This is a genomic window from Actinacidiphila glaucinigra, from assembly GCF_035918135.1.
In the GTDB taxonomy this organism is placed as follows: domain Bacteria; phylum Actinomycetota; class Actinomycetes; order Streptomycetales; family Streptomycetaceae; genus Actinacidiphila; species Actinacidiphila glaucinigra.
The window spans coordinates 2,676,231-2,791,573 of record NZ_CP109144.1 but is presented as its reverse complement, the minus strand read 5'-3'; the positions used below and the strand labels follow the sequence as shown (position 1 = coordinate 2,791,573).

The window sequence follows — 115,343 nt, the reverse complement described above, 5'->3', positions numbered from 1 at the left end:
TCACCACGACCGAGACGAGCGCGCCGGCGGCGGAGCGGCCGAGCCACACCGGCCACGTCCCGTCGCCTCCCGTGCAGAAGGTCACCAGGTCGGCTCCGGTCGCCTCGTCGACGGCACGTATGTGGCCGTCGCCGATGGACTCGCACGCTCCGTCGTCCTGATCCCTGTAGTAGCGCCCGGCCTTCGCCGACAGCGTCTCCCAGGCCGCGGCGTCCGCGAAGGCGCCGGCCGCCCCGTCGGTGCCGAAGCCGTAGGCGTGGCCGTCGAGGAGCAGGCGGGGATCGTCGCCCTCGCTCAGCGCCAACTCCCAGGCGACGGCGGGCTCGTCCCGGATCAGAAGGCGCACGGCGGGCTCGTCGGTGACCGGGAACCGCTCCCCCTCGTACTCGCCCTCGCCGACGACCACGGCGGTCTCCAGCGCGTACTCGCCGGGGGGTATGCGCTCGGCGAGTTCCCGGGGTCTGTCCTCGAGAGCGTCCGAGACGGACAGACGCCCGGACGGGATCCGCACCATGGCGACGCGCCGCGGTTCGGCCGTCTCCGTCGTGTCCCAGGGCCTCATGGGGAAGGGGTTCCCCGGTCGGAAGAGGTCGTCGACCGGCAGTTCCATGCGCATGGGCTTCGGTGGACGCCACAACGACGCGGGCTCCTCGCCCCCGGTGGACGCCGGCTCCCCGGCTGTGGCGGCACCGGGCTCGGGCCCGTCCGGCGGCCGGGGCGCGTCGGCCGCGCGAACCCCGTACCCGGACCGGTTGTGCCACCGCCGTTGCTCCGGCACGTCGGCCAGGGTGTGGAACGACCCTCCGTTCCGGCCCCGTTCGTACAGCATCTGCCTGCCTCTGCCCCCGGGGAGGAGTTCCACCGTGAGCTGCCACGCGTCGGGCGCCAGGTCCGGCTGCTCCGGTGAGGCGTAGCGTCGTTCCACGTACCGCCGCAGGAACAGGCGGTCGTCCTCCAGAAGCCGGAGGTCGATCTCGTGGGTCCGCCGGCCCAGCTCGTCGTGGACCCACTTCCCGACGAAGAGGTCACGCCAGGCGACGAGGTGCACCTCAGCGGGGACCTCGCGCCCGGGGACCCGGTGCAGCACCGCATAGGGGTCCCCGGCTGTGTCCCGTTCCTCCGCCTCCGCCCGCGTCAGCGGTCCGAACGCACGGCGCGCGTCGGCGTCCCAACCCACGGCGTAGGAAACCGTCGCCATGTCCTTGCCCATGTCCCGCCCCTCCGGCGCGGTTTCCGCCACCCGAGGGTGAACCGCAGTGAGTGGACCACTTTTGGCAGAGCGTAATCGCCGCCTGTGACAGTGGCCTTGGCGGTCACGTCGTCGGACGTACGGACGCCGGCGGCGCGGTAGGATCCCGCATGGCGTGATGGAAGTCAGCGCCTGTGCAGCACCGTGCGGACCGGGTCTGCGTGCCCTCGCCGCCGGTTCGGTCGCGCGTGCGAGCACTGCCCCGCCGGGTGCGCCCGCTCTCGGGATCTCCGGAGTGCGTTCTTCCGGCAGTGCGCCACCGGCCGGCGTCGACCCGCACTGCCCGCACGAGCCCCGCCGGTCCGTTGCCGACCGGTACGCAGGCTCCTCTTCTGGAGACGACGTGAAGATCCTCCCCGAGATTTCCCGCACGCTCAGCGAGTACCTCCTCATCCCGGGCCTGACCACGGAAGACTGCACGCCGGACAACGTGGACCTCGGGGCGCCCCTGGTGCGTCACCGGGTCGGCGAGCAGCCGGGAATCCGGGTCGCCACCCCCATGGTGAGCGCCATCATGCAGGCGGTGTCGTCACCGGCGCTGGCGGTGGCGCTGGCGCAGGTCGGCGGATTGTCGTTCATCCACCAGAACCAGCAGATCGAGGACCAGGCCGCGGACGTGCTGGCGGTGAAGCGGCACAAGGCCGGTTTCCGGACCGGCGACGTCACCGTCGCGCCGGGGACGCCCCTCGGGGAGGTCGCCCGGCTGCTGGCGGACACCGAGCACGGCGTCGCCGTGGTGACGGAGAACGGGGAGGCGGACGGCGAGTTCGCGGGGATCATCAGCCTCGACGACTTCCACCTGGAGCGTCACGGAGCCTCCGAACCCACCGGCAACCGGATGCGGGGCCGGAACGGACTGGTGACCGCGCCGGCCTCCGTCTCGCTGTCCGAGGCGAACGAGCTGATCTGGCAGCACCACCTGGACGTCCTGCCGGTGGTCGACGGCGGCCGGGTCGCCTCCCTGGTCCTCAAGAGCGACTACCAGGCCCACAAGACCTACCACCGCGCGAGCGTGGACGCCGGGAAACGTCTGCGGGTGGGCGCCGGCATCAATTCCCGTGACTTCAAGGACCGCATTCCCGCGCTGGTGGAAGCCGGTGCGGACGTGCTGTGCCTGGACTCCTCCGACGGCTATTCCGTGTACCAGGCGAAGACCCTCGAATTCGCCCGGGAGACGTACGGCGAGGACGTTTTCGTCGGTGCGGGGAACGTCGTCGACGGCCGTGCCTTCCGCTACCTGGCCGACGCGGGCGCGGCGTTCGTGAAGGTCGGGATCGGCGGCGGGGCCATCTGCACCACCCGGGAGCAGAAGGGCATCGGCCGAGGGCAGGCCTCGGCGCTGCTCGACGTCGTCCAGGCGCGCGATGCCCACGCCCTGGAGACCGGGGTGTACGTGCCGCTGTGCTGCGACGGAGGTCTGCTGAGCGACTCGCACATGGCGATGGCGCTGGCGATGGGCGCCGACTTCATCATGCTCGGCCGCTACTTCGCCCGGCTGGACGAGAGCCCCTCGCGGAAGCTCCAGATCGGCGGCCAGTGGTACAAGGAGTACTGGGGCGAGGGCTCCCGGCGCGCGCAGAACGAGGCCCGGTACGGCCAGCGCGGCCGGATGGTCTTCGAAGAGGGCGTCGACGGCTATGTGCCCTACGCCGGCAGCCTGTACGACAACGTGGAGCGCACCCGGGCCAAGATCACCTCGACGATGATCAGCTGCGGCTCGACGAACCTCCGGGACTTCCACCGCGACGCGGTGCTCGTTCCGGTGTCCGCGGAGTCCTTCAAGCAGACCGGAGCCGAGGTGCAGCTTCGCCGCCCTGCCGTCGACTCCGGGGAGTGATCCGGCCGGAGCGGGGCCGCGGCCCGGCGTGCTCCCGCTGTTCGTGCGCTCCACCGGCCGCGGCGGAGCCGGTGCGCGATCCGGCGGCACCGCCCGGCGCCCTCCGCGCGCCGGAGCGGACCCCGGGGCCGCGATGCAGCACTTCCTGCGCGTGCTGATCGCGGCCGGCCGTCCGCTCACCCAGCCGCTCCGGCACCGCCTGCCGGTGGTTCGGGAAGGCCTCCCGGCGGCGTCCGCGGGGCTGGCATGAAGGTCTGAACGGTGCTTCACTTGTTGCTATGGCCTACCGGAAGACGTCCGCGGTGCACGACCGCCTGGCCGCCGCCAGGGAGCAGCTGGTGGCGGCCGCCACGGCCGTCGTCGCCGAGGTGGGCTGGGCGAACGCGTCCGTCACCGCGGTGGCGGCCGCGGCCGGCATGTCCGTGGGCACGGTGTACCAGCACTTCCCGTCCAAGGGCGCGCTCGCGGTCGAGGTGTTCCGACGGGCCTCGGGCCGCGAGGCCGAGGTGCTCGGCGAGGTGCTGCGCGACGGCGGCGGTGACCCGGTGCAGCGGCTGACCCTGGGGGTCACCGTCTTCGCCCGCCGCGCCATGGAGAACCGCGGGCTGGCCCATGCCCTGCTCGCTGCGCCCGCGGAACCGGCCGTGGGCGCGGAACGGCTGGAATTCCGGCGCCGCTACCGCGCCGTCTTCGCCGAGGTGATCCGCGAGGGGATCGCCGCCGGGCTGCTGCCCGCGCAGGACCCCGAGGTCACCGCGGCGGCGCTGACCGGGGCCATCGGCGAGGTCCTGGTGGACCCGCTGTCCGCCCCCGCCGAGGGCGCGGCCGCCGAGCACCTCGTCTCCGAACTGGTGGCGATGTCCCTGCGCTGCGCGGGCGCCGCGCCCGCGCTCTGACTCCCCACGACCACGAAGGGCCCGACTGCCATGACCGCGATCGCAGATGCCGCGCCGCGCAGCAACCCCGCCGCGCGCACGCACGAGGTGACCAACCAGGCCCCGCCGCTGGTCGGCCACGACGTCGCCGACGACGTCGTGCTGCTGGAGGGTGTGCGGCGCGAGGGCGCCGGGTGGTACGCCGACGACCTGCACCGCCTCGGCCGGCTCGCCGGATCGGAACAGGTGCAGCGCTGGGCCGAGGAGGCCAACCGGTACGAACCGGTGCTGCGCACCCACGACCGGTACGGCAACCGCGTGGACGAGGTGGACTTCCACCCCTCCTACCACGCGCTCATGGAGGTCGCCCTCGCCGAGGGCCTCGCCGGGGCGCCCTGGGCCGACGACCGGCCCGGCGCGCACGTGGCACGCGCGGCCGGCTTCATGGTGTGGAGCACCGCCGAGGCCGGCCACGGCTGCCCGGTGTCCATGACCTATGCCGTCGTCCCGGCGCTGCGCGCCGCACCCGACCTGGCGGCGGTGTACGAGCCGCTGCTCACCAGCCGCGTCTACGACCCCGGACTGCGCGCCCCCGCCGGCAAGCGCGGGCTCCTCGCCGGCATGGGGATGACCGAGAAGCAGGGCGGCACCGATGTGCGGGCCAACACCACCACAGCCACCGGGCAGCCGGACGGCACCTGGCGGCTGCGCGGGCACAAGTGGTTCACCAGCGCGCCCATGAACGACCTGTTCCTCGTACTGGCCCAGGCCCCCGCGGGGCTGTCCTGCTTCCTGGTGCCCCGGGTGCTGCCGGACGGCAGCCGCAACACCTTCCGCATCCAGCGGCTCAAGGACAAGCTCGGCAACCGCAGCAACGCCAGCAGCGAGCCGGAGTTCGACGACACGGTGGCCTGGCCGGTCGGTCCCGAGGGCCAGGGCGTACGGACCATCATCGAGATGGTCACCATGACCCGGCTGGACTGCATCCTCGGCTCCGCCTCCGGCACCCGCGCCGCGCTCGCGCAGGCCGCCCACCACGTCCGGCACCGCTCGGTGTTCGGGGCGCGGCTGATCGACCAGCCCCTGATGCGCAACGTCATCGCCGACCTCGGCCTGGAGTCCGAGGCCGCCACCACCCTCGCGCTGCGCGTCGCCGGCGCCGTCGACCGGGCCCGGCGCGGGGACGCGCAGGAGCAGGCGTTCCTGCGGCTGGCCACCGCCGTCGGCAAGTACTGGGTGTGCAAGCGGCAGCCCGCGGCGGTCGCGGAGGCACTGGAATGTCTGGGCGGCAACGGCTATGACGAGGCGTCCGGCATGCCCCGGCTCTACCGCGAGGCGCCGCTGAACGGCATCTGGGAGGGCTCCGGCAACGTCAACGCCCTGGACGTGCTGCGTGCCCTCACCCGTGAGCCGGACTCCCTGGAGGCCTTCCGCGCCGAGGTCGAGGCCGCCGCGGGCGGCGACGCCCGCCTCGACGAGGCCTGGCGCCGGGTGCGCGGCGAACTGGTGCTCACCGAGGACGCCCCGCTGCGGGCGCGCCGGCTGGTCGAGCGCCTGGCGCTGGTGCTGCAGGGCTCGCTGCTCGTGCGCCACGCGCCGGCACCGGTCGCGGACGCCTTCTGCGCCTCCCGTCTGGCCGGAGACCGGGGCCTGGCCTTCGGCACCCTGCCCGCCGGAACGGACCTGGCCGCGGTCATCGAGCGCGTGCCCGGCGCCACGGGCTGACCGGGCCGGAGGTCCGCGGCCGCCCACGGCAGCCGCGGACCCGCTGGGGTCACGCCGTGCCGCTGATGCTCTCGGCCTCGATCACGAACAGCACGCGCACCTGGTCACGGCCGCCGTACCAGGGGTACGGCCCGCCGGTGTACTTGTGCGAGAGCTTCTCGATGTGGTCCTCCGCGCCCTCCGTCGTCACCTCGCGGACGCGCCCGCGGACCTGGAAGTAGCGGGACGGGTCGTCCGGATCGGAGACGGCGACGGCCACCCGCGGGTCCCGCGCGATGTTCCGCGTCTTCACATGGCCGCGGACGCTGTTGACGAGCACGTGCTCGCCGTCGGTGTCGACCCACGTCTGGGTCAGCTGCGGCGAGCCGTCCGGCATGGTGGTCGCCAGGAAGCAGAGGCTCGGGCGGTGCAGGAGGTCGAGCAGGTCGGCGGGTAGTTTCACGATGATCCCTCGGTCGGCTGGGCGCAGCCTACGCTGCCCGCCCGGCGGCCCGGCGGCCCGGCGGCCCGGCGGCCGGTGTTCGGCGCGAGAAATCACGCCCCCGGGGTCACGATGGGTGGCAAGGGCGCTACGCGCCGCAACCCCTCACACACCGGACGGCCATGAACTCCATGCGGGTGGCCCAGGTCGCAGAACCGGGCGGACCATTCGAAATCGTCGAGCGCGCGCTGCCGGAGCCCGGCCCCGGCCACGTCCGGATCGCCGTCGAGGCGTCGGGCGTCTGCCACAGTGACGCCGGCTTCGTGCACAACGCCTTCCCGCGCATCACCTTCCCCCTGGTCGCCGGCCACGAGGTCGCCGGGCGCATCGATGCCCTCGGTGAGGGCGTCCGGCACTGGACGGTGGGCGACCGCGTGGAGGTCGGCTGGTTCGGCGGGCACTGCGGGCACTGCCCGCCCTGCCGCGAGGGCGACTTCATCGACTGCCGGAACCTGCGGGTGCCCGGCTGGGCGTACGAGGGCGGCTACGCCACCCACATGGTCGCCCCGGTCAACGCGCTCGCCCACGTTCCCGACGGGCTGACCGCGGTCGACGCCGCCCCGCTCGGCTGCGCCGGCGTGACCACGTACAACGCCTTCAAGAAGAGCTCCGCCCGGCCCGGGGACCTCGTCGCCGTGATCGGCATCGGCGGCCTCGGGCACCTGGCCGTGCAGTACGCGGCCAAGTTCGGCTTCGAGACGGTCGCCGTCGCGCGCGGCGAGGACAAGCGGGCCCTGGCCATGGAGTTGGGCGCGCACCACTACATCGACAGCTCCGCCGGCGACCCTGCCGAGGAACTGCAGGCCCTCGGCGGGGCCACCGCCGTGCTCGCCACCGCCGCCAACTCGCGGGCCATGGCGGCCGGTGTCGACGGTCTGCGGCCCGGCGGCGAGCTGATCGTCATCGGCATCGACTCCGAACCGCTGCCGATCACCCCGGCGCAGCTGGTCCTGTCCTCGCGGTCGGTCGTCGGCCATCCGTCCGGCACCTCGCGCGACGTCGAGCACACGATGGAGTTCAGCGCGCTCGCCGGGATCCGCCCGATGACCGAGACCGTGCCCCTGGAGGAGGTAAACGAGGCGTTCGGCCGCATGATGTCCGGCGCCGCGCGCTTCCGCATGGTCCTCGTCCCCTGACCCGCGCGGGTGCCGCCGGCCGGGGGTAATCCGGTTGCCCCGGGCCGGCCGGAGTACGCGTTCGACCACTACCGGGAGGTCCGCGGCGAACCACCGGCGCTGCCCGGGTACCGGGGCGCCTGAGCGGTCCGGGGCACCACGCGCGGCGTCCGCGTTGTGGTGCCCCGGGCCATGTCGCGGGCGTCGCACCGCTCCTACCGTCCGGCGCATGACCTTACTCAGAGCCGCACTCCACAGGGGCCGCCCGCGTGCCGCCCTGCTCGCCGTCCTCGTAGCGCTCCTGGCCGCGCTCGTCCCCGTCCGGCCCGCCCACGCCGCCGGAGCGATCGAGGAGGTGACCGGTTTCGGCAGCAACCCGGGCGCGCTGCGGATGTACCGCTACGTCCCCACCGGGCTGCCCCAGGGCCGGCCGGTCGTCGTCGCCCTCCACGGCTGCACCCAGAACGCCCAGGGCTACGGCACCCAGAGCGGCTGGACCGCGCTGGCGGACCGCTGGGGCTTCTCCGTGGTGCTGCCCGGCCAGACCTCGGCCAACAACCTCAGCCAGTGCTTCAACTGGTTCCAGACCGGCGACATCGCGCGGGGTCAGGGCGAAGCCGCCTCCATCCGGCAGATGACCGCCCGCCAGATCGCCGACAGCGGTGCCGATCCGTCGCGGGTGTACGTCACCGGGCTCTCCGCGGGCGGCGCGATGACGGCGGCGATGACGGCGGCCTACCCCGACGTGTACGCCGCGGGCGGCGTGGTCGCCGGGCTGCCGTACGGCTGCGCGCAGGCGGCGGGTTCACCGTACGTGTGCATGTACGTCGGCGCGACGCAGACGCCCGCGCAGTGGGGCGACCGGGTCCGCGGCGCCTTCCCCGGGTACACGGGCCCGTGGCCCCGGCTGACGGTCTTCCAGGGCACCGCCGACTACACGGTCAAGCCCGTCAACATGGACGACCTCGTACGGCAGTGGACGGCCGTCCACGGCACCGACCAGACCGCCGACGCCTCCGACACCGTCGCGGGTTTCCCGCACCGGACGTACAAGGACGCCTCCGGCGCCGCGGTCGTCGAGACCTACAGCCTCACGGGCATGGGCCACGGCCAGCCGGTCGACCCGGGCACCGGGGCGGCCCAGTGCGGCACGGCCGCCGCCTACATGCTCGACGTCAACCTCTGCGCGGCGTACCGGCTCGGGACGGGCTGGGGCCTGGGCTGAGCGGGAGGGGGCGACGCCGGGCGGCACGGGGGACGCCGGCGGCAGGGTGACGGGGCGCACGCCGGCCCCGCCCCGTCACTCCGCGGCCATCGCCGCCAGGCGGGTCACGGTGTTCCAGTTGCGGGCCGTGGCCGTCAGCCCCAGGCGCTTCTCCCACAGCGCGTGGGAGAGCCGGGTCTTCTGCACCCCGTTCGGGCAGTGCACGTAGATCTCGCGCTCGCCCGGGCGGAACTCGTCGGGAGCGAAGCCGGCCGGGTCCAGACCGGCGAGCCGGTCCGGCTCGACGGGCCCCGACAGGAAGGTGACCAGGAAGCGCGCGGGGTCGATGCCCGTCATGTCGAACGGGTTGCGCTCGACGACCCCGGCGAGCGCGGCCGCCTCGCGGACGATGCACGGCACCCTCCGCCCCTCGAACGCGGCGGCGACGGCCGCCTCCAGCGCGTCCGCCAGCTTCCCCGGATCGGCCTGCTCGTGCTCGAACAGGGCGTTGCCGCTCTGCAGATGGGTGCGCACGGACGTGCCGCCGATCTCCTCCAGCAGTCGGCGCAGGTCCTGCATCGGAAGCCTGGTCGTCGGCCCGACGTTGATCCCGCGCAGGAGAGCCACGTATCCGGTCACCCCGCCACATTAACCGTCGCCTCGCCGGGCTTACCCACTTTCGGAGGACCAGCGGCCCGGCGGAACGGTTCGCCACCGGGTGCCGCCGCTACGTTCGCGTCCATGAGCACGAAGCGTGACCGTCCGGTCGTCACCGAACTGCGGCTCTCCGCCTTCAAGTCGCATCGCGGCGCGAGCTTCCCGCTCGGGCCGCTCACCGTGATGGCGGGGGCGAGCGGCACCGGCAAGTCCAGTGTCCTGGAAGGGCTCGGCCTGCTCGGCCGGCTCGCCGCCGGTGAGGAACTGGCCATGGCGTTCGACGGCGTGCGCGGGGGAGTGGCGGCCTGCGTGCCCCACGCGGCCAAGCCGGACGCGGAGGGCCGGCGCGGCTTCCGCATCGGGTGCACGGTGGACGGCGCGGTCGGCCCCGTCGCACTCGACGTCGCCGTGCAGACCGAACCCGAACTGCGCATCGTCGGCGAGCGGTTGACCGGCGCCGGCGAGACCCTGCTCGCCACCGCGCTGCGCGATCCGGGGCGGCGTACCGTCCAGGCGGCCTGGCACACCGCGGGGCTGGTCCCGGTGACCCGGGCCCCGCTGCCCGACGACCGGCTGGCCACCTCCCTGCTGCCGCTGCGCGTCGCGGGCACCACCGAGGGGCAGCGGCTGGTGCTCGCCGCCGCGGAGCAGACGGTGCTCGCGCTGCGCGGGGTGTTCCCCGTCGACCCCCGGCCGCACATGATGCGCGAGCCCGCGCGGGTGGCCGACGGCCTGCTCCGCGGCGGCTGCGACAACCTCTCTGCGGTGCTGCGCCGTACCCAGGGCGAGTGCCGTACCCGGCACGCCGCACTGGTCGGCGCGCTGCGGGCGGTGTGCAGCCCGCCCGTCGAGGGACTGACGGTGGTCCCCGCCGGGGAGCCGGGGACGGGGGCGTACGCGCAGTCGGTGGTGGCGGCCGTCGACCGGGGACCCCTGGGGCTCGTGCCGGTGGACCGGCTCGGTGACGGGGAGTTGCGCTTCCTCGCGCTGGCGCTGGTGCTGCTGACCGGGCCGGGCGTGCTGGAGGTGGACACCAGCGGCGAGGTGCCGGACGCCGTCCAGGTCCTCACGGTGCTGGCGGACGGCCTGGACACCGGCCTGGACCGGGCGCAGTCGCGGCAGTTGCTGGCGCTGGCCGCGCAGGTCGCCGAACGCGGCCACATCAGGCTGATCGGCACGGTGCACGACCCCGCCGTGGCCGAGGGGGCGGAGGGAGTGACGCTGCTGCGCCTCGGGAGCCCGGCGGCCGACCGTGAGCGGGTGCCGGCGCAGGGTACGGGCCCGGAGGCACCGGCCGCCGAGGCCCCGGCGGCCGGGCAGGCCCCGCCGCAGCACGCCGCGGCGGCGATGGGGTAGACCTGCGGGTGTGACCGAGGATCTGCACGCGCTGCAGCGCAGGCTGGCCGCATTCGCGGCCGCCAGGCGCTGGGAGCCGTACCACACGCCGAAGAACCTGGCCGTGGCCCTGAGCGTCGAGGCCTCCGAGCTCCTGGAGATCTTCCAGTGGCTCACGCCCGAGCAGGCGGCCGGGGTCATGGAGGACCCCGACAGCGCGCACCGGGTACGGGACGAGGTGGCGGACGTGCTCGCGTACCTGCTGCAGTTCTGCGAGGTGCTCGGCGTGGACGTGCTGGAGGCGCTGTCCGCCAAGATCGACCGCAACGAGCTGCGCTTCCCGCTGCCGGGGGCCGGTGACTGAGGCGCGGCGGCCGGTGCGCCCCGCTTCGCGGGCCGGTCGCGCCGGGGGTCACGCGCGCCGCTCGCACGGCCGGGGGAGCGGGTTGTCCACAGGCGGGAACCGGCCACTTCCCCATCACGTCGCGATCCGTCACTCTGAGTGAGGAAGGCGATCGACGGGGCGGAGACGGGGGAGGTGCGTCGTGATGGACGCGGTACGGCTGATCCGGGCCACGCGGGAGTCGCTGAGGAGCGGCGGGACCGAGCGTGAGCTGATGGCGGAGGCCTGGCAGATCCAGGCGCTGACGGAGGCGATCGGCAGCTACGTCGCGCTCCACGGGGCCCCCGAGCTGCGCACTCCCGGATTCTCCGTCTGCGAGGCGGGCGGCCGGGCGTGCGGGGCCACGGGGCCGCCCGGGGTGGCGTCCGGTCCGTTGCGCGCGGCCCTGCTCACCGATGTGCGCGAACCCGCCGGGACCTTGCGCGAGCTGCGCGAACTGCTGTCGGAGCTGGGCATGGCCCTGGTCTCGGTGGCCTGCACCGCCGAGAGCGAGACGGAGTACTGGCAGTGCATCGAGGCGGTCGACGCCGCCGACGAGTCCAAGGACCGGGTGGGTGTCCTCCTGCGCGCGGTCGAGGCGCGGCAGCGGGAGGGCACGTGAGCACCAAGTCCGTGCCGCAGAAGCGAAGTTGGCGGATTGCGGCCCTCCCCGGTCCGGGAGGGTGCCGCGCGGGACAGGTTGCCGATCGATTCCGGGCGAAGAGGTGCAGGATGGAGTCATGGATCTTCGAATCTTCACCGAGCCCCAGCAAGGGGCCTCGTACGACACCCTGCTCTCCGTCGCCAAGGCGACCGAGGAGCTCGGGTTCGACGCCTTCTTCCGCTCCGACCACTACCTCAAGATGGGCGACGCGGACGGTCTGCCGGGGCCGAGCGACGCGTGGATCACCCTGGCCGGCCTCGCCCGCGAGACCAAGCGGATCCGGCTCGGCACCCTGATGACGGCCGCCACCTTCCGGCTGCCCGGTGTGCTCGCCATCCAGGTCGCGCAGGTGGACCAGATGTCGGGCGGCCGCGTCGAGCTGGGCCTGGGCGCGGGATGGTACGCGGACGAGCACGCCGCGTACGGCATCCCGTTCCCGAAGGAGAAGTTCGCCAGGCTGGAGGAGCAGCTCGCCATCGTCACCGGCCTCTGGGAGACCCCGGTGGGCGAGACCTTCGACTTCAAGGGCACGCACTACACGGTGGAGAACTCGCCCGCGCTGCCCAAGCCCGCCCAGGCGAAGCTCCCCGTCCTCATCGGCGGCCACGGTGCCCGGCGCACCCCGCGGCTCGCCGCCCGCTACGCGGACGAGTTCAACCTGCCGTTCGGCTCACTGGAGGACACCGCCTCGCAGTTCGCCCGCGTGCGGGAGGCCGCGGAGGAGCACGGCCGGGGCAAGGACGAGATCGTCTACTCCAACGCCCTCGTCGTGTGCGTCGGCAAGGACGACGCCGAGGTCGCCCGCAGGGCCGCGGCCATCGGCCGTGAGGTCGACGAGCTCAAGGCCAACGGCCTCGCCGGTTCCCCCGCCGAGGTCGTCGACAGGATCGGCCGCTTCGCCGAGCTCGGCGCCACCCGCTTCTACCTGCAGATCCTGGACCTGAGCGACCTCGGGCACCTGGAACTGATCGCCTCCGGGGTCCAGTCGCAGCTCGGCTGAGCCCGGCACACCACGCGAGGAGCACCCGCGATGCCCGCACCGACCCGGTCCCTGGCGCAGGCCCTCGCCGAGGGCCCCGTCGTCCTCGACGGCGGGTTGTCCAACCAGCTCGCCGACCAGGGCTGCGACCTGGACGGCGCGCTCTGGTCCGCCCGCCTGCTCGCGGATGCGCCGGAGCAGATCGAGGCGGCGCACACCGCCTACGTGCGGGCGGGCGCGCGGGTGCTCATCACCTCCGGTTATCAGGCCACCTACGAGGGCTTCGCCGCACGCGGCATCGGACGAGGGGAGGCGACCGCCCTGCTGCGGCGCAGCGTCGCCCTCGCCCGCGCCGCCGCCCGCGACCGCGACGACGTCTGGGTGGCGGCCTCCGTGGGACCGTACGGCGCGATGCTCGCGGACGGCAGCGAGTACCGGGGCCGCTACGGGCTGAGCGTCGCGCAACTGGAGCGTTTCCACCGGCCCAGGATGGAGACGCTGGCCGAGGCCGGCCCGGACGTCCTGGCGCTGGAGACCGTGCCGGACACCGACGAGGCGGAGGCGCTGCTGAGGATCGCCGAGGGCCTCGGGGTGCCGGTCTGGCTCAGCTACACCGTCACGGGCGGGGCGACCCGGGCCGGGCAGCCGCTGGAGGACGCCTTCCGGATCGCCGCGGACTCGGACGCGGTGATCGCCGTCGGCGTCAACTGCTGCGACCCGGCGGACGCCACGCGCGCGGTGGAGACAGCGGCGGCGACCGTGGACCGGCCCGTGGTCGTCTACCCCAACAGCGGCGAGACCTGGGACGGACGGGCCCGCGACTGGAGCGGAGGCCGGGCCTTCGACCCGGCCCTGGCCGCCGTCTGGCAGCGCTCCGGTGCCCGGCTCATCGGGGGATGCTGCCGGGTCGGGCCCGCACAGATATCCGCCCTCGCCCGCGCACTCGCCGCCCAGCCGGGGAAAACCGCTGTTGAGGGCGGCGGCGGACAGGCGATACTCAGGCGGTGTTCCTGACGATAACAACCACCGGCAGCGGCGGCATGCCCGCCACGGACCTCGGCTTCCTGCTGCACAAGCATCCGGAGAAGGCCCAGGTCTTCTCGACCTCCTACGGCGACGCCCACGTCTTCTACCCCGTGGCGTCCGAGCAACGGTGCACCGCCGCACTGCTGCTGGAGGTCGATCCGGTGGCGCTGGTCCGGCGCGGCAAGGGCAAGGGCCGGGGCGGGGCCCCCGACTCCGCGCTCGGCCAGTACGTCAACGACCGGCCCTACGCCGCCTCGTCGCTGCTCGCGGTCGCCCTCCGCACGGTGTTCGCCAGCGCCCTGAGGGGCGTCTGCGACGCCCGCCCCGAGCGGGCCGCGCAGCCCCTGCCGCTGCGGATCGAGATCCCCGCCGTGCCCGCGCGCGGGGGTGCCGCCCTCGTCCGCCGGCTCTTCGAGCCGTTGGGCTGGATCGTCGAGGCCGAACCGGTCGCGCTGGACGAGCAGTTCCCCGCGTGGGGCGAGTCGCGCTACGTGCGGCTGGCCCTGGAGGGCGAGATGCGGCTGTCCGAGGCCCTGCGGCACCTGTATGTGCTGCTCCCGGTCCTGGACGACGCCAAGCACTACTGGGTGTCGCCCGACGAGGTCGACAAGCTGCTGCGCATGGGCGACGGATGGCTCGCCGCCCACCCGGAGCAGCGGCTTATCGCCAGCCGCTATCTGTCCCGCCGCTGGTCGCTGACCCGGCAGGCCATGGAGCGGCTGGAACTGGCCCGGCTCGCCGAGGCCGACGACATCGAGGCCGAGGAGCTGGACAACGCCGTCGACGAGGAGGTGGACACCGAGGAGAAGCCGCTGCCGCTGGCGGTGCAGCGCCGCGAGGCGATCCTGGCGGAGCTGCGCGACGCCGGGGCGAGCCGTGTCCTCGACCTCGGCTGCGGCCAGGGCCAGCTGGTCGGCGCGCTGCTGAAGGACGTCCGCTTCACCGAGGTCCTCGGCGTCGACGTGTCGTCCCGGGCCCTGGGCGAGGCCGCGCGACGGCTGCGGCTGGACCGCATGGGCGAGCGGCAGTCCTCCCGCGTCCGGCTGGTGCAGGGCTCCCTGACGTACACCGACGCCCGGCTCAAGGGCTACGACGCCGCGGTGCTCAGCGAGGTCGTGGAGCACCTCGACCTGCCCCGGCTGCCCGCACTGGAGTACGCCGTCTTCGGCTCGGCACGCCCCGCCACGGTGCTCGTGACCACGCCGAACGTCGAGTACAACGTGCGCTGGGAGACGCTGCCCGCCGGGCACGTCCGGCACGCGGACCACCGCTTCGAGTGGACCCGCGAGGAGTTCCGCTCGTGGGCGGAGCAGGTCGCCGGACGGCACGGCTACGGTGTCCGCTTCGTCCCCGTCGGCCCCGACGACCCCGAGGTCGGCCCGCCCACCCAGATGGCCGTCTTCACCATGACCGCCATGACCGCCATGACGGCCATGACCACCATGACCGCGAAGGAGGTCACCCCCGCATGACCGGCAAGCGCACCCTCCCGGTGACCGATCTGTCCCTCGTGGTCCTGATCGGCACCACCGGCTCCGGCAAGTCGACCTTCGCCCGGCGCCACTTCAAGCCCACCGAGGTGATCTCCTCGGACTTCTGCCGCGGTCTGGTCAGCGACGACGAGAACGACCAGGGCGCCAGCGGCGACGCCTTCGACGTGCTGCACTACATCGCGGGCAAGCGGCTGGCCGCCGGCCGGCTCACCGTCATCGACGCCACCAGCGTGCAGCAGGAGAGCCGCCGCCAGCTCGTCCGGCTCGCCCGCGAGCACGACGTGCTGCCCATCGCGATCGTCCTCGACGTCCCCGAGCAGGTCTGCGTCGAGCGGAACGCCTCCCGTCCCGACCGCGCCCACCTGCCCCGGCACGTCGTGCAGCGCCAGCAGCGCGAGCTGCGCCGCTCCCTGCGGCAGCTGGAGCGCGAGGGCTTCCGCAAGGTGCACATCCTGCGCGGCACCGAGGAGGTCGAGGCGGCCGAGGTCGTGCTGGAGCGCCGTTACAACGACAAGCGCGAGCTCACCGGCCCCTTCGACATCATCGGCGACATCCACGGCTGCAGCTCCGAGCTGGAGACCCTGCTCGGGAAGCTGGGCTACGTCGACGGCGTGCACCCCGAGGGCCGCACGGCCGTCTTCGTCGGAGACCTCGTCGACCGCGGCCCCGACAGCCCCGGCGTGCTGCGCCGCGTCATGGGCATGGTCGCCGCGGGCGACGCCCTGTGCGTGCCCGGCAACCACGAGAACAAGCTGGGCCGCTGGCTGAAGGGCAGGCAGGTCCAGCACACCCACGGCCTCGCCGAGACCATCGAGCAGCTGGAGAAGGAGGACGGGAAGGACCCCGCCTTCCGGGAGCAGGTGCGCGAGTTCATCGACGGACTCGTCAGCCACTACGTTCTCGACGGCGGCAAGCTGGTCGTCTGCCACGCCGGCCTGCCCGAGAAGTACCACGGCCGCACCTCCGGCCGGGTCCGCTCGCACGCCTTGTACGGCGACACCACCGGCGAGACCGACGAGTTCGGCCTGCCCGTGCGCTACCCGTGGGCCGAGGACTACCGCGGCCGAGCCGCCGTCGTCTACGGCCACACACCCGTGCCGAGCACCTCGTGGATCAACAACACCATCTGTTTGGACACCGGCGCCGTCTTCGGCGGGCGGATGACGGCCCTGCGCTGGCCCGAGCGCGAGATCGTCGACGTGCCCGCCGAGCGGGTCTGGTACGAGCCGGCGAAGCCTCTGGCGAGCGAGGCGCCCGGAGGGCAGGACGGGCGGCCGCTCGACCTCGCCGACGTGACCGGCCGCCGTGTCGTGGAGACCGCGCACCACGGCCGGGTCGCCGTCCGCGAGGAGAACGCGGCCGCCGCGCTGGAGGTCATGAGCCGCTTCGCGGTCGACCCGCGGCTGCTGATGTACCTGCCGCCGACGATGTCGCCGTGCGCGACCTCGCAGCTGGAGGGCTACCTGGAGCACCCGCACGAGGCGTTCGCCGCCTACCGGGCGGACGGCGTCGGCCAGGTGCTCTGCGAGGAGAAGCACATGGGTTCCCGTGCCGTGGCGCTGGTGTGCCGCGACGCGGAGACGGCCGGCGAGCGCTTCGGGGTGACCGGCGGCGTGACGGGCGCCCTGCACACCCGCACGGGCCGTCCGTTCTTCGACGACCCGGCCGTCACCGAGCAGGTCCTGGACCGGCTGCGGGCCTCCGTCACCGCCGCCGGGCTGTGGGACGAGCTCGGCACGGACTGGCTGCTGCTCGACGCCGAGCTGATGCCCTGGTCGCTGAAGGCCTCCGGTCTGCTGCGCAAGCAGTACGCCGCCGTGGGCGCCGCCTCCGGCGCGGTCTTCCCGGGCGCGCTCGCCGCCCTGGAGTCCGCCGCCGCGCGGGGCACCGACGTGGCGGGCCTGCTGGAGCGGCAGCGCGGCCGGTCCGCGGACGCGGCCGCCTTCACCGAGGCGTACCGGCGCTACTGCTGGTCGACCGAGGGCCTGGACGGGGTACGTCTGGCGCCCTTCCAGATCCTGGCCGCCCAGGGCCGCAGTCTCGCCGCGCTGCCGCACGACGGGCAGCTGGCGCTCATCGACCGCCTGGTCGCGAACGACCCGACGGGGCTGCTGCAGGAGACCCGCAGGCTGCTGGTCGACACCGCCGACGAGGAGTCGGTGGCCGCCGGGACGCGGTGGTGGCTGGAGCTGACCGAGGCCGGCGGCGAGGGCATGGTCGTCAAGCCGCTCCAGGCCCTGGTGCGCACCGAGGACGGCAACCGCCTGGTCCAGCCCGGCATCAAGTGCCGCGGCCGGGAGTACCTGCGGATCATCTACGGTCCGGAGTACACCCGGCCCGACCAGCTGGTCAGGCTCCGCTCCCGGGCCCTGGGCCACAAGCGCTCCCTCGCGCTGCGCGAGTACGCGCTGGGCCTGGAGGCGCTGGACCGGCTGGCCGCGGGCGAGCCCCTGTGGCGCGTGCACGAGGCGGTCTTCGCCCTCCTGGCCCTGGAGTCCGAGCCGGTGGACCCCCGGCTGTGACGGACGGGGGGCGGGCACCCGGGTGCCCGCCCCTCCCTGGCGGTAAACCCCTGCCAAGTGGGAATGTCTAGCTCCATGGCATTCCATGTGGACTCCGAGGCAGGGCGGCTGCACCGCGTCATCCTCCACCGCCCCGATCTGGAGCTGAAAAGGCTCACGCCGTCGAACAAGGACGCCCTGCTCTTCGACGACGTCCTGTGGGTGCGCCGGGCCCGCGCCGAGCACGACGGCTTCGCCGACGTGCTGCGCGACCGGGGCGTGGCCGTGCACCTCTTCGGTGACCTGCTGCGGGAGACGCTGACCCTGCCCGAGGCCCGGCGCATGGTGCTGGACCGGGTCTTCGACGAGAAGGAGTACGGCCCGGTGGTCACCGACCACCTGCGCGCCGCCTTCGACGAGCTGTCCGCGGCCGAACTGACCGAGGCCCTGGTCGGCGGCATGACCAAGCGGGAGTTCCTGGCCCGTTTCGCCGAGCCGACCTCGGTCCGCTTCCACGTGATGGACCTGGACGACTTCCTGCTCGACCCGCTGCCCAACCACATCTTCACCCGGGACACCTCGGCCTGGGTCTACGACGGGGTCAGCATCAACGCGATGCGCTGGCCCGCCCGCTGGCACGAGACGATCCACTACGAGGCGATCTACCGCCACCACCCGCTCTTCGCGGGCGGCTCCTTCCACGTGTGGTCCGAGGGCCAGGCGGCCTACCCGTCCACCATCGAGGGCGGCGACGTCCTGGTGATCGGCAACGGCGCCGTCCTCATCGGCATGAGCGAGCGCACCACCTCGCAGGCCGTGGAGATGCTGGCCCAGCGGCTGTTCAACGCGGGGTCGGCCACCACGATCGTGGCCCTGGACATGCCCAAGCGCCGTGCCTTCATGCACCTGGACACCGTGATGACCATGGTCGACGGCGACACCTTCACCAAGTACGCGGGCTTGGGCATGCTGCGCTCGTACACCATCGAGCCCGGCGCCGGGGAGCGCGACCTCAAGGTCACCGACCACCCGCCGGAGCACATGCACCGGGCCATCGCGGCGGCCCTGGGCCTGGACGACATCCGGGTGCTCACCGCGACCCAGGACGTCCACTCCGCCGAGCGCGAGCAGTGGGACGACGGGTGCAACGTGCTCGCCCTGGAGCCGGGCGTCGTCCTGGCGTACGAGCGCAACGTCACCACCAACACCTTCCTGCGCAAGCGCGGCATCGAGGTCATAGAGATCCCCGGGAGCGAACTCGGGCGCGGCCGCGGCGGCCCGCGCTGCATGAGCTGCCCCATCGAGCGGGACCCGGTCTGACGGGCGGCGATCCGTGGCCGGGACCGCTGGTGGGGCTGTATAAGGATGCGAGGATTCGTATAGACTTCCATGGTCCCGGCGCACTCATGTTCGGCATCCGGCCGACCCCGACCTAGGAGCCCCCATGGCCATCGACCTCACGGGCCGCCACTTCCTCAAGGAACTGGACTTCGCCCCCGAGGAGTTCCGCGGGCTGGTGGAGCTGGCCGCCGAGCTGAAGAAGGCCAAGAAGGCGGGCTCCGAGGTCCGGCGTCTCACGGGCCGCAACATCGCTCTGATCTTCGCCAAGACCTCCACTCGCACCCGCTGCGCCTTCGAGGTCGCCGCGGCCGACCAGGGCGCCTCCACGACCTACCTGGACCCGGCCGGCTCCCAGCTCGGCCACAAGGAGTCGGTGAAGGACACCGCTCGGGTACTCGGCCGGATGTTCGACGGCATCGAGTACCGCGGGACGGGCCAGGAGGTCGTCGAGGAACTGGCCGCCCACGCCGGGGTGCCGGTGTGGAACGGCCTCACCGACCAGTGGCACCCGACCCAGATGCTCGCCGACGTGCTCACCATGACGGAGCACTCCCGTTCCCCGCTGGCGGAGACGGCCTACGCCTACCTCGGCGACGCCCGCTCCAACATGGGCAACTCGCTGCTGGTCACCGGCGCCCTCCTCGGCATGGACGTACGCATCGTCGCGCCGGAGCGGCTGTGGCCGGACGAGTCGGTCGTCGCCGAGGCCCGGCGCCTCGCGGAGACCACGGGCGCCCGGGTCACCCTGACCGAGGACGTCGCCGAGGGCGTCGCCGGCGCGGAGTTCGTCCACACCGACGTCTGGGTGTCGATGGGCGAGCCCGCCGAGGTCTGGGACGAGCGCATCGTGCTGCTGAAGCCGTACGCCGTGACCATGGACGTGCTGCGGGCCACCGGCCGTCCCGACACGAAGTTCATGCACTGCCTGCCCGCGTTCCACGACCTCGGCACCGCCCTGGCCCGGGAGATCCACGCACGGCACGGGCTGACCTCCCTGGAGGTCACCGACGAGGTCTTCGAGTCGGTGCACTCGATCGTCTTCGACCAGGCCGAGAACCGGATGCACACCATCAAGGCCGTCCTCGTCGCCACACTGGGAGGCGCGTGAGGCGCCGCGTATATGGCGCACTCGTGACGGCGGTCACGAAGGGGTGATAACTTCGCGGTGGTGGCAAGCCTGCCTCCCCCGTGAAGGAGGACGTCCCCATGAGCCCCTACCGAGGCTCCGCAGGCCGTACCGAGGAATGGCGGCACCTGCGGGTCGAGCGCGCCGACGGTGTCGTCACCGTCACCTTCGACCGCCCCGACAAGCTCAACGCGCTCACCTTCGGCGCCTACGCCGACCTGCGCGACCTGCTCACCGAACTGCCGCACCACGGCGACACCCGGGTCCTGGTGCTGGCCGGGGCCGGTCGCGGCTTCTGCTCCGGCGGGGACGTCGACGAGATCATCGGCGCCACCCTCGCCATGGGCGCGGGCCAGCTGCTGGACTTCACCCGCATGACCGGCCAGGTCGTCCGCGCCATCCGCGAGGCCCCCTTCCCCGTCGTCGCGGCCGTCCACGGCGTCGCGGCCGGGGCCGGCTCCGTGATCGCCCTCGCCTCCGACTTTCGCATCGTCGAACGCTCGGCACGCTTCGCCTTCCTCTTCACCAAGGTCGGCCTCGCCGGCGCCGACATGGGCGCCGCCTACCTGCTGCCCCGCATCGTCGGACTCGGCCACGCCACCCGGCTGCTGATGCTCGGCGACACCCTGGGCGCCGAGGAGGCCGACCGCATCGGCCTCGTCAGCGAACTCGTCGACGACGGCCAGGCGGACGCGAGCGCCGCCGCCCTCGCCAAACGCCTGGCCACCGGCCCGGCGCTGGCGTACGCGCAGACCAAGGCGCTGCTCACCGCGGAACTCGACATGCCGCTCGCCGCCGCGGTGGAGATGGATGCCGCGACCCAGGCGCTCCTGATGACCGGCGAGGACTACGCCGAGTTCCACGCCGCGTTCACCGGGAAGCGCAGCCCCAACTGGAAGGGCCGGTAACCGTGCGGGTGGCCATCATCGGCGGCGGCCCCGGCGGGCTCTACGCGGCCGCACTGCTCAAACGCCTCGACCCGGAACGCGACATCACCGTCTGGGAGCGCGGCGCTCCCGAGGACACCTTCGGCTTCGGCGTCGTGCTCTCCGACGAGACGCTCGGCGGCATCGAGCACGCCGACCCCGTCGTCTTCCGCGCCCTGCAAAGGGAGTTCACCCGCTGGGACGACATCGACGTGCACCACCGCGGGCGCGCCGTCACCTCCGGCGGCCACGGCTTCGCGGCGGTGGACCGGCGCACGCTGCTGGCGATCCTCCACGACCGCTGCCGCGACCTCGGCGTGACGGTCCGCACCCGTGAACTCGCCCCGGCCGCAGACCGGCTGGCCCGCGACCACGACCTCGTCGTCGCCGCCGACGGCGCGGGCAGCGCCACCCGCGGCGCCCACGCCGCCGTCTTCCGGCCCACCCTCACCGGACACCGCTGCCGCTACATCTGGCTCGCCACCGACCTCGCCCTGGACGCCTTCCGCTTCGAGATCGCCGAGACCGAGCACGGCGTGATGCAGGCCCACGGCTATCCGTACCGGCCCGGCGTCAGCACCTTCATCGTCGAGATGCACGAGGACGTCTGGCGGCGCGCCGGACTGGACCGCCTGGACGAGGCCGAGTCGATCGCCCGCTGCGAGAAGATCTTCGCCGACGCCCTGCACGGCCACAGCCTGCGCGGCAACCGCTCCCGCTGGATCGCCTTCACCACCGTCGCCAACGAACGCTGGCGGCACGGGAACATCGTGCTGCTCGGCGACGCCGCCCACACCGCGCACTTCTCCATCGGCTCCGGCACCAAGCTCGCCATGGAGGACGCCCTCGCCCTCGCCGCCTGCGTGCACGAGCAGCCCGGCGTCCCCGAGGCGCTCGCCGCCTACGAGGCCGAGCGCAAGCCGGTGGTCGCCAGCACGCAGCGCGCCGCGCGGGCCAGCCTGGAGTGGTTCGAGAACCTGGAGCAGTACGCCGCCCAGCCGCCCCGGCAGTTCGCCTTCAACCTGCTCACCCGCAGCCGCCGGGTCACCCATGACAACCTGCGGCTGCGCGACGCGGACTTCACCGCCTCGGTGGAGCGGGAGTTCGGCACCGGGCCGGACACCCCGCCGATGTTCACCCCCTTCACCCTGCGCGGGCTGACCCTGCGCAACCGGGTCGTCGTCTCGCCGATGGACATGTACTCCGCCGCCGACGGCACCCCCGGTGACTTCCACCTCGTCCACCTCGGCGCCCGCGCCCTCGGCGGCGCAGGCCTGGTCATGACCGAGATGGTCTGCGTCAGCCCCGAGGGCCGGATCACCCCGGGCTGCGCGGGCCTGTGGAACGACGGGCACGAGGCCTCCTGGCGCCGCGTCACCGACTTCGTGCACGCCGGGCCCGGCGCCGCGATCGGCCTCCAGCTCGGCCACAGCGGCCGCAAGGGCTCCACCCGGCTGATGTGGGAGGGCATCGACCAGCCGCTCCCCGAGGGCAACTGGCCGCTGGCGGCCCCCTCCCCGCTGCCGTACCACCCGCACGTCAGCCAGGTCCCGCACGCCCTGGACGACGCCGGGCTGGCCGCGATCCGCGAGCAGTTCGCCGCCTCCGCCGCGCGCGGCGCCCGCGCCGGGTTCGACCTGCTGGAGCTGCACTGCGCCCACGGCTACCTGCTGTCGTCCTTCCTCTCCCCGCTCACCAACCGGCGCACCGACGGCTACGGCCGCGACCTGGCCGGACGGCTGCGCTTCCCGCTGGAGGTCTTCGACGCCGTCCGCGAGGTGTGGCCCGACGACCGCCCGATGACCGTCCGCATCTCCGCCACCGACTGGGCCGAGGGCGGCACGACCGCCGACGACGCGCTGGAGATCGCCCGGGCCTTCGCCGCCCACGGCGCCGACGCCATCGACGTCTCCACCGGCCAGGTCGTCCCCGACGAGGCCCCCGACTACGGCCGCTCCTACCAGACCCCCTACGCCGACCGGATCCGCAACGAACTCGGCCTGCCCGTCATCGCGGTCGGCGCCATCTCCTCCTGGGACGACGTCAACTCCCTGATCCTCGCGGGCCGCGCCGACCTGTGCGCGCTCGCCCGCCCCCACCTCTACGACCCCAACTGGACGCTCCACGCCGCCGCCGAACAGGGCTACTCCGGCCCCGGCGCCCCCTGGCCCCTCCCGTACCGGGCCGGCAGCCGCCGCCCGCCCACGGGCCGCACGGACGCCCCCCGGCCCCGGCTGACGCTGGACGTGTGAGGGGCGGCCGCCTCAGCGGAAGGCGGAGGTGTCGAGCGCGAACGCGAACGGCTCGGGGAGGTCGAGTTCCTTGCCGAACAGCACCCGGACGTCCTGCCGGTAGTCCTCGGCGTCCGGCTCGCCGTACAGGGTCACGGTGCCTTCGGTGCGGTCCACCAGCAGGTAGAAGGGGATGCCGGCGGCCGCGTAGCCGCGTCGCCGTGGGCCGCGGTCCCTTGCCGGGCGCGCCGCCGTCACCCGCCATCACCACTCCCGCCGGGTCGGCCCAGGGCGGCTGTCCTCTGAAGTGCCCCGTGAGCATCGAGGCGTCGACCGCGGAGGTGCCCTCCGGTACGACGAGTTCGAGGAATGTGTCCAGTACGGCCGCCTCACCCGTCGTCGAACGGCCCTGCCCGGGGCGAGCCGACATGCGCGTCCCTCCTGAATTGCCGTGCGGGCGTGTGCCTACGCCAACGATCATCCGAGGAGGCCGGTCACGCCGCGGGGTCGGCGGACCGCGCGAACTCCGCGCCCGCGTCGCGCAGCCGCGCGTGCAGCCCCTCGAAGACCGCCGCCGCGCGGCCGCCGGGCCAGTCGGGCGGGAGGAGGGCGGGCGGCAGGCCCGGGTCGGCGTAGGGGAGGCGGCGCCAGGAGTCGAGGGCCCGCAGGTAGTCCGCGAAGGCCTCCTGCGGCGGGGTCGCCTCCCGGGAGGCCCAGGCGCGCAGCACGGGCTCGTGGGCGTCGAGGAAGGCGTGGTGGCGCTTGGCGACGGCGTCGAGGTCCCACCAGCGGCGCACGGCCGCGGCCGTCGGCTCGAAGCCGAGGTGGGTGCCGGCGAAGAGGTCGACGTAGGTGTCCAGGCCGAGCCGGCGCAGGGTGTGCAGGGCCTCCTCGTGGAGGCGGGCGGGCGCGATCCACACACCCGGTGCGGCGGTGCCGAAGCCCAGGCGGGCCAGGCGGGAGCGGAGCAGGTGCCGCTTGTGGCGCTCGCTCTCCGGGACGGAGAAGACCGCGAGCACCCAGTCCGGGCCGCCCGTTCCGCCGGCCGGGTGACCGTAGATGCGCCGGTCGCCGTCGGCGAGCAGCTGGCGGGCGTCCTCGGACAGGGCGTAGCCCGCGGCGCCGCCGACCCGGTCCGGTTCCAGCAGGCCGCGGCGCTTGAGCCGGGAGACCGCCGAGCGCACCGACTGCGGGTCCACGTCGACGGCGCCCATCAGCCGGATCAGCCCGGCGACGGGTATCCGCCCGTCCCAGCCGTCGGCCCGGCCGTAGGCGCCGAAGAAGGTCAGGATCAGTGAACTGGGGGTGTGCTCGGTCACGCGATCACTGTAGGTCGCGCAGCCGGAAGCGCTGCAGTTTCCCGGTGGGTGTGCGGGGCAGGGCGTCGATGAAGACGATCTCGCGCGGGCACTTGTAGCTCGCGATCTCCTCACGCGTGAAGGAACGCAGCGTCTCGACCGTGTGCTCGTCGCGCGGCGGCCCGTCCCGCAGCACGACGAAGGCCCGGACGATCTGGCCGCGCTGGTCGTCCGGTACGCCGATGACGGCCGCCTCCCGCACGTCGGGGTGGCGCAGCAGCGCCTCCTCGACCTCGGGGCCCGCGATGTTGTACCCCGACGAGATGATCATGTCGTCGGCGCGGGCCACGTAGCGGTAGTAGCCGTCCGCCTCGCGCACATAGGTGTCGCCGGTGATGTTCCAGCCGCCCCGCACGTACTCGCGCTGCCGTTCGTCCGCCAGGTAGCGGCAGCCCGTGGGGCCGCGCACCGCCAGCAGCCCCGGCTCGCCGTCCGGCAGGGGGGACAGCGTCACCGGATCGACGACCCGGGCCTGGTAGCCAGGTACCGGCAGGCCCGTGGTGCCCGGGCGGATCACGTCGTCGGCTGCGGAGATGAAGATGTGCAGCAGCTCCGTGGCCCCTATGCCGTTGATGATCCGCAGACCCGTCGACTCGTACCAGGCGTGCCAGGTCGCCTCGGGCAGGTTCTCGCCCGCCGACACGCAGCGCCGCAGCGAGGACAGGTCCCGGGAGCCGTGCGAGGCGAGTATGGCCCGGTAGGCGGTGGGCGCGGTGAACAGCACGGTCACCTTGTGCTCCGCGACGGCCCGGGCGAGCTGCTCGGGGCCGGCCTGCTCCAGCAGCAGCGCCGACGCCCCCACGCGCAGCGGGAAGACGACCAGGCCGCCCAGCCCGAAGGTGAAGCCCAGCGGCGGGCTGCCGGCGAACACGTCCGCGGAGGTGGGCCGCAGTATGTGCGCCGAGAAGGTGTCGGCGATCGCCAGCACGTCCCGGTGGAAGTGCATACACCCCTTGGGCCGTCCGGTCGTGCCGGAGGTGAAGGCGATCAGCGCGACGTCGTCGGACGAGGTCTCCACCGCCGCGAAGGAGTCCGGCCGGCCGGCGGCGAGCCGCAGCAGGTCGTCCGGCGCCTCGCCGCCGTAGGTGGCGATGCGCAGCCCGGGCGCCTCGCACTTGGCGAGGTCGTCGACCGCGCGGATGTCGCACAGCGCGTGCCGGACGGAGGCGATCTCGCAGATCGTCGCCAGCTCGTGCGGGCGGTGCGCCGCGAGCACGGTCACCGCGACCGCGCCCGCCTTCATGACGGCGAACCAGCACGCCACCAGCCACGGAGTGGTGGGGCCGCGCAGCAGCACGCGGTTGCCGGGCACCACCCCGAGGTCGTCGGTCAGCACGTGCGCGATGCGGTCGGAGGCGGCGCGCAGGTCCGCGTACGACCAGACCTCGCCGCCCGGCATCCGCAGGCAGGGCGCCTCGGGCCGTCCGGCGGCGAGGAGTTCGTCACCGCAGTTGAGCCGGCCCGGATAGGCCAGCTCGGGGAGGTCTTGGGTCAGGACGGGCCACTGGTCACGCGGCGGGAGGTGATCCCGCGGGAAAGTGTCCACGTGAGCTGATGGCAGCAGGTCCATGGCGGGTTCGCCCCTCGTTGGCCCCTGGTTGCGGACGGATTCAGCGTAACGTGTTTGTGACGGCAGTCAACGGTACGCGATACGGGAGGTGCCGCGTGGCATCGTTCGCGCTGGACCCGGAACAGCTCAAGTGGTGTGCGCAGGTCCGTGATTGGGCCGCCGAACGGCTGCGGCCGCTGGCGGAGGCCGGCGAACCCGGGCGGGTCAACCGCCCGCTGCTCGCAGCCCTCGGCGAACTCGGCCTGCTGGCACGCCTCTTCCCCGGCACCGCCCTGGAGCTGTGCCTGCTCCGGGAGTCCCTGGCCCGCGAGTGCACCGAGGCCGAGACGGCACTCGCCCTGCAGGGACTGGGCGCCCACCCCCTGCTGGAGTCCCCGGAGCTGGCCGCCCGCTGGATCCCGCGTGTCGTCTCCGGCGAGGCCGTCGCGGCCTTCGCGCTCACCGAGCCGGGGGCCGGTTCGGACGCGGCCGCCCTCGAACTGGCCGCGGAGCCCGCGCCCGGCGGCGGCTGGCGGCTCACCGGCGAGAAGTGCTGGATCTCCAACGCCCCCGAGGCCGACGTCTACACGGTCTTCGCCCGGACCACCCCCGGCGCCGGGGCCCGCGGCGTCACCGCCTTCGCCGTCCCCGCCGACCGCCCCGGCCTCGGCGGCGAACCCCTCGACATGCTCTCCCCGCACCCCATCGGGCGGCTGTGCTTCGACGCCGTACCGGTCGGGGAGCGGGACGTGATCGGCGAGGTCGACCGGGGCTTCCGGGTCGCCATGACCACCCTCAACCGCTTCCGGCCCAGCGTCGGCGCGTTCGCCGTCGGCATGGCGCAGGCCGCCCTCGACGCGGCCACCGCCCACGCCGCCTCCCGCACCGCCTTCGGCGCGCCCCTGAAGGAGCTTCAGGCCGTCTCCCACACCCTGGCCGAGATGGCCACCCGCACCGAGGCAGCCCGCCTGCTGGTCTACGCCGCCGCGGAGGCCTACGACTCCGGCGCCGCCCGGACCGCCCGGAGCTCCGCCATGGCCAAGCTCTTCGCCACCGAGACCGCCCAGTACGCCGTCGACGCCGCGGTCCAGATCCACGGGGCCCGCGCCCTGGAGCGCGGCCACCTCCTGGAGCACCTCTACCGCGAGGTCCGCGCACCGCGTATCTACGAAGGTGCCACCGAAGTCCAGCGGTCGATCATCGCCAAGGAGCTCTTCGCATGACCCTCAACCGGATCAACCCGCCCGAGCTGTCCCCGCCCACCGGTTTCAGCCACGCCGTCACCGCCACCGGGCACACCCTCGTCCTCCTCGCGGGCCAGACCGCGCTGGACTCCGGGGGCAAGGTCGTCGGGGAGACGCTTCCGGCCCAGTTCGAGCACGCGCTGATCAACCTGCTCACCGCCCTCCAGGCCGCCGGCGGCACCCCCGCCGACCTCGCCCGGCTCACCGTCCACACCACCGACGTCGCCGCCTACCGCGACCACGCGCCCGAACTCGGCCGCATCTGGCGCGCCCTGGCCGGCCGCGACTACCCGGCGATGGCGGTCATCGGCATCACCCGCCTGTGGGACGAGGAGGCCGTGGTCGAACTCGACGGCCTCGCCGTGCTGTCCTGACGGACCGGTGAACCGGGCGCCAGGGGCATCAACGGCCCCTGGCGCCACGGCCGGTACGACCACGCGACGCCCCGCGGGCCGCGGTCCCGGCGGCCCGCACGTTCCTGCCGCGGAGGTCAGCCCCGGCCGCGCGAGGACACCTCGTCGCTGACCCGGGAGAGGATCCCGGCCGCCTGGTCGAGCCCCGCCTCCCGACAGCGGGTGATCGCGGCACGGAGCCGTGACAGGGCCGCGTCCGGCCGGCCGAGGCCGTTCGCCTCGACCAGCGCGGCGACCCGGACGGCCTCGGCGCGCGGCGCCTCGCCGTGCGGCCCGCCCGCCTCGTGGGCGGCGATCGCCCGCTCCAGTTCGGCGAGCGCCTCGGGGAAGCGCTCGGCGCCGGCGTAGGCCCGGCCGCGCTGGTAGTGCGTGGCGCCGGTCTGGTACCAGAGGGCGACGTCCCCGTCGTCCCCGGCCAGAGCCGCCAGCACCTCGTCGGCCCGGCGCAGGTGCTCCAGGGCGTCCTCCAGGCCTTCGGCGCCCCCGGCCGACACGGCGTACGCGGCGAAGTCCCGCATCATCTCCGCGACCGCGTGCGGGTTCGGCCCCTTGGTATGCGAGGCGACGGCGCGGTCGTACGCGGAGCGCGCCGCGTCCTCACTGCCGGCCCCCAGCAGGGCGACGGCGGCCTCCGAGGCGACGAGCGTGTGTGTGAACTGCTCCTCCCACGGCTCGACGGCGTCGGCCAGCAGCAGGAACTGCTCGGCGCTCGCGCGGTGCTCCTCCAGCTCCCGCAGGCCCCGCGCCAGCAGCAGCCGGGCCTGGGCCAGGGCACGTTCGTCCATGCCGGCCGCGGCCTCGTCCGTGACCAGCGACTCCAGCACGGCGACGGCGTCCGCCTGGCGGTCGGCGCGGGCGAGCACGTCCGCCAGCTCCACCCGCAACTCGGCGGCGCCCGCCGCGTCGCCCTCGCGGTCCAGCCGTGACGCCCCGTCGGACAGGTGGCGCACGGCCGCGCCCGGGTCGCCCGCGTGGTCGGCGGCGTGGCCGAGCAGCGCGTGGGTGCGCGCCACCGGGAACGCCGTGTCGCCGTGCGCGGCGGCCGAGGCGAGCGCGCCGTGGAACTGCTCCATGGCCTCCTCGGGGCGGTGCTGCTGCAGCAGCACCTGGCCGAGCAGCCCTCGCGGGCGCGTGGCGCGCCAGGGCGTCCCGGCCGCCTCCACGACCCTCAGCACGTTCCGCAGTTCCCGCTCGGCCCGCTCCGGATCACCGGAGCGCGCCGCGAGATCCGCGGCGTACACCCGGGTGTTGATTGTGCGCTCCGGGGCGCCGAGCCGTTCCGACTCGGCCACGGCCTCGGCCACGGCGGCCTCGAAGCGCTCGCGCAGCTCCGCCGGGACGTCGGGCAGCGCGGCCGTCGCCTCGGTGTGCGCGAGGAACGCGCGGCACTGCAGCACGACGAAGTAGGCGCGACGGACCTCCGCGGTGGGCGTGCCCTCGTCCGCCAGCGCTCGGGCCTCGGCCAGCACGGTGTCCAGCTCCGCCCGGCCCTCGTCGGCCTCCGGGCCGGGCTCCACGCCCACCGAGGCCAGCCGCGCCCGGGCGGTCAGCACGCGCTCGGGCATGCCGGCCAGCGAGAACAGCTCGCGTGCCTCGGCGAGGGCGGCCCTGACCGCCGCCTTGTCCTCGTCCTCCATGGCCGTGAAGGCGCGGTGCTCGGCCAGTTCGCCCCGCAGCCGCTCCTCCGGGCCCAGCCGGGGGTCGTGGACATGGCCGTCGGCTCCGGCGCGCTCGGCGATACGGAGCCACAGCTCCTCGTCGCCGGGACGGCCCGCATCGGCCAACTCACGTGCCTTCTCGACCAGTTCCACGAAGTCCTGGGGCACCTCCCGTGCGGAGGCGGCCACGGGCGGGGCCGTCACGACCGGCCCGTCCTCCGGCGACGGCACGGCCGCGGAGCGCAGCCCGAGCGCCAGCGGCTCGGCGAGCGGCGGCCGTCGGGCGAGCCGCGCCCGGCGGCGCTCGCCGACGGCGCCGGTGCCGTTGCGCCGGTCGAACGCCGCCGCCAGGGCGTCGCCCTGCCCGCTCACGTGGTCCAGCAGTTCCCGCGCCGTCCAGGTGCGCCCCACCGGCCCGGCGACGGGAGTCGTGTCGTACCCCTCGTCGACCAGGCGCCGGGCGAGGACCTGGACACCGGTGAGGAAGCCGAGCAGCGAGAGCGGGGCTCCGGCGGTGTCGAACAGGGCGCGGTTCTCGGCGAGGATCTCCAGCGCCCGGCCCTCGTTGCCGGACAGCGCGCAGAACTCCACGTGCAGTCCGGTCTCCTCGGCCATGCCGACGCGGCCGCGGGCGTGCCGGTAGCCGGTCAGGTGGTACGAGCGGGCCTCGTCGGTGCGGCCGAGGCGCAGCAGCGGCAGCAGGGCGTGGGCCTGGGTGACCCAGGGCTCCTCCTCGCAGCTCTGGACGCCGCCGAGCACCGGTTCCCAGGTGCGCAGGGCCCGTTCGTCGTCGCCCGCGTCGAGGTGGTGCAGCCCCTGGTGCCGGGTCTCGCAGGCCAGGCAGTCGCTGAGCCGCTCCCGGGGCCGGGTGACCCACAGGTCCCAGGCCGTCTCGCGGTCCGCGCCGGTGTGGGCGGCGATCCGGTGCCGCATCGCCGCCACCGGCTGCAGGCCCTCACCAGCGGCGCGGTAGCGCTCGCCCATCCGGCCGACCCATCCGTCGACCGTCGCCAGCGGGACGTCCGGCACCTGGAGCAGCGAGGTCGTCACCCACTTGTGGCGCCACAGCACCTGGCGGGCCTCCCACTCGCTGAAGGAGCCGGGCACCTCCTCCCACAGCGTCAGGATCCGGGCGAAGACGACCGGCGACTTGCGGTGCTCGGCGGCGTACTCGTACGCCGACATGAGTTCGAGCAGCGCCGTCACCAGGACGTCCTTCTCCTCGAACTGCTCGGCCGCCTCGACCAGTTCCTCGGCGGTCACGGTGCGGGGCGTTCCGTAGGGGCGCTCGTTGTTCTCGCGGAGCGCCTCGAACACGGCCTCGGGGGTGTCCAGCATCAGTGCTCCTCGGCGTCCGGCCCGGACGCGGGGGTGTCCTGGTCGTGCATGGCGTGGGTGAGCAGGCCGATGAAGGCCCGGTTGAGCAGCGCGCTCTCGGAGGACTTCAGCGGCCGCCGGGTGAGCAGCAGCGCCTGCCCGTACAGGGCCTCGGCGGTGGTGAGGGCCAGCCCCCGCTCCGTGACGGTGGCGGCCCTGCGCACCAGCGGGTTGAGGTGGTTGAGGACGAGCTGGGCCCGCGGGGCCTCCGTGCGCAGCGAACCGAGGATGTCCGCCCACAGGCCGTCGCTGCTCTGCGCGAGACCGGCCCGGGTGCGCTCGTGGCGTGCCTCGCGGTCGTCCAGGAGCAGCGCGGGCGCCGTGACCGGCTGGAAGGCCCGCAGGACGACGTCGCAGTCGTACTGTCCGACGACCTCGCGGGCGACCGTGAGGAAGGCGGCGGCGGCGAGTTCGGCGGCCGAGTCGACGGGGTCGAGGTGCGCCGTCACGGTGGCCGGGTCCAGGTCGGTGACCGTGGTGCCCGGACGGATCTCGGGCAGCCGGTGCACCAGGTCCCGGTCGTAGGTGTAGCCGCCGTTGACGACGCCGAGGCCGGCCGCCGCCGCGATCGGGGCGACCTGCCGGAACTCGTCGACGCTGCGGGTGACCAGCACCGTGGGGTGGGCGCGGGCGAACTCCTCCAGCGTGACGTTGCCGTCCGTCGTCTCGAAGGGCAGCCACGGCAGCAGCATCCGCAGCAGTGCGTCGTCGTAGCGGGCCAGCGCCTTGACGGCGAGGTGGTGGCTGTCGATGAAGCGCCGCAGCAGCACCGGGTCGCTGGCGGCGAGCCCGGTCAGCCAGTCCCGGATGCGGGCGCCGAGGGCGTCGCGGACGGCGGCCAGCGTCTCGTCCTCGTACAGCGCCTCGCGTGAGGCGGTCGGGCGCAGGCTGGTGACGTCCACGACGCAGCGGACGAAGAAGGCCCATTCCGGGAGGAGTTCGGCGGCCCGGTCCGAGAGCAGCATGCCCTTCAGGTGCACTCGGTGCCCGGCCCGCTCCGAAGGGTTGACGGCGGTCGGCAGCACATAGGCCACGCCCCGCAGCCCGGCGACGGGCAGGTCGAGGTCGATGGTGTCGAGCGGGGTGAAGCCGAACGTCGCGCGGCAGTGCTCGGCGAGCGCCTCGGCGCGCGCCAGCGGGGAGCCGTGGCGGCGCTCCCACGGCGGGGTCTCGTTGACCGTGGTGCTCTCGCCGCGCGGGTCGACGACGGTGACCTCGTGCCGCAGCAGGCTGCCGTAGTGCCGGGCCAGCGAGGTCACCCGCCCGGGCTCCGTCCACTCGCCGGCGTCGGCGCGCGGGGCCAGCGTCACGCGGGTGCCCGGCTCGGGCAGCGCGTCGGCGGGGAGGGTGCGGATCGTGTAGCTGCCGTCGGAGCGTCCGCGCCATTCCACGGCCGGGGCGCCGGGCGAGGCCGCCGGGCGGCTGACGACCGTGATCTCGTCGGCCACCACGAAGCAGGCCAGCAGACCGATGCCGAACTGGCCGATGAAGTCGCCGCGGGCGGCCTCGATCTCCCCGTCGGCGGCGCGCTTGGAACTGCGCCCGATGGTGGCGAGGAAGGTGTGCACGTCGGCCTCGCTCAGCCCGACTCCGGTGTCGGTGACGCTGAGCGTGTCACCGGTCCGCACGGTGATCCTGGCCGGTGCGCCCGGCTGGACCGCCTGGCGGGCGGTGATCGCGTCGACGGCGTTCTGCAGCAGCTCGCGCAGGTAGACGCGGGGGCTGGAGTAGAGGTGGTGGGAGAGCAGGTCGACCAGGCCGCGCAGGTCGACCTGGAACGTGTGCGCTGACGGGGACTGGGACACCGAAGGGGCCTTCCGGGCGGTGCGCGGACGGGGAACGGGGCGCGTGACGGTCAGGGACGTCCGGCGCGGAACCGCATGGTGCGGTAGGGCGACACCGGGACGTCGCCGTCGAGGTACTGCCACGGGAACTCCGTGACCAGCCCGCCGGTGGCGGTGAAGGCGGCCGCGGCCGCCTTCTTCTCGCCGGCCAGGACGAAGGCCAGGGCGAAGGTGTTGAGGGTGCCGAGCCGGCTCACCGGCTCCCCGTACGCCGCGTGGCGGTACGAGCGGTCGGCGGCCTCGTGCAGTTCCGCGACGACGCGGCCCGTCCGCATGTACGGGCTGTCGGTGGCGCCGTGATCGAGGTCGAGCCAGTGCTCCAGGTGCGCGACCGCGACCAGCACGCCGAGCGGGCTCCCCTCGGGGGCGCTCAGCACGGACGCGCGCGCGAACGCGTGCATCTCGTCGTGGGAGCCGCCCCATTTCGCGCAGACCTGCTGCAATTGCTGCTGGTGCGCGCCCAGGTGCTCCGGGAACCGCCGGGCGGCGGCCTCGAAGCGCAGGCGGGAGATGTCCTGGCCCATCTGCAGCCCTCGGGCGGACATCTGCAGGAAGTACCAGGGGGACGCCCAGCCGGGCTCGAGCTCGGCGGCCCGGTAGAGCAGGTCCTCGGCGACCTCGAGGCGCTCGTGGAAGATCTGGAACTGCTCACGCGAGACGTGTTTCGCCCGCAGTCCGGTCCGTGCCTCCCAGGCCCAGACCACCTGGCGGGCACCGGCCACGAGCAGCGCCAGACCCGACTCGGGTTCGTCCGCGACGGCCCTGGGCATCCACTGCTCGTAGCCCGCGACCTCGGTGGCGTTGGCGATCAGCCAGCCGCGCTCCCCGTCGTCGGAGACCGCCGACAGCTCGTCGCGCATGGCCGGCCAGTCGGCCGCCTTGGCCGCCGCCAGCAGTCGTGCGAGGCGCGGGTTCCCCATCGCGGGGCTCATCCGCGCCACGGGACGCGGTGCCCACCGCTTCAGCGAGAGCCCAGATCCGCTTCTCGTACCGCCGCCCACCGTGCCGCCCGCGGGACCACCTCGGACCGCCACCATGAAGACCCCCTCCTGGCCTGGCCGTTCTCCCCCATGGGCCATGATCCGCGGCCCGGAGCATGATTATCACGGCCACCTTGCGGGGGAGTAGCCGGTTTGCCGGCCAGGAGGGGCGGGACGGGTCAGATGTCGCGGAACGTCTCGATCTGCGCCCCGATGGAGTTGAGCCGCTCGGCCAGTTCCTCGTAGCCGCGGTTGATGACGTACACGTTCCGCAGCACCGAGGTGCCCTCGGCGGCGAGCATCGCCAGCAGCGTCACGACGGCGGGCCGCAGGGCCGGCGGGCACATCATCTCGGCGGTGCGCCAGCGGGTCGGGCCCTCGACCAGCACACGGTGCGGGTCCAGCAGCTTCACGTTGGCGCCGAGCCGGGTCAGCTCCGTGAGGTAGATGGCGCGGTTGTCGTAGACCCAGTCGTGGATGAGGGTCGAGCCCTGCGCCGTGGCGGCGATCGCCGCGAAGAAGGGCACGTTGTCGATGTTGAGGCCCGGGAAGGGCATGGGATGGATCTTGTCGATGGGGGAGCGCAGCTTGGAGGGGCGCACGGTGAGGTCGATCAGCCGGGTGCGGCCGTTGTCGGCGGGGTACTCGGCCGTGCGCTCGTGGTCCAGCCCCATCTCCTCCAGGACCGCCAGCTCGATCTCCAGGAACTCCACCGGCACCCGGCGGATGGTCAGCTCGGACTCGGTGACCACGGCCGCGGCCAGCAGGCTCATGGCCTCCACCGGGTCCTCCGACGGCGCGTAGTCCACGTCCCGGTCGATCTCCGCGACGCCGTGCACGGTCAGCGTGGTGGTGCCGATGCCGTCCACCCGCACACCCAGCTCCTCCAGGAAGAAGCACAGGTCCTGGACCATGTAGTTGGAGCTGGCGTTGCGGATGACGGTCACCCCGTCGTGCCGGGCGGCGGCCAGGAGCGCGTTCTCGGTCACGGTGTCGCCGCGCTCGGTCAGCACGATGGGCCGCCGCGGGGCCACGGAAGGGGTGACCCGGGCGTGGTACATCCCGCTGGTGGCGGTCACGTCCAGCCCGAAGTGCCGCAGGGCGGTCATGTGCGGCTGGACGGTACGGGTGCCGAGGTCGCAGCCGCCCGCGTACGGGATGCGGAAGCGGTCGGTGCGGTGCATCAGCGGGCCGAGGAACATGATCACACTGCGGGTGCGGCGGGCGGCGTCGGTGTCCATGGCGTCCAGCTCCAGCCGCGCGGGCGGGACGATCTCCAGGTCGTTGCCGTCGTTGATCCAGCGCGTGCGCACGCCGATGCTGTTCAGCACCTCCAGGATGCGGTAGACCTCCTCGATCCGCGCGACGCGGCGCAGGGTGGTCCGCCCGGAGTTCAGCAGCGTGGCGCACAGCAGCGCCACGCACGCGTTCTTGCTGGTCTTGACGTCGATGGCGCCGGACAGCCGGCGCCCGCCGACGACGCGCAGGTGCATGGGGCCCGCGTAGCCGAGGGAGACGATCTCGCTGTCGAGCGCCTCACCGATTCGGGCGATCATCTCAAGGCTGATGTTCTGGTTCCCGCGTTCAATACGGTTCACCGCGCTCTGGCTGGTCCCGAGCGCCTCCGCAAGTTGCGACTGGGTCCAGCCCCGGTGCTGTCGGGCGTCACGGATGAGCTTGCCGATGCGTGCGAGGTAGTCGTCTCCCATGAGGAGAGACTATCTCACATATGAGATGTCAAGCCGAGCTCGAGGTCCAGGAGGTACCGCTTGCGCTCCAGTCCGCCCCCGTATCCGGTGAGACCGCCGGAGGCGCCGACCACCCGGTGGCAGGGCACGATGATGCCGACCGGGTTCCGTCCGTTGGCGAGCCCGACGGCGCGCGACGCACCGGGGCTGCCGAGCTTGTCCGCCAGCTGACCGTACGTCATCACCGTGCCGTACGGGATGGTCCGCAGACCCGCCCAGACGCGCTGCTGGAAGGGAGTGCCGCGCAGGTCCAGCGGCAGGTCGAAGGCGGTCAACCCGCCCGCGAAGTACGCCCCCAGCTGTTCGGCGGCGGGTGCGAACGGGGACTCGCCCGGGGCGCGGCGTGCGCCGAAGGACTCCTCCGGTGGCCGGTGGCGCTGCGCGGTCATGTAGAGACCGGACAGCACACCGCCGGTCGCGACCAGGGTCAGCGGCCCGACCGGGCTGTCGATGAGGGCGTGTGTGCGAAGGGACATGATCATTCCTCAGGCTCGTTCGGCGGGCAGGACGTTGACGGGGTGGTCGCCGGTGGCCCACAGGTGCTGCACGGCGTACGCGCGCCACGGCCGCCAAGCGGCGGCCCGCCGGACGAGGGCCGCGGGGGTCGTCGGGAGGCCCAGCTTTTCCGCGGCCTGCCGTACGCCCAAATCGGTGGCGGGGAAGGCGTCCGGGTCGCCGAGCGCCCGCATCGCGACCACCTCGACCGACCACGGGCCGAAGCCCGGGAGCGCCTCGAGCTGCCGCCGCGCCTTCTCCCAGTCGCTGCCGACGTCCAGGTCGAGGCCCCCCTCGGTGAGCGCGGCGACCAGGGCGGTCAGCGTGGCCCGCCGGGTGCGCGGCATGGCCAGGGACTCCGGGTCCAGCCCCGCGAGCGCCCACGGGGAGGGGAACAGGTGGGTCAGCCCGCCCCCGGGGTCGGCGACGGGCTCGCCGTGCGCCGCCACCAGCCGGCCGGCCAGCGTGCGCGCCGCGGCGGTCGACACCTGCTGCCCCAGCACCACGCGCACCGCGAACTCCGGCCCGTCCACCGTGCGCGGCACCCGGCGCCCGGGATTCGCGTCCACGTACGGGGCGAGCAGCGGGTCCTGCCGGAGCAGCCCGTCGACGGCGACCGGGTCGGCGTCCAGGTCGAGCAGCCACCGGCAGCGGCTGATCGCGTGCGACAGGTCCCGCCAGTCGGTGAGGGAGAGCCGGCAGGCGACGTGGTCGGGCTCGGGCCGCAGGGCCACGATGCCGTGGCCGTGGGGCAGCCGCAGCGTGCGGCGGTAGGCCCCCTCCCGCCACTCCTCCACACCCGGCACGGCGGTCGCGGCCAGGTGCCCGAAGAGGTTGCCGGGGCACAGCGGCGCCCGGAAGGGCAGCCGCAGCGTCAGGGAGCCCGAGACGTCGGCGGCCGGGAGAGGGCGCCGTCCCCGTGCCGCCCGCGTCCGCAGCTCGCTCGGGGTGAGCGCGAAGACCTCGCGCACGGTGTCGTTGAAGGTGCGGATGCTGCTGAACCCGGCGGCGAACGCGACGTCGGCCATCGGCAGCGCCGAGGTCTCGATCAGCAGCCGGGCCGTCTGCGCCCGCTGCGCCCGGGCGAGGGCGAGCGGCCCGGCCCCGAGCTCGGCCCGCAGCTGCCGCTCGACCTGCCGTGTGCTGTAGCCGAGACGCGCCGCGAGCCCGGGCACGCCGTCCCGGTCGACGACCCCGTCGGCGATCAGGCGCATGGCACGGGCCACCAGGTCCGCCCGCTCGTTCCACCGCGGGGAACCGGGGGCGGCGTCGGGGCGGCAGCGCTTGCAGGCGCGGAAGCCGGCCTGCTGGGCGGCGGCCGCGCTCGGGTAGAAGCTCATGTTCTGCGGCTTCGGCGGCACCGCGGGGCAGCCGGGCCGGCAGTAGATGCGGGTGGTCAGCACCGCGGTGAAGAACCACCCGTCGAAACGGGAGTCCTTCGACTGCACGGCGCGTACACAGCGCTCGAAGTCCTCATGCACATCCCCAGCATCCGCGGCGCGCGCGGGCCGGGGCTAGCGAGAATCCGACATGGACGTGCGGGGAGGCGGCGCGGGACGTAGGTGTCGGAAATCCGCCGGACCCGCCCCCCGGCCGGTGATGGACTGCGGTCCGTGATCAGCGAACTCAAGGCCAAGGCCGAACTCTTCCGCTCCCTCCACGTCCCCGGGCGCCCGCTGCTGCTGGCCAACGCCTGGGACGCCGCAAGTGCCCGCGTCGCCGAGCGCGCCGGGGCAGCCGCCGTCGCCACCACCAGTTCCGGGGTCTCCTGGACCCTGGGCACCGCGGACGGCGACCACGTCGACCGCGGCCTCGCGCTGGAGCTGACCGCACGGGTCGCCGCGGCCGTCTCCGTGCCCGTCAGCGCCGACGTCGAGGGCGGCTACGCGACCGACCCCGAGGGCGTCGCGCAGACGGTGCGGGCGGTGCTGGCCGCCGGCGCGGTCGGCGTCAACATCGAGGACTCCCACGACGGCGGCCCGGCCCCCCTGCGCGCCGTGGACGACCAGGCCGGCCGCATCGCCGCGGCCCGCCGCGCCGCCGACGAGGAGGGGGTGCCGCTGTTCGTCCACGCCCGCACCGACACCTACCTGCGGGGCGCCGGCGACCTGGGGGAGACCCTGGAGCGCGCCGCCGGGTACCTCGCGGCGGGCGCCGACGGCATCTTCGTGCCCGGTGTGAGCGACCCGGCCGTCGTCGCCGCCCTGACCGAGGGCATCGACGCCCCCGTCGGCATCCTGGCCGGCCCCGGAGGGCCGCCGGTGTCCGTCCTGGCCTCCGCGGGCGCCGCGCGCGTCAGCCTCGGCAGCGCGGTCGCCGAGGCCGCCTACGCCCTCGTCGACCGGGCCGCGCGAGAGCTGCTCGCCACCGGCACCTACGCCGCCGTCGCGGGCGGCATCCCCTGGGGCGAGCTCAACGCCCTGATGCTCCGGGAGGGGTGACGGCGGGGCCTCACGCGGAGCAGGTGCCGTCCCGGGGCTCCGGGAAGCCGAGGCCGTCCGGGTGCAGCGCCGCTCCGTCGTCCTCGCCCTCGCCGCCGTCGGCGTGAGGTGCGGTGACCGGGGTGAACGCCACGCCGCCGACGGGACCCGCAGTCGCCGCCGCGCCCGCACCAGGAGGGAGTCCTCGGCGCGGGGCCGGGGGAGGGGCGGCACCCTCGGGGTGCCCGGGCGCGGCGGAAGGAGCGTGATGCCGCACACAGACGGCCCGGCGCATGACCCGGCAGCGGTGATGTATTAGAGTTATCTCGACATCGAGATATCTGCCAAGGCGCACCGCTGCCGCCAGGGGTAAGGCTCCCCTTAGTTAGCCTTACCTTAGCGGATCGGCCAGGGGTCGAAGCGGCAGCATTGCGGTGGTACGCGCAAAGTTACGAAGGAGACTGTCGTGTCGGCGAACAGCTTCGACGCCCGCAGCACCCTGCAGGTGGGCGACGAGTCGTACGAGATCTTCCGGCTGGACAAGGTCGAGGGCGCCGCGCGCCTCCCTTACAGCCTGAAGGTGCTGCTGGAGAACCTGCTCCGCACCGAGGACGGCGCGAACATCACCGCCGACCACATCCGCGCGCTCGGCACCTGGGACTCCCAGGCGCAGCCGAGCCAGGAGATCCAGTTCACGCCGGCCCGTGTGATCATGCAGGACTTCACCGGTGTCCCGTGCGTGGTCGACCTCGCCACCATGCGCGAGGCCGTCAAGGAGCTGGGCGGCGACCCGTCCCGCATCAACCCGCTGGCCCCGGCCGAGCTGGTCATCGACCACTCGGTCATCGCCGACAAGTTCGGCACCCCGGACTCCTTCGCGCAGAACGTGGAGCTGGAGTACGGCCGGAACAAGGAGCGCTACCAGTTCCTGCGCTGGGGCCAGACCGCGTTCGACGAGTTCAAGGTCGTCCCGCCGGGCACCGGCATCGTCCACCAGGTGAACATCGAGCACCTGGCCCGCACGGTCATGGTCCGGGGTGGCCAGGCGTACCCCGACACCCTCGTCGGCACCGACTCGCACACCACCATGGTCAACGGCCTCGGCGTGCTGGGCTGGGGCGTCGGCGGCATCGAGGCCGAGGCCGCCATGCTCGGCCAGCCGGTCTCCATGCTGATCCCGCGCGTCGTCGGCTTCAAGCTGACCGGCGAGCTCCCCACCGGCACCACCGCGACCGACCTCGTGCTGACCATCACCGAGATGCTGCGCAAGCACGGTGTCGTCGGCAAGTTCGTCGAGTTCTACGGCGAGGGCGTCTCCGCCACCTCGCTCGCCAACCGCGCCACCATCGGCAACATGTCGCCGGAGTTCGGCTCCACCGCGGCGATCTTCCCGATCGATGCGGAGACCATTAACTACCTGAAGCTGACCGGCCGTTCGGAGCAGCAGCTCGCGCTCGTCGAGGCGTACGCCAAGGAGCAGGGGCTGTGGCTGGACCCGGCCGCCGAGCCGGACTTCTCCGAGAAGCTGGAGCTGGACCTCTCCACGGTCGTACCCTCCATCGCCGGCCCCAAGCGCCCGCAGGACCGCATCGTCCTCGCCAACGCCGCCGAGCAGTTCAAGAGCGACGTGCGCAACTACGTCGACACCGCGGACGAGTCGGGGAAGGAGTCCTTCCCGGCCTCCGACTCCCCGGCCGCCACCAACGGCGTCCCGACCCGCCCGACCCTGGTGACGGCTCCCGACGGGTCCACGTACGAGATCGACCACGGCGCCGTCACCGTCGCCGCGATCACCTCCTGCACCAACACCTCGAACCCGTACGTCATGGTCGCCGCCGCCCTGGTGGCCAAGAAGGCGGTAGAGAAGGGCATGACCCGCAAGCCGTGGGTCAAGACCACGCTCGCCCCGGGCTCCAAGGTCGTCATGGACTACTACGACCGCGCCGGCCTCACCCCGTACCTGGACAAGATGGGCTTCAACCTCGTCGGGTACGGCTGCACCACCTGCATCGGCAACTCCGGCCCGCTGCCGGACGAGGTCTCCAAGGCCGTCAACGAGCACGACCTGGCCGTCACCTCGGTGCTGTCGGGCAACCGCAACTTCGAGGGCCGGATCAACCCGGACGTCAAGATGAACTACCTGGCGTCCCCGCCGCTGGTCGTGGCGTACGCCATCGCCGGCTCCATGAAGGTGGACGTCACCAAGGACGCCATCGGCACGGACACCGACGGCAAGCCGGTCTTCCTGCAGGACATCTGGCCCTCCGAGCAGGAGGTCAACGAGGTCGTCGCCTCCGCGATCGGCCAGGACATGTTCAGCACCTCCTACCAGGACGTCTTCGCCGGCGACGCCCAGTGGCAGTCGCTGCCGATCCCGACCGGCAACACCTTCGAGTGGGACCCGCAGTCGACCTACGTCCGCAAGCCCCCGTACTTCGAGGGCATGACCATGGAGCCGGACGCGGTCACCGACATCGCCGGTGCCCGCGTGCTGGCGAAGCTGGGCGACTCGGTCACCACCGACCACATCTCCCCGGCCGGTGCGATCAAGGCCGACACCCCGGCCGGCCAGTACCTCACCGAGCACGGTGTGGAGCGCCGCGACTTCAACTCCTACGGCTCCCGCCGCGGCAACCACGAGGTCATGATCCGCGGCACCTTCGCCAACATCCGCCTGCGCAACCAGATCGCGCCGGGCACCGAGGGCGGCTACACCCGCGACTTCACGCAGGAGGGCGGCCCGGTCGCCTTCATCTACGACGCGTCGCAGAACTACCAGGCCGCCGGCACCCCGCTGGTCGTCCTGGCGGGCAAGGAGTACGGCTCCGGCTCCTCCCGCGACTGGGCCGCGAAGGGCACCGCGCTGCTGGGCGTCAAGGCCGTCATCGCCGAGTCGTACGAGCGCATCCACCGCTCCAACCTGATCGGCATGGGCGTGCTGCCGCTGCAGTTCCCCGAAGGTGCCACGGCGGCCTCGCTGGGCCTGACCGGTGAGGAGACCTTCGCGTTCTCCGGCATCACCGAACTCAACGACGGCACCACCCCGCGCACCGTCAAGGTGACGACCGACACCGGCGTCGAGTTCGACGCCGTGGTCCGCATCGACACCCCCGGTGAGGCGGACTACTACCGCAACGGCGGCATCATGCAGTACGTCCTGCGCTCCCTGATCCGCAAGTAGGGATCACCGCGTCCGGACCCGGCGAACGGGCCCGCACCCCTGCCGGGGGTGCGGGCCCGTTCGCGTTACCGGCAGGTCTCAACTAGGGAAAGCTGTCCGTCAAAAGCGCGCATGACCTTGCCCACCTCGCGGGAAGTGGACTATACCTGTCGGCGTCCAGGAGGCCCGCTGAACGTGGGCTTGCGCGGGGGGAACAACGGGTGCGTGGCCCGTGCACAGATTCAACTCCGCACCGCATGGGTCCTGGAGAAGGTGAGGACTTGAGCATGAGATCCGACGTCAACCGGCGTGATCTGATCAAGCGGGCTGCAGCGGTGGGCCTGTTGGCCGCTCCCGCCGCGGGTCTGCTGAGTGCCTGTGCGTCCAGCGGCAGCGGCAACGACAAGGGCACCGAGAAGGGCGAGAAGTCCAAGGAGAACCCCTTCGGCGTGGCCAACGACGCCCCTCTGGACGTCGTGATCTTCAAGGGCGGCTACGGGGACGCGTACGCCATCGAGTTCGAGAAGATCTACAAGAAGAAGTTCTCCGGGTCGAAGGTCAGCCACCTGGGCACCCAGGAGATCACCGGCAAGCTCCAGCCCCGCTTCAACGCCGGCAACCCGCCGGACGTCGTCGACGACTCCGGCGCCCAGCAGATCAAGCTGGACGTGCTCTACAAGAGCGGCCAGCTCACCGACCTCACGCCGCTCCTCGACGCGCCCTACATCGACGACCCGAGCAAGAAGATCAGGGACGTCCTGCAGCCCGGCACCATCGAGACGGGCAGCTTCGACGACGGCAAGATGTACCAGCTGTCCTACATCTACACCGTCTGGGGCCTGTGGTACTCCGGCAAGCTCTTCAAGGAGAAGGGCTGGACCGCGCCGAAGACCTGGGCCGACTTCATGTCGCTGTGCGAGGAGATCAAGAAGTCCGGCATCGCGCCCTTCACCCACCAGGGCAAGTACCCGTACTACATCAACATCGTGGTCATGGACCTCATCGCCAAGCACGGCGGTCCGGACCTGGTGAAGCGGATCGACGACATGGACGCGACCGTCTGGGACGAGCCCGCCGCCAAGGCGGCCGTCGAGGCCGTCTACCAGATCGCCGACAAGGGCTACCTGCTCCCCGGCACCAACGGCATGACCCACATCGAGTCGCAGACCGCCTGGAACGAGGGCAAGGCCGCCTTCATCCCCTGTGGTTCGTGGCTGGAGAACGAGCAGCTGAAGGCCACCCCCTCGGACTTCGAGATGACCTTCCTGCCGATCCCCTCGCTGGACGGCGACAAGCTGCCCTTCGAGGCGATCCGGGCCGGCGCCGGTGAGCCCTTCATTGTCCCGAAGAAGGCCAAGAACCAGGCCGGCGGCCTGGAGTTCCTGCGGATCATGCTCACCAAGGAAGCCTCGAGCAAGTTCGCCCAGACGGCCAACTCGCTGACCGTGCTCAAGGACGGCGTCGGCTCCGACGTCCAGCTGCGCCCGGGCACCGCGTCCACCGTCACCGCGCTCACCGCGGCCGGGAGCAACGTCTTCAACTACAACTACATCAACACGCAGAGTGCCTTCGACACCGACGTGCAGAACGCCAGTGCCGAGCTGATGGCCAAGCGCATCAAGCCCGCCGACTGGCTCAAGCGGGTCAAGGCGGCGGCCGAGAAGGCCAAGAAGGGCTCTTAGTTCGCCCGGCCCTTGCGCACCGGGGCCCCGGTGCCCCCTGATGGTCCAGGGGGCGTTCGGGGCCCCGGTGCGACGGTCTACCCGATGGCAGGAGCAGCGCCATGCGTTACCGCAAGTACCCGTTCATCGCGGGATTCCTCGTCATTCCGGTCGTGCTCTACGTCGTCTTCGTGATCTGGCCGTACCTCCAGACGTTCGGGTATTCCCTGACGGACTGGTCCGGGCAGTCCCAGGAGATGCACTTCGTCGGCCTGGAGAATTACACCAAGCTCTTCGGGGACCATGTCTTCCTGCAGGCGCTCCAGCACAACGTGCTGCTGCTGGTCTTCCTGCCGGTGATCACGATCCTGCTGGCGCTCTTCTTCGCCTTCATGCTCAACGTGGGCGGCCGCGGCGGTACCACGGGCGTGCGCGGAGTGCGCGGATCCGCCTTCTACAAGGTGGTCTTCTTCTTCCCCCAGGTGCTTTCCGTCGCCATTCTCGTCGTGCTCTTCCAGGCGGTCTACCGCAGTGACGGAAGCGGCCTCCTGAACGGCATCCTCATCAAACTGCACCTTCAGGACCCGAGTACCCCGGTCGAATGGCTGAACAGCCCCAACCTGGTGATGTGGTGCCTGCTCGGCGTGCAGATCTGGGCCGGAGTCGGTTTCTACCTGGTGCTGTTCTCCGCGGCCATGCAGTCCGTTCCGAAGGACATCTACGAGGCCGCGCTGCTGGACGGCGCCGGCCGCCTGCAGACCTTCTTCAAGGTGACGCTCCCGCTGCTGTGGGACAGCGTGCAGACGGCCTGGGTGTACCTCGCCATCGCCGCGATGGACTTCTTCGTACTGGCCTCGGTCCTCACTCCGGGATCGAGTTTCGGCGGCGGCCCGGACTACCACGGTGAGGTCATGGCGACCTACCTGATGCGCAACTTCCTCACCTTCGGAAAGAGCGGCTACGCCTGTGCCATGGGCGTCGTCATCCTCTTCCTCACCCTGATCCTTTCCGCCATCGCGCTGCGGGTCTCCCGCCGCGATCGCATCGAGTACTGAGCGGGGAGCGCATCCCATGGCCACTCCCATCAAGCAGCCCACTCCGGTACCGGTCTTCAAGGGGCAGCCCACCACGATCGGCAGCAAGAAGACGGACCGGGAGCGTTTCGCCGACGGCGGCACGACGCTCAACGTCTTCTCGCACGGTTTCCTGATCCTGTGGGGCGTGATGATCCTCCTGCCGCTGGCATGGATCGTCCTCGGCTCCTTCAAGAACAATACGGAGATCGGCGCGAGCGCCTGGTCCTGGCCCTCGCACTGGTCCCTCGACGCATTCTCCCGGGCCTGGGAGAAGGGCATCGGCGAGTTCTTCGTGAACACGGTGATCGTGCTGGTGTTCTCGGTCCCGCTGACCATGCTGCTGGGGTCGATGACCGCGTACGTGCTGGCGCGCTACGAATTCCCCGGCAACCGGATCATCTTCTACCTGTTCGTCGGCGGCGCGATGTTCCCGGTGTACCTCGCCCTCGTGCCGTTGTTCTTCATGGTCAGCAACCTGGGCATGCTCAACACCTACCAGGGCCTGATCCTCGTCTACGTCGCCTACTCGCTGCCCTTCACCGTCTTCTTCATGCACTCCTTCTTCAGGACCCTGCCCACGGCGGTGCACGAAGCGGCGATGATCGACGGCTGTTCGCACTCCCGGGCCTTCTTCCAGGTGATGCTGCCGATGGCGAAGCCGGGCCTGATCAGCGTGGGCATCTTCAACGTGCTGGGCCAGTGGAACCAGTACATCCTGCCGATGACCCTCATGCAGCAGCAGTCCAGCAGCGACCCGGACCGCTCGATGCTGGCCCAGGGCCTGGTGAACCTGGCGCAGCAGCAGGGGTACTCCGGTGACTACCCGGCGCTCTTCGCGGGCATGACCATCGCGATGCTGCCGGTGCTCGTGGTCTACCTCTCCTTCCAGCGGCAGGTGCAGGCGGGTCTGACGGCCGGCACCCTGAAGTAACCGGAAAGTCACTCCACGTGGCCGCCGTCGGGTCGTCCGGGCGGCGGAGCGGAAGCGGTCCCGCCGTATGCGGGGCCGCTTCTGGATTTTTCGGGCATTAGGTCAGCGGTCTGGTTCTGCCCCTTGACGGGAAGCGAGCCTAAAGGCTTGCTTAGAGTTCACATGTTGTAGACGACGGGGTCTCATCGGCGTGGCTCCCGTCCGGTTCGGCAGGAGTGGAATGGTCGTGGAGACTCCGGGATCCCAGTCGTCGCTGCACCGGGCCAACCTCGAGCGGGTGGTCCGGGCCGTACGTCTGGCGGGTTCGCTGACGCAGGCGGAGATCGCCCGTACGACGGGGCTGTCCGCCGCGACGGTCTCCAACATCGTCCGCGAACTGCGGGACAACGGGACGGTACAGGTCACCCCCACCTCCTCGGGAGGGCGCCGGGCCCGCGCGGTGGCGCTGTCCGGTGACGCGGGCGTCGTCGTCGGCGTCGACTTCGGGCACTCCCACCTGCGGGTGGCGGTCGGCAACCTGGCCCACCAGGTGCTCGCGGAGCAGTCCGAGCCGATCGACGTGGACGCCTCGGCCTCCGAGGGCTTCGACCGGGCCGAGCAGCTCGTCGCGCGGCTGATCGAGTCCAGCGGCATCGGCGCCGACAAGGTGATCGGCGTCGGACTCGGCGTGCCGGGCCCGATCGACGTGGAGACCGGCGCGCTGGGGTCCACCGCCATCCTGCCGGGGTGGGGCGGCATCAACCCGCGCCAGGAACTCGCCGAGCGGCTGCGCACGCCGGTCCAGGTGGACAACGATGCCAACCTCGGCGCCCTCGGCGAACTGGTCTGGGGCGGCGGCCGGGGGGTGAAGGACCTGGCGTACATCAAGGTGGCCAGCGGCGTGGGCGCCGGGCTGGTGATCGACGGCCGCATCTACCGCGGCCCCGGCGGCACCGCGGGCGAGATCGGCCACATCACGCTGGACGAGTCCGGCCCGGTGTGCCGCTGCGGCAACCGCGGCTGCCTGGAGACCTTCACCGCCGCCCGCTACGTACTGGACCTGCTGCGCGGCAGCCACGGTCCCGACCTCACCCTGGCGCGCATGGTGCAGCTGGGCCGGGAGGGCGACCCGGGCTGCCGCCGGGTCATCGCGGACGTCGGCCGGCACATCGGCATGGGCGTAGCCAGCCTCGCCAACCTCTTGAACCCGAGCCGGGTGGTGCTCGGCGGCGATCTCGCCGAGGCCGGGGAGCTGGTCCTCGCGCCCCTCAGGGAGTCCGTGGCACGGTACGCGATCCCCAGTGCGGCGCGCCGCCTCTCCGTTGTCTCCGGGGGTCTTGGGGCCCGTGCCGAGGTGCTGGGCGCCCTGGCGCTGGCCCTCAGCGAGGTGGGGGATTCGACCCTTTTGGATGCTAATGTTCCTGCAGCGGTTGCTGTGTCGTAGAGATCACTCTGCGTTCATCTAGATAACGAAACGCACCGTTGCCATCTCGTTAAGTATTTACTTCTTGACGTCAAGGCTGTTGCCGAGTTGACTCACGCTCACCTCGGCCGCAGTCTTTTGCGGCCCTGTCAGGGAGGCAACCCCACATGAACGCAATGATGCGTCGCGTCGTGATCGGCACCGCGGCCGTCTCCATGGCCCTTTCCGTTGCTGCGTGCGGCAAGGCCGGCGACGACAAGGCGGACGGCGGCAGCAGCAGCACCGGCAGCAAGAGCAAGACCATCGGTCTGCTGCTTCCCGACAGCGTCACCGCGCGGTACGACAAGTTCGACAAGCCGCTGTTCGAGGCGAAGGTCAAGGAGCTGTGCGCCGACTGCGACGTACAGTACGCGAACGCCGCGGGCGACTCCGGCAAGCAGGCCCAGCAGGTCAGCACCATGATCACCAAGGGTGTCAAGGTGATCGTGATCAGCGCCCAGGACGCCGCTGCCATCAAGACCTCCGTCCAGTCGGCCGTCGACAAGGGCATCAAGGTCATCGCCTACGACCGCCTCGCCCAGGGCCCGGTCTCCGCGTACGTCTCCTTCGACAACGAGAAGGTCGGCGAGCTGCAGGGCCAGGCGCTCCTCGACTCGCTCGGCGACAAGGCCAAGCCGTCGGCGAACGTCGTCATGATCAACGGTGACGACGCCGACCCGAACGCCGCGATGTTCAAGGCGGGCGCCCACAAGGTGCTCGACGGCAAGGTCAAGATCGCCTACGAGCAGAGCGGTCTGTGGAAGGACACCGTCGCCAACCAGAAGGTGACGGCGGCCATCACCCAGATCGGCGCCAAGAAGATCGCGGGCGTCTACGCCGCCAACGACGGCATGGCCGGCGGCATCGCCACCGCCCTCAAGGGCGCCGGCATCAGCGGCATCCCGCTGACCGGTCAGGACGCCGAACTCGCGGGCATCCAGCGGATCATCGCGGGCACCCAGTCCAGCACGGTCTACAAGGCGTTCAAGCCCGAGGCCGACGCCGCCGCCCAGCTCGCGGTCAACCTGATCGAGGGCAAGGCCATCGACTCGCTGGCCACCACCTCGCTGACCAGCGGTTCCGGTGACAAGGTCCCGTCCCAGCTGCTGACCCCGGTCTCGGTGACCAAGGCCAACGTCAAGGACACGGTCGTCGCCGACAAGCTGTGGTCCGTCGAGGAGATCTGCACGGCCGAGTTCGCCAAGGCCTGCAAGGCCGCCGGCCTCCAGTAACACGGCAGGCCCTCCTCCCGGAGGCCGCCACGCGAACCTGTCCGGTACCCGCCCCGTCCAACAGACCCCGCTGACGGGGCGGGTGCCGGACAGACAGTCCGCTTCGTTCATGTAAAGCTGTGCAGTTTGCACAAAACTCCGCGCCCCTCCAAGCGCGGCATCCCCGCCGGTCAGGCGGCGAAGGAGATGGTTCACGTGTCCGCTACGCCCGTGCTGGCGTTGCGCGGAGTCTCCAAGCGATTCGGTGCGGTCCAGGCACTCACCGATGTCGACCTGGAGATCCACGCCGGTGAGGTCGTCGCGCTCGTCGGCGACAACGGCGCAGGTAAGTCGACCCTGGTCAAGACGATCGCCGGTGTCCACCCCATCGATGAAGGCGTCATCGAGTGGGAGGGTCAGGCGGTCAGCATCAACAAGCCGCACGATGCCCAGGGCTTCGGAATCGCGACGGTCTACCAGGACCTGGCGCTCTGCGACAACCTCGACGTCGTCGCCAACCTCTACCTCGGCAGCGAGATCAAGCACGCCGGTGTGATCGACGAGGTCGCCATGGAGGCGCGGTCCAGGGAGCTGCTGAGCACCCTGTCGATCCGCATCCCCAGCGTGCGCATCCCGATCGCCAGCCTGTCGGGTGGTCAGCGGCAGGTCGTCGCCATCGCGCGCGCCCTGATCGGCGACCCCAAGCTGGTCATCCTCGACGAGCCGACCGCCGCCCTCGGTGTGGAGCAGACGGCCCAGGTGCTCGACCTGGTGGAGCGGCTGCGTCAGCGCGGCCTCGCCGTCATCCTCATCAGCCACAACATGGTGGACGTCAAGGCCGTCGCCGACAAGGTGGCGGTACTGCGGCTCGGTCGCAACAACGGTGTGTTCGACGTCAAGAGCACGTCCCAGGAAGAAATCATCTCCGCGATCACGGGCGCCACGGACAACGCCGTGACCCGCCGTCAGGCGCGGCGCACGGAGGATGCAAAGTGAGCGACACGTCGAAGACCGTAAAGAAGGACGCGGTGGCAGCGGTCGAGGACGCGTCCTCTGCGGCCGTGCCCGTGGTCGACCCGCGCCTGCTCGTCCGTGAGGAGGGCTTCAAGGGCTACCTCACCGAGTTCAAGCGCAAGGTTCGCGGTGGTGAGCTCGGCTCGCTGCCGGTCATCATCGGCCTGATCATCATCTGGACCATCTTCCAGACCCAGTCCAGCAACTTCCTGACCGCCGGCAACCTGGCCAACATCGGCTTCTTCCTTTCCGCCACGGGCATGCTCGCCATCGGTCTGGTCTTCGTGCTGCTGCTCGGCGAGATCGACCTGTCGGTCGGCTCGGTCAGCGGTCTGGCCTCGGCCGTCTTCGCCATCTTCGTCACGAACCACGGGATGAACCCGTGGCTCGCCGTGATCCTGTCCATCCTCACCGGCATCGTCATCGGCGCCCTGCACGGCTGGTTCTTCGCGAAGATCGGCGTCCCCGCGTTCGTCGTCACCCTGGCCGGCTTCCTCGGCTGGAACGGCCTCATGCTCCAGCTGCTCGGCGACAGCGGAAGCCTCTCGATCCCGGACGACGGCCCCCTGCACGTCCTGGGCCAGCGGTCCTTCTTCCTGGACCAGGACATCTCCGGCGCCTACCTGCTGGCCGGGCTCGGCACCGTCGCCATGCTGGCGGGCTCCCTGATCGACCAGCGCCGCCGCCGCGCGGCCGCCGTGCCGTTCCGGCCCACCAGCGAGATCGCTTTCCGCGTGGGCGCCCTGGCGATCGTCTCCTTCGTCGCCGCGTACGTCCTGAACCAGGCGAGCGGTGTGCCCAACGCGCTGGTCATCTTCCTGGCGGCCCTGGTCATCACGGACTTCGTGCTCCGGCGTACCTCGTACGGCCGCAAGGTGTTCGCGGTCGGCGGTGGCATCGAGGCCGCCCGCCGGGCCGGCATCAACGTCGCCTTCGTCCGCATCTCGGTGTTCGCCATCTCCGGCGGCTTCGCGGCGCTCGGCGGTCTGTTCTTCGCCGCACAGACCTACACCGCGACCCTGGGCGCCGGCGGCGGCAACACGCTGATGCTGGCCATCGCGGCAGCGGTCATCGGCGGCACCAGCCTCTTCGGCGGCCGCGGAAACGTTTGGTCCGCCCTGCTCGGCATGCTGGTCATCCAGTCCATCCAGACCGGCCTGGACCTGCTCAACATGAACACCGCGCTGCAGTACATGATCACCGCCGCGGTGCTCCTCGCCGCCGTGGTCATCGACTCGGTGTCCCGCAAGAGCCAGAAGGCCGCCGGCCGCGGCTGAGGGTTCGCACCGCACACCAGTGGCGTGACGTGCCCGGCGCAGGGAAGATCATCCCAGCGCCGGGCACAGGTGTGTGCGGAGCTGAAAACGCGAACACATACACTCGGGTAACCGGCAAGCGACAACAAGGAGGCACGGGTGGCGCTGCTGACCCGTATCAAGGGACCGCGCGACCTCGACCGGCTCAGCCCGGAGCAGCTGGTCGAGCTGGCAGGCGAGATCCGTACCTTCCTGGTCGACGAGGTCTCCAAGACGGGCGGGCACCTGGGGCCGAACCTCGGTGTCGTCGAGCTGACCATCGCCCTCCACCGCGTCTTCGACTCGCCGAAGGACAAGGTGCTGTGGGACACCGGGCACCAGTCCTACGTCCACAAGCTGCTCACCGGACGTCAGGACTTCTCCAAGCTCAAGGGCAAGGGCGGCCTGTCCGGCTACCCCTCGCGCGCCGAGTCCGAGCACGACGTCATCGAGAACAGCCACGCCTCCACGGTGCTCGGCTGGGCCGACGGCCTGGCCAAAGCCAACGAGCAGCTCGGCAAGCGCGACCACACCGTCGCCGTCATCGGTGACGGCGCCCTGACCGGTGGCATGGCCTGGGAGGCGCTGAACAACATCGCCGCCGCCAAGGACCGCCCGCTGGTCATCGTCGTCAACGACAACGAGCGCTCCTACGCGCCCACCATCGGCGGCCTCGCCAACCACCTCGCCACGCTGCGCACCACCGACGGCTACGAGCGCTTCCTCACCCGCACCAAGGAGCTGCTGGAGCGCACCCCCGTCATCGGCCAGCCGCTGTACGAGACCCTGCACGGCGCCAAGAAGGGCTTCAAGGACTTCATCGCCCCGCAGGGCATGTTCGAGGACCTGGGCCTGAAGTACGTCGGCCCGATCGACGGCCACGACCTCGCCGCCCTGGAGTCCGCGCTGCAGCGCGCCAAGCGCTTCGGCGGCCCGGTCATCGTCCACTGCCTGACGGAGAAGGGCCGCGGCTACACCCCCGCCCTGCAGGACGAGGCCGACCGCTTCCACGCCGTCGGCAAGATCCACCCCGACACCGGGCTGCCCATCGCCGCCTCGGGCGCGGACTGGACGTCGGTCTTCGCCGAGGAGATGGTCAAGCTCGGCAAGGAGCGCAAGGACATCGTCGCCATCACCGCGGCGATGCTGCAGCCCGTCGGCCTGGACAAGTTCGCCAAGGCCTTCCCCGAGCGCGTCTACGACGTCGGCATCGCCGAGCAGCACGCCGCCGTGTCCGCGGCGGGCCTGGCGACCGGCGGCCTGCACCCCGTGGTCGCCGTCTACGCGACCTTCCTCAACCGCGCCTTCGACCAGGTCCTGATGGACGTCGCGCTCCACAAGTGCGGTGTGACCTTCGTCCTGGACCGCGCCGGCATCACCGGCACCGACGGCGCCTCGCACAACGGCATGTGGGACATGTCGATCCTCCAGGTCGTCCCCGGCCTGCGGATCGCCGCCCCGCGCGACGCCGACCAGGTGCGTGCCCAGCTCCGCGAGGCCGTGGCGGTCGAGGACGCCCCGACCGTGGTCCGCTACTCCAAGGGCGCGGTCGGCCCGGCGGTGAAGGCCGTCGGCACGGTCGGCGGCATGGACGTGCTGCGCGCGGCCCAGCCCCAGGGCGACGGCGCCAAGCCGGACGTCCTGCTGGTCTCCGTCGGCGCGCTCGCCCCGATGTGCCTGGAGATCGCCGGCCTGCTCGACGCCCAAGGCATCACCACCACCGTCGTCGACCCGCGCTGGGTCAAGCCCGTCGACGCGGCCCTGCCCGGTCTCGCGGCCGGCCACCGGGTCGTCGTCACCGTCGAGGACAACGGGCGCGTCGGGGGCGTCGGCTCCGCCGTCGCCCAGGCGCTGCGCGACGCGAACGTGGACGTGCCGCTGCGCGACTTCGGCATCCCGCAGGAGTTCCTCGACCACGCCGGCCGCAAGGAGGTCATGGCCGCGATCGGCCTGACCGCCCCGGACATCGCGCGCCAGGTGACCGGCCTCGTCAGCCGGCTCGAGGGCCGCTACGCCGACGAGCCCACGCCCCAGGTCGCGAGCGACTGACGACCGCTCCCCCTCCTCGGCACCATCGGGCCGGGCGACACCCGGGCGGGTGATCGCCCGGCCCTTCTGCCGATGTGTAGGCGCGCCAGATCCGGTCACAAGCATCTGCGGGTGCTGTGATGCAGGGACAACTGTGGAGGTGCGCCGGTGGACGTGGGCGGTAACGCTGCGAAGGGTCGGAGCGGGTTCTTCCGTACCAAATCGGTCGAGGATTCCCTGAGGGACACCCAGGAGCCGGAGCACGCGCTCAAGAAGTCGTTGTCCGCCCTCGACCTGACGGTCTTCGGCGTCGGCGTCATCATCGGCACCGGCATCTTCGTCCTCACGGGCAAGGTGGCGAAGGAGAACGCGGGCCCGGCGGTCGCCCTGTCCTTCGTCGCCGCCGGCGTCGTCTGCGCGCTCGCCGCCCTGTGCTACGCGGAGTTCGCCTCCACCGTCCCGGTGGCCGGGTCCGCCTACACCTTCTCCTTCGCCACCCTCGGCGAACTGCCCGCCTGGATCATCGGCTGGGACCTCGTGCTGGAACTGGCGCTGGGCTGCGCCGTGGTCGCGGTCGGCTGGTCCGGGTACCTGCGCTCGATCATGGACAACTGGGGCTGGCACCTGCCGTCCGTGCTGTCCGGCGGCGAGCAGAGCGGCTTCCACTTCGACCTGCTGGCCTTCCTGCTGGTGGCCGTGCTCACCGCCGTCCTGGTCGCCGGGATGAAGCTCTCGGCCCGGGTCACCGCCGTGGTCGTCGCCATCAAGCTGGCCGTGGTCCTGATCGTCATCGTCGTCGGCGCGTTCTTCATCAAGGGCCACAACTACACGCCGTTCGTCCCGTCCGCCGTGCGGTCCGAGGGCGCGGAAGCCGGTGTCAAGGCCCCGCTCATCCAGCTGATCTCGGGTTTCGAACCGTCCCAGTTCGGCGTCATGGGGATCTTCACCGCGGCGGCCGTGGTCTTCTTCGCCTACATCGGCTTCGACATCGTAGCCACCGCGGCCGAGGAGACCAGGAATCCACAGCGGGACGTGCCGCGCGGCATCCTCGGCTCGCTGATCATCTGCACGGTGCTGTACGTCGCCGTGTCCATCGTCGTCACGGGTATGCAGCACTACAGTCAGCTGTCGGTGGACGCACCGCTGGCCGACGCCTTCAAGTCGGTGGGCCACCCCTTCTGGGCCGGACTGATCGCCTTCGGCGCCGTGGTGGGCCTGACGACGGTCTGCATGATCCTGCTGCTCGGGCAGAGCCGGGTCTTCTTCGCGATGAGCCGCGACGGGCTGCTGCCGCGCTTCTTCTCCCGGGTGCACCCCACGCGGGGCACGCCCTACCGCTCGACGATCCTGCTCGGCGGCATCGTCGCGATCGTCGCGGGCTTCACCACCATCGAGGAACTGGCCGAGCTGGTGAACATCGGCACCCTCTTCGCCTTCGTCGTCGTCGCCGTCGGCGTCGTGGTGCTGCGCCGTACCCGTCCCGACCTGCCGCGCGCCTTCCGCACCCCGTTCGTGCCGTGGCTGCCCGCGGTGTCGGTGCTCGCCACCCTGTGGCTGATGCTCAACCTGCCGGCCGAGACCTGGCTGCGGTTCGCCGTCTGGATGGCCATCGGCTGCGTCGTCTACTTCCTCTACGGCTACCGGAACAGCCGGGTGCGCAAGCCGGGCCGCCAGGGGTGAGCTGACGCGGCGGGAGGGCGCCCGGTACGTTGGGCGCGTGCCGACCCGTCCCGAGACCGCCCGCGCCGCCGCGCCTCCGGGACGAGGGACGGGCGCGGCCGCGTCCCGGGCGCCCTCGCCGCCCCGCCGGTTCTCGTGGCCCGTGCTGCTCCCGCTGCTGGCGCTCGTGGCGGCCCTGGTCCATCTGCCCTCCTTCGTACGCCCGGTCTGGAACCCCGACGAGGGGTTCCTCGCGACGCAGGCGCGTGTGCTCGCCTCCGGCGGCGTCCTCTACGACACCGTCGTGGACCGCAAACCCCCGTTCCTGCCGTGGCTGTACCAGGGCGCGTTCGCGCTCTTCGGCGACGGATCGCTGTGGCCCCTGCGGGTGGCGGCGGTCGTCGCCCACGTGGCGACCGCGGCGCTGCTCGTCGCCCTCGCGCGGCGCCGGTGGGGGGACCGGTGGGGCGCGGCCGCCGGGTTCGGCTACCTGCTGTTGTCGGTGGGCCTGGCGCCCGAGGACACCCAGGCCGCCACCTTCGAGGTCTTCGCCCTCCCGTGGACGGTGGCCGCCGTGCTCTGCGCCGACCGCCGGCGCTGGGGCGCGGCCGGGGTGGCCGTGGCGGGGGCGGCGCTGACCAAGCAGACCGGCGCGGTGGTGCTCCTCCCGGTGGTCTGGATGCTGTGGCGGGCCGGACGGGAGAGCAGGGCCGCGCCCGCGGGCGCGTGGGTCCGGCTGGCGGCGGGGTGCGCGCTGCCCGTCGCGGCCGTGGCCCTGGCGACCGGTGCGGGGCGCTTCGTCTTCTGGACCGTCACCGGGTCCGGCACCTACATGTCGCCCGAGGGCGCCTGGCTGCTCGCCGCCGGACGGGGGCTCGGCAACGCCGCGATCCTCGCGGCGGCCGGAGCGGGGCTCGTACTGCCGGCCGTCCGGCTCGCCGCGCGCCGGCGGGCCGGCGCCGGGGCCGAGCTGTGGATCTGGCTCGGCGCGTCCGCCGTCGCCGTCGTGGCGGGCTTCCAGTTCTACGGCCACTACTACCTGCAACTGCTGCCCCCGCTCGCGCTCGTCGGGGTGGCCGCGCTGCGCCGGCTGCCCGCCCACAGGCCCGCCCTGAGGGCCGCCGCCATCTGGACGGTGCTGGCCGCGACCGTCTTCACCGGCTGGGGCTTCGCGGCCCCGCGCGCCGAACTCGACCACGCCCGGGCCGTCGCCGCCGCGATCCGCGCCCGCACCGACGCGGACGGGACCGTCCTGGTCTGGGGCATGCACCCGGAGCAGTACTGGCTCTCCGGACGCGCACCGGCAGGCCGCTTCCTCACCGCGGGATTCCTCACCAACTTCAGCGGCGGCCGCGGCGGGGCCCGGGTCGGCGAGCGGTACGCCGTGCCGGGCGCCTGGACGGACTTCCGCCGCGAGTTCGCCGCCGCGCCCCCCGACGTCGTGGTCGACGACTCCCGGGGCGCCCCCTACGGCGCGGCGCACGTCCCCGGCCTGCGCCGCCTGCTCGACCGGGGCGGCTACGAGCGCGCCGGCACCGCCGACGGCGCGGTGCTGTACGTCCGGCCGTCGCGCGGGTAGTCAGGCGCGCACCGCCCGCGGGCCGGCGACGGCCGCGCCATGGGCGGTCACCCGGCGGCGCAGCTCGCGGTCGGCCGTCACGACCAGGCACGGCCGCTCCGGCGCCCGCGCCGCGACGAGTTCGGCGACGAGGTCGTCCCCGCTGCCCGGCGCCGCCTCGACCCGTACCCCCGGCACGGGCGCCACGCCCCGGGCCGCGCCCTCCACGACGAGCACGATGTCGAGCGGCGCCCGCCGGGCCCACTCGGGCACGTCCGCCCGCTCGGGCAGCCCGGTCCGCGCCAGCCCGGCGAGGGCGTCCCGTACACGCTCCGTCGCCCCGTGCCGGTCCCGCCACCATCCGTCGGGCACGGACCCCACGGTGTTGGCGGCGTCGACCACGACCAGGGGTGCTGTCCCACCGTTCACCGGCCCACCCTCCCACGACCGGCCCGGCGCCGGGGCGTGCACGTCGGTGCGGAGGCCGTCCGGGCCCGGCGTCCCTCGCGTGAGGCCCCACCCCCCAGGGGGCGTGGTCGTACGCGGTGGTAGAAAGTCCCGGTGAAGCAGACGAAGTCCAAGCGCTGGCGGTCCTATGCCGGGACGGTGATCGTCCTGGGTGTGGTGTTCGGGGGTTCTGCCGTCCTCGGGGCGCATGTGCGCAGTGAGAAGCAGCACGAGGTCAAGGTGCCGGCCGGTGCCTCGGGCGAGGAGCAGTTGGCGGTGCCGGTCCGGCCGGCGAAGCTGCCGGTGACGCTGACCGTGTACGAGGACCTGCGCAGCCCGGAGTCGAAGGCCTTCGCCGCCGAGTACGCGGACACCCTCGCGAAGCTGGTCGCCACCGGTCAGGTGGGGATCGACTACCGCCTGGTGACGCCGACCGACGCCGCGGACGGCGGCAGCGGCTCCCTGGCGGCGGCCAACGCGGCCGCGTGCGCGCAGGACGTGGGCCGGTTCAGGGAGTTCGTCGCGCAGGTCTGGGACGCCCAGCCCGCCGACGCCCAGGACGATCCGTTCACCAGCGACGTGTTCCTGAAGAGCCTGGCGAAGAAGGCCGGCGACGTGGACGAGACGCACTTCGTCCCGTGCGTCCAGGGCGGCGACCACGACGGCTGGGTGCGACGCTCCCAGGAGGAGTTCGCCGCGGCCGGGTTCACCTCCGCTCCGGTCGTGCAGGTGAACGGCGAGACCGTCACCGACCCCGCGGGCGGCGCGTCCGGGCTGACCCCCGCCAAGCTGACGCAGCTGGTCGACAAGGCCGTCGCCGAGGTCGTGGACGGCACCACCGCGAACGGCTGACCACACCGTCCACGCTGCCATTCCGTCAGATTTGTGTGGAAATCGGGTAATAAGGGCATGTGGCACTCGATCCCGAGGAGTGGTGGTGCACATGTCCACACCGGTGTTCGACGAGGTCGGGCCGCTGCCGGGCTGCGTCTGTGAGGACTGCGCACGGCGGCGGCTGATCCGGGCGGCGACCCGCGTCACCCCGCCGTGCGCGCCACCGGCGGCCGCCTCCACCGCGCTGGTCGTGCTGGCCACGACCGGCGCGGCCGTCATGGCGCCCGCCGCCGTGGCGGCTCCCGCGGAGGACGCCGGCCAGGCGATGTCCGCCGGCCGGACCGAGCAGGCGCAGCCGGACCTGATCGGCGCCGCGGTCCCGCTCCGCCTGAGCCGCGACCAGATCCTGGAACGGGCCAGGCGCTGGATCGACGCCAAGGTCCCGTACGACATGCGCCGCCGCTGGCGGGACGGCTACCGGCAGGACTGCTCCGGATTCGTCTCCATGGCCTGGGGCCTGGGCACCAGCCAGTGGACGGGCACGCTGCCCCGCTTCGCCGAGCGGATCGGCCGCGACGAGCTCGAACCGGGCGACATCCTGCTCTTCCACAACCCCCGCGACCCGGTCGACGGCTCCCACGTCACGATCTTCGGGGGCTGGGCGAACGCCGCGCACACCCGCTACACGGCCTACGAGGAGACCCGGCCGCGCGCCCGGGTGCGCACGACGCCGTACGCCTACTGGGACCACTCCAAGCGCTACGTCCCCTACCGCTACAAGTACCTGCGGGGCGAGGGCTTCGACGACCTCTACGACGACCTGTACGAGGACCTCGACGGAGATCTCGACCTCGGCGACCTGGCCTCCCTCGCCTATCCGGGCAGCCGGTCCTTCGGCCCCGGCGCCGCCAACGGCTACATCACCCGGCTCGGCACGATGCTGCGGCAGCGCGGAGCGGGCGAGTACTACCACGACGGGCCGGGGCCCCACTGGAGCGACGCCGACCGCCTCGCCACCCGCGCGTTCCAGCGCGCGCAGGGCTGGAAGGGTGATCAGGCCGACGGTTTCCCCGGCCCCCTGACGTGGCGTTACCTGACCCAGGGAGCGGGGTCCGACGTCGGTGGCGCCGGCCGCCCGGCGGCACCGGCGTCGGCTTCGGCGCCGCCGGCCTACCCGGGCATCGGTGGCTTCCGGCCCGGCCAGTCGGGCCCGCACGTGCTCGCGCTGGGACGGAGGCTGGCCGCCAAGGGCTTCGGCCGGTTCTACGCGAAGGGGCCGGGCCCCCGCTGGGGCGAGGCCGACCGGCGCGCGGTGGAGGCCTTCCAGCGGTCCCAGGGCTGGTCCGGCAGCCGGGCGGACGGCTACCCGGGCCCCGAGACGTGGAAGCGGCTCTTCTCATGACGTTCACCGTGCAGGGGAGCCCGGCCGAACTCCCCGTCCCCGCCCGGGCGCCCGCCGCGTACGGCGCCCCCGGACCGGCCGCCGCGGCGCCGCCGCCCGAGATCGCCGAGCGTCCGGGACGCTGCCTGCCCGGCGGCGTCGCCGTGCTCACGGCCCTGGCGGCCGCCGGCGGCACGGCCGCGCTCCTGCTGGGTCCGGCCGGGTCCTCGCCCGTCGTCCGCGGCAGCGCCGTGGCCGTCCTCGCGGCGCTCACGGCCCTGACGGCGCTCGGTCTGGCCCGGGGCCGTCCCGGCTCCGTCTGGATGCTCTCCCGGCACGGCGCCTACCGCGGCACCGTCCGCCGCACCGGACTGCTGTGGATCAGCCCGCTGCTCGTCCGCCGCCGTGTCGACACCAGCCTGCGCCACTGGCGCAGCAGCCCCATCGAGGCCACCGACGCCTGCGGCACCCCGCTGCAGGCGACGGTCCTGGTGGTGTGGCGGGTCCGGGACACCGCGCGGGCCGCCTTCACCGTCCACGACCACGTCCGCTACCTGCGTGAACAGGTCGAGGCCGCGGTCACCCGCTGTGTGTCCCGGCTGCCCGCCGACGACTTCCGCGGCCCCGGTCCCACGCTCCGCGACACCGACCGCCTCGCGGACGACCTCACCCGGATCCTCGTCGAGGACCTGCGGCCGGTCGGTGTCGAGGTGTTCTCCGCCCAGCCCGTCCGCGTCGACTACGCGCCCGCCGTGGCCGCCGCCATGCGCCGCGCCCAGGTGGCGGCGCTCGACGCCCGCCACCGCCGGGCAGCCCTGGACGAGGCCCTCACCGCCGTCGGCGAGACCGTGCGCGGCCTGCTCGACCGCGGACTGGTCGACCTCGACGACTACGAACGCAAGGCCCTGGTGCGGGACCTGACGGTCGCCTACTGCACCGCCCGTCCCGCGGAGGGCGCCGCTCCCCCCGTCTGAGGCTCAGTTGGAGGTCGTGGACTCCAGCACCGACCGGGGGATCTCGGTGTCCTCCCGGATCGCCTTCCACAGGCGGGAGGCCTGCGGCTCGGCGGCCACCACGCGGTTGGGGTCGACCTTGTCGTAGGCGACGGGCAGCATGACGGTGCGCAGCCGGCCCGGGTCGAGGCCCTTCAGGCTGCGCCCGAAGTCGCCCAGTTTCACCAGGGAGCCGAGCCCGGAGTCGGTCGTCAGGGAGCGGGTGGCCGAGTCCGCGATCCGGTAGGCCTTGGCGGGGCTGCCGAGGAGGTCCTGCCGCTTGATCTCGTCGAGGGTCGCCAGCAGGAACTGCTGCTGCAGCCCGATGCGGCCGAGGTCGCTGCCGTCGCCGATGCCGTGCCGGGTGCGGACGAAGGCGAGCGACTCGGTGCCGTCGAGCCGGTGCGTGCCGGCCTCGAGGTCCAGGCCGCTGGACGTGTCGTGGATGGTCTTGTCGATGGTCACCGTGACCCCGCCGAGGGAGTCCACGAGGTCCTGGAAACCGGCGAAGTCCACCTCGACGTAGTGGTCGATCCGCACGTCCGAGATGTGCTCGACGGTCTTCACCACGCAGGCCGGACCCGCCGTCGTGTAGACGGAGTTGAACATCACGCGCTTGGCGGACGGCAGGGTGCTCCCGTCGCGGGCGGTGCACTCGGGGCGGGTGACCAGCGTGTCCCGCGGGATGCTCACCGCGACCGCGCTCCTGCGGCCCTCGGGGATGTGGATGACCATGGCGGTGTCCGAGCGCGCGGTGCCGCCGGTGTTGCCGCCGGCCAGGCCCTTGTTCGCGCCCGAGCGGGAGTCGGAGCCGAGCACCAGGATGTCCTTGGCGCCGGTGGCGGGCTTCTCGGGCCGGTCCGGGCCGAGTTCCCGGTCCAGGTCGATGCTGGTGAGGTTGGAGTTCAGGTGGGCGTAGGCCCACCATGCGGTGCCACCCGCGAGCAGTACCAGGGCCAGGAGGGTCCAGGCGACGATCCTGCGGATTCGCTGCCCCCGGGTGCGGGATCCGCGTGCCTTCGGCGGTGCGGTGACCGTGGCGGCCTCGTGGTCGGTGTCGACGGCGTGCGGCATCGCGTGCGTTGTCCTCCGTGGTGCGCGGTCCGGGAACCGGTCGCGACGCACCGCGTCGCAGCCCCTCCCCCTCGTGATCGAGATCCGCGGAAGTGTAGCTTGCATGCATATCATGTGAAGAATTGGGGGTTCGGATCCATGGCGGACCCACGGGGGGCGAAGGGGTGGGCGCACGTCATGAGGGGTGGAGCGGCGCGCGCGGCGCAACGGCGGGAGGGCGGCAGGCGCGCGGACGCCCCGGACGCCGGGGAGGCCGCGACCGGCACGGCCGCCGGCACATGGCTGGTGCGCGGCGCCGACGGCAGGCTCACCGCGTACGCCCCGCGCCAGGGCGGCCTGCTGCGCTGGACGGAGACCACGGCGGGCGGCGACGGGTGGACCGGACCGGACGCCCTCGCCGCGGACGGGCTGACGCACCTGTCGGTGGCCCAGGGCGCCGACGCCTTCGTGCACTTCCTGGGCCGCCGCGAACAACCGTGCGCCGACGGAGGGGTGGCGGTGGACGTGGTGTACGCCCTGCAGTACCAGACGGGACGCCCGCTGACGGATTGGGTGTCGGTGGGCAATCCGCACGTCGATCCCGAGCGCGCCCGGCGAATCGGCGCACCTGTGGTGGCCGTCGACGCCTCGGGCAGGGTCCAGGTCTTCGTACGCTCCGCGGACGGCGGCGTCATGGTGCGGTGCGAGGGCAGGGGCGGCAAGTGGGAGGCGTGGCGGGACCTCCGCGGCAGGGGTGTCCGTGACGGGCTCGCCGCCGTCGTATCGCCGGCCGGTCGTCTGGAGTTGCTCGCGCCCGCCGAGACCTCGGCCCTGCACTGGATCCAGGCTGAGGCCGGCGGGGTGCTCCGGCGATCCCTCGACGTGCGCCCGGCGCCGGTGCCGGGATCGGTGGCCGCGGTCGCGACCGCACCCGATCGGCTCACCTACCTCTGGACCGACGCGGCGGGTTCCGGGCTGGTCGCCCATCGCCGGGGGGGCTGGGTCGTCCCGCTGGGCGGCAGTCCGGCGGCCGGCGCGGCCAACGCCGTACTGCGGACCGTGCTGGACGACCAGGACTGCATGGTGGTGGCCCACCGGGGCCGGAACGGGAACGCGATGGTCGGGGTCTGCGGTACGGAGGCCGAGACCGCGGGGATGTGGTGGGTGGACACCGGTGTGCCCTGTCTGGGGACGCCGTCCCTGGCCGCCGACGCCCTGGGGCGTGTCGTGCTCGCGGTACTGGGGCCGGACGGAGCGCTCCGGGTGACGCGGCAACGCGATGAACCCGGTCTCACCCTGGCCGACTGGGTGCGCGTCTGAGAATCCGACCCGCGTGATCGTGTGGGCAACGCCACGTGTCCCGTGTCGGACATTCCGGCCGTAATCGCAGGTCAGACCTTGACCGTATGCGGGACATAAGGTTGTGTTCACTCTGTGAGGGTTTCGTTTTCAACCATCACAACGTAGTGGGGAGATTCGCGCTCCCGCCCGTCCATGGGGCGTGTGAGCGGCATACGGGGTGGGATTCGGCGGGCCCGAGCGGCTGACGCCGGATCGTGCGAAGTGTCTTGAGTGGGAGAGTCCGGTACCTGTGCGCCCGCGGCTGAGCGTTGTCGTGCCCTTCCAGGATGTCGAGATCTATCTCGAGGAATGCCTGGAGTCGATCGCCCGTCAGACGTTCGGGGATCTCGAGGTGATCCTCGTCGATGACGGGTCGACCGACACGTCCACGGAGATCGCCCGGAAATTCTGCGCCCGTGACCCCCGATTCCGGCTGATCCGCCAGGCGGCGCACGGTCCCGGTCACGCCCGGAACGCCGGGATCCGCGCCGTGCACCGGGACGGTGAGTTCCTCGCCTTCGTCGACGGGGACGACGTGATCCCGGAGCACGCCTACGAAGTGCTGGTGCGCACGCTCGAGAAGTCCGGCTCGGACTTCGTCTCGGGCAACGTGCAGATGATGAACTCCAGTACGAAGTGGCAGTCCCCGCTGCACCGGGCACCGATGGAGCGTGCTCGCCGTGGCACTCACATCACGAAGTTCGATGCCCTCATCTACGACCGCACGGTGTGGAACAAGGTGTTCCGGCGGTCGTTCTGGGACCGCCACGGCATCGCGTTCCCCGAAGGCGTCCTGTACGAGGACTCGTGGGTCAACATGTTCGCCCATTTCCGGGCGGACAAGGTCGATGTCATCACGGATTACGTGTACTTCTGGCGTCGGCGGGAAGGCGGTGCGGCTCCGTCGATCACGCAGCGCCACACCGAGATCGGCAACCTCCGGGACCGCGTGGCCGCCGTCCAGTCGGTGAGCCGGTTCCTCGGCAGGCACCGGTCACCGGAGTTCGACGTCCACAAACGCAAGTACGACCTGGCCTGTCTGAAGTCCGACCTGATGCTGCACCTCAAGGTCCTGCCCGATACCGACCAGGAGTACCGGCACGCCTTCATGAGCTGGGTCAACGAGTTCCTCGACGAGTCCGACCCGGGCATCGTCCAGGAACTGCCGGCCGACGCGCGGGTCAAATGGCTGCTGGTGCGCGAGGGAAAGCTCGACGAACTTCTCGACGTGATCGAGTTCGAGCGCAAGGGCGGCCCGATCCCCGTACGCCGCCGCGTCCACCGCTACCTGAACTATCCGTACCTCGGCGACCGGACGGTGGGCCTCGACAAGAGTGCCTACCGCCTCGGCAAGGAGCTGTCACTGCACGGCTCCTTGCGTGAGGCGCGCTGGGACGGAGCCTCCCTCGTCATCGACGGCTCCGCCTACATCCGCTTCATCAATGTGCACAAACGGCATATGTCGGTCAAGGCCATCGCGCTGCGCCACAAGAAGCAGGGCCGTCTGCTGGTCACGCCCGCGAAGACCACGTTCGATCCGCAGGCCACCGAACACTCCAACCAGAACCGCTACTGCTACGACTGGGCGGGCTTCCAGGCCCGGATCGACGTGACCCGGCTGAAGAAGAAGGGGGAGTGGGTCGAGGGCACCTGGGACGTCGCCGCCGGAGTCCTCAGCCGTGGTCTGTTCCGCTACCGGGGTCTGGCACGTGGCGGTGCCGGGACCGCCGCCAACCCGCCCTACCGTTACGTCGACAACAACATCCGAGTGGTCCCCGTCTTCCTGCAGGGGACACTGAAGCTCCGGGTGGAGATCGTCCGGTGCCGGATCACCTGGCACCGCGTCGACGGCAACCACCTGGTCATCGGCGGCGTGTACCTGGGGCCCCGGGTCCCCGAGTGGGGCCTGTTCGGCGTGACCAGCATGGGCGGCTCGGGACACCACGAGTCGCGGGTGGTCTTCACCCCGGGAGGCGACGGCTGGTGCACCTTCGTCACCCGTGTCCCGCTCGAGTACCTCGTGCCCCGCTCCCGCTCGCAGGACGGCAGCGGGATTCCGCAGAGCTGGAGCATGGGCAGCAACGGCTGGAAGACCACCCTTCGGGTGGAGGGCCGGAAGGCGACCCTCTACCCCGTCATGGCGGAGGGCGTCGAGGACGGGCGCCACCCGATGCCGAAGCGGCTCCAGACATCTGCGGGCGACCGCGAGATCTTCGTCCACCGCAACGGATCCGGCTACCTGGTGATCTTCGAGCGGGCGATGCTTCCGACGGTGACGGACGTCAACTGGCGGGAGGACGGCTCGCTGGAGCTCGTCGGCCGGTATCCCGCGGTGAACCGCCTCTCCTCGATCGAGTTCGCGTCCGCCCACCTGGTCGTCCGCTCCCGTGCCCACGGTGCCGAGCGGGTGGTCCCGATCGTGTGGAGCGGTTACGCGTTCCGCTCCGTCCTCACCCCGGCGGCGATGCGCAGCCTGGCGGGCGACATACCGCTCGCCGCCGGACGCTGGGACTTCTTCCTCAGACGGCAGGACCCCTCCGTCGTCACGGCGGAGGAGCGCTCCGAGGACCTCATGGTGAAGATCGAGCAGGAGCTCATCGGCGAGCTCCCCCGCTCGATCACCGAGGACGACCGGACGTACGAACTCCAGGGTGAGGCCTACGACCGGCTGTCGCTGCTGGTGCACTCGGCGATGCCGGACGCCGCCCGCGGCCCGTACCGGCAGAAGCTGCTGCGCACCAGGACCTACCCCGCCGCCCGGCGCAGACCCGTCCGTCCGGCCGTGCTGTTCGACGCCTTCAAGGGGACGCAGTACTCGGACAGCCCCCGCGCCGTCCACGAGGAGATGGTGCGGCGCGGCGTCGGCCTGGAGCACCTGTGGGTGGTCCGCGACGACCAGGTCGCCGTACCGCCCACGGCCCGCCCCGTGCGGATGTGGTCGCCCGAATGGTACGAGGCGCTGGCCACGTCCCGGTACGTCGTCGCCAACAACCACCTTCCCGACTGGTTCGTGAAGCGCGAGGGCCAAGTGGTCGTGCAGACCTGGCACGGCACCCCGCTCAAGCGCATCGGGCACGACATCGAGGCCGTTCACTTCGCGGACCGCCGCTACCTGGAGCGGGTGGAGAAGGAGGTGCGGAACTGGGACATGCTCGTGTCGCCCAACAGCTTCAGCACGCCCATCCTCCAGCGCGCCTTCCGGTTCCCGGGGGAGATGGTCGAGTCCGGCTACCCGCGCAACGACATCCTGCGCCGTCGCGACTCCGAGGAGCGGGCGGCCGGTGTACGGCGGCGGATCGGGCTGCCCAGCGGCAAGCGCGTCATCCTGTACGCGCCCACCTGGCGCGACGACCAGTTCTACGCGCCCGGAAAGTACAAGTTCGACTTCCGCATCGACCTGGACGACGCCCGTGCCAGGCTCGGTGACGACCACGTCCTCCTGGTCCGCCGCCACCCGAACGTCGTGGACCCGGTGCCGGGGGCCGGCAACGGCTTCGTGTTCGACGTGTCCGACTACCCGGACATGGCGGACCTCTCACTGATCACCGACGTCATGATCACCGACTATTCGTCGCTGATGTTCGACTACGTGAACACCGGCCGGCCGATCCTCTTCTTCACCTACGACCTCGAGCACTACCGCGACACGCTGCGCGGCTTCTACTTCGACTTCGAGGCGTGCGCTCCGGGACCGCTCGTGTACACCTCCGAGGAACTGATCGACGCGATCCGCGACATCGACCTGGTCGAGGAGGCGTACGCCGCGCGGTACCGCTGGTTCCAGGAGGAGTTCTGCGACCTGGACGACGGATTCGCCTCGGTACGGCTCACCGACCGCATCCTCGCGGCGGGCGGTGACTCCCCGAGGGCCCCGGCTTCTCCGTCGGCGCAGAGCCTGTCGCGTCGCATCAAGACGAAGACCATCGGGAACAAGACGTCCGGACGAGCCGCGGAAGGCGGCTACGAGGTCACGATGTGACCGTGCCGAGCGCCCGACGCACCCCGCCGGGGGCCCGGGCCGTGCTCTGTCGCCATCATCCGTCCGCGGGACGCTTCGTGCCGCGTCATCGATCCAGGGAGAACGGTCCCCCGCATGTCGAAGGAAGCACCGGAAGGACGTCCCGCACTCAGAGGCATCGAAGCCTCCGGGGCGTTCCCCGTCGAGTACCGGTTCGCCCACGCGAAGAACGGTAACCGCCACCTGGTGGTGGTGTTCGCGAACTTCTCGGCGCCCCTCGACTACGGATGGTCCAACGGAGTCTTCGACGGACTTCGCGCGAACATCCTGTGGATCCGCGACCGGTTCGACGGGATGAACAGCTACTACCTCTGCAAGGACATGGATTTCGCGCTGGAGGAATCCGTGGTCACCCTGGTGTGGAAGGTGATGGAGGCACTCGACCTCACACCGGACCAGTGCACCTTGTGGGGTGGCTCGAAGGGCGGCAGCGCGGCCCTCTATTTCGGCCTGAAATACGGATTCCGGAACATCGTGTCCTTGGTGCCGCAGTTCCTGGTCGGCTCCTACGTGGAGCGGTACCACCCCAAGGTCGCCCGGTTCATGATGGGCGAGGTGTCGGAGCAGAACGTACGGATCCTCGACTCCGCCATTCCCAACCTCGTTCGCGCCGGCGCCAACCGGAGTGCCAACCTCTACCTGCTCTCCTCCCGGCAGGACGCACAGTACGAAGAGCAGATCGCCCCCTTCATCGGCCTGTTCCAGGGCTACGAGAACTTCAACTTCATCTACAGCGACTCCCCGTTCATCGCCGATCACACGGAAGTGACCAGGCGGAACGTCCCTCCGCTCATGGGACTCGCCCACCTCCTCGTCGACGGGATCGCCCCGCGCATCGGCTTCGTGCAGAACGGCTTCGAGGAACCCCGCCGCGACAGGTCCGCGATCGACTCCTACCTCAAGGCCACCGCGGTTCGGCAGGACCACGCGCTCGCCGCGCCGGTCGTCGTGGCTCCGGCCGCCGGCCAGTGGATGCCGGGAGGCGCCGTGCGCATCTCGGGGACCGCCCCCGGCGCCGTCCGCGTCAGCCTGTGGGAGAACGGCCGGTACCTGGGCTCGGGTGCGGTCGGCACCGACGGCACGTGGGCGTGGGAACCCGACCGGCCGTGGGGCGCGGGGAAGCATCTGGTGAAAGCCTTCGCCGTGGACGCGCGCGGTTACGAGTCCGCACGGACACAGGTCGCCTTCTCCGTCACCGAGGAACCGGCGGCCGCCGGTGTTCTCGGCGCCGCCGGACCGTGAACTGCGTGACGGGATCGCCCGCTTCGCGGGATGACGCACCTTGAGCGACAGGGCGGGCCGTACGGGATCACTCCCGTACGGCCCGCCCTTCACAGCGCTGCGGCAGCCGTCGTTACGCGGGCACGCTCGCCACGCCCGGGGCCAGGAACGGCTTGCCGTGCACCCGCTCCGAGACGCCCTCACGGTCCAGGTACGGCGTGATGCCGCCCAGGTGGAAGGGCCAGCCGGCACCGGTGATCAGGCAGAGGTCGATGTCCTGCGCCTCGGCGACGACACCCTCCTCCAGCATGATGCCGATCTCCTGCGCCACCGCGTCCAGGACGCGGTCGCGCACCTGCTGCTCCGTCAGGACGCTGTCGCCCTGCACCAGGAGCGCCGCGACCTCGGGGTCCAGCTCCGGCTTGCCGGAATCGTAGACGTAGAAGCCGCGCTTGCCCGCCTTGACGACGGCCGCCAGGTTCGGGGAGACGGTGAAGCGGTCCGGGAAGGAGCGGTTGAGCGTCTCGGAGACGTGCAGACCGATCGCCGGGCCGACCAGCTCCAGCAGCACCAGCGGGGACATCGGCAGACCGAGCGGCTCGATGGCCTTCTCCGCGGTCGCGACCGGGGTGCCCTCGTCGATGACGTTCTGGATCTCGCCCATGAAGCGGGTGAGGATGCGGTTGACCACGAACGCCGGGGCGTCCTTGGTCAGCACCGCGGTCTTCTTCAGCTTCTTCGCCACGGCGAACGCGGTGGCCAGCGAGGCGTCGTCGGTCTTCTCCCCGCGCACGATCTCCAGCAGCGGCAGCACCGCGACCGGGTTGAAGAAGTGGAAGCCGACGACCCGCTCCGGGTGCTCCAGCTTCGAGGCCATCTCGGAGACCGACAGCGAGGAGGTGTTGGTGGCCAGGATCGTCTCCGGCTTCACCACCGCCTCGACCTCGGCGAAGACCTGCTGCTTGACGCCGATCTCCTCGAAGACCGCCTCGATGACGAAGTCCGCGTCGCCGAAGGCGGCGGCCTTGTCGAGGGAGCCGGAGACCAGGGCCTTGAGGCGGTTCGCCTTGTCCTGGTTGACGCGCCCCTTGAGCAGCAGCTTGTCGATCTCGCCGTGGACGTAGCCGACGCCCTTGTCCACCCGCTCCTGGTCGATGTCGGTGAGAACCACCGGCACCTCCAGGCGGCGCGCGAAGAGCAGCGCCAGCTGGGAGGCCATCAGACCGGCACCGACGACGCCGACCTTGGTGACCGGGCGGGCCAGGTTCTTGTCCGGGGCACCGGCCGGGCGCTTGCCGCGCTTCTGCACCAGGTTGAAGGCGTAGATGCCGGAGCGCAGCTCGCCGCCCATGATGAGGTCCGCCAGGGCCTCGTCCTCGGCGTCGAAACCGGCGGCCAGGTCACCGTCCTTGGCGGCGGCGATGATGTCCAGCGCCCGGTACGCGGCCGGGGCGGCGCCGTGCACCTTGGAGTCGGCGAAGGCACGGCCCTTGGCGACGGCCTCGTCCCACGCCGCGCCGCGGTCCACCTCGGGACGGACGATCTGGATCTCGCCCTTGAGGACGGCGGCGGTCCAGGAGAGCGACTGCTCCAGGAAGTCCGCGCCGTCGAACAGCGCGTCGGCGATGCCCAGGTCGTAGACCTGACCGCCCTTCAGCTGCTTGTTCTGGTTGAGCGAGTTCTCGATGATGACGCTCACCGCGCGCTCGGCGCCGATCAGGTTCGGCAGCAGCGCACAGCCGCCCCAGCCCGGGACCAGGCCCAGGAAGACCTCGGGGAGGGAGAACGCCGGGATGGCCGAGGAGACCGTGCGGTAGGAGCAGTGCAGGCCGACCTCGACGCCGCCGCCCATGGCCGCGCCGTTGTAGAACGCGAACGTCGGCACCGCGAGACCCTGCAGACGGCGGAAGACGTCGTGGCCGCCCTTGCCGATGGCCAGCGCGTCCTCACGGCGCCCCAGCAGCTCGACGCCCTTGAGGTCGGCGCCGACCGCGAAGATGAAGGGCTTGCCCGTGATGCCGACGCCGACGATCTCGCCGTCCGCGGCCTCCTTCTCGACCTGGTCGAGGGCGGCGCTCAGGTTCGCCAGCGACTGCGGGCCGAAGGTGGTCGGCTTGGTGTGGTCCAGGCCGTTGTCCAGGGTGACGAGCGCGAAGCGCCCGGCGCCCAGGGGGAGGTCGAGGTGGCGCACGTGCGCCTGCGTCACGACCTCGTCCGGGAACAGCTCGGCCGCTCCCTTGAGAAGCTCGGCGGTCGTGGTCACTTGCTGCCTCCGTCGAAGTGCGGGTTCTCCCAGATCACGGTGCCGCCCATGCCGAAGCCGACGCACATCGTGGTCAGGCCGTAGCGGACGTGGGGCTGCTCCTCGAACTGGCGGGCCAGCTGCGTCATCAGACGGACGCCGGAGGAAGCGAGCGGGTGGCCGAACGCGATGGCGCCGCCGTACTGGTTGACGCGCGCGTCGTCGTCGGCGATGCCGTAGTGGTCCAGGAAGGCCAGCACCTGGACGGCGAACGCCTCGTTGACCTCGAAGAGGCCGATGTCGGAGATGGACAGGCCCGCCTTGGCGAGCGCCTTCTCGGTCGCCGGGACCGGGCCGATGCCCATCACCTCGGGCTCGACGCCCACGAAGGAGTACGAGACCAGACGCATCCTCACCGGGAGGCCCAGCTCCCGGGCGACGTCCTCGGCGGCGACCAGGGAGGCGGTGGCACCGTCGTTGAGACCCGCCGCGTTGCCCGCGGTCACCCGGCCGTGGGCGCGGAACGGGGTCTTGAGGCCCGCCAGGCTCTCCAGTGTGGTGCCCGGGCGCATCGGCTCGTCGGCGGTGGCCAGGCCCCAGCCGGTCTCGCCGGCGTCGGGAGAGGTACGGCGCACCGAGATCGGCACCAGGTCCTGCTGGATCCTGCCGTTCGCGTACGCCTTCGCCGCCTTCTCCTGGCTGCGGACCGCGTACTCGTCGGCGCGCTGCCTGGTCAGGTGCGGGAAGCGGTCGTGCAGGTTCTCCGCCGTCATGCCCATGAACAGGGCGGACTCGTCGACCAGCTTCTCCGACACAAAGCGCGGGTTCGGGTCCACGCCCTCGCCCATCGGGTGCCGGCCCATGTGCTCGACGCCGCCCGCGAGCGCCACGTCGTACGCGCCGAAGGCGATGCCGCCGGCGACGCTGGTCACCGCGGTCATCGCGCCCGCGCACATGCGGTCGATGGAGAAACCGGGCACCGACTTGGGCAGCCCTGCCAGGATCGCGGCCGTACGGCCCAGGGTGAGGCCCTGGTCGCCGATCTGGGTGGTCGCGGCGATGGCGACCTCGTCGATGCGCTCCGGGGAGAGCGCGGGGTTGCGCCGCAGCAGTTCCCGGATGGACTTGATGACCAGGTCGTCGGCACGGGTCTCGTGGTAGATGCCCTTCGGGCCCGCCTTGCCGAACGGGGTACGGACGCCGTCGACGAAGACGACGTCCCTAGCGGTACGAGGCACGTTGGCTCTCCTCAAGGTGCGGGTTCGCTTGCCGCGGGCAGAAGCGGCGGCTCCGCCGTACATGCTACTCGTGGGTAACCGATGTGCACAGTGCGGGTGTGCGGCGTCACACGTTCGGTCGCCCCCCCGGGGTTCGTGTGCGGCGTGGTTGTGGTTGCGGCCGGTTGTCGGGTGCGGGTTGTTTGCGCCTGCGGCGGGCATCCCCCGCCCTCCCGCCCTCCCCCAGCCTTCGGCCGGGGGGACCCCCATCCGGCGCGGTTGGTGCGGGCCTCGCGCGGTTGATGGTGGGCCGGGGGCGGGGCCTCCGGGGCTGGGCATTCTGTACCGCATATTTATGTGCATGGCGGGCACCTGCGCTCGGTGCCCCGGGTGCCGCACAACAAATACACGTCAGCGTCCAGAACGCCCACCCCTACGACCCCGCCCCCTACGTTTCGTTGGGCGACCAACGGCCGTTGGGGGGTGATGGGGGGCACCCCTCCCCGCACCGCCGGGAGCTGCCCCCAAGCAGGGGGTCCCCCGGCCGCAGGCCGAGCAAGGGTGCACGCACCGCTGGCCGGGGGCGGCACCTCCCACGGGACGTCTGGCGCACCTCGCCTACGGGTGCTCGCAGGGCTTGCCTGTGTCACGGCGACGCCGCAGGTCGTCAGGCGGCAGATCACGACGATTGGAACCACACCGACCGCACCGAATCAGGCCGCCCCTGCCGAAGCCTGAGGAGGGCGGGAACGCGCACACGACAACAGGCCTTTCACCTCAGCGCCCGCGCGCCCTACCGCCGGGCATCGGCCCGAGCACCCGATCGCGCCGGAGCCGGCGCGGGCCTCAGCCACCACCCCCATGACCATGGGCGTTCAGTAGGACGCGTGCGGCAACCCCGGACCGCCCTCTACCCCCCTCCGGTCGTCAGTCGCCCCGTCATGGGGAGGGGGCGGGGTTGGAGGGGTGGATGTTCTGGACGCTGCGGGATATTTGTGTGCGGCATCCGGGGCTCGGACATGGACCGCCCGCCATGCACGTAAATAACCCAGTCCAGGACGTGCAGCCCCGGAGGCCCCGCCCCCGGCCCACCACGCACCCCGCGGCGCGGTCACTGACCGCGCCGGGCAATCGGGCGGGGGACAGCCCGCCGCAGGCGCAAACGACCCGCACACGACAACCGGCCGCAAAGGGCACCGCAACCGCAACGGACCCGCACACAACCACCGGGCAGCCCGGCGCAGCCGCCCGCAGGCGCAAACAACCCGCACACAACCACCGGCCGCAAGGGGCACCCCCCGCACCCCCCGCCCCGCGGGGCGCGTCAGGCCGTCGCGGACAGCGACGCCGTCAGGATGGGCGTGGTGAGTTCGACCTGCCAGGGGCGCGCCCCGGCGTCCTGGAGGAAGACCGCCACGGACTCGGCGCTGCGGTCCCGCGGAGGCGCCCAGCACAGGCGGCGGACGGTGTCCGGGGTGATGAGGTTCTCCTGGGGGAGGTTCAGCTGCTCCGCCAGTGCCGATACCGCCGCCCGCGCCGCGGAGAGCCGGGCCGCGGCGGCCGGGTCCTTGTCGGCCCAGGCGCGCGGCGGCGGGGGGCCGGTGTAGGCGGGGCCGGGCTGCGGCAGGTCCCGCTCGGGGATGCTGCGTGCGTGGTCGATCGCGGCCTGCCACTGCTCCAGCTGGCGCCGGCCCATGCGGTGCCCGAATCCGGGGAGCGCGGCGAGCGCGTGCGCGTTGGGGGTGGCCTCCAGCGACGCGGTGACGATCGCGGCGTCGGTGAGGACGCGGCCGGGGGAGACGTCCCGCTCGCGGGCGATCCGGTCCCGGAGGTTCCACAGCTCGCGTACGACGGCCATCTGGCGGCGCCGGCGCACCTTGTGCATGCCGGACGTGCGGCGCCAGGGGTCGACGCGGGGCGGGGGCGGCGGGGCCGCGGCGATGGCCGCGAACTCCTGCAGCGCCCATTCCAGCTTGCCCTGGGCGCGCAGCTCCTCCTCCAGCGCGTCGCGCAGGTCGACCAGGAGCTCGACGTCGAGCGCGGCGTACCGCAGCCACGGCTCGGGCAGCGGCCGGGTCGACCAGTCGACGGCGGAGTGGCCCTTCTCCAGGGCGTACCCGAGGACGTTCTCCACCATCGCCCCGAGCCCGACCCGGGCGAACCCGGCGAGGCGGCCGGCCAGCTCGGTGTCGAACAGCCGGGCCGGGCGCATGCCGGCCTCGTCGAGGCACGGCAGGTCCTGCGTGGCGGCGTGCAGCACCCATTCCGTGCCGTCGAGCGCGGCGCTGAGCGCCGACAGGTCCGGACAGGCGACGGGGTCGATCAGCGCGGTCCCTGCTCCGGTGCGGCGCAGCTGGACCAGATAGGCCCGCTGTCCGTAGCGGTAGCCGGATGCGCGCTCGGCGTCGACGGCGACAGGTCCGGAGCCCGCGGCGAAAGCCGCGACGACGTCGGCGAAGGCCTCCGGGCTGGCGGTCACCGGCGGGATGCCCTCGCGCGGGTCCAGCAGCGGGACCGGCGCCGGGGGTGCTTCTGTTGCGGTCTCTCGGGCGTCGGTCACCAGTCAAGAGTATCTGTGTACAGCAGGCGCCCGCCGACGGAACGTTCCGTCGGCGGGCGCACGCGGGATATGACTTCGATCAGTGGATGATGCCGGTACGCAGCGCTACCGCGACCATGCCCGCTCGGTCACCGGTGCCCAGCTTGCGGGCGATCCGGGCCAGATGGCTCTTCACGGTCAGCGCGGACAGCCCCATCGAGACCCCGATCGCCTTGTTCGACTGGCCCTCCGCGACCAGTCGGAGCACCTCGACCTCGCGGCCCGACAGCTCGCGGTAGCCGCCGCCGTGGCCGGGGGCGCCCGGTGGGCGGCGCTGCAGCCGCTGGCCGGCCGGGCCGAGGGGGACGGCGCCGGGGCGGCCCGGGATGCCGAGGTTGGTGCGGGTGCCGGTGACGACGTAGCCCTTCACGCCGCCCGCGAGGGCGTTGCGAACGGCGCCGATGTCGTCGGCGGCGGACAGGGCCAGGCCGTTGGGCCAGCCTGCCGCCCGGGTCTCGGCGAGCAGGGTCAGCCCGGAACCGTCGGGGAGGTGTACGTCGGCTACACAGATGTCTCGGGGGGTGCCCACCCGGGGCCTGGCCTCGGCGATGGAGGACGCCTCGATCACGTCGCGTACCCCGAGCGCCCACAAGTGGCGCGTGACGGTGGAACGTACGCGGGGATCGGCGACCACCACCATCGCCGTCGGCTTGTTGGGGCGGTAGGCGACCAGGCTTGTGGGGTGCTCGAGAAGAACCGACACCGGGCCTCCTGGGACATTGGCTGGAAGGGTCACAGGTTCCTTCGGCAGCAACTTCGCCCGGCTTTAGAGAATGATCACGACTTGTTTAGTAACAATTCCGGCAATTCGGACGCGCTGTCGACCAGTGTCGATCGAAGGTGTGAAGATCGCGGTCACCGGGTGTCAGAGCTCGTTGACGACGGTAAAGCGAATGGTCAGCGCGGGCGCGGCGGCCCTCAGCGGGTCTGCTGCGGGCCGCGCCGCTTCGGCAGCGGCACCACCGAGGGACCGCCGCCGCCGGGCGGGGGGCACGAGGGCTCGGTCGACGCGGGCGGCAGTCCCGCGCAGGTGCACAGCAGGTCGCACCAGGCCGCCAGGTGGGCGGCCATGTCCGGTACGCCGCCGTTCACGGCGAGCGGCGTCCACGAGGCGCGGATCTCGATGCGGGTGGAGTCCTCCCGCCCGGCCAGGGCGCCGAAGTGGTGCGAGGAACTGCGCGAGACCGTGCCGCCCACCTCGGTGAAGGCCGCGCCGCGCCCCTCCAGGGCGCCGGTCAGCCACGACCAGCTCACCTCGGGCAGCAGCGGGTCCGCCGCGATCTCCGGCTCCAGCTCCGCCCGGACCAGGGTGACCAGCCGGAACGTGCCGTGCCAGCCCTCCTGCCCGTCGGGGTCGTAGAGCAGCACCAGGCGCCCGTCGCCGAGCTCCTCGTCGTCGACGACGACCGCCGCCTCCAGGGCGTACGCGTGCGGAGCCAGGCGCTTGGGCGGGGGCACCGGATCGAGCTCCACCTCGTGCCGTACCCGGGCGCGCAGCAGTGCGTCGACCGCGTGCTGGAACGGGAGGGGGGCGTCGTTCCCGTCCGAGAGGTGCCCATGAGCCGCTGCCATGCCCGGAAGCGTAGGCCGAAGGGGGCCCGCAGTGAGGGAGGACACCCGGTCGGGCGGGTCGCCCACTTGGCGCATGCGAAGATTCGGGGGTGAGTGCGCACCAGCAGACCGCTGCTTCCCCCTTCATCCTGGCGTGCCGGCGCCGGCCCGTGCCGCACACCCCCGTGTGGTTCATGCGCCAGGCCGGGCGCTCCCTCCCCGAGTACCTCAAGGTGCGCGAGGGGATCCCCATGCTCGAGTCGTGCATGCGGCCCGACCTCGTCACCGAGATCACGCTGCAGCCGGTGCGGCGGCACAAGGTCGACGCGGCGATCTACTTCAGCGACATCGTCGTGCCGCTCAAGGCCATCGGGCTCGACCTCGACATAAAGCCGGGCGTCGGCCCCGTCGTCGAGCAGCCGATCCGCAGCCGCGAGGACCTGCAGCGCCTGCGGCCGCTCGACCCGGACGACGTCAAGTACGTCACCGAGGCGATCGGCATGCTCACGGGTGAACTCGGCGAGACGCCGCTGATCGGCTTCGCGGGCGCGCCCTTCACCCTGGCGAGCTACCTCGTCGAGGGCGGCCCCTCGCGCAACCACGAGCGCACCAAGGCCCTCATGTACGGCGAGCCCGAGCTGTGGGCGGAGCTCCTGGACCGCCTCGCGGACATCACCTCGGCCTTCCTGAAGGTGCAGATCGAGGCCGGTGCCAGCGCGGTGCAGCTCTTCGACTCCTGGGTCGGCGCGCTCGCCCCCGAGGACTACCGGCGCCACGTCATGCCGGCCTCCGTCAAGGTCTTCCGGGCCGTCGCGGACTACGGCGTGCCCCGCATCCACTTCGGCGTCGGCACCGGTGAGCTGCTCGGGCTCATGGGCGAGGCCGGCGCGGACGTGGTCGGCGTCGACTGGCGGGTCCCGCTGGACGAGGCCGCCCGCAGGGTCGGCCCCGGCAGGGCGCTCCAGGGCAACCTGGACCCCGCGGTGCTCTTCGCCCCGCGCGAGGCGGTCGAGAAGAAGACCCGCGAGGTCCTGTACTCGGCCGGGGGCGCCCCCGGCCACATCTTCAACCTGGGCCACGGCGTCCTGCCCACCACGGACCCCGACGCCCTGACCCGCCTGGTGGACTTCGTCCACACCGAGACGGCCCGCTGACACCGGTGGCCCCGCGCCGCCCGGCGCGGGGCCACCGTGTCCGCGGCTACTCCCGCGGCTGCGCCTCGCCGTCGCCCGCCCCGGCCGGCGCGGGCACGGGCACGGGCAGCGGCTCCGGGGGCGCGGCGACGGCGCGCCGGGCGGGCAGCGCACGACGCAGCAGCCGGAAGCCCAGGTAGCCGAGAAGGGCCAGCGCCGCGAACGGGGCCACCACGGCCAGGGCGACGAGGATGCCCCGCAGGGTCATGTAGAAGGCGTGCCAGCCGCTGCCGAGGGCGTCGCCCACGGTGGCCCAGAAGCCGTCGTCCTTCTTCTGCGGCGCCTCCTTGACGGGCGGTTCCTGCACCTCCAGAGTGATCGTCGCCATCCCGGTGCGCGCCTTCAGCGAGGCCTGCTGGGCCTCGAGCGCCTCCAGATCGGCCTGGCGGGAGCTGAGTTCGCTCTCCAGCGAGACGATGTCGCTGAGCCTGGTCGCGCGGTCCATCAGCTCCCGCACCCGCGCCACGCTCGCCCGCTGCGTCTTGAGCCGGCTCTCGACGTCCACGACCTGGCCGGTGACGTCCTGGGCGTCCACCTTGCGGTTGCGCAGCGTGCCCAACTCGGAGAGGTCCTTCAGCACGCGGTCGTAGCCGTCCGGCGGCACGCGGAGCGTGATGGTGGAGTACTCGAGGCCGTCCTCGTCCAGGCTGGTGCTCTCGTTGCCGACGTAGCCGCCCGAGCCCTCCACCAGCGTGCGTGCCTTGGCCACGGCTCCGGAGACGTTCCTGGCCTCGACCGTCAGCGTCGCCGTGCGCACGATGTACGACTGCGCCGGCGTCGGGGTCCTTCCCGCCCCGGTGCCGGGTCCGCTGCCGGACTTCTCGCCGGTGGCGTTCTCCGCGTCGCCGTCCGCCGTCCGTGCGCCGGGCTGCTCGGCCAGGCCGGGAGCGGCGGCCCCGGCCTTGCCGTCCGCGGTGTCGGCGCTGCTCTCGCTGCCGCCGCCGGCGCCGCAGCCGGTGAGCATGAGGGCGGCGGCCAGCGCCAGGGCGCCGAAGGCGGCGGCAAGTGGTCTACGCGCGGCGGTGGTTGACGTGCTCACAGGGCATCCCCCCGGGTCCGTTGCATGTGTTGCCGATTCGACGTGGGGGGCGCGGGGCGGGTTTCGGGTCCGTGATCCCGAAGAGGTCACGTTTAGGGCTCGTTCCGGCGTCTGAGACAGTGGAGGCATGAGCAATACGCAGCCCCTGGCCGGGCACGTGGTGGTCGTGGGCGGCGGGGTCTCCGGACTCGCCGCGGCGCATTTCCTGCTGGAGGGCGGGGCGGCACGGGTGACCGTGCTGGAGTCCTCCGGACGCCTGGGCGGGAAGCTGTACGCGGACGAGATCGCGGGCGTCCCCGTCGACCTGGGCGCCGAGTCGATCCTGGCGCGCCGCCCCGAGGGGGTCGACCTGGCCCGCGCGGTCGGTCTCGGCGACGACCTGGAGGCACCCGCCACGACGAACGCGGGCCTGTGGACGCGCGGCCGGCTGCGCCCCATGCCCAAGGGCGGCGTCATGGGCGTTCCCGGCGACCTCGGATCACTCGCCGCCTCCGGGGTGCTGTCCGCGGCCGGGCTCGCGCGGCTGCCGCTCGACCACGTCCTGCCCCGCACCAAGGTCGGCGAGGACGTGGCGGTGGGCGCCTTCGTCGCCGCCCGGCTGGGCCACGAGGTCGTCGACCGGCTCGTCGATCCGCTGCTCGGCGGGGTGTACGCGGGCAACGCCTACGAGATCTCGCTGCGCGCCGCCATCCCGCAGCTGTACGAGGGTGCGCGCGGCGGCCGCTCCCTGATCGAGACCGTCCGCGAGAGCCAGCGCAAGGCCGCCGCCGCGCGGCAGGACGGCCCGGTCTTCGCCGGCATCCGCGGCGGCGTCGGGCGGCTCCCGGTCGCCGTCGCCGAGGCCTGCCGCGCCGCCGGGGCCCGCATCGAGACCGACGCCCCGGTCCGGACGCTGCGCCGCACCCCCGAGGGCTGGGAGGTCGCCTTCGACCACGACGGCACCCGCGAGACGCTGGCCGCGGACGCGGTCGTGCTGGCCGTGCCCGCCCCGGCCGCGGCCAGGCTGCTGGCCGCCGAGTCGCCGGGCGCCGCCACGGAGCTGTCGGCGGTGGAGTACGCGAGCGTCGCCCTGGTCACCATGGCCTTCCGGCGCCGCGAGATCGCCCACGCGCTGCCCGGCAGCGGATTCCTCGTCCCCCCGGTGGACGGGCGCACCATCAAGGCGTCCACGTTCTCCAGCCAGAAGTGGCGCTGGAGCGGCGCCGCCGACTCCGACGTCTACGTGCTGCGCACCTCGATCGGCCGGCACGGCCAGGAGGCCGACCTCGCCTGGGACGACACCGATCTCGTCCGCCTCTCCCGCGAGGACCTCGGCGAGGCGGTCGGACTCACCGCGGCCCCCGTCGCGGCCCGTGTCACCCGCTGGGACGGCGGCCTGCCGCAGTACCCGGTCGGCCACCTGGCCCGGGTCACGCGGCTGCGCGAGCACGTCGCGAAGCTGCCCGGCCTCGAGGTGTGCGGCGCCCTCTACGAGGGCGTGGGCATCCCGGCCTGCGTCGCGAGCGCGCGCGGCGCGGCCACGCAGGTCCTGGGCACCCTGCGGCGGGCCGCGGAACCCGGCGCGGGACAATAGCCCCATGACCGACTCCACTGCTTCCGCCGCCCCCGCCAAGGCCCCCAACGCCGGCAAGAAGGCCAAGGACCTCAACGAGGTCATCCGCTACACCCTCTGGTCGGTGTTCCGGCTGCGCGACGTCCTTCCCGACGACCGCATCCGCTACGCGGAGGAGGTGGAGGAGCTCTTCGCGCAGCTCGCCGAGAAGGACGTCACGGTCCGCGGCACGTACGACCTGTCCGGGCTGCGCGCCGACGCGGACGTCATGATCTGGTGGCACTCCGAGACCGCGGACGCCCTCCAGGACGCCTACAACCGCTTCCGCCGCACCCTGCTGGGGCGCCGTCTGGAGCCCGTGTGGTCGAACATGGCACTGCACCGCCCGGCGGAGTTCAACAAGAGCCACATCCCCGCCTTCCTCGCCGACGAGACGGCCCGCGACTACGTCTCCGTCTACCCCTTCGTCCGCTCCTACGACTGGTACCTCCTCCCCGACGAGGACCGCCGCCGCATGCTGGCCGACCACGGCAAGATGGCGCGGGGCTACCCGGACGTGCGGGCGAACACGGTGGCGTCGTTCTCGCTGGGCGACTACGAGTGGATCCTGGCCTTCGAGTCGGACGAACTGCACCGCATCGTGGACCTGATGCGTCATCTGCGGGCTTCGGAGGCGCGTATGCACGTCCGCGAGGAGGTGCCGTTCTACACCGGCCGCCTCAAGTCGGTGGCGGATCTGGTGGCGGGTCTGGCCTGAGGGCCCGCCCCGCGGGGGCTTTCCCGGGGCGGCGGGTGCCGGACGGAGTCCGGCGGGCCGGTCGAAGCCCGGGAGGCCCTCCGGGGCCGAGCGGTGCGTGGGCGGGCGGAGGCTCGGCCACGGACTGGCGCGGGGCTGCCCGGACGTGCGGGCGAACACGGTGGCGTCGTTCTCGCTGGGCGACTACGAGTGGATCCTGGCCTTCGAGTCGGACGAACTGCACCGCATCGTGGACCTTGGTCGGCGGCCGGTGCGGCGGTCCCGTCAGGCAGATCGGCCGCGGCGACCGCCGCCCTGCACAGGCGTGTGCAGGAGGCGATCGCCGCGGCCCGGGCCACGAGGAGGGAGAGTATTTACACGGGGGGGGGGGCCAGCCGCCCCCGCGGGGGCCGTGCGGGCTACCCCGTCAGCCGCAGTTGCGGTTGCCGTTGATGCAGCTGACGACCTGGTTCATCAGGCGCGTCGGCATGAAGTTGGCGAAGTCCGCGTGGTCCGTGACCGGCTTGTGCAGCTGCTCGGGGAAGCTGTCGAGCGCGAAGTTCGGACCCTGCGGGACCTTGTAGGTCAGCCGCATCTTCAGCTGGGGCACGGCCTTGAAGCCGGCCTGGCACCGTCCCGCGCCGTCGGCGAAGACGATGTGGGTGCGGTGGTTGGCGCTGTCGGCGTTGGTCCCGTCCCAGCAGTTGGGGAAGTTCAGGGTGCGGACCACGCGGCTGCCCTGCGGGCACAGCGGGTACTTGTCGGTGAGCTGGCGGTTCTCGAAGCCCGTGCAGCTCCACGACGCCTTGGCGTTGGCGACGCCGTTGGTGAAGGACTTGGCGTCACCCATGATGACCCGCAGCGTGGACGGCATCGCCGTCACCTTGGCCGTCGGGCTGCCGCCGAAGACCAGCTGCACCGAGGTTGCCTGCAGGATGGTGCCGGTGTTGCCGTCGGCGTCCGGCGCGTCGTTCGCGGAGCGGGTGCGAAGGACCGGCCAGAAGTACGTCGACTTGTCCCCGCGGGCGCAGGTGGTGCCGGCCGCGGCCAGGGACTCGTTGGTCGAGAAGCCGTCGGTGCTCAGGTTGCCGACGTAGTCGTGGACGTGGTGCGCGCCGTTGGCGACGCCGGGGGCCACGATGAAGTTGTCGGGGTTGTGGTGCTTGTTCTCGTTGCGGCCGCAGCGGGCCGTGAACGTGCCGCGCGAGGCGCCCCGCTGGTTCGCCGCCCGCTGGACGTTGGGCTTGACGGAGCGGATGTCGGCGAAGTCCTCGGGGGAGGGGCCGTTGGTCTGCGAGCCGCCGCCGGCGGGCGAGGACGCCGAGGCCGAGGCGGACGCGGAGGGGGCCGCGGAGCCGTTCTGGCCGCCGTTGTTCTGCCCGCCGTTGTTCTGGCCCCCGTTGTCCGCCTTGGTGCTGTTCCCCGGGCTCGGGCTCTGCCAGCCGCCCGAGTGGCCGGAGTTGGACCGCCAGTGGGCCGAGGCCGATCCGGTGACCAGGGCGAAGGTGCCGCCGGAGCCGAGCAGTGCCAGCACGGCTATCAGCACGAGTTGCTTGGTGCTCAACCTGCGCCGGTGGTTCATGTGTTGTCGTGTGGGCATGGGATCGCTCATTTCTACTGCGACGGCTGGGGGGATGAAGCCGCTGGGGGAAGTGAGTACGTCGGGGACGGGGTGACGACGAAGGTCGGCTCACCGGGGGCAGGCGAGACCGGCACCGCCGCGGCGGGGTTGGTGGGGCTGGCGGTCGTGTCCACTGCGACCTGGTCGAAGTTGACCATCCCGGTCTTCTCCAGAACGGTGATGTGGTCGAGCACCGTCGCGTTCGCCTGGTCGGCCAGTTCCCGTACCAGCGAATTGCGGGTGGTGGCACGCACCTGGGCCACGACCGAGAACACCTGCCCGTGGGCGAGCCTCAGGATATTCGCGAACTTCTGGTCGAAATCCTGCCCGGTCGCCGCGGACATGGTGGCCAGAAAGCCCATTTGCTGCTGTGTGGGCTGGTTGGGCAGGGTGATGCCCAATTGGGGCGCGATCGTTCGGCACGTGGCGTCGAGGTTCGTGTGCCCGTCGATGAGGTGCTGCCCCGCGCGTTTGACCGCGGGTGTCGTCCCCTTCTGCAGGCCCATCTGCCCGGCGGGGAACTCCCACAGGCCGGCCAGTCGGACCTTGGTGACGAAGGTGCGGTCCAGCTGGGTGAGCGGACCGTACTGCGTGGACACGGTCTGGGCGCCGGCCGCGGTCACGGCCGGGCTGTTCAGCCCGGACATGACGGGGTAGGCCAGCGCGGCGAGGGTGACCACGAGAGCCCCGACCACGAGGCTGAGTCCGGTGGCGTAACGGGTGGATCGCATGGGACCGCACGTTAGTGCGTTTGAACCGTCCAAGGCGAGGAACTGTCACGTATTCGCGAATTCCAGGAATCCGAACCCGGACCTTGATACGTTGTTGCCTTTTCGCGTCCGATGCGCCCCGCCGCCATTCCCGCCGCAGGTCGGGGGCCTCTTGAAAAAGATTATGGCAGCTTTGAACGGAGCCTGTCCCGCATACGTATGAATACGTGTGAGGGCTGTCGAGGCCCTGGAAAAACCCTTCCGCGCAGCCGCGGCCTCCGCGCCGGGAGCGGTGCCGGGCCCGACCGTTCCCGCCACCACGCGGTCAACTGCCGCGTCACCGCGGGGTCGTGCGTACCGCCCCGGCCGTCGAGGACGTACGCGGCGAAGTCCAGGGCGTCGCGGCGGTAGCCGCCCGCGAACGGCCGCACGGCGGCGTAGCGCAGGAACGCCGGGCGGTACGCGGCCCCCAGGATCTCCGGCAGCTCAGGCGCCACCTTGGCGACGACGCCGGCGCGCTTGGCGGCCAGCGCGCGGCTCTGCACGCCGATCCGGGTCCGGTCGAAGCCCTCCGGCACCGGTGTCCGGGCCACGAGCGCGGACAGCAGCGCGGTCTGGCGCAGCGCGAGGCGCTGGCGGGCCGCCCCGGGCGCCGCGGCGACCCCGGCCGGCACGTCCGGCGGCACGTCCGGGCGCTCGCCCGCTCCGGCGTCCACCACGCGGCGTATCGCGGCCAGTTCGCCGGCCAGCTCGCCGCCGGCGGGGAAGTCGTCGTCGCGCTCCAGCAGCACACCGGGCGGGCACGCACGTTCGTACAGCGCCGCCAGCACCTCCAGGACGGCCTCGGGGACGGGGTGCGCGTGGCTGTCGTGCCACACGCCGTCCTTCTCGACGCCGCCCGCCACGTGGACGTAGGCGATGGCGTGCACCGGCAGCGCGTCGAGCGCCGCGAGGGGGTCCTCGCCGCGGTTGACGTGGTTCGTGTGCAGGTTGGCGACGTCGATCAGCAGACGTACCCCGGTCCGCTCGACGAGCTCGGCGAGGAAGGCGCCCTCGCTCATCTCCTCGTCGGGCCAGGCCACCAGTGCCGCGATGTTCTCCAGCGCGAGCGGCACCGGCAGCGCGTCCTGCGCGATGCGCACGTTCTCGCACAGCACGTCCAGCGCGTCCCGGGTCCGCGGCACGGGCAGCAGGTGCCCCGCCTCCAGACGCGCCGAGCCGGTCAGCTCCCCACCGCCGCGGACGAAGGCGATGTGCTCGGTGACCAGCGGCGCGCCCAGTGCCTCCGCGCGCTGCGCGAGTGCGGCCAGCCGGTCCGCGCCGGGCCGCTCGGCGCCCCCGAGGCCGAGCGAGACTCCGTGCGGGACGACCGTGACACCGCGCTCGCGCAGCCGCAGCAGGGAGTCGGGGAGAGCGCCGGGGCAGACGTTCTCGGCGACCGCCTCGACCCAGTCGACCCGGCCGGCCTCCGCGAGCGCCTCGACCGCCGCCGCGATCTCCGGCCGCCAGCCGATGCCCGTGCCCAGATACGAGTGCTCCATGCGCCCCCCTTCCTCCTGCGGGGGTTCTGGCCCTCCGCGGGGCCGGTGAACCCCGCGGAGGCGGGTTTCAGAGCTTGATTTGAGCTTGCGGCCTCAGCGGCGCAGCGCGGGATGGTCCGCCACGACGGTGCACGACCCCGGGGCGATCTCGGTGAACCCCGCGTCGCGCACCACGGGCAGACCGGCGGCGGTGAGCGCCTCCCAGCCGGCCTGCGGCGCCGTGCGCACCGCCAGCGGGAAACCGGTGTCGCGCCAGTGCGCGCGCTCGGCGGCGGACAGCGCGAGCCAGGCGAGCTGGGCGCCGTGCCCGGCCTGCGCCATGGCCTTGCCGGCCGACATCTGCACCCCCGGGTTGAGCCAGAGCACCGGCGTCCCGTCCTCCGGCGCCACGGGCGGCTCCGGGTCCTCCAGCTCCGTCCCGGACACCTGCAGCCGCGCCAGGTCCTTGGGCCAGCCGTCCAGCGGCACCGGCGGGAAGACGCGGACCTCGGCGGACTTGCCGGTGACCGTGATGCCGGGAAGCGTCTCGGCCCGCCGCCACTCGGCGCCCCGCGCCCGCCGTACGACCTTGCGGATGCGGGCGTCCTCCCAGCCCCGTACCGCCTCGGCCCACTCCCCGTCCGCGGTGGTCGCGCGCTCGTCGGAGCGCAGCATGAGCACGGCACGGGCGGCCGTCTCCAGCGCGTCGGTGCGCCCCGGCGGGGCGGCCCGCTCGATGCGGACGACCAGGGGCAGGACGAACTGGGGTGCGGCGTCACGAGGATCGGTTGTCACCTCGACAGTCTGCCACCCGCCCCCGGAAGAGCTTGTCGGAGCCGATCCCTCCGGGCCAGGATGCCGGGGTGCACAGCGACCTCTTCGCGACCGAGAACACGGCGCAGCCGGCCACCGAGCCCGGCATGACCCTCCAGAACGCCAAGTCGATCAAGTACGCGGTGAACGGCGAGTGCCTGGCCCGCCAGGGCTCGATGATCGCCTTCCGCGGCAACCTGCAGTTCGAGGTGAAGGGCCAGGGCGTCGGCAAGTTCCTCAAGCGCGCCTTCACCGGCGAGGGCCTGCCGCTGATGTCGGTCCGCGGCCAGGGCGAGGCCTGGTTCGCGCACGAGGCCGCCAACTGCTTCATCGTCGACCTCGACCCGGGCGACAGCCTCACCGTCAACGGCCGCAACGTGCTGGTCTTCGACTCGACCCTCTCCTACGAGATAAAGGTCGTGAAGGGCGCCGGAATGGCCGGCGGCGGCCTGTTCAACAGCGTCTTCACCGGGCACGGCCGCCTCGGCGTCATGTGCGAGGGCAACCCGATCGTCATCCCGGTCACCCCGCAGGCCCCGGTCTACGTCGACACCGACGCGGTCGTCGGCTGGAGCGCCCACCTGCAGACCTCCCTGCACCGCTCGCAGAGCTTCGGCTCGATGCTGCGCGGCGGCTCGGGCGAGGCCGTGCAGCTGATGCTGCAGGGGGAGGGCTTCGTGATCGTCCGGCCCAGCGAGTCCACACCCCACCAGCCCTCCAACTGACGTGCGGCTGGAGGCGGTCGGCCGCCGGTACGGGGCGCGCGGGCCCTGGGTGCTGCGAGGGGTCGACCTCGACGTGCCCGGGGGACAGGTGCTGCGCGTCGAGGGGACGAACGGCAGCGGCAAGTCCACGGTCCTGCGGATCCTCGCCGGCATCGACCGCCCCACCACGGGCCGGGTCAGCGGGCGCCCGCGCACCGCGTACGTGCCCGAGCGCTTCCCGCCGGCGCTGCCCTTCGACGCGCACGGCTACCTCGTGCACCTCGGGCGCGTGCACGGGCTGGGCGGCCGCACCGCCGCCCGGCGGGCCGAGGGGTGGCTGGAGTGCTTCGGCATCGCCGGGTACGCCCGCACCCCGCTCGCCGAACTGTCCAAGGGCACCTGCCAGAAGGTGGCGGTCGCCCAGGCGCTGGTGGCCGAGCCCGAACTCCTCGTCCTCGACGAGGCGTGGACCGGCCTCGACGGGGACGCGCGCGCCGTCCTGGACGACGCCGTGCGTGCCCGGAGCGCCGCGGGCGGCACCGTCGTCTTCGTCGACCACGACCCGCGGCGGCTGGCCGCCGACACCACGGCGGCCCACCGCGTCCAGGACGCCCGGCTCGTGCCGGTGCCCCTGGACGCCGCCTCCGGGCCGCGCGTCGTCATCGAGGCCACCGGCGGCGGGGAGCCGCCCGCCGGCCTCGCGTACGAACCCGCCGCGCCCGGCACGCTGCGGGTGACCGTCCCGGCCGCCGAGTCCGACGCCGTCCTGCGGCGGCTGCTCGCCGCGGCCCCGCCCTGGCACATCCGCTCGGTACGTCCCGCGCAGCCGCCCACGGAGCCCGCATGACCGCGACCCTGCACTACCGGACCGCCCTGCTCCTGAGGTCCTTCCGCTGGCTGCCGCCGCTGCTGCTCCACCTGGCCGTCATGGGGATCGGGCTCGCCGGGGGACCGCGGCCGCTGCTGGACTCCCTCGGCTGGAGCGCCGCCGCGCTGCTCCCGGCCGCGGCCTGGCTGGTGCGCGTCAGCGTGACGGCCGAGCCGCCGGCCGCCCGTGCCTGCGTGGCGGCCGCCACCGGGCCGGGGCGGGCCCACACGGCGGGCGTCCTGGCGGCGCTGGTGTGCTCGGTGGTGCTGGGCGCGGTGAGCACCGCCGTGGTCGTCGCCATCGCCGACCCGCACACCACGGACCACCTGAAGGCCGTCCCGGTGGTCCCGGCGGCCGCGGCCGGTCTCCTCGCCACCCTGGTGACCGCGCTGCTCGGCACCGCCGTCGGCGCCCTCACCAACCCGCCGGTGCTGCTCCGCCCCGGTTGGGCGGTGCCCGTCACGGCCCTCACCGCGGTCCTGGTCCTCGTGGCCGCCGGATCTCCCGCCAACGCGGCGGTCACCGGGCTCGTCACCGGTTCCCGTACGGGCGTCGTCCCGTTCCCGCCGGTGCCGCTCCCGCTGGCGGCGCTCGCCGCCTGCGGCGCCACCTGGCTCGCGGCGACGCTCAGCGCCCGCCGCGGCTGAGGGGCCGGGGGCGGGTACGGGGGACGCTCAGCCCTCCAGCGCCATCCGGACGCCCAGCGCCACCAGCACGCCGCCGGACACCGCCTCCAGACGGCGCCGCACCGCGGCGCGGCCGAACACCGACCTCAGGCGGTCGACGAACCAGACGTACGCCCCGTAGTAGCCGACCTCGTAGACCGCCCACAGCGCCGCGAGCCCGGCCATCGTGGGGAGCTGGGGCGCGCCCGAGGGCACGAACTGCGGCAGGAACGACATCGCGAAGACCGCCGCCTTGGGATTGGCCAGGTTCATCCCGAGCCCCGCGCGGTAGGCCGCCCACGGCGTCACTGTCACGTCCCCACCCGCCGCGACCCGCTCGGGGTCCGGGCCGCGGCGGGCGGCACGCAGCGCCTGCACGCCGAACCAGACCAGGACGAAGGCGCCGACGATCCGTACGACGTCGTAGGCGAGTTGTGAGGCCGCGAGGAGCGCGGTGAGCCCGAAGGCGGCGCACAGGCCCCAGACGAACACACCGGTCTCGTTGCCGAGGACGGTCGCGAAGCCGGCACGGCGGCTGCGCAGGGAGTGCCTGATGATCAGCACCGTGCTCGGCCCGGGGGCCGCGGCGACGAGGGTGCACGCACCGAGGAAGGGCAGCAGGACGCTCAGCATCCCGTCATGGTGCTGCAGCGGGCCCCTCGCGCACCAGACGGTTTCCCTGCGCCGCCACGTCCTGCCCGCCCTTCCCCGCGCCGTCCGCGCCGTCCCCGGGACCACCGCCGCCGGACAGCCGCATCGCCACGCAGGCCCCGGCGTACAGCACGGCGACCAGGATCAGCAGCGCCCGGTAGCCGGTGAGCAGCGCCAGGTACTCCAGGGCGCCGCCGGTCAGGGCGCCCAGGAGGTTGGCGCCGAAGGCGGAGGTCGGGTCCGGTGATTTGGCGAGGCGGTCGGAGAAGATCAGGTTGGCGCAGAAGATCGGCGCGAAGGCGAGCGCGACGGCGGCCGCGAGGCGTGCCGCGAAGGGCAGCGACAGCACGGCCTGCACCGGGACGAGCCAGCCGACGGCGAGCGTGACGAAGAGCAGGATCTGCAGCGCCGTCTGGTTGAGCCGGCGCATACGGCGCCGCACCTCGACGGCGGCCAGCACCGCCAGCAGCACCCCGATGAAGACCAGCGCGTTCACCAGCCAGGTGGTGCCGAAGTACAGCGCGAAGCCGATGACGTTCTTCGTCTCCAGCAGCAGGAAGGCCGCGCCCATCAGGAACATGTCGGCGTAGCGCAGCGTCCCGCGCAGCCGTACCCCGGCCAGCCGCACCGAGATCACGGTGACCAGCAGGATCAGGCCGAGCGCGCCGAGGTAGAGGCTCGGCACGGTGCGGTTCAGCAGGTAGGGGAAGGGGTGGTCGTCGTCGGCGGGCGGGGGCACCGCCCCGGAGGCCCGCCAGACCGTCCCGCAGCTCTGGTCCGCCGGCGTCAGCCCGGCCACCAGGACCGCGGCGCGCTTGCTGTACTCCGTCATGCACGGCGCGTGCCCGAAGACCTGGTCCAGGCTCCCGGCGAAGCGGTCGATCAGCCATTGCTGCCGGTAGTAGTTGTACATGGCGAACGCGCCGCCGGGCGCGAGGTGGTCACGTGCCGACTCGAAGGCCTGCTTGGTGAAGAGGTAGCTCTCCAGCCGCAGGTTGCTCGCCCCCGACACCAGCGTGAGCGAGTCCGGCAGGGCCAGCACGATCAGGTCGTACTTCGTGTTCGTCCGCTCCAGGAAGGCCCGGCCGTCGTTGATGTGGACGTGCACCCGCGGGTTCTCGTACGGCCGCGCGGGGTGCAGCTGCGCCCCGATCTCCTGCAGCCGCGGGTCGATCTCGACGGCGTCCACGTACTGCGCGCCGTTGGCCAGTGCGACGGCCACGTCGTTGCCGTTGCCCGCGCCGATCACCAGCACCTTGCGGTGCGGATTGTCCGGGGTCTCCCGGTAGGCCTGCTCGTACGGCGAATTGGGCTGCTGCAGCACCGGCAGCGGCGCGATGCTCTGGTGCGGAACGCCGTTGGCGGCGATCTTGTACGTCCGCGAGCTGGTGCCCGGCTCGGGGCGGGTCAGCTCGATCTTGTAGTACGGCGACCACGACACCCCCGGCGCCAGCGACTCGAAGAGCAGCGTCAGCACCATCGCGGCCAGCGGCAGCGCGTACCGCAGCGTGTTCCGCCGGCCGCCGAGCACGAACAGCGCCGCCGCGGCGATCAGCCCCCACACCAGCGAGGGGGCGCGCAGCCACGACAGCCCCGCGAAGGCCACCGAACCGGTCAGCGAGCCGAGCAGGTCCCAGCGGTAGGCCTCCAGCGACGGCAGCTGCCGGAACAGATCGGCGGTGATCTTGCCGATCGCCATCATGGCGACCGCCACCAGCAGGAAGAGCACCGGCAGCGTCACCCACTGCGGCAGCCCGGTGGTCCTGACCGCCGTGAAGTAGATGATGTCGCCGCTGCTCTGCCGCACCTGGACCGGGAACTCCCGTACCAGCACCACCAGCACCGCCAGCGGCAGCGGCGCCCACCGCTTGAGCCACTGGCCGCGTTCCGCCCCGATGAGGAAGCCCAGCCCGATGCCGAGGAACGAACCGAGCAGGATGAAGTTGGAGAAGTAGCTCAGATGGACGACGTTCGCGCCCGCCCACCGGATCAGCGCCAGTTCGACGAAGAGCATGGTGGCGCTGGCCAGCAGCAACCTGGCCCGTACGTGGTGTTCCATGCCGCGCCACGTTGCCACCCGGTGGGCGGGGAGTCGACGGACGCGCCCCGCGTGGCGCGCGAGCCCCACGCGGGGGGCCTAGCCGTCGGATTTCGTGATCAGTCCCCCACGGGGGCCAGCCGCAGCGAGATCGAGTTGATGCAGTAGCGCTGGTCCGTCGGGGTGTCGTAACCCTCGCCCTCGAAGACGTGGCCCAGGTGCGAGCCGCAGCGGGTGCAGCGGACCTCGGTACGGGCCATGCCCATCGAGCGGTCCTCGATCAGCTCGACGGCCTTGCTGTCCTTCGGGTCGTAGAAGGACGGCCAGCCGCAGTGCGACTCGAACTTGGTGTCCGAGGTGAACAGTTCGGCGCCGCAGGCGCGGCACGAGTAGACGCCCCGGGTCTTGGTGTCGGTGTACTCACCCGTGAAGGGACGCTCCGTGCCGGCCTGACGCAGGACCGCGTACTCCTGCGGCGTCAGTTCCTGACGCCACTGCTCCTCGGACTTGTCGACTTCGTACGCCATGGTCCTCCCTCTCCTCAGTTCTCCAGGCGCGCGAGAATGCGCGGACCGAGATCGGTCACGTCTCCCGCGCCCATGGTGAGAACAAGGTCACCGGGCTTGGCCATTCCGGCGACGACCTCGGGGACCGCTTCCTTGTCGTGTTCGGCGGTGACGTCGGCGCCCGCGGCGGCGGCCGCGTCGATGATCAGGCCGCTCGTGATGCCGGGGATCGGGTCCTCGCGGGCCGGGTAGATGTCCAGCACCACGGAGGCGTCGGCTAGCGCGAGGGCCCGGCCCATCTCGCGGCCCAGCTCCTGGGTGCGGCTGAACAGGTGCGGCTGGAAGACCACGACGATGCGCCGGTCCTCCGCCGCCTCGCGCAGGGCCTGCAGGTCCGCGGTCATCTCGGTCGGGTGGTGCGCGTAGGAGTCGATGACCTGGACGCCCGCGGCGGTGCCCTTCAGCTGCAGCCGGCGCTTCACCCCGGTGTAGGTGCCGAGCGCCTTGGCCAGGCCGTCCGCCGGGACGCCCAGCGCGACGCCCGCGGCGAGGGCGGCGACCGCGTTGTGGGCGTAGTGCCGGCCGGGCACGGAGACGGTGAAGGTGTGCTCCTCGCCGTCCAGGCGGACGCTGACCTCGCTGGACATCCCGTGCGGGGTGACCCGCAGGATCCGCACGTCGGCCTCCTCGTCCTCGCCGACGCGCACGATGTTCAGCCCCTCGCGGCCCGCCACCCGGGCGGCCAGCTCCCGCGCGCCGGAGTGCTCGCCGACGATCAGGGTGCCACCGGGGACGATCTTGCCGACGAAGACCTCGAACGACTCGTGGATCTCGTCCATCGACGCGTAGTTCGCGTGGTGGTCGAGCTCCACGTTGAGCACGATCGCCACCTCGGGCTCGTACTTCTGGAAGCTGCGGTCGCTCTCGTCCGCCTCCGCCACGAAGATCTCGCCGGTGCCGTGGTGGGCGTTGGAGCCCGGGGCGTCCAGGTCGCCGCCGATGGCGTAGGACGGGTCCAGGCCCAGCGCGGACAGGCTCACCGCGAGCATGGAGGTGGTGGTCGTCTTGCCGTGCGTGCCGGCCACCGCGATCGGGCGCGAGCCCCCCATCAGCGCCGCCAGCGCGTCCGAGCGGTGCACCACCGGGATGCCGCGCTCGCGGGCCGCCTCCAGCTCCGGGTTGTCCTCACGGATGGCGCTGGAGACGACCACACAGGTCGCGTCCTGCGCGAGGTGCGCGGCCGAGTGGCCGATGTGGACGGTCGTGCCCAGCTCGCGCAGCGCGTCCGTCGTGCCGGAGTCCTTCGCGTCGCTGCCCGCGACGACGGCGCCGCGCTGGGTCAGGATCTTCGCGATGCCCGACATCCCGGCCCCGCCGATCCCGATGAAGTGAGGTCGGTCCATGCCGGGGGGAAGGGTGGGGCTCATGCGCGGTGCTCCCTGGAACTCACTGGGTCGGTTGTCGGCCGTGCCCGATTCTTCCACCAGTCGCAGGCACGGTGTCCGCTCAGTCCTCCGCGTTGTGCGCGAACAGCTTCAGCACCGGCACGCCGACCTTGTGCCGGGCCCGGGACGTCCAGTCGCGGTGGAAGAACTCCTCCACCAGGTGCGGCGCGGTGAGCACGATCACCTCGTCGGCGTGGGTCTGCTCGACCACCGACCTCATCAGCTCGATGGGGTGCCGCTCGACCACCTCGCCCACCGCCTCGCAGCCCGCGTCGCGCAGTGCCGTCAGGCTGTGGTTCAGCGCGCGCTCGGCCGGCAGGAGCGCCTGGTCGCCCTCCGGGCGGTCGCGCTCGTGGACGGCCTTGTCCAGTTCACCCAGGGCGACGTCGTCGATGGCCCGCAGCAGCCGGTCCTGGTCGCCGCGGGGCTGCATGAGGACGACGAAGGAGACGGGCTCGTCGCCGTGGAGCGTGGTGACCAGTTCCACGTCGGCGGGGACGAGCGGCTGCTCGATCATGAGTACGGTCGTGAACACGGACGCGTCCTTCTCTCTCGCGGGCCGTCGGGCCTGCCACGGAAACCATCCTGCCCCGTCGGGGCGCGGGGCACGCGGGGTCATCTTTTCCCGCGCCGTGGCACGCGGACGTGCGCGGGCGGGCAATCGGCGCCATCCGGGTGAGGCCGGAGGCGCCGGGCGGCCGGTCCCGGTCGTGCCGGGGCCGGTCAGCCACGTACGTAGCGGGTGAACAGGAAGCCGTCCTCCTCCAGGATCGACAGCGGGGTGTAACGGACGGGGTCGGTGATGCCGGGGCCGTTCATGATGCGCATTGCGTCCCCGGCGGTCAGCAGCGGCGCGATCGTCAGGCACAGCTCGTCGACCACCCCGGCCGCGGCGAACTGGGCGAGCAGCCGCGGGCCGCCCTCGGCCAGCATCCGGCGCAGCCCGAGTGCGGCGAGCTCGCGCACCACGCGCGCCGGCTCCACGCCCGCGCCCGAGCCGGCCCTGACGACCCGCGCCCCCGCCTTCTCGGCCGCCGCGACCCGGTCGGCCGGGGCGTCCTCGCCGGTCAGCAGGAGCGTCGGCACCAGCGGCTCGGTGAACAGGGGCAGCGAGAAGTCCAGGTCGAGCCGGGCGCTCACCACGGCGATCGCGGCGGCCGGGCCCTGCCCCGCCGCGGTCCTGCGGTCCGCGAAGGCCTCCCGGGCGCGGGCCGGGCGGTAACCCTCCTGGCGCACCGTCTCCGCGCCGACGACCACGACGTCGGCCAGGGCCCGCAGCACCCCGAAGACCCGCATGTCGGCGTCCGAGGACAGCGGCTGGGAGCGCCCGTCGTGCCGGGCCGCGCCGTCCAGCGACGAGACCATGTTCGCCCGCAGCCAGGGCGCGTCGCCGGCCGGGTACGCGTACGCGTCGGCCAGTGCCTCCGGGGTGTCCAGTGCCTCCGGGGTCTCCGGGGTCTCGGCGGGCGCGGGGGCGGGGAAGAGGCGGCGCATGGCTGCAGTCTTCCACGGCCCCCGGGAGTGGGACCGGCCACACGGCGGCGAGGGGACCGCCGGCGAGGCACTAGGCTGGAGTGCTGTGTCCTCGTCCTTCGCCGCCGCGCAAGAATCCAGCCCGATACCCGGCGGGACGCCGCCCGTGTCGCTGAGCGGACGCGAGCCGCGCGTACCCGCTGACCGGCTGGTGGCGGAGATGGTGCCGCCGCCGCGCTTCGACTCCGTACGGTTCGACAACTACCTCCCGGACCCGAAGCAGCCGAGCCAGTCCGAGGCCGTCGGCACGCTGCGGTCCTTCGCGGAGGGGCTGGGCGCCCCCGACGACGGCGGACGCAGGCGCTGGTTCCGGCGCCAGGCCGGACCGGCAGCCCCGGCCGGCCCGGGCGGGGTCTACCTCGACGGCGGCTACGGCGTGGGCAAGACCCATCTGCTCGCCTCGCTCTGGCACGCCACGCCCGCGCCGCCCGAGCAGAAGGCCTTCGGCACCTTCGTGGAGCTCACCAACCTCGTCGGCGCCCTCGGCTTCCAGCAGGCCGTGCAGGCGCTCAGCGGGCACCGCCTGGTCTGCATCGACGAGTTCGAACTCGACGACCCCGGCGACACCGTGCTCGTCTCGACCCTGCTGGGCAGACTGGCCGGCGCCGGGGTGAGGCTGGCCGCGACCTCCAACACCCTGCCCGGCAGGCTCGGCGAGGGCCGGTTCGCGGCCGCCGACTTCATGCGCGAGATCCAGGGCCTGTCCGCCCGCTTCCGATCGCTGCGCATCGACGGCGAGGACTACCGCCACCGCGGCCTGCCCGAGGCCCCGGCGCCGTACGCCGACGAGGAGGTCACCGCCGCCGCGGGCCGCACCCCCGGCGCCTCACTGGACGACTTCGGCGCCCTCCTCGCCCACCTCGCCCGGGTCCACCCCAGCCGCTACGGCGCGTTGTGCGACGGCGTCGAGGCGGTCTTCCTGCGCGGCGTCCGCCCGGTGGAGGACCAGGCCACCGCACTGCGGCTGGTCGTCCTGGCCGACCGGCTCTACGACCGCGAGGTCCCCGTCATGACCTCCGGCGAGCCCTTCGACCGCATCTTCAGCGAGGAGATGCTCGCCGGCGGCTACCGCAAGAAGTACTTCCGGGCCATCTCCCGCCTCACCGCCCTCGCCCGCGACGCCGAGCGGCTCGCCGCCCCGGACGGTTCCTGAACCGCGGCCCCGCCGCGCCCGAAGGGGACCGCGGAGCACCCTGACCGGACGGCCGGTGGCGAGACGCCGTGTTCCCCCGCGTCCGGAGCCGTGCTAGACACACTCGGGTCAATCGCCTGTCCGCCAGCAGGGAGAGTGACCCATGTCCGTGACCAGACGTCAGATCATCGCCAGGACCGGCGCGTTGGGCGCCGGAATCGCCTTCTCCGGAAGCGTCTCGGAGGTGTTCGCCGGTACGGCGTTCGCCGCGGGGGCCGGCGGGTACGGCCCCCTCGTGCCCGATCCCGACGGCCTCCTCGACCTTCCCCGCGGATTCCGCTACCGCGTGCTGTCCCGTCAGGGCGACGCACTGAGCTCCGGCGAGGGACCGGTGCCCGGGAACTTCGACGGCATGGCCGCGTTCCCCGCCCGCCGCGGCGACGGGGTGCGCCTCGTCCGCAACCACGAGAACCGCGCCACCGCCACCGCCGCCGTCCCCCTGGTCGACGGGCTGGTCTACGACCCCGCGGCCAAGGGCGGCTGCACCGTCCTGGCGCTCGACCGGGGTGGCGCGGTCACCTCGGAACGGGTGGCCATCGCCGGTACCGCCGTGAACTGCGCGGGCGGAACGACCCCGTGGCGTACCTGGCTGACCTGCGAGGAGAACGAGGACAAGGCCGGTACCGGCGGCTACGCCAAGGACCACGGCTTCATCTTCGAGGTGGACCCCCACGACCCCCGGAGCACGGGCGCCGAGCCGCTGACGGCCATGGGCCGCTTCCAGCACGAGGCCATCGCCGTCGACCCCCGCGACGGCACCGTGTACGAGACGGAGGACGCCTTCCAGGCGCCCTTCGGCATGTTCTACCGCTTCCACCCGCGCAAGCCCCTCGGCGGCCGCGGCTCCCTGCGGGCCGGCGGCACCCTGCAGGCCATGCGCGTGCCGGGTGTGCCCGACCTGTCGGCGGTCCAGGAGACCGGTGCCTGCTTCGACGGGATCGAATGGGTGCGCGTGCCCGATCCCCTGGCGAAGGAGACCCCGCTGCGGCAGCAGGACTTCGGTCCCCGTGGGATCACGCACGCCCAGAAGCTGGAGGGCTGCTACTGGGGCGGCACCAGCGTCTACTTCGTCTCCAGCTTCGCCCGTGCCGCCGAGGGCTCCGCGGCCACCCACTTCGGCCAGGTCTGGCGCTACGACCCGGCCAGGCGGCGGCTGACCCTCGTCGTGGTCTTCGGGCCCGCGACCGACGTACAGCTGCCGGGCGAGTCCCCGGACAACATCGCCCTCGCCCCGCAGGGCGGCCTGATGGTCTGCGAGGACGGCGAGGGCGCCCAGCACGTCTACGGAGTCTCCCGGCGCGGCGAGGTGTACGCGATGGCGCGCGGCCGCCAGAACATCGGCACCGCCGACGCCCCCGAATGGGGCGAGTTCGCCGGGGTCACCTTCGCGCCGGACGGCCGGACCATGTACGTGAACTGCTACAACCCCGGGACCACCTTCGCCGTCACGGGCCCCTGGGGCCGCGCTGGCGGCCACGGCTGATCCGTCGCACCATCGGACCAACCACCCAGGCGCCCGCGGGGGCCGTCGTCACGGAGGGAGGCGCGGTGACGAGGAACAGCCCGAAGTCCGGATCCGGCAGCACGGCAGGGCTGCGCGCGAAGCTGCGCGTCCCGTCGGGCGGCGGTCCCGTACGGCTGCGGTCGCACGACCCGCGCGGCACACCGGGCGGCCCGGCGGGCAAGACCGAGGCGCTGGAGAGCGTGCCGTACGCCAGGGGCCGGATCACGGCGCTGCAGGAGCGGCTCTTCGCGCAGAGCACGGCCGGCGACCCGCGTTCCGTCCTCGTCGTCCTCCAGGGCATGGACACCTCGGGCAAGGGCGGCTCGGTGCGGCACCTGGCGAGCCTGCTCGACCCCGCCGGATGCCGCATCGCCGCCTTCAAGGCCCCCACGGCGGAGGAGAACGCGCACCACTTCCTCTGGCGGGTCGAGCGCGCCATGCCCGGCCCCGGGCGGATAGGCGTCTTCGACCGCTCCCACTACGAGGACGTGCTCGTGCCCCGGGTCCGGGGCCGTGCGCCGCTCTCGGTGTGGGAGGAGCGCTGCGAGACCATCAACTCCTTCGAGGCCTCGCTCGCCGACGACGGCGTCAGCGTCGTCAAGGTCTTCCTGCACATCAGCCGCGACGAGCAGCGCACCCGCCTGCTGGCCCGGCTGGACAATCCCTGCAAGCACTGGAAGTTCGGCCCCGCCGATCTGGAGGACCGGGCGAGGTGGGCCTCGTACCAGCAGGCGTACGAGGACGTCCTCGGCCGCTGCTCCACGGAGACCGCGCCCTGGTACGTCGTCCCCGCGGACCGCAAGTGGTACCGGAACTGGGCCGTCGGGCGGCTGCTGATGGAGCACCTCGACCTGATCGACCCGGTGTGCCCGCCGGCCTCCTTCGACGTCGAGGCCGCCCGCAAGCAGCTGCTGGAGGACTGACCGGACGCCGGGCGGCTCAGCCGCTGCAGGCCGTGCGCTGGGCCTCGTGCCAGGCGCAGACCGGGCAGAGGGTCGCACCCGGCTGGGAGTCGGGGTGCTCGGTCGGGTCGCCGCAGTGGACGCAGATCGCGCGGGGCTCGTCGTCGGTCGTCACCCGTTCAGGGTAATCAGCGCTCACGGAGCACCGCGACCGAGTGGCCGGGCAGGTGGAGGCAGCCGGTGTCGGTGGGCGGCGGGCAGGGACGCCAGGCCGCGACCGGGACGTAGCCCGTCGGGTCGGCGCGGCCCGGGTGGTGCAGGGGGACCAGCGCCTCCTCGGGGGAGAAGTTGACGGCGATCCGGAAGCGTCCGCGGTCCAGCCGCAGGGTGTGCCCGCCCACGGTGACGTGGACGGCGTCCAGGGCCGGGTCGGTCAGCTCGGGCTCGGCGTGGCGCAGCGCGATCAGCCGCCGGTACCAGGCGAGCAGCTCCGCGTGCGGCTCCCGGGCCTGCTCGGACCAGTCCAGGCAGGAGCGCAGCCGGGTCGCCGGGTCCTGCGGGTCGGGGATGTCCTCGGCCTTCCAGCCGTGCTCGGCGAACTCGCGGCGGCGGCCCCGCGTGATGGCGGCGGCGAGCTCGGGGTCGTCGTGGTCGGTGAAGAACTGCCAGGGCGTGCGGGCACCCCACTCCTCGCCCATGAAGAGCATCGGCGTGTACGGGGAGGTGAGCACGAGCGCGGCGGCAGCGGCGAGCAGCCCCGCGGGGACGCTCGCGCCGAGGCGGTCGCCCGTGGCGCGGTTGCCGATCTGGTCGTGGGTCTGGGTGTAGGCGAGGAAGCGGTGGCCCGGGGTGGTCGTCAGGTCGACGGGACGGCCGTGGGCGCGGCCGCGGAAACCCGAACGGGTGCCGTCGTGGAAGAAGACCCGGCGCAGTGTCTTGGCCACGGCGGTCACGGGGGAGAGAGCGAAGTCCGCGTAGTAGGCCTGGGACTCCCCGGTGACGGCGGCGTGCAGGGCGTGGTGGAAGTCGTCGTTCCACTGGGCGTGCACGCCCATGCCGCCGGCCTCGCGCGGGTCGGTGGTGCGCGGGTCGTTGCGGTCCGACTCGGCGATCAGGAAGAGCGGACGGCCGACCGCGGCCGCCAGCGCGTCGACCGCGCCGGACAGCTCCTCGAGCAGGTGCACCGCGCGGGTGTCGACGAGGGCGTGGACGGCGTCCAGCCGCAGCCCGTCGAGGCGGTAGTCGCGCAGCCACGCCAGGGCGCTGCCGACCAGGAAGTCGCGTACCTCGTCGGAGCCGGGGGCGTCGAGGTTCACGGCGTCGCCCCACGGGGTGTGGTGGCGGTCGGTGAAGTACGGGCCGAAGGCGGGCAGGTGGTTGCCCGAGGGCCCGAGGTGGTTGTGGACGACGTCCAGCACCACTCCGAGCCCGTGGCCGTGCGCGGCGTCCACGAAGCGCTTGAGCCCGTCGGGGCCGCCGTAGGGCTCGTGCACCGCCCACAGCGACACCCCCTCGTACCCCCAGCCGTGCGTGCCGGGGAACGGGCAGAGCGGCATCAGCTCGATGTGCGTGATCCCCAACCCGGCCAGGTACGGCAGGTGTTCGATCGCCGCGTCGAAGGTGCCGGCGGTGGTGAAGGTGCCGACGTGCAGCTCGTAGAGGACCGCGCCCGGCAGCGGGCGGCCCGCCCACTCGTGGGCCCAGGCGAACCGCTCGTGGTCGACGACCGCGCTCGGGCCCTCCGGCCCGTCCGGCTGGCGGCGGGAGCGGGGGTCGGGCCGCGGCGGGCCCTCGTCCAGCGCGAAGGCGTAGCGCGAACCGTGCGCGGCGGTCACGTCCGCGCACCACCAGCCGCGCCGTTCGGGGTCGCGCTCCATGTCGTGAGCCCGGCCGTCGACCCGTACCTCCACCTCACCGGCGTCCGGTGCCCACACGTCGAAGCGCATGGGCACCATGCTGCCCGCCGTCCGGAGGTCACACCAGGTTGACGCGCTCCTGGGAGACCGGATAACCCGCCTTGGCGAAGTGCGCGGCCATGGGCGCGTTGCCCTGGTCGGTGGCGGCGGCGATCTTCTCCGCGCCGTGACCGGCCAGGTCGTGCGTGCACTCGACCAGCAGGTCGTAGGCGTAGCCGTGGCCGCGCTGCCCGGGCAGCACGCCGATGAAGCCCACGCAGAATCCGCCCGGATTGCGCCCCGGCACATGGATGCCGGCGAGCTCGCCCTCGGGGGTGTACGCCAGGCGCCACCACTCGCGGGGCGACTGGAGCCAGTTGAGGAACTCCAGTTCTTCGCGGGCGGCCGCGTCCGGGCCGTGCAGCCGCACCATGCGGCGGGTGTGGGCGTCGAGGCTGCCGACCCCGATGCGCTCGAGTACGTCCAGGACGACGGCGTCGTCCGGCTCGGGCCGGTACTCGAGCCGTCCGGTGCGCTCGGGCAGCCCGCACTCGGGGGTCCAGGTGTAGCGGTAGCGTTCGACGAGCAGTTCCATGCCGGAGACGATCGCCGCGTCGATGCGGGTCTGGGCGGCCTCGCGGACCTCGCGCCGCTCCCGCCAGCCGGGCGGCAGCACCAGCTCGTACTCGGCCTTCAGCGGTGCCGTGCGCAGCAGCCGTACGGCCGCGTCGGCGTCGGTGAAGTCGAACCAGTCCAGCGCGATCGGCCTGTCGTCGGTGGGAGCGGCCCACCACGCCGCGCGGGCGACCACGGTGCCGTCGCGCAGGGCGACCCACGTCCAGTCGGGGCGGTACTCGCCGCCCTCGTCGGTCATGGCGTAGGTGTGGCCCATCAGGGACCGGCCGACCAGGCCGTCGTCCTCGGGGACCAGGGAGTGGAACAGGTGGGATTCGCCCGCGGCGAGCGGGCGGAAGACCAGATCGGTCATGAAGGTGAAGTCCTCACGGGAGAGCGGTGCGCTCCCGGTCAGACGGAGTACGCCCTGCGGACGACGGGGCGGGAGCGCGGAACGGTGAACAGGCACATGGCTTCCGCCTCCTTCCTCGGTCAAGGGCGTGCGCCCACCGTAGCCAGCCCGACCCCGAGGCGTCCACGCAATTAACGGCGCCGCCGCACGGGCCGCACCTTCTGGACACCCCGCCCTCCCCGGCCCGACAATCACGCAGGTGAGCTATGAGTTCCCGACGCACCCGCCGCGGCCCACCGACGCCGAACGCGAGCGCGCCATCGAGGTACTTCGCGAGGGTGCCGTCGACGGACGGCTGTCCCACGACACTTTCGTGCGCCGTATGGGACTCGCGCTCGAGGCCCGGCACTCCGCCGATCTGGCCGCCCTCATCGCCGACCTGCCGCCCCCGCAGGGCCGTTGGGCGAGGCTGACCGGCTCGATCGTCCGCGCCGTCACCAAGACCTCGGCGTTCCGCGCCCGCATGCGGCTCGCCTGGGCCGTCCAGCAGCTGCCGCCCCTGCTGCTGCCCGCCCCCGGCCCCTTCCCGGTGCGGATCGGCCGGGACCTGTCGTGCACCTTCCGGCTCAGCCACTCCTCGACCTCGCGCTTCCACGCCGAACTGAGCCACGAGGGCGGTCTGTGGGTGCTGCGCGACCTGGGTTCGATGAACGGCACCTGGGTCAACGGCCACCGCGTCATGGGCGCGGCCGCCGTCCGCCCCGGCGACCAGGTCACCTTCGGCGCGATGAGCTTCCGTCTCACCACCGCCTGAGCCCCGGGCCGGGGCCCGGCTTCACGGCCCGAACATCGGCTCGTACGCGTCGTAGGGTCCGTCGCCCTCGCCCGTGTACGGCAGGAAACCCGGCACCGTGCGGGCCGCCGTCGCCCGCAGCCGCGCGACGACCTCCTCGACCGGAGGGGGCGTCAGCCCGAGGGCCGCCACCAGCTCGGCGCGCTCGCGGTCCAGGTCCGGTTGGTCCGCGCGCGCCTCGGCGTCCAGCTTCTCCGGGGAGAACCCCGAGTCCACGTCGTGCCACCACACCGGGCAGGAGACGATCAGCTCCACCGCCTCGGGCAGGTCCGCGCCGATCAGCGCCGCCTGCCCCTCGGAGTCCGCGTACACCACGGGCCGCTCGGCGTCACCGGGCTCGCCGCACAGGTAGAACGTGCCGCCGGCGGCGTCGCCCGCTATGGGGCGCATCGCCAGGCCCGAGGGCAGACGCACTTCGTCGACCGGGTCGCGGCGGCTGACGTCGAAGTCACCGGTCCGTGTGAGGCTTGAGGCCGTGACCGGGTCGTTCTCGATGCGGGTGAGCAGGGCCTCCGAGGCGTCCATGGCAGGACGTTAACAGCGGGGTCCGACAATCCGGTCCGCGTCGCTCAGGCGGTGCGGGACCGCAGCGCCGCCTCCCGGCCGCCCGCGAGGCGCAGCACCTGCCCGCGGAACGGCGGCGGCCCCTCGTCGACGGTGGCGAAGCGCAACTCGTGGCCGTCCGGGTCGCGCAGTTGCGGGAGGAGCCAGCCGCGAGTGGTGCGCACGACGGCGCCGTGCGGTTCGCCGAGCGCGTCCAGCCGGGCCGCCAGCGCCTCCAGCGCCGGGAGGTCGGGGACGCCGAGGGAGAACCACGCGAAGCCCGCGGAGGCGGCCGCGAGGGCGGGGTCGTGGCGCAGGCACAGTACGGGCCCGCCGCCGGGGTGGGCCATGGCGATGCCGGCGAAGGCGCCGCCCTCCGTGAACTCCGCGATCCTGTGGTGGCCGAGGACCCGCTCGTACCACGCCTGCGACCGGGCCGGATCGCCGACGGGCAGCGTGACGTGGTGCACCCCGGCCAGACGCGGGATGAAGGGAATATCGGTATACATGCGGCATACCGTACAGCGCGCCCGGTCGTGGGACGCGGGGCGGAAGCGGCGTGCCGAGGGGCGGTTGACGGTCCGTCAGCGGCGCGGTGCCGACCGTGCCCCGGCGGCACCCGACGGGAGGGACGCCTGCGGTCCTCCCGCCCACGCCCCTGTGCGCCGGACGTCCTCCGCCCCGGGACCTCACTCGCCCACGTCGCGCACCAGCAGGCCCACCGGCAGCCGCTCCAGCAGCTCCGCGAGCGGCACCACGGCCTGGAACGGGCGGCCCGTCAGCACCTCCGTCCAGACCCCCTCCGGCAGCACCAGTTCCGAGCCGCGCCAGCCGCCCGCGTCCGCGAGCCGCCGAGACAGCCGGGTGACGACCGTGAGCGCCCGGCCGCCGCGGACGAAGGCCACGCAGTGCTCCCCGGCCGGGCCGCGCGCGTACAGCGGCTCGTACGAGGCCTGCGGGCCGGTGAACCACTGCGGGCGCGCCCGGCGCAGGCGCAGCGCGAACTCCGTCACCCGCCGCTTCTCGCTCACCTCGCCCTCGCCCTCGCCCTCGGCCGTGCCCGGGTCGTACGGACGGCGGTTGGCGGGGTCGACGAGCAGCAGCTGCCGCTCCTCGTCGCCCTGGTAGACGTCGGGCACGCCCGGCATGGTCAGGTGCGCCAGGTGCGCGCCGAGGACGTTGACGCGTTCGGGCCCGCGCAGGGCGCGGTCGATGCGCTCGGTGGCGAAGGCGGCCGGTCCGCCGACCAGTTCCCGGACGAAGGCGGTCATGTCCCGCTCGTACTCGGGCTGCCGCTCGGTCCACGAGGTCCGCAGACCCGCCTCGCGCTCCGACTTGAGCATGGTCGCCGCCACCAGGTCGGCCGCGCCGGGGTCGCAGAAGACGGCCGCGTACTGCCAGGCCTGGTACTCCACATGACGCTCCGGCAACGCGATCCCGCGGTGCCCCAGGTACTCCCGCAGATCCGCCGAGACCTCGCCCAGCCAGTCGGCCCACTCGCCGGGCAGCTCGCTCAGCGCGGCGAGCCGGGCGCGGACGTCGGCGCTGCGCTTGGTGTCGTGGGTGGAGCGCACGGTCCCGGTGAGCGGCCAGTCGCGCAGCAACCGCTCGCAGAAGGCGTGGAACTCCTCGGGCGAGGTGGCGGGACGGTCCGGCTCGCGGCCGACCTCGTTGAGGCTGAGCAGGGGGTGGTAGCGGTAGAAGGCGGTGTCCTCGGCGGACTTGGCGCGCAGCGCCGAGGAGACCTGGGCGAAGCGCACCGTGAAGTCCGCCGCGGCCTCCCCGCCGCCCCGGTGGCGGCCCAGGGCCAGGTCGCACACCGCCCCGGCCGCCGGGAGCCCGGTCGCGCCGGCCGCGGCCTCCAGCAGCGCGGTGTCCCGCGCGTCCGCGGGCTCGCCGGGGACGACGTACGGGCGGTAGCGCGGCAGCCGCACGAGCGTCGCCTCGACGGCCTCGCGCAGCGCGGCGGGCTCCAGCCCGGTGGCGCGGACGGCGGATCGGGTGAGCCGGTCCACCTCGGCCGCCAGGTCGTGCGTGACGATGTGCTCGGCGGCGGCCCGTACGGTCGGCGGCCACTCGCCGCCCGCGTCGGCGGGGGCGGCGGTGAACCCGCGGTAGCAGCGGGTGATCTCCTCGACGCCCGCCGGGTCGGTGAACAGCCCGTCGAGCCGGTCCAGGGCGTCGTAGCCGGTCGTGCCGGAGCAGGCCCAGCCGGCCGGCAGCCGCTCGTCGCCGGTGAGGATCTTCTCCACCACCGTCCAGCGGCCGTTCGAGGCGTCCGCGAGCCGCCGCAGGTAGCCGGCGGGGTCGGCGAGGCCGTCCGGATGGTCGATGCGCAGGCCGTCGGCGACGCCCTCGTCCAGCAGGCGCAGCAGGGTGGCGTGGGTGGCGGCGAAGACCTCGTCGTCCTCGACGCGGACCGCGATGAGTTCGGAGATGGTGAAGAAGCGCCGGTAGTTCAGCTCGGTGCGGGCCTGCCGCCACCAGGCGAGCCGGTACCACTGGGCGTCGACCAACGCGCGCAGCGGCAGTTCCTCGGTGCCGGGGCGCAGGGGGAAGGCGTGGTCGTGGTAGCGCAGCACCCGCTCGCCGGCGGCGCGGTCGCGTTCGACGCGCAGGTCGGGCAGCACCTCCTCCAACGGGCCGCCCAGCACCGGCAGCAGCAGCCGGTCGCCCTGCGCCGCCCAGTCGACGTCGAACCAGCGGGCGTACGGGGACCGCGGGCCGTCCCGGAGCACCTCCCACAGCGGCCGGGCCAGGTGCTCCGGCGCGGGTACGGCCATGTGATTGGGCACCACGTCCAGCACGAGCCCGAGGCCGTGCGCGCGGGCGGTGCGGGCCAGCGCGCGCAGCCCCTTCTCGCCGCCGAGCTCCTCGCGCACCCGGGTGTGGTCGACGACGTCGTAGCCGTGCGTGGAGCCGGGCACGGCCTGCAGCACCGGGGAGAGGTGCAGATGGGAGACGCCGAGCGCCGCCAGACGGGGGACGACGGCCTCGGCCGCGGCGAAGGGGAAGTCGGGCTGGAGCTGGAGCCGGTAGGTGGCGCTCGGCACGGAGGGGACGACAGCGGTCGGCGGGGTCGCGGCGCTTTCTGTCATGGAGGACTGACTACCCCGCCGACCGGTACGCCCATCACATCGGGCGGCCGGTTACGCCGGGCGCTGCAGGACCACCATGCTCCGGTCGGCCAGCCGCAGCCGGTCGCCCTGGGTCACCTTGCGCCCCGAGCCGGGGGCCACGCCCTCCGGCCGCTGGGTGTCCACGACCACCTGCCACTCCTTGCCGTGGTTGACCGGGACCACGAAGTCGAGCGGCTCGTACCAGGCGTTGAACATCAGCAGGAAGGAGTCGTCGGCGATGCGTTCCCCGCGGTCACCGGGCTCGGAGATCGCGCTGCCGTTGAGGAAGACCACCAGGGCGTTGGCCTGGGCCTCCTGCCAGTCGTCCTGGGCCATCTCCTCACCCTCAGGGGTGAACCAGGCGATGTCCGAGAGTTCGTCGTGCGTCCCCTCGACCGGCCGGCCGTGGAAGAAGCGGCGGCGCCGGAAGACGGGGTGGTCGCGGCGGAGCCACACCATCTGGCGGGTGAAGTCGTGCAGCCGCTCGGTGTCCGCGTCTCCCTCCTTGGGCCACGGCACCCAGGCCAGTTCGTTGTCCTGGCAGTAGGCGTTGTTGTTGCCCTGCTGGGTGCGGCCGAACTCGTCGCCGTGGGCGAGCATCGGCACGCCCTGGGAGAGCATCAGGGTGGCGATGAAGTTGCGCATCTGGCGCTCGCGCAGGGCGAGCACGTTCTCGTCCTCGGACTCGCCCTCGGCGCCGCAGTTCCACGAGCGGTTGTGGCTCTCGCCGTCCCGGTTGTTCTCGCCGTTGGCCTCGTTGTGCTTGTCGTTGTACGACACCAGGTCGCGCAGGGTGAAGCCGTCGTGGCAGGTCACGAAGTTGATGGAGGCGAGCGGCCGGCGGCCGTCGTCCTGGTAGAGGTCGGAGGAGCCGGTCAGCCGGGAGCCGAACTCGGCCAGCGTGGCCGGTTCGCCGCGCCACAGGTCGCGCACGGTGTCGCGGAACTTGCCGTTCCACTCCGTCCACAGCGGCGGGAAGTTGCCCACCTGGTAGCCGCCCTCGCCGACGTCCCAGGGCTCGGCGATCAGCTTCACCTGGCTGACCACCGGGTCCTGCTGCACGAGGTCGAAGAACGAGGACAGCCGGTCCACCTCGTGGAACTGCCGGGCCAGGGTCGCCGCGAGGTCGAAGCGGAAGCCGTCGACGTGCATCTCGGTGACCCAGTAGCGCAGCGAGTCCATGATCATCTGCAGAACGTGGGGGCTGCGCATCAGCAGCGAGTTCCCCGTGCCGGTGGTGTCCGTGTAGTAGCGCGGATCGTCGGCCAGCCGGTAGTACGAGGCGTTGTCGATGCCCCGGAAGCACAGCGTCGGCCCCAGGTGGCTGCCCTCGGCCGTGTGGTTGTACACCACGTCGAGGATCACCTCGATGCCCGCCCGGTGCAGCTCGCGCACCGCCGTCTTGAACTCCAGCACCTGCTGGCCGCGGTCGCCCATCGAGGCGTAGGCGTTGTGCGGGGCGAAGAAGCCGATGGTGTTGTAGCCCCAGTAGTTGCGCATCCCCGCGTCCACCAGCCGGTGGTCGTGGACGAACTGGTGGACCGGCATCAGCTCCAGCGTCGTGACGCCCAGCTCCGTCAGGTGCGAGATCACCGCGGGGTGGGCGAGCGCCGCGTAGGTGCCGCGGATCTCCTCCGGCAGTTCCGGGTGGAGCATCGTCAGGCCCCTGACGTGGGCCTCGTAGATGACGGTGCGGTGGTAGTCGATGCGGGGGCTGCGGTCCTCCGCCCAGTCGAAGTACGGATTCACCACCACCGAGGTCATGGTGTGCGGCGCCGAGTCCAGGTCGTTGCGGGACTCGGGCTCCCCGAAGCGGTAGCCGTACACCGCCTCGTCCCAGTCGATCGTCCCGCTTATCGCCTTCGCGTACGGGTCCAGCAGCAGCTTCGCGGAGTTGCAGCGGTGGCCCCGGGTCGGTTCGTGGGGGCCGTGGACCCGGAATCCGTAGCGCTGACCGGGCATGACGCCCGGGAGGTACGCATGGCGGACGAAGGCGTCCGCCTCGCGCAGCTCGACGGCGGTCTCCGAACCGTCGTCGTGCAGCAGACACAGCTCGATCCGTTCCGCGGTCTCGGAGAAGACCGCGAAGTTGGTGCCGGCGCCGTCGTACGTGGCGCCGAGGGGATATGCCTGACCCGGCCAGACCTGCATGTCGTCGACTCTTCCACTTCTTCGCCGGGCGCCGGTAGGCCGCACCCCGGCCACATCGGTGCCGAAAGGGCATCGTCACGCAATTGGGCCCCTCCCGGTATGGAATCGCCAAGATCTTCCCCGTTACGGGTGTCCCACTTCCCCTGCCTGCCGCAAGAATCCACCGCCGCGGGGCAACCTGTGCCGTCGAGGTGCCGTCGATACGAGTGACAGTACGACACAGGGGAGACCTACGTGACAGATCAGGGGGAAAGCCGTTCCTTACCTCAAAAGGGAGGGCTCGGGCGCGGAATCAGGCGCGCCCTGTGGGGCGGCGGCACGGCCGTCCTCGCCACGGCGGTGATGATCGGCATCACCCTGCCGCGTGACGCCTCCGGCGACGACCACTCCCCGAGGGGCGGCCCCGCCGCCGCGCCGGGAGCGCCGGGGCGGCAGGACGCGGGCAGCGGTGATGTGACGGAGGACGAAGCGCCCGAGGGCGCACGCCAGAGCGGTCGCGGGCCTCTGACCAAGGCCGAGGTCGACCGGGCGAAGTCCATAGCCCTGCGCCGCGACGCGCTGCGCAGCGCGCAGGACGTGGACGGCGGGCGCGGCCCGGAGTACCTCGACACCGACCTCGCCGAACCGGCCGACGCCACGGGGGCGCGGACCGACCGGGCCAGGCGGGTCGAGGTGCTCTTCTACGACTACGGGCACGACCGGCTCGTGAAGAAGACCGTCGACCTCACCTCCGGCACCGTCGAGCGCACCGACACCGCCACCGGCCTGCAGCCGCCGCCCTCGAACGACGAGACCCGGGAGGCCGCGGCCCTGCTCATCCGGGACGCCCTCGGCACGGGGCTCCGCGCCGACTTCACGGCCGCCACCAAGGGCCGGGACCTCGCCTCGCCCGACCAGCTGCGGCTGCGCGGCATCTCGTTCAACACCGCGGAGCAGTCCGCTCCCGCCGGTCTGGCCAAGTGCGGTCGGCACCGGTGCGTACGGCTGTTCACACAGGTGAAGGACGGGCCGTGGATCGACACGACCCATCTCGTCGTCGACCTCAGCGACCGCACCGTCGGCCGGATCCACTAAGAGCGGAGACCCAGAAACGATGCGCACCACCCATGTGCGCCGGGCCCTCGGAACGGCCTCGGCGCTCCTCCTCCTGCCCGCGCTCGTCGCGGGCTCCACGACCGGCCGGGCCGCGGCGGCCCCCCGGGCCGGCGCGGCCGCCGCGGTGGACTGCGGTACCGCCACCGCCCTCACCAGGACCCTGCCCAACGGCACCGGCTGGAGCATGTGCTGGCGCATGAGCGGCACCAAGGGCCTGGTCCTGGAGAAGATCGCGTACCGGCCGAGGAAGGAGCCGCAGCCCCTCAAGGTGCTGAACTCCGCCACCCTCGCGCAGGTCAACGTCCCGTACGACTCCGGGCTGACCGAGTACAACGACCTGTCCGACATCGGCTTCGGCAACACCGCCGTCGACATCGGCCCCGAGGAGTGCCCCGGCGGCACCATCAGCGCGGCCTACGTCCCGCAGCAGGAACGCGCCGTCAAGGCCCTGTGCGCCACCACCGCGCCGCGCGGCCACGCCTACCGCAGCGACGTGTACGACGAGCACGGCACCGCGAAGAAGTACACCGCTCAGGGCAGCGACCTGGTCGTCTTCTCCGTGTCCCAGCTCGGCTGGTACGAGTACGTCACCCAGTGGAACTTCTCCGACGACGGCACCATCACCGCCAAGATGGGCGCCACCGGCGACCTCTCGCCCGGCGACTACAGCGGCGAGGGGACCGGCTGGCCCATCGGCAAGGGCGCCCGCGACCACTCCACCAGCCACTACCACTCGGTCTTCTGGCGGCTGGACTTCGGCCTGGACGGCGCCGACCGGGCCGAGGTCGAGCAGTACGACACCAAGAAGGCCGGCCGGGGCGCCGGCTCCGCCGTCCTGAAGACCACCAGGACCCCGGTCACCAAGGAGCTCGCCGCCAACTCCGCGCTGCGCCGCTGGTGGCGGGTGGTCTCCACGGCCGGGAAGAACGCCGACCGGCACCCGCGCTCCTGGGAGCTGGTCCAGCAGCACTCCGACCGCTACGACGCCCACGCCTACACCTCGAAGGACCTGTACGTCACCCAGTACCGGGCCTGCGAGCAACTGGCCAGCGGCAACAGCGACCCGGCCTGCCACGGCCGGGGCACCTCGGTGGACACGTGGGCGAACGGCGAGAGCCTCACGCACCCGGTGATGTGGGTCAACGTCGGTTTCCACCACATCCCGCGCGACGAGGACCAGACGCCCATGCCGATCCACTGGCAGGGCTTCCAGCTCGCGCCGCGCGACGTGACCGCCATGAGCCCGCTCACACCCGACGAGCTCTCGGGCCGCAACGGGCGGGGACAGTGACCGTCCGGCCCTGTAGGACCCGGTAAGCATGTGGTGAAGTAGCGCCGTTACGGCTGCACCGCCTCCCGCCCCGCAGTACCCTTCCTTGATCGTGGACGGGGGCGGGAAGGCGGGTGCAGTCGTGATGTCGGGAGGTCTGGTGCTCCCCGGTAGTGGTGATCAGGGGGACCCGGGCGGCGGCATCGGCGAGGCAAGCACCGGTACGGCCGCCCTCGCACTGCCGTTGGAGATCGGAGCGGAACTGGACTGGGGCGCCGACGAGTGGGCCGAGGTGCGTACCCGCGCACGGCGTGCCGGACGGGCGTACGTGTGGCTCAACCTCGTCGAACAGCGCCTGCGCGCCGTCGTCAACGCCGTGCTGCGCCCGATCTACGAACCCGTGCACGGCGACGAGTGGGTGGTCGCGGCCGCGGGCCCGGCCGGTCACGAGTGGGTGCAGCGGGCGGCCGCCGTGCGGGAGGTCAGCCGGCGCAAGGGGTTCCTGCTCGACCCGGCCGACGACAACATCCTCAGCTTCCTGACGCTGCCGCAGCTGCGCGAGCTCGCCGTCCAGCACTGGCCGTGCTTCGAGCCCTACCTCGACGACCGCCGGGAGCTCGAACTCGCCCTGGACGAGCTGGAGGTGGCCCGGCACGTCGTCTCCCGCAACCGGGCCCTGTCCCGCACCGTCCTGGACCAGGCCGAGCGGGCCGCCGCCCGGCTGCTGGACGTGCTCGGCTCGGGGCCCGGCTACCCCTCCGCCGAGCGGCTGCCCGTGGACGCCGTCGAGGAGCTCGTCGCCGACCGCTACGCCGACGTCGTCGGCGTCTACCCCGACCGGGTGCGGCTGCAGCGGCAACTGCCCGCCGAGGACCTGTTCGGGAGCGCGCGACGGCTCGACGCCGTGGGCATCGGCCTCAACCTGCTCGTGCAGAACTACTCCGGCAAGCGGCTGGTGCGGCTGGCGGAGTCCGGCTGCCGGGTGCGGCTGCTCTTCCTCAACCCGGCGAGCAGCGCCGTCCGCCGCCGTGAGCGCGAACTCGGGCTCGGCCGCGGCGAGCTCAGCCGCTCCGTCGAGATGAACATCATGCACATGCGGCGGGTGCGGGCCCGGCTGCGGGACACCGCCGCGTTCGAGATCCGGGTCTTCGACGAGACCCCGCGCTTCACCGCCTACCTCGTGGACGGCGACACCTCGGACGGCATCGCGGTCGTCCAGCCCTACCTGCGCAAGGCACGCGGCATGGAGGCGCCGGTGCTCATCCTGCGCGGCGGGCCGCGGGAACTCGTTCAGACCAGGGCCGGTGAGACCCCGGAGGCCGAGCACGGGCTGTTCGAGATCTACCGCGAGGAGTTCGAGGGCGTCTGGGCCGACTCCCGTCCGGTCTCCTGACGGCCCGGTGGCCGGCCCCGGCGGACCGCCCCGGGCGGGCCCCTGCCACAGCCCGGCCGCAGCAGTGTCAGTGGCGCGCGGGATGATGGAGCGACACACGGGGGAACCGCGGGAAGGACGTACGCCAATGGGCACGGGACGACGCCGGGCAAGGCCGGCCGGCTCCGGACGGAGGAGGACCGCGGGCACCCGCCCGCGCGGCGCGGGGGACGCCGCGGGCACGGGGGCCGGGCGATGAGCTGGATCAGCGACGCGCTGGTCGCGTTCGACCTGGAGACCACCGGCACCGACGTCGAGACCGACCACATCGTCACCGCCGCCGTCGTACGGCTGGAGGCCGACGGGGCCGTCTCGCACGAGCGGACCTGGCTGCTCGACCCGGGCGTCGCCATACCGGAGCAGGCGTCGGCGATCCACGGCATCTCGACCGCCCACGCCCGCGCGCACGGCGCCCCGGCCGGCACGGCGGTCGGGGAGATCGCCCACGCCGTCGCCGAGGTGCTGCGCTCGGGCACACCGCTGGTGGTGATGAACGCCCGCTACGACCTGTCGCTGCTCGACCGCGAGTGCCGGCGGCACGGCGTCGCGTCGGTCGGCGAACGGCTGGGCGGCGTGCCCGCGCCCGTCATCGACCCGCTGGTCATCGACAAGCACGTCGACAAGTACCGCAAGGGCAGGCGGGCCCTGCAGGCGCTGTGCGCCCACTACGGGGTGGAGTTGGAGGGCGCTCACGACGCGCGGGCCGACGCGGTGGCCGCGGGCCGCGTGGTGCGCCGCATGGGGGAGCGGCACGAGCCCGTGGGCCTGATGGCGCTGGCGGACCTGCACGCCCTCCAGATCCGGGCGGCTGCCGAGCAGTCGGCCTCCCTCCAGGCGTACCTGCGGCGCACCGCCGACCCGGCGGCCGTCGTCGAGCAGGCCTGGCCGGTCATTCCCCGGCCGAGGTGACCGCGGGGCCCCGCGGTGAGGCCGGGGGCGCCGTGTCGCAGTCGAGGATCCGCCCGTCCACGGTGCCGACCAGCAGCCTGCCGGAACCGGCCGCCGCGAGGGACAGGGGCACGACCACCTGCCCGTCGACGCGCAGCCGGTGCCGTCCGCGCGGACTGCCGGTCCGCGCGTCGAGCAGCACGACCTCCCCGGACCGGTGCGCGGCGTAGACGGTGTCCTCGTCCGCGTCCAGGGCCGTGACCGGCTCGTCGGCGGCGAACACCCACTCCGGCGCGCCGTCCGGCAGCCGGCGCCGCACCACGAAGGCGTTCCGCGCGAGCGTCTGCTCTTCGTCGCGGACCACGGCGGCCTGCACCAGTGCGGCGCCGTCGAGCCGGACGGCCGGGCCGGGGAAGAGGTGCGAGCCGCGCCGGGTCTCCCAGTCGAGGGCGAAGAGCCTGCGCAGCTCCGGCTCGGCGTCCGCTGCCCCGCCGTCGAGCGCGCCGACCCACGCCCGGCCCCGCGGCACACCGTGGAGGTCCCGCACGAACAGCAGTTCAGCGCCGCGCCGCAGACGGAAGTCGCTCGCCGTCAGCGGGAAGCGCGTCGTCTCGGTGCCGTCGGAGGCGAGGAGCCGGGTCTCGCCGCCCGGCTGGTCCGGCCCTCCCCGCCGGACGGCGAGCCGGCCGTCACGGCTGCCGGTGAGCGTCACGGCGTGACCGGGTTCGATGGCCTCCAGCAACCCCCCGTCCGCCAGGGACACCCGCTGCACCAGCGTGCCGGACCGCTGCCACCCCTGTCCCGACGGGCGCAGGGTGTGCCGGACGTTGACCCAGGCCGACCGCTGGTCGGCGGCCACATGGATCTGCTGCCCGCCGTCCGGGTCGGGCACCGACCACTGGAGTTCCCCCGACGGCAGCCGGCACTCCAGCAGCGCGCCCTCGGCCGTCGCCAGCACCCGGCCGTCGGCGAGCACCTCGACGGCCCGCACCTGACGGCGCGGCGCCCACGCCGCCCCCAGGGCGGTGCCGCGCTCCGCCAGCAGGTCGCGGGCGTCGCCGCCCGCGGGGTACGCGTAGGGCACCCGAGGGCCCATCACCTCGCGGTACCCGACGGATTGGGCGGGCACCGCCCGCCAGTCCTCGCGTTCCAGGACGGACTCGAAGCCGTGGCTGAAGGCGTACTCGTAGTCCTTGTCCTCGGGGGTGACGACCAGCCGCAGCCGCCTTCCGTCCAGCCACTGGACGGAGGCCACCTCGCGGCCGCCGTCCAGGACCGGCCGCACGTCGCCCGACTCCAGGTCCATCAGCAGCAACTGGCCCTCGAAGTCCCAGCTGCCGTCGTAGCGGCCCACGCCCACGGCCACCAGCGGGAGGAGCGGATGGAAGGCGACCGAGTTCACCGGCCACGGGCAGTCGTACACCTGCCGGCAGCGCAGGTCCCGCGCGCCGTAGACGCCGACGCGGTATCGGGGCCATCGCTCGATCCCCGCCCGCCCCGAGTGCGGCCAGGCGATCCACCCCATGTCGCCGCCCACGACCAGGCGCTCCAGCCGCTCGTCCGCGACGGCGACACGCGGTTCACCGACCTCCGCGAAGGGACGGTCGGCGAGGACACGACGGACGATCGAGGAAACTGGCATGGACACCGCCCGGGCCGGAGGGGTGCCCATCCTCGCAGCCCGGGCGGCGCCACGGGGTCAGAAGGGGTACCAGCGCACGGACGGATCGCCGTCCCGCAACGAGGCCACCCGCCGGCGGAACTCCGCGAGCGCCGCCGGGTTGCCCGGCGCGTGCTGCGCCACCCAGGCGCAACTCGCCGTCTCCCGCGCCCCGCGCAGCACCGCGCAGCCGTCCCACTCGCGCACGTCCCAGCCGTAGGCGGCCGTGAAGGCGTCGTAGGCCTCGGGGGCGAGGCCGTAGCGGTCCCGGCTGAGTGCCATGACGACGAGGTCGTGCTCGCGCAGATCGGCGGAGAAGGTCTCCAGGTCCACCAGGACCGGACCGCCCGGGCCGACGTGCACATTGCGCGGCAGCGCGTCGCCGTGGACGGGCCCCGGGGCGAGGTGCGGGGCGAGCGCGGCCGCGGCGGCGGCGAAACCGTCCCGGCGCTCCCGCAGATACGCGGCGTCCGCGGGGTCGACCGCCGTTCCGGCCAGCCGCAGCCAGCGCTCCACGCCGTCCAGCAGGTCGCGGGGCGGCAGGGCGAAGTCCGGCTCGGGCAGGGCGTGCACCTGCCGCAGCAGCGGGGCGAGGTCGGCGGGCTCCGCGGGCCGTACGGCGTCCGGCAGCCGCTCCCAGTACGTGACCGGGTGCCCCTCCACCAGCCGGGCCTCCGGGGCCGCCGCCCGAACCGCCGGAACGCCGTGCTCGGCCAGCCAGGACGCCGTACGCGCCTCGCGGGCGGCCCGGTCCAGCAGTTCGGGACCGCGGCCGACCTTCGCGACGGTCACGCCGTCCGCGAGCTCGAACACCGCGTTCTCGCCGAGCGCGATCAGCCGCGCGCCGTTCTGCCCGTCCGCCGCGAGCACGGCCCGGGCGAGCTCTTCGGTGAACGCCATACGGCAATGATCGCAGATCAGTAGGCTGGCCCGGTGACCGAGGAAGACGTCATGGCCTTCTGCGAGATGCTGCCGCGGCTGCGGCGCGCGGCGACTGCCGCGAGCGCCGATCCCCACGACGCGGACGAGCTGGAGGCCGTCACCGAGACCGTGCGGCGGGGCGCCGGCGACATGCAGGCGGTCACCGACCTCGGGCACCGGCTCGGCGTACGGGTCGTCGACGGCCGCGCGTACGCCGGCGGCTACTCCCAGGTGCCCGGTACGACCGGTGGAGGCGGCGGCATCCTGCGCCACCGCTGCCCGCGCGGCGTCTGCGCCCGCAGTGAGGACCCGACGGCGTCCGTCACCACCCCGCGCTGCGAGATCTGGGACGCCGAACTGCGGCCCGTCTGGTACTAGACCCGCCGTGCGGGTCCCCGTGGGGGGAAGAGGAGGAGCGTCCGGTGCGCGCAGCCGTACAGCGCGGGAAGCAGCCGGTGCCGGCGTCCGGCGCGCCAGGGCTTCGGGGCGGACGCGCGCGCCGGGCGGCGCGAGGCCGCAGGGATCCGGAAGGCGGGCCGTAGCGCGGTGGCGGGTCTTCTGGACGAGATCGGCGGGAAGCTCGCCGAGCGCTGGGTCTCCCTGCTCGCGCTGCCCGGAGTGCTCTTCCTCGGCACCGCCTGGGCCGCCCATGTGCTGGGCCGCGGGCGGCCGTTCGACGCGGGCCGTCTGCTGCGCGAGGTCGAGCGCTACGCGGACTGGACCGACGCCCACGGCGGGGCCGGGCTCTTCCTGGCCCTGGTCGCCGCGCTGCTGCTCGCCGTCGTCCCGGGCCTTGCGGTGCAGGCCCTGGCCCGCGCTGTCCAGGTGCTCTGGCTCGGGCCCTGGCCCGGCGGCGCGGGGGAGCGGCTCGTGCGCCGCCGCCGCGCCCGCCGTGAACGCGCCGACGCGGAGGTCGCCGCCCACCTGCGGAACCACGAACGCGGCGGCGACGAGGCCGAACTGGCCGCCGCCCGCGCGGCTGAGGCGCGCCGGGACCGGATCGCGCCCCTGCCCCCGGCCCGTCCCACCCGCATGGGCGACCGGATGCACGCCCTGGAGCACCGCGTCGGCGCGTACTACGGGGTGCCCTTCACGGCGGTCTGGCCGCGTCTGTGGCTGGCGGCGACGGAGGCCGACCGCAGGGAGATCCGTACGGCGGCCGCCGCCTTCGAGGCGTCCACCCGGCTGTGCGGATGGGGCCTGCTCTACGCGGCGCTGGCCTGCGTCACCGCGTGGTGGCCCGCCCTCGTCGCGGGCGCCGTGGTCGTCCTCGCCGCCTGGTGGCTCGGCCGCGAACGGCTCTTCGCCCTCGCGGACCTCGTGGACGCCGTCGTGGACCTGCGTCTGCGCTCCGTCGCCCGCGCGGTGGGGATCCCCGTCCCGCCGGGGCCCGTCGCCCCGGCGACCTGGCGGGAGCTCGACCTGGTGCTGCGCCGCCGCCGGTGAGCGCACCCGGGGAATCGACGGCACGATGCGCCGGGCCGTCCGGCCCGCCAGGAGATCGGACGGGGATGCTGCACCTGCTGTTCCTGACGTACACCGGACCGGAAGCGGACGCCGGCCCGTTCGTCGCCGCCCATGTCGCGTTCCTGGAACGCCACCACCGCGCCGGCACCTTCCTGCTTTCCGGTCAGACGGTGCCCTCGTGCGAGGGCGGCGTCATCGTCGCGCGGGGGACGGACCGCCGGGCCGTCGAGCGGATCGCCGCGGAGGACCCCCTGGTGACCGCGGGGGTCGCGGTGTACACCGTCACCACCGTCGACCCGGCGCGCGTGCATCCGGTGCTGTCCGGGCTGCTCGGCGGCGTCTGACGTCCCGTCGCGCTCAGCGGCCGATGTGGACGAAGGGGGCCCACGCCGCGGGGGAACGGGCGTAGCGGGTACGCAGGGCGCGGACGACGTGGTTGAGGGCGCGGCCGGTGTCCGCGGGGGCGACGGCGCCGGGCGCCGGGGCGCGGAGCGCGGCGTACAGGCGGGCGGTCAGGAGCGCGGAGACCGCGTCGTCGGCCTCCCAGAGGGCGCCGACGACCTGCGGGTAGCCGGCGGTCTGGAAGGCGGAGGCGAGGTGGACCGCCTCGTCCGGCAGTTGCCCGGTGTGGGCGGTGTGGCAGGCGAGCAGCACCGCCAGTTCGGCGTAGAGAAGATCCTGCCGGGAGACGTCCCCGGCGCTCAGCGGCCCACCGTGCAGGAGCAGGCGGCTGGCCGACGGGTCCCGCGGGTCGCTGACGCCGTGGCAGGCGAAGTGCACCCAGCGCGCCGTGCGCAGGGCCGACAGGACGCGTTCGGGTGTGGCCGCCTCGCCCTCGAGGGCGCGTACGCCCCCCAGCGCGGCCGCGATGGCGGCGATCTCACGGGCCGAGGCGCCCGCGGATCCCGCCGTGCCGGTGGGCCGGCCCACGGCGAGCAGCCGTCCCCCGGTGCGGCCGGAGGAGATCCGCCGGGCGTGCCGCAGGGCGCGCAGGGTGGGGGTGTAGGAGGAGGCCACCCGGTCCAGGACGGTCCGCCCGTCGCGCAGTTGGTGCTTGCGCTGGAGCCCGGCGGCGTGCAGCGGCAGGTACGCCAGCGGTCCCGAGGCCGACCACCACAGCCGGGGCGCGGCCGACGCGGGGGCGTCCCCCGGGAGCGGGCGGGTGAGGCCGAGGGCGGTGAGCACCGGTTCGGCCACCGTGCGCCAGAGCCAGGCGAGGGTGTCCAGCACGAGCTCGCGGGCGCGGTCGTGCTCCTCTTCGGGCGCGCTCCGCGGGAGGTTCACGGCCGCCAGGAACTCCTGTGCGCGCAGGGCGAGCTGTCCTTCCGTCAGTTCACGCAGCGGCACGGAGAAGATCCGCTCCCGGGTGACGACGACCGCGTCGCAGCGCAGCCGGTCCACGTTGACCGCGACGACCGGCCCCTGTGCGGCCACGTCCCGCATCTCCCGCTCCGTGGGCGGCCTCAGGAACCGCTCGAAGCCCGCGGTGCCGCGGACGCGCATCAGCAGCGCCTCCCACTCGGCGGCCGCGACGTGCCGTTCCATGAAGTCCTCGCCCGCCTCGGCCCGCCGCAGCCGTGCCCCGAGCGCGGAGAACTCCCGGGCCAGCAGGGGATGCGCCGCGGACAGGGCGGTCAGATCGGCGCGGGCCTCCAGGTCCTGGCCCATCAGCACCGCACGGCTCTGCTCCAGCAGCGCCAGCGCCTGCACGGGCCGCCCCGCGGCGA

94 protein-coding genes and 1 pseudogene (2 of these 95 cut by a window edge) are annotated in these 115,343 nt (G+C 72.8%); 54 read left to right on the top strand and 41 right to left on the bottom strand.

What is annotated here, in order from left to right; genetic code table 11:
- Positions 1-1,210, bottom strand: partial view of a DUF4241 domain-containing protein gene (locus tag OIE69_RS12205; protein WP_326572005.1) — the 5' portion only. It extends 17 nt beyond the left edge of the window; the window shows 1,210 of its 1,227 coding nt (coding positions 1-1,210); it begins with the start codon at positions 1,208-1,210; the stop codon falls past the left edge of the window.
- Positions 1,211-1,592: 382 nt separating this feature from the next.
- Here OIE69_RS12205 and OIE69_RS12200 point away from each other — a divergent pair, with 382 nt between their 5' ends.
- The 3 genes from OIE69_RS12200 (at position 1,593) to OIE69_RS12190 (ending at position 5,686) form a co-directional block, all read left to right on the top strand.
- Positions 1,593-3,086, top strand: coding sequence for an IMP dehydrogenase (locus OIE69_RS12200; protein WP_326572004.1), 1,494 nt, complete (start codon positions 1,593-1,595; stop codon positions 3,084-3,086).
- 278 nt (positions 3,087-3,364) lie between these two features.
- Entirely contained in the window at positions 3,365-3,982 is a 618-nt protein-coding gene (locus OIE69_RS12195; RefSeq protein ID WP_326572003.1) for a TetR/AcrR family transcriptional regulator, read from the top strand.
- Positions 3,983-4,012: 30 nt separating this feature from the next.
- Complete coding sequence (locus tag OIE69_RS12190; RefSeq protein WP_326572002.1) at positions 4,013-5,686, top strand: acyl-CoA dehydrogenase family protein; 1,674 nt, start codon at positions 4,013-4,015, stop codon at positions 5,684-5,686.
- Between the two features lie 49 nt (positions 5,687-5,735).
- Here OIE69_RS12190 and OIE69_RS12185 read toward each other — a convergent pair whose 3' ends face one another.
- Positions 5,736-6,128 (bottom strand): PPOX class F420-dependent oxidoreductase, encoded by a 393-nt coding sequence (locus tag OIE69_RS12185; RefSeq protein WP_326572001.1) that lies wholly within the window; start codon positions 6,126-6,128, stop codon positions 5,736-5,738.
- A gap of 161 nt (positions 6,129-6,289) precedes the next feature.
- Here OIE69_RS12185 and OIE69_RS12180 point away from each other — a divergent pair, with 161 nt between their 5' ends.
- Both OIE69_RS12180 and OIE69_RS12175 read left to right on the top strand, forming a co-directional pair.
- The gene (locus OIE69_RS12180) at positions 6,290-7,303 is read left to right on the top strand and encodes an alcohol dehydrogenase (protein WP_326572000.1); all 1,014 of its coding nucleotides are present in this window, start codon (positions 6,290-6,292) and stop codon (positions 7,301-7,303) included.
- A gap of 208 nt (positions 7,304-7,511) precedes the next feature.
- Positions 7,512-8,507, top strand: coding sequence for an extracellular catalytic domain type 1 short-chain-length polyhydroxyalkanoate depolymerase (locus OIE69_RS12175; protein ID WP_326571999.1), 996 nt, complete (start codon positions 7,512-7,514; stop codon positions 8,505-8,507).
- A gap of 75 nt (positions 8,508-8,582) precedes the next feature.
- Here OIE69_RS12175 and OIE69_RS12170 read toward each other — a convergent pair whose 3' ends face one another.
- Entirely contained in the window at positions 8,583-9,125 is a 543-nt protein-coding gene (locus tag OIE69_RS12170; RefSeq protein ID WP_326571998.1) for a DUF1697 domain-containing protein, read from the bottom strand.
- A 102-nt stretch (positions 9,126-9,227) separates the two neighbouring features.
- Here OIE69_RS12170 and OIE69_RS12165 point away from each other — a divergent pair, with 102 nt between their 5' ends.
- The 11 genes from OIE69_RS12165 (at position 9,228) to OIE69_RS12115 (ending at position 23,168) form a co-directional block, all read left to right on the top strand.
- Complete coding sequence (locus OIE69_RS12165) at positions 9,228-10,499, top strand: AAA family ATPase (protein ID WP_326571997.1); 1,272 nt, start codon at positions 9,228-9,230, stop codon at positions 10,497-10,499.
- A gap of 10 nt (positions 10,500-10,509) precedes the next feature.
- Positions 10,510-10,842, top strand: a complete 333-nt coding sequence (locus OIE69_RS12160; protein ID WP_018563257.1) for a nucleotide pyrophosphohydrolase — start codon at positions 10,510-10,512, stop codon at positions 10,840-10,842.
- A gap of 184 nt (positions 10,843-11,026) precedes the next feature.
- Positions 11,027-11,482 carry a DUF6099 family protein gene (locus tag OIE69_RS12155; protein ID WP_326571996.1) on the top strand — a complete coding sequence of 152 codons (456 nt, stop codon included), beginning with the start codon at positions 11,027-11,029 and terminating at the stop codon, positions 11,480-11,482.
- Between the two features lie 118 nt (positions 11,483-11,600).
- Complete coding sequence (locus OIE69_RS12150) at positions 11,601-12,524, top strand: LLM class F420-dependent oxidoreductase (RefSeq protein ID WP_326571995.1); 924 nt, start codon at positions 11,601-11,603, stop codon at positions 12,522-12,524.
- A gap of 30 nt (positions 12,525-12,554) precedes the next feature.
- Positions 12,555-13,517: a homocysteine S-methyltransferase gene (gene mmuM / locus OIE69_RS12145; protein WP_326571994.1), complete on the top strand. Its 963-nt coding sequence runs from the start codon at positions 12,555-12,557 to the stop codon at positions 13,515-13,517.
- Complete coding sequence (locus tag OIE69_RS12140; protein ID WP_326571993.1) at positions 13,508-15,001, top strand: 3' terminal RNA ribose 2'-O-methyltransferase Hen1; 1,494 nt, start codon at positions 13,508-13,510, stop codon at positions 14,999-15,001. Before mmuM ends, OIE69_RS12140 begins: the two co-directional genes overlap by 10 nt.
- Entirely contained in the window at positions 14,998-17,544 is a 2,547-nt protein-coding gene (locus tag OIE69_RS12135) for a polynucleotide kinase-phosphatase (protein ID WP_326571992.1), read from the top strand. The genes OIE69_RS12140 and OIE69_RS12135 overlap by 4 nt, the downstream gene beginning before the upstream one ends.
- A 75-nt stretch (positions 17,545-17,619) precedes the next feature.
- Positions 17,620-18,843 carry an arginine deiminase gene (locus tag OIE69_RS12130; protein WP_326571991.1) on the top strand — a complete coding sequence of 408 codons (1,224 nt, stop codon included), beginning with the start codon at positions 17,620-17,622 and terminating at the stop codon, positions 18,841-18,843.
- A gap of 124 nt (positions 18,844-18,967) precedes the next feature.
- Positions 18,968-19,972, top strand: coding sequence for an ornithine carbamoyltransferase (gene argF / locus OIE69_RS12125; protein ID WP_326571990.1), 1,005 nt, complete (start codon positions 18,968-18,970; stop codon positions 19,970-19,972).
- A 98-nt stretch (positions 19,973-20,070) separates the two neighbouring features.
- Positions 20,071-20,898, top strand: a complete 828-nt coding sequence (locus OIE69_RS12120) for an enoyl-CoA hydratase family protein (RefSeq protein ID WP_326571989.1) — start codon at positions 20,071-20,073, stop codon at positions 20,896-20,898.
- A gap of 2 nt (positions 20,899-20,900) precedes the next feature.
- Positions 20,901-23,168, top strand: a complete 2,268-nt coding sequence (locus OIE69_RS12115; RefSeq protein WP_326571988.1) for a bifunctional salicylyl-CoA 5-hydroxylase/oxidoreductase — start codon at positions 20,901-20,903, stop codon at positions 23,166-23,168.
- Positions 23,169-23,180: 12 nt separating this feature from the next.
- On the opposite strand, the gene OIE69_RS12110 is transcribed toward OIE69_RS12115, so the two are convergent.
- The 3 genes from OIE69_RS12110 to OIE69_RS12100 all read right to left on the bottom strand — a co-directional run bounded on the left by OIE69_RS12110 (position 23,181) and on the right by OIE69_RS12100 (position 26,075).
- Positions 23,181-23,405 (bottom strand): Uma2 family endonuclease, encoded by a 225-nt coding sequence (locus OIE69_RS12110; RefSeq protein WP_326571987.1) that lies wholly within the window; start codon positions 23,403-23,405, stop codon positions 23,181-23,183.
- A 236-nt stretch (positions 23,406-23,641) separates the two neighbouring features.
- Positions 23,642-24,466, bottom strand: coding sequence for a PaaX family transcriptional regulator (locus OIE69_RS12105; protein WP_326571986.1), 825 nt, complete (start codon positions 24,464-24,466; stop codon positions 23,642-23,644).
- Between the two features lie 4 nt (positions 24,467-24,470).
- The gene (locus OIE69_RS12100; RefSeq protein WP_326571985.1) at positions 24,471-26,075 is read right to left on the bottom strand and encodes an AMP-binding protein; all 1,605 of its coding nucleotides are present in this window, start codon (positions 26,073-26,075) and stop codon (positions 24,471-24,473) included.
- A 95-nt stretch (positions 26,076-26,170) separates the two neighbouring features.
- Here OIE69_RS12100 and OIE69_RS12095 point away from each other — a divergent pair, with 95 nt between their 5' ends.
- The gene (locus OIE69_RS12095; protein ID WP_326571984.1) at positions 26,171-27,277 is read left to right on the top strand and encodes an acyl-CoA dehydrogenase family protein; all 1,107 of its coding nucleotides are present in this window, start codon (positions 26,171-26,173) and stop codon (positions 27,275-27,277) included.
- Positions 27,274-27,672: a RidA family protein gene (locus tag OIE69_RS12090; protein ID WP_326571983.1), complete on the top strand. Its 399-nt coding sequence runs from the start codon at positions 27,274-27,276 to the stop codon at positions 27,670-27,672. Before OIE69_RS12095 ends, OIE69_RS12090 begins: the two co-directional genes overlap by 4 nt.
- A 116-nt stretch (positions 27,673-27,788) precedes the next feature.
- On the opposite strand, the gene OIE69_RS12085 is transcribed toward OIE69_RS12090, so the two are convergent.
- From OIE69_RS12085 to OIE69_RS12060, 6 genes are all read right to left on the bottom strand, one after another.
- The gene (locus OIE69_RS12085) at positions 27,789-30,707 is read right to left on the bottom strand and encodes a hypothetical protein (RefSeq protein ID WP_326571982.1); all 2,919 of its coding nucleotides are present in this window, start codon (positions 30,705-30,707) and stop codon (positions 27,789-27,791) included.
- Entirely contained in the window at positions 30,707-32,551 is a 1,845-nt protein-coding gene (locus OIE69_RS12080; protein ID WP_326571981.1) for an HSP90 family protein, read from the bottom strand. The genes OIE69_RS12085 and OIE69_RS12080 overlap by 1 nt, the downstream gene beginning before the upstream one ends.
- 50 nt (positions 32,552-32,601) lie before the next feature.
- Positions 32,602-33,510: a hypothetical protein gene (locus OIE69_RS12075; RefSeq protein WP_326571979.1), complete on the bottom strand. Its 909-nt coding sequence runs from the start codon at positions 33,508-33,510 to the stop codon at positions 32,602-32,604.
- A 239-nt stretch (positions 33,511-33,749) separates the two neighbouring features.
- A complete protein-coding gene (locus tag OIE69_RS12070; RefSeq protein WP_326571978.1) occupies positions 33,750-35,279 on the bottom strand; it encodes a helix-turn-helix domain-containing protein in 1,530 nt (509 codons plus the stop codon).
- 14 nt (positions 35,280-35,293) lie between these two features.
- On the bottom strand, positions 35,294-35,800 hold the full coding sequence (locus tag OIE69_RS12065) for a methylated-DNA--[protein]-cysteine S-methyltransferase (protein ID WP_326571977.1): 507 nt from the start codon (positions 35,798-35,800) through the stop codon (positions 35,294-35,296).
- A gap of 3 nt (positions 35,801-35,803) precedes the next feature.
- Entirely contained in the window at positions 35,804-37,294 is a 1,491-nt protein-coding gene (locus tag OIE69_RS12060; RefSeq protein ID WP_326571976.1) for a DNA-3-methyladenine glycosylase 2 family protein, read from the bottom strand.
- 132 nt (positions 37,295-37,426) lie between these two features.
- Here OIE69_RS12060 and OIE69_RS12055 point away from each other — a divergent pair, with 132 nt between their 5' ends.
- Positions 37,427-38,254: an isocitrate lyase/PEP mutase family protein gene (locus OIE69_RS12055; protein WP_326571975.1), complete on the top strand. Its 828-nt coding sequence runs from the start codon at positions 37,427-37,429 to the stop codon at positions 38,252-38,254.
- Between the two features lie 10 nt (positions 38,255-38,264).
- Here OIE69_RS12055 and OIE69_RS12050 read toward each other — a convergent pair whose 3' ends face one another.
- A complete protein-coding gene (locus tag OIE69_RS12050; protein WP_326571974.1) occupies positions 38,265-38,387 on the bottom strand; it encodes a hypothetical protein in 123 nt (40 codons plus the stop codon).
- 312 nt (positions 38,388-38,699) lie between these two features.
- Between OIE69_RS12050 and acnA the strand changes: the two genes are divergently transcribed.
- From acnA to OIE69_RS11995, 11 genes are all read left to right on the top strand, one after another.
- Positions 38,700-41,414 carry an aconitate hydratase AcnA gene (gene acnA, locus OIE69_RS12045; RefSeq protein ID WP_326571973.1) on the top strand — a complete coding sequence of 905 codons (2,715 nt, stop codon included), beginning with the start codon at positions 38,700-38,702 and terminating at the stop codon, positions 41,412-41,414.
- A gap of 266 nt (positions 41,415-41,680) precedes the next feature.
- On the top strand, positions 41,681-43,075 hold the full coding sequence (gene ngcE / locus OIE69_RS12040; protein ID WP_326581098.1) for an N-acetylglucosamine/diacetylchitobiose ABC transporter substrate-binding protein: 1,395 nt from the start codon (positions 41,681-41,683) through the stop codon (positions 43,073-43,075).
- Between the two features lie 101 nt (positions 43,076-43,176).
- Positions 43,177-44,109: a carbohydrate ABC transporter permease gene (locus OIE69_RS12035; protein WP_326571972.1), complete on the top strand. Its 933-nt coding sequence runs from the start codon at positions 43,177-43,179 to the stop codon at positions 44,107-44,109.
- A 16-nt stretch (positions 44,110-44,125) separates the two neighbouring features.
- Positions 44,126-45,061 (top strand): carbohydrate ABC transporter permease, encoded by a 936-nt coding sequence (locus OIE69_RS12030; protein WP_326571971.1) that lies wholly within the window; start codon positions 44,126-44,128, stop codon positions 45,059-45,061.
- Between the two features lie 226 nt (positions 45,062-45,287).
- Positions 45,288-46,484, top strand: coding sequence for an ROK family transcriptional regulator (locus OIE69_RS12025; protein ID WP_326571970.1), 1,197 nt, complete (start codon positions 45,288-45,290; stop codon positions 46,482-46,484).
- Between the two features lie 146 nt (positions 46,485-46,630).
- Complete coding sequence (locus tag OIE69_RS12020) at positions 46,631-47,734, top strand: sugar ABC transporter substrate-binding protein (protein WP_326571969.1); 1,104 nt, start codon at positions 46,631-46,633, stop codon at positions 47,732-47,734.
- Positions 47,735-47,920: 186 nt separating this feature from the next.
- On the top strand, positions 47,921-48,709 hold the full coding sequence (locus OIE69_RS12015) for an ATP-binding cassette domain-containing protein (protein ID WP_326571968.1): 789 nt from the start codon (positions 47,921-47,923) through the stop codon (positions 48,707-48,709).
- Entirely contained in the window at positions 48,706-50,004 is a 1,299-nt protein-coding gene (locus OIE69_RS12010; protein ID WP_326571967.1) for a sugar ABC transporter permease, read from the top strand. The genes OIE69_RS12015 and OIE69_RS12010 overlap by 4 nt, the downstream gene beginning before the upstream one ends.
- A 138-nt stretch (positions 50,005-50,142) precedes the next feature.
- A complete protein-coding gene (gene dxs, locus OIE69_RS12005) occupies positions 50,143-52,071 on the top strand; it encodes a 1-deoxy-D-xylulose-5-phosphate synthase (protein WP_326571966.1) in 1,929 nt (642 codons plus the stop codon).
- Positions 52,072-52,218: 147 nt separating this feature from the next.
- Positions 52,219-53,730, top strand: coding sequence for an amino acid permease (locus tag OIE69_RS12000; protein ID WP_326571965.1), 1,512 nt, complete (start codon positions 52,219-52,221; stop codon positions 53,728-53,730).
- 37 nt (positions 53,731-53,767) lie between these two features.
- A complete protein-coding gene (locus OIE69_RS11995) occupies positions 53,768-55,288 on the top strand; it encodes a glycosyltransferase family 39 protein (protein WP_326571964.1) in 1,521 nt (506 codons plus the stop codon).
- Here the strand turns inward: OIE69_RS11995 and OIE69_RS11990 are convergent, their stop codons facing one another.
- Complete coding sequence (locus OIE69_RS11990) at positions 55,289-55,696, bottom strand: NTP pyrophosphohydrolase (protein ID WP_326571963.1); 408 nt, start codon at positions 55,694-55,696, stop codon at positions 55,289-55,291.
- Positions 55,697-55,828: 132 nt separating this feature from the next.
- Here OIE69_RS11990 and OIE69_RS11985 point away from each other — a divergent pair, with 132 nt between their 5' ends.
- The 3 genes from OIE69_RS11985 (at position 55,829) to OIE69_RS11975 (ending at position 58,903) form a co-directional block, all read left to right on the top strand.
- Positions 55,829-56,566 carry a DsbA family protein gene (locus OIE69_RS11985; RefSeq protein ID WP_326571962.1) on the top strand — a complete coding sequence of 246 codons (738 nt, stop codon included), beginning with the start codon at positions 55,829-55,831 and terminating at the stop codon, positions 56,564-56,566.
- Positions 56,567-56,657: 91 nt separating this feature from the next.
- Positions 56,658-57,950, top strand: coding sequence for a peptidoglycan-binding protein (locus tag OIE69_RS11980; protein WP_326571961.1), 1,293 nt, complete (start codon positions 56,658-56,660; stop codon positions 57,948-57,950).
- Positions 57,947-58,903 carry an SPFH domain-containing protein gene (locus OIE69_RS11975; protein WP_326571960.1) on the top strand — a complete coding sequence of 319 codons (957 nt, stop codon included), beginning with the start codon at positions 57,947-57,949 and terminating at the stop codon, positions 58,901-58,903. Before OIE69_RS11980 ends, OIE69_RS11975 begins: the two co-directional genes overlap by 4 nt.
- Positions 58,904-58,906: 3 nt before the next feature.
- Here OIE69_RS11975 and OIE69_RS11970 read toward each other — a convergent pair whose 3' ends face one another.
- Positions 58,907-59,995, bottom strand: coding sequence for an LCP family protein (locus OIE69_RS11970; protein WP_326571959.1), 1,089 nt, complete (start codon positions 59,993-59,995; stop codon positions 58,907-58,909).
- A gap of 177 nt (positions 59,996-60,172) precedes the next feature.
- Between OIE69_RS11970 and OIE69_RS11965 the strand changes: the two genes are divergently transcribed.
- The 3 genes from OIE69_RS11965 to OIE69_RS11955 all read left to right on the top strand — a co-directional run bounded on the left by OIE69_RS11965 (position 60,173) and on the right by OIE69_RS11955 (position 66,575).
- The gene (locus OIE69_RS11965; protein WP_326571958.1) at positions 60,173-61,294 is read left to right on the top strand and encodes a hypothetical protein; all 1,122 of its coding nucleotides are present in this window, start codon (positions 60,173-60,175) and stop codon (positions 61,292-61,294) included.
- Positions 61,295-61,589: 295 nt separating this feature from the next.
- Positions 61,590-65,294 (top strand): bifunctional glycosyltransferase/CDP-glycerol:glycerophosphate glycerophosphotransferase, encoded by a 3,705-nt coding sequence (locus OIE69_RS11960; RefSeq protein ID WP_392567493.1) that lies wholly within the window; start codon positions 61,590-61,592, stop codon positions 65,292-65,294.
- A gap of 114 nt (positions 65,295-65,408) precedes the next feature.
- The gene (locus OIE69_RS11955; RefSeq protein WP_326571955.1) at positions 65,409-66,575 is read left to right on the top strand and encodes a hypothetical protein; all 1,167 of its coding nucleotides are present in this window, start codon (positions 65,409-65,411) and stop codon (positions 66,573-66,575) included.
- A gap of 112 nt (positions 66,576-66,687) precedes the next feature.
- Here OIE69_RS11955 and OIE69_RS11950 read toward each other — a convergent pair whose 3' ends face one another.
- The 5 genes from OIE69_RS11950 to OIE69_RS11930 all read right to left on the bottom strand — a co-directional run bounded on the left by OIE69_RS11950 (position 66,688) and on the right by OIE69_RS11930 (position 74,184).
- On the bottom strand, positions 66,688-68,817 hold the full coding sequence (locus tag OIE69_RS11950) for a 3-hydroxyacyl-CoA dehydrogenase NAD-binding domain-containing protein (RefSeq protein ID WP_326571953.1): 2,130 nt from the start codon (positions 68,815-68,817) through the stop codon (positions 66,688-66,690).
- Entirely contained in the window at positions 68,814-70,034 is a 1,221-nt protein-coding gene (locus tag OIE69_RS11945) for a thiolase family protein (RefSeq protein WP_326571952.1), read from the bottom strand. Before OIE69_RS11945 ends, OIE69_RS11950 begins: the two co-directional genes overlap by 4 nt.
- A 1,303-nt stretch (positions 70,035-71,337) precedes the next feature.
- Complete coding sequence (locus tag OIE69_RS11940; protein ID WP_326571951.1) at positions 71,338-72,573, bottom strand: HRDC domain-containing protein; 1,236 nt, start codon at positions 72,571-72,573, stop codon at positions 71,338-71,340.
- A 79-nt stretch (positions 72,574-72,652) separates the two neighbouring features.
- Positions 72,653-73,315, bottom strand: a complete 663-nt coding sequence (locus tag OIE69_RS11935; protein WP_018563211.1) for a response regulator transcription factor — start codon at positions 73,313-73,315, stop codon at positions 72,653-72,655.
- Positions 73,316-73,530: 215 nt separating this feature from the next.
- Positions 73,531-74,184 carry a DUF3000 domain-containing protein gene (locus OIE69_RS11930; protein ID WP_326571950.1) on the bottom strand — a complete coding sequence of 218 codons (654 nt, stop codon included), beginning with the start codon at positions 74,182-74,184 and terminating at the stop codon, positions 73,531-73,533.
- 89 nt (positions 74,185-74,273) lie between these two features.
- Between OIE69_RS11930 and hemE the strand changes: the two genes are divergently transcribed.
- The gene (gene hemE, locus OIE69_RS11925) at positions 74,274-75,317 is read left to right on the top strand and encodes a uroporphyrinogen decarboxylase (protein ID WP_326571949.1); all 1,044 of its coding nucleotides are present in this window, start codon (positions 74,274-74,276) and stop codon (positions 75,315-75,317) included.
- Between the two features lie 46 nt (positions 75,318-75,363).
- On the opposite strand, the gene OIE69_RS11920 is transcribed toward hemE, so the two are convergent.
- A complete protein-coding gene (locus OIE69_RS11920; RefSeq protein WP_326571948.1) occupies positions 75,364-76,395 on the bottom strand; it encodes a DUF4349 domain-containing protein in 1,032 nt (343 codons plus the stop codon).
- Positions 76,396-76,522: 127 nt separating this feature from the next.
- Between OIE69_RS11920 and hemG the strand changes: the two genes are divergently transcribed.
- The 3 genes and pseudogenes from hemG to OIE69_RS11905 form a co-directional block, all read left to right on the top strand.
- Entirely contained in the window at positions 76,523-77,968 is a 1,446-nt protein-coding gene (hemG, locus tag OIE69_RS11915; RefSeq protein WP_326571947.1) for a protoporphyrinogen oxidase, read from the top strand.
- A 4-nt stretch (positions 77,969-77,972) separates the two neighbouring features.
- On the top strand, positions 77,973-78,704 hold the full coding sequence (gene hemQ, locus OIE69_RS11910; protein WP_326571946.1) for a hydrogen peroxide-dependent heme synthase: 732 nt from the start codon (positions 77,973-77,975) through the stop codon (positions 78,702-78,704).
- A 118-nt stretch (positions 78,705-78,822) separates the two neighbouring features.
- Positions 78,823-78,948 (top strand): annotated as a pseudogene (locus OIE69_RS11905) (chlorite dismutase family protein); the annotation flags it as partial.
- 162 nt (positions 78,949-79,110) lie between these two features.
- Here the strand turns inward: OIE69_RS11905 and OIE69_RS11900 are convergent.
- The 4 genes from OIE69_RS11900 to OIE69_RS11885 all read right to left on the bottom strand — a co-directional run bounded on the left by OIE69_RS11900 (position 79,111) and on the right by OIE69_RS11885 (position 83,329).
- On the bottom strand, positions 79,111-80,283 hold the full coding sequence (locus tag OIE69_RS11900) for a DUF1996 domain-containing protein (protein WP_326571945.1): 1,173 nt from the start codon (positions 80,281-80,283) through the stop codon (positions 79,111-79,113).
- A gap of 14 nt (positions 80,284-80,297) precedes the next feature.
- Positions 80,298-81,035, bottom strand: a complete 738-nt coding sequence (locus OIE69_RS11895; protein ID WP_326571944.1) for a DUF4142 domain-containing protein — start codon at positions 81,033-81,035, stop codon at positions 80,298-80,300.
- Between the two features lie 161 nt (positions 81,036-81,196).
- The gene (locus OIE69_RS11890; RefSeq protein ID WP_326571943.1) at positions 81,197-82,555 is read right to left on the bottom strand and encodes a DUF692 domain-containing protein; all 1,359 of its coding nucleotides are present in this window, start codon (positions 82,553-82,555) and stop codon (positions 81,197-81,199) included.
- Positions 82,556-82,648: 93 nt separating this feature from the next.
- On the bottom strand, positions 82,649-83,329 hold the full coding sequence (locus tag OIE69_RS11885; protein WP_326571942.1) for an aminoacyl-tRNA hydrolase: 681 nt from the start codon (positions 83,327-83,329) through the stop codon (positions 82,649-82,651).
- 68 nt (positions 83,330-83,397) lie between these two features.
- Here OIE69_RS11885 and OIE69_RS11880 point away from each other — a divergent pair, with 68 nt between their 5' ends.
- Genes OIE69_RS11880 through OIE69_RS11870 form a run of 3 tightly spaced genes read left to right on the top strand, consistent with a single transcriptional unit; the run spans position 83,398 to position 85,566 of the window.
- Positions 83,398-84,072: an AIM24 family protein gene (locus OIE69_RS11880; RefSeq protein ID WP_326571941.1), complete on the top strand. Its 675-nt coding sequence runs from the start codon at positions 83,398-83,400 to the stop codon at positions 84,070-84,072.
- Position 84,073: 1 nt separating this feature from the next.
- Positions 84,074-84,898 (top strand): ABC transporter ATP-binding protein, encoded by an 825-nt coding sequence (locus OIE69_RS11875; RefSeq protein WP_326571940.1) that lies wholly within the window; start codon positions 84,074-84,076, stop codon positions 84,896-84,898.
- Complete coding sequence (locus OIE69_RS11870; RefSeq protein WP_326571939.1) at positions 84,895-85,566, top strand: ABC transporter; 672 nt, start codon at positions 84,895-84,897, stop codon at positions 85,564-85,566. Before OIE69_RS11875 ends, OIE69_RS11870 begins: the two co-directional genes overlap by 4 nt.
- A gap of 27 nt (positions 85,567-85,593) precedes the next feature.
- Here OIE69_RS11870 and OIE69_RS11865 read toward each other — a convergent pair whose 3' ends face one another.
- The 6 genes from OIE69_RS11865 to OIE69_RS11840 all read right to left on the bottom strand — a co-directional run bounded on the left by OIE69_RS11865 (position 85,594) and on the right by OIE69_RS11840 (position 91,718).
- Positions 85,594-86,217: a LysE family translocator gene (locus OIE69_RS11865; protein WP_326571938.1), complete on the bottom strand. Its 624-nt coding sequence runs from the start codon at positions 86,215-86,217 to the stop codon at positions 85,594-85,596.
- Positions 86,218-86,221: 4 nt separating this feature from the next.
- Positions 86,222-88,294 (bottom strand): spermine/spermidine synthase domain-containing protein, encoded by a 2,073-nt coding sequence (locus OIE69_RS11860; RefSeq protein ID WP_326571937.1) that lies wholly within the window; start codon positions 88,292-88,294, stop codon positions 86,222-86,224.
- 98 nt (positions 88,295-88,392) lie between these two features.
- Positions 88,393-88,800 carry a peptide-methionine (R)-S-oxide reductase MsrB gene (msrB, locus tag OIE69_RS11855; RefSeq protein ID WP_326571936.1) on the bottom strand — a complete coding sequence of 136 codons (408 nt, stop codon included), beginning with the start codon at positions 88,798-88,800 and terminating at the stop codon, positions 88,393-88,395.
- A 14-nt stretch (positions 88,801-88,814) separates the two neighbouring features.
- Positions 88,815-90,206 carry a UDP-N-acetylmuramate--L-alanine ligase gene (gene murC / locus OIE69_RS11850; protein ID WP_326571935.1) on the bottom strand — a complete coding sequence of 464 codons (1,392 nt, stop codon included), beginning with the start codon at positions 90,204-90,206 and terminating at the stop codon, positions 88,815-88,817.
- Between the two features lie 79 nt (positions 90,207-90,285).
- Complete coding sequence (locus OIE69_RS11845) at positions 90,286-90,759, bottom strand: indole-3-glycerol phosphate synthase (RefSeq protein ID WP_089222968.1); 474 nt, start codon at positions 90,757-90,759, stop codon at positions 90,286-90,288.
- Between the two features lie 188 nt (positions 90,760-90,947).
- Positions 90,948-91,718 carry a pyrimidine reductase family protein gene (locus tag OIE69_RS11840; protein ID WP_326571934.1) on the bottom strand — a complete coding sequence of 257 codons (771 nt, stop codon included), beginning with the start codon at positions 91,716-91,718 and terminating at the stop codon, positions 90,948-90,950.
- Positions 91,719-91,863: 145 nt separating this feature from the next.
- On the opposite strand from OIE69_RS11840, the gene zapE reads away from it, so the two are divergent.
- The 3 genes from zapE to OIE69_RS11825 all read left to right on the top strand — a co-directional run bounded on the left by zapE (position 91,864) and on the right by OIE69_RS11825 (position 95,376).
- Entirely contained in the window at positions 91,864-92,910 is a 1,047-nt protein-coding gene (gene zapE / locus OIE69_RS11835; protein WP_326581096.1) for a cell division protein ZapE, read from the top strand.
- A gap of 142 nt (positions 92,911-93,052) precedes the next feature.
- On the top strand, positions 93,053-94,432 hold the full coding sequence (locus OIE69_RS11830; protein WP_326571933.1) for an alkaline phosphatase PhoX: 1,380 nt from the start codon (positions 93,053-93,055) through the stop codon (positions 94,430-94,432).
- 65 nt (positions 94,433-94,497) lie between these two features.
- Complete coding sequence (locus OIE69_RS11825) at positions 94,498-95,376, top strand: PPK2 family polyphosphate kinase (RefSeq protein ID WP_326571932.1); 879 nt, start codon at positions 94,498-94,500, stop codon at positions 95,374-95,376.
- Positions 95,377-95,392: 16 nt separating this feature from the next.
- Here the strand turns inward: OIE69_RS11825 and OIE69_RS11820 are convergent, their stop codons facing one another.
- The 3 genes from OIE69_RS11820 to OIE69_RS11810 are packed head-to-tail and all read right to left on the bottom strand — an operon-like array spanning position 95,393 to position 98,238.
- Positions 95,393-95,530: a hypothetical protein gene (locus tag OIE69_RS11820; protein ID WP_179279697.1), complete on the bottom strand. Its 138-nt coding sequence runs from the start codon at positions 95,528-95,530 to the stop codon at positions 95,393-95,395.
- A 13-nt stretch (positions 95,531-95,543) separates the two neighbouring features.
- Complete coding sequence (gene treZ, locus OIE69_RS11815; RefSeq protein ID WP_326571931.1) at positions 95,544-97,301, bottom strand: malto-oligosyltrehalose trehalohydrolase; 1,758 nt, start codon at positions 97,299-97,301, stop codon at positions 95,544-95,546.
- Between the two features lie 28 nt (positions 97,302-97,329).
- On the bottom strand, positions 97,330-98,238 hold the full coding sequence (locus OIE69_RS11810) for a GNAT family N-acetyltransferase (RefSeq protein WP_326581094.1): 909 nt from the start codon (positions 98,236-98,238) through the stop codon (positions 97,330-97,332).
- A gap of 238 nt (positions 98,239-98,476) precedes the next feature.
- On the opposite strand from OIE69_RS11810, the gene OIE69_RS11805 reads away from it, so the two are divergent.
- Complete coding sequence (locus OIE69_RS11805; protein ID WP_326571930.1) at positions 98,477-99,031, top strand: DUF1707 and FHA domain-containing protein; 555 nt, start codon at positions 98,477-98,479, stop codon at positions 99,029-99,031.
- 21 nt (positions 99,032-99,052) lie between these two features.
- On the opposite strand, the gene OIE69_RS11800 is transcribed toward OIE69_RS11805, so the two are convergent.
- From OIE69_RS11800 to glgX, 4 genes are all read right to left on the bottom strand, one after another.
- Positions 99,053-99,595: a hypothetical protein gene (locus OIE69_RS11800; protein WP_326571929.1), complete on the bottom strand. Its 543-nt coding sequence runs from the start codon at positions 99,593-99,595 to the stop codon at positions 99,053-99,055.
- 44 nt (positions 99,596-99,639) lie between these two features.
- Positions 99,640-100,122, bottom strand: coding sequence for a VOC family protein (locus OIE69_RS11795; protein ID WP_326571928.1), 483 nt, complete (start codon positions 100,120-100,122; stop codon positions 99,640-99,642).
- A 180-nt stretch (positions 100,123-100,302) separates the two neighbouring features.
- Complete coding sequence (gene treY / locus OIE69_RS11790; protein ID WP_326571927.1) at positions 100,303-102,711, bottom strand: malto-oligosyltrehalose synthase; 2,409 nt, start codon at positions 102,709-102,711, stop codon at positions 100,303-100,305.
- 51 nt (positions 102,712-102,762) lie between these two features.
- Positions 102,763-104,883, bottom strand: a complete 2,121-nt coding sequence (gene glgX / locus OIE69_RS11785; protein ID WP_326571926.1) for a glycogen debranching protein GlgX — start codon at positions 104,881-104,883, stop codon at positions 102,763-102,765.
- Positions 104,884-105,117: 234 nt separating this feature from the next.
- On the opposite strand from glgX, the gene OIE69_RS11780 reads away from it, so the two are divergent.
- From OIE69_RS11780 to OIE69_RS11765, 4 genes are all read left to right on the top strand, one after another.
- Complete coding sequence (locus OIE69_RS11780) at positions 105,118-105,957, top strand: Tat pathway signal sequence domain protein (protein ID WP_326571925.1); 840 nt, start codon at positions 105,118-105,120, stop codon at positions 105,955-105,957.
- A 19-nt stretch (positions 105,958-105,976) separates the two neighbouring features.
- Positions 105,977-107,269 carry a copper amine oxidase gene (locus tag OIE69_RS11775; RefSeq protein ID WP_326571924.1) on the top strand — a complete coding sequence of 431 codons (1,293 nt, stop codon included), beginning with the start codon at positions 105,977-105,979 and terminating at the stop codon, positions 107,267-107,269.
- A gap of 124 nt (positions 107,270-107,393) precedes the next feature.
- Entirely contained in the window at positions 107,394-108,641 is a 1,248-nt protein-coding gene (locus tag OIE69_RS11770) for an SAV2148 family HEPN domain-containing protein (RefSeq protein WP_326571923.1), read from the top strand.
- Between the two features lie 234 nt (positions 108,642-108,875).
- The gene (locus OIE69_RS11765; RefSeq protein WP_326571922.1) at positions 108,876-109,589 is read left to right on the top strand and encodes a 3'-5' exonuclease; all 714 of its coding nucleotides are present in this window, start codon (positions 108,876-108,878) and stop codon (positions 109,587-109,589) included.
- Here OIE69_RS11765 and OIE69_RS11760 read toward each other — a convergent pair.
- Together OIE69_RS11760 and OIE69_RS11755 are read right to left on the bottom strand one after the other, a co-directional pair.
- Positions 109,570-111,210 (bottom strand): hypothetical protein, encoded by a 1,641-nt coding sequence (locus tag OIE69_RS11760; protein WP_326571921.1) that lies wholly within the window; start codon positions 111,208-111,210, stop codon positions 109,570-109,572. The genes OIE69_RS11765 and OIE69_RS11760 overlap by 20 nt on opposite strands.
- 57 nt (positions 111,211-111,267) lie before the next feature.
- Positions 111,268-112,128, bottom strand: a complete 861-nt coding sequence (locus OIE69_RS11755) for an aminoglycoside phosphotransferase family protein (protein WP_326571920.1) — start codon at positions 112,126-112,128, stop codon at positions 111,268-111,270.
- A 33-nt stretch (positions 112,129-112,161) separates the two neighbouring features.
- Between OIE69_RS11755 and OIE69_RS11750 the strand changes: the two genes are divergently transcribed.
- From OIE69_RS11750 to OIE69_RS11740, 3 genes are all read left to right on the top strand, one after another.
- Entirely contained in the window at positions 112,162-112,527 is a 366-nt protein-coding gene (locus OIE69_RS11750; RefSeq protein ID WP_326571919.1) for a hypothetical protein, read from the top strand.
- Between the two features lie 168 nt (positions 112,528-112,695).
- Positions 112,696-113,595 carry a hypothetical protein gene (locus OIE69_RS11745; protein ID WP_326571918.1) on the top strand — a complete coding sequence of 300 codons (900 nt, stop codon included), beginning with the start codon at positions 112,696-112,698 and terminating at the stop codon, positions 113,593-113,595.
- A gap of 65 nt (positions 113,596-113,660) precedes the next feature.
- Entirely contained in the window at positions 113,661-113,960 is a 300-nt protein-coding gene (locus OIE69_RS11740; RefSeq protein WP_326571917.1) for a YciI family protein, read from the top strand.
- 13 nt (positions 113,961-113,973) lie between these two features.
- Here OIE69_RS11740 and OIE69_RS11735 read toward each other — a convergent pair whose 3' ends face one another.
- A protein-coding gene (locus tag OIE69_RS11735; protein WP_326571916.1) for a CHAT domain-containing protein crosses the window boundary here: on the bottom strand, positions 113,974-115,343 show its 3' portion. It continues 2,284 nt past the right edge of the window; the window shows 1,370 of its 3,654 coding nt (coding positions 2,285-3,654); its start codon lies off the right edge, out of view; its stop codon occupies positions 113,974-113,976.

Coding starts and splice junctions, on each gene's coding strand:
- OIE69_RS12195 (WP_326572003.1), top strand. CDS start 3,365: ATGGCCTACCGGAAGACGTCCGCGGTGCACGACCGCCTGGCCGCCGCC.
- OIE69_RS12190 (WP_326572002.1), top strand. CDS start 4,013: ATGACCGCGATCGCAGATGCCGCGCCGCGCAGCAACCCCGCCGCGCGC.
- OIE69_RS12180 (WP_326572000.1), top strand. CDS start 6,290: ATGAACTCCATGCGGGTGGCCCAGGTCGCAGAACCGGGCGGACCATTC.
- OIE69_RS12175 (WP_326571999.1), top strand. CDS start 7,512: ATGACCTTACTCAGAGCCGCACTCCACAGGGGCCGCCCGCGTGCCGCC.
- OIE69_RS12165 (WP_326571997.1), top strand. CDS start 9,228: ATGAGCACGAAGCGTGACCGTCCGGTCGTCACCGAACTGCGGCTCTCC.
- OIE69_RS12155 (WP_326571996.1), top strand. CDS start 11,027: ATGGACGCGGTACGGCTGATCCGGGCCACGCGGGAGTCGCTGAGGAGC.
- OIE69_RS12150 (WP_326571995.1), top strand. CDS start 11,601: ATGGATCTTCGAATCTTCACCGAGCCCCAGCAAGGGGCCTCGTACGAC.
- mmuM (WP_326571994.1), top strand. CDS start 12,555: ATGCCCGCACCGACCCGGTCCCTGGCGCAGGCCCTCGCCGAGGGCCCC.
- OIE69_RS12135 (WP_326571992.1), top strand. CDS start 14,998: ATGACCGGCAAGCGCACCCTCCCGGTGACCGATCTGTCCCTCGTGGTC.
- OIE69_RS12130 (WP_326571991.1), top strand. CDS start 17,620: ATGGCATTCCATGTGGACTCCGAGGCAGGGCGGCTGCACCGCGTCATC.
- argF (WP_326571990.1), top strand. CDS start 18,968: ATGGCCATCGACCTCACGGGCCGCCACTTCCTCAAGGAACTGGACTTC.
- OIE69_RS12120 (WP_326571989.1), top strand. CDS start 20,071: ATGAGCCCCTACCGAGGCTCCGCAGGCCGTACCGAGGAATGGCGGCAC.
- OIE69_RS12100 (WP_326571985.1), bottom strand. CDS start 26,075: ATGGACCTGCTGCCATCAGCTCACGTGGACACTTTCCCGCGGGATCAC.
- OIE69_RS12090 (WP_326571983.1), top strand. CDS start 27,274: ATGACCCTCAACCGGATCAACCCGCCCGAGCTGTCCCCGCCCACCGGT.
- OIE69_RS12085 (WP_326571982.1), bottom strand. CDS start 30,707: ATGCTGGACACCCCCGAGGCCGTGTTCGAGGCGCTCCGCGAGAACAAC.
- OIE69_RS12075 (WP_326571979.1), bottom strand. CDS start 33,510: ATGGGGAACCCGCGCCTCGCACGACTGCTGGCGGCGGCCAAGGCGGCC.
- OIE69_RS12070 (WP_326571978.1), bottom strand. CDS start 35,279: ATGGGAGACGACTACCTCGCACGCATCGGCAAGCTCATCCGTGACGCC.
- OIE69_RS12065 (WP_326571977.1), bottom strand. CDS start 35,800: ATGATCATGTCCCTTCGCACACACGCCCTCATCGACAGCCCGGTCGGG.
- ngcE (WP_326581098.1), top strand. CDS start 41,681: ATGAGATCCGACGTCAACCGGCGTGATCTGATCAAGCGGGCTGCAGCG.
- OIE69_RS12035 (WP_326571972.1), top strand. CDS start 43,177: ATGCGTTACCGCAAGTACCCGTTCATCGCGGGATTCCTCGTCATTCCG.
- OIE69_RS12030 (WP_326571971.1), top strand. CDS start 44,126: ATGGCCACTCCCATCAAGCAGCCCACTCCGGTACCGGTCTTCAAGGGG.
- OIE69_RS12020 (WP_326571969.1), top strand. CDS start 46,631: ATGAACGCAATGATGCGTCGCGTCGTGATCGGCACCGCGGCCGTCTCC.
- OIE69_RS12015 (WP_326571968.1), top strand. CDS start 47,921: ATGGTTCACGTGTCCGCTACGCCCGTGCTGGCGTTGCGCGGAGTCTCC.
- OIE69_RS11980 (WP_326571961.1), top strand. CDS start 56,658: ATGTCCACACCGGTGTTCGACGAGGTCGGGCCGCTGCCGGGCTGCGTC.
- OIE69_RS11975 (WP_326571960.1), top strand. CDS start 57,947: ATGACGTTCACCGTGCAGGGGAGCCCGGCCGAACTCCCCGTCCCCGCC.
- OIE69_RS11970 (WP_326571959.1), bottom strand. CDS start 59,995: ATGCCGCACGCCGTCGACACCGACCACGAGGCCGCCACGGTCACCGCA.
- OIE69_RS11965 (WP_326571958.1), top strand. CDS start 60,173: ATGAGGGGTGGAGCGGCGCGCGCGGCGCAACGGCGGGAGGGCGGCAGG.
- OIE69_RS11955 (WP_326571955.1), top strand. CDS start 65,409: ATGTCGAAGGAAGCACCGGAAGGACGTCCCGCACTCAGAGGCATCGAA.
- OIE69_RS11930 (WP_326571950.1), bottom strand. CDS start 74,184: ATGGCAGCGGCTCATGGGCACCTCTCGGACGGGAACGACGCCCCCCTC.
- hemG (WP_326571947.1), top strand. CDS start 76,523: ATGAGCAATACGCAGCCCCTGGCCGGGCACGTGGTGGTCGTGGGCGGC.
- hemQ (WP_326571946.1), top strand. CDS start 77,973: ATGACCGACTCCACTGCTTCCGCCGCCCCCGCCAAGGCCCCCAACGCC.
- OIE69_RS11900 (WP_326571945.1), bottom strand. CDS start 80,283: ATGCCCACACGACAACACATGAACCACCGGCGCAGGTTGAGCACCAAG.
- OIE69_RS11895 (WP_326571944.1), bottom strand. CDS start 81,035: ATGCGATCCACCCGTTACGCCACCGGACTCAGCCTCGTGGTCGGGGCT.
- OIE69_RS11890 (WP_326571943.1), bottom strand. CDS start 82,555: ATGGAGCACTCGTATCTGGGCACGGGCATCGGCTGGCGGCCGGAGATC.
- OIE69_RS11870 (WP_326571939.1), top strand. CDS start 84,895: ATGACCGCGACCCTGCACTACCGGACCGCCCTGCTCCTGAGGTCCTTC.
- OIE69_RS11865 (WP_326571938.1), bottom strand. CDS start 86,217: ATGCTGAGCGTCCTGCTGCCCTTCCTCGGTGCGTGCACCCTCGTCGCC.
- OIE69_RS11860 (WP_326571937.1), bottom strand. CDS start 88,294: ATGGAACACCACGTACGGGCCAGGTTGCTGCTGGCCAGCGCCACCATG.
- msrB (WP_326571936.1), bottom strand. CDS start 88,800: ATGGCGTACGAAGTCGACAAGTCCGAGGAGCAGTGGCGTCAGGAACTG.
- murC (WP_326571935.1), bottom strand. CDS start 90,206: ATGAGCCCCACCCTTCCCCCCGGCATGGACCGACCTCACTTCATCGGG.
- OIE69_RS11840 (WP_326571934.1), bottom strand. CDS start 91,718: ATGCGCCGCCTCTTCCCCGCCCCCGCGCCCGCCGAGACCCCGGAGACC.
- OIE69_RS11830 (WP_326571933.1), top strand. CDS start 93,053: ATGTCCGTGACCAGACGTCAGATCATCGCCAGGACCGGCGCGTTGGGC.
- treZ (WP_326571931.1), bottom strand. CDS start 97,301: ATGCGCTTCGACGTGTGGGCACCGGACGCCGGTGAGGTGGAGGTACGG.
- OIE69_RS11810 (WP_326581094.1), bottom strand. CDS start 98,238: ATGACCGATCTGGTCTTCCGCCCGCTCGCCGCGGGCGAATCCCACCTG.
- OIE69_RS11800 (WP_326571929.1), bottom strand. CDS start 99,595: ATGGACGCCTCGGAGGCCCTGCTCACCCGCATCGAGAACGACCCGGTC.
- OIE69_RS11795 (WP_326571928.1), bottom strand. CDS start 100,122: ATGTATACCGATATTCCCTTCATCCCGCGTCTGGCCGGGGTGCACCAC.
- treY (WP_326571927.1), bottom strand. CDS start 102,711: ATGACAGAAAGCGCCGCGACCCCGCCGACCGCTGTCGTCCCCTCCGTG.
- glgX (WP_326571926.1), bottom strand. CDS start 104,883: ATGCAGGTCTGGCCGGGTCAGGCATATCCCCTCGGCGCCACGTACGAC.
- OIE69_RS11775 (WP_326571924.1), top strand. CDS start 105,977: ATGCGCACCACCCATGTGCGCCGGGCCCTCGGAACGGCCTCGGCGCTC.
- OIE69_RS11770 (WP_326571923.1), top strand. CDS start 107,394: ATGTCGGGAGGTCTGGTGCTCCCCGGTAGTGGTGATCAGGGGGACCCG.
- OIE69_RS11765 (WP_326571922.1), top strand. CDS start 108,876: ATGAGCTGGATCAGCGACGCGCTGGTCGCGTTCGACCTGGAGACCACC.
- OIE69_RS11760 (WP_326571921.1), bottom strand. CDS start 111,210: ATGCCAGTTTCCTCGATCGTCCGTCGTGTCCTCGCCGACCGTCCCTTC.
- OIE69_RS11755 (WP_326571920.1), bottom strand. CDS start 112,128: ATGGCGTTCACCGAAGAGCTCGCCCGGGCCGTGCTCGCGGCGGACGGG.
- OIE69_RS11740 (WP_326571917.1), top strand. CDS start 113,661: ATGCTGCACCTGCTGTTCCTGACGTACACCGGACCGGAAGCGGACGCC.